Here is a 112,053-nt window from a genome sequence, read left to right as displayed (position 1 = left end):
TTTTTTGTTGGGGCAAATACAGAAGAAGGATCACCTATTCCAATTGCATTCCCCTGACTTTTATTGTAGACCGTATTACCGGAAAAGGAAGTATCGCCAAAATTAACGGAGGAGTTTCCTGCTTGCGAATCAATTTTAATCGGGCCAACCATAAAACGATCGTTCATTATTTATCCTCCCAGTTCCTTTTGCTGTAGTGGCTTTCTTCTGACCAGAATTGGCTTTATCCTCTGATTGTGATGATGAACCTTTTTCCTGTTTTGGTTCCTTTGTTTGCTTGTTTTCCATTATAGAAGCTGTTGATGATGAATCTCCTATTGCACAATTGGTTCCTTGGGATTGATCCTCGTATTTAGGATTTAACTGGGTCATTTCCCCAATTGTGATCGATGCATTTCCAGTCATATTGGTAATTTTAATACTTCCGATCCGAATTAATGGATTGTTCATCATATTCTATCCCTTTAAATAAGATATACTTTAGCGTATGAGAAAGATCAATAGAAAGTGAACCAATGCGGTTAAGTTGATCTTTTTGTCACCCAAGCAATAACCTATTCAACAATAATCACAAGGATTGGATTTCTAATTGTGACGGATTTGTTGTTATTTATAATCAGTGTCCATAACGAGCAAACCCTTTGATCTTAGGGGGTTTGCTCGCTTGTTATGGAATACCGGTTGTAACAGGCAAATTGTTGGAAGCGGTTGTAAGAAAAATTACAGCTGATTGTGATTCATTTCACTTCTTCACATTACCTTCTTAACTATGATGTAAGTGTAATAGATAGTTCGAAGCGAAGGAGGGGTGGAAATGGAAACAACCAAAACGAATCTTTCTAAAAAACAAGCTACTGAAGACGAAAAATCGTTAACTAGGCACATTAATCTCAATGGGGATTGTTGGAGCTGTAATTGTCATCATGTGGGTGGCGGTCTTTTAATATTATTTATGGTCGATGTTGGGCATCAAACATTTGCACTTGAAATGGGACCACCGAGTGACAAAGAAACAATTGATCCACAAAAGGTAGATCAAACTTCACCATTTGATGAACCAGGGATTAAACAGATTGGCGAAAACGAATATGAAGTTGTTATGACGTTACAAGCATTCGGTTTTACACCTGGGAATATTGAAGTCCCAGCTGGAGCAAAAGTTCATTTTACCATGACTTCTAAAGATGTAACCCATGGATTTCAAATTGCTGGAACAAATATAAATGCAATGGTTATGCCCGGACATATTCAGAAGATAGCACACACATTTGATGAACCTGGTAGCTATTTAGTTCTTAGTAATGAATATTGTGGAACAGGGCATCAGTTAATGTCCACAACAATTACGGTGAAGTAAAGGAGGGAAATACAAATGGAACGAGTAAAAACAACTATTCGCAATGAAGCAAGAAAAGCATTAGGTGTTAATCTTCAAGATGCCAAATTAGCAAAAGCATATTTAACTGTATCATTTATTACATTGCTTATTGGCGGTGTTTTAGGATTGTTGCAGGGGTTACAACGCGCAGGTTTATTGGAGTTGCCAGTATGGTTAAATTATTATCAAGTGTTAACAGCACATTGAATTTTATTAATCCTTATTTTTACGACTACATTTATCATTGGTTACCTGTATGCAGGACTTTCTCATACACTTGGCGGTCTCCTACCTAAGGTTCGGAAACTGGCCTGGATCGGATTTTGGCTGATGTTGTTTGGAGTTGCATTGGTTGTTATTACAATTTTAATGAATGAAGCATCCGTGCTATATACATTTTATCCACCACTAGCAGCTTCTCCTGTGTTTTATATCGGATTAGTATTTGTTGTACTCGGTATTTGGTCTTGTTGCTTTGGTGCTTTTATCAACTATTTTCACTGGAGAAAACATCATCGTGGGGAAGTAACACCATTATTAGCATTTTTCGCGATGGGAGTATTTGTACTTTGGTTTTTTGGTAGTATTGGTGTCACAATTGAAGTGCTGACGCTTATTCCTTGGTCACTTGGCTGGAAAGAAACCATTAACGTTATGGTAAGCCGTACGCTATTCTGGAGTTTCGGTCATACGTTAGTAAATATTTGGTATATAGTGGCAACCTCTGCCTGGTATGTTGTTGTACCGAAAGTCATTGGTGGCCGCGTATTTAATGACAAATTAGCACGGGTTGTTGTGATTCCAGATGGTAATGGGAATTTTACGCATAATACAGCATTCTACTTGATTGGCAAGCAGGGCTATTTGCTAGAAGTAATGGATTTCACCAAACCAGAAGAAGCTGCGAACACGGTGAACACAATGCTTAATGAGAAGCGGGGGAATAACGAATGAAACAGTCCATGTATGGTTTATTGTTGTATGTTTTCTTAATACTTCCCCCGGTTGCAAATCTATTAGAGTCAATTATGATCGTGCATATGCACATGCAAATGCCGCTACTTGTTACTTCCGGTTTTTTGATGGCACGCTTTTTCCAACTGAAATTTCCGCACTTCTTTGCGAAATGGAACAGCAATGGCGTACCAGGAATGCTCTTATTTATAATTATCTGGGGTTATTGGATGATACCGCGATCAATGGATGAAGCGATTGCCGTGCAGGCGGTGGAGTTATTCAAATTTATTAGTTTACCATTTATGGCAGGAGTCCCTCTCCGTGATAGTTGGGTTAAACTGGGATCAATTGGAAAAGGCATTTTCTATGTATTTATCATGTTGATTCTTACGATAATGGCATGGTTGTATATCAGTTCGGATGACCAGATTTGTAACAATTATCTAGAGGTTGACCAAAAAACGCTTGGTTGGGGCTCATTGGCAATGTCCGCCTGTATGATCATATACGGCATACAAATATTGGTTGTGGATCAATCGCAATATAAATAACGGATCAGTTCCCCTACCACGTTAGCAGGGGGCTGACACCGTTTAAGCGTTCGAAGTTATTAGTTGATCATATGCGTCTTGGTCAAATGGGTTTGTTGAACTGTAGCCAGTATTTGTGTTGATAAAGTCTCCAGTATTGAACGACCCCGAACCAGCACTGGTTTTAGAGGTGCTTTTTGGAGATAGGTAAAATGAGTCTCCAAAATTGACAACCCCACCATCAATGCTGTTTACCTTTAAAGGACCTACTATCGATGGCATCTTAACACCTTCTCGAAAAAATTTTCTATCATAAAATAAAGTATGAATGTGTCATGTGCTTTGTGCAACATTCGCATCTTCATCATGCAATATTCGAAAATGTTTGATGCGCGCTTCAGTGGAGATGCTGTTAATACTTCCTACTTGAAAGATAGAAGACGTTTCTACACCAATAAAAGATGTATAATGCACATTGATATTGTTTGTGTGATGGTTAATTTGTTGTTGAATATTTTTGTTGTGTACCGGCCATTTTATAGGTCTATTAAATAACCGATAGTTCTTAAAATCTACATCATCTTTTCTTGTAAAAACGTCCCCTTCTTTTTGTACCGCTATCACATTTGATTTTGGTCTGGCAATTGCTGTGTCACCAATCGAAAAAATCGAACTAAATGACACCGAGTTTCCTTTAATATGTTTAACACGTACATTCCTTTTTTTCATGCTGTCACCACTCTCCGAAAACTATTATTTTATGGTGCTAATGGAACAACATTCCCGACAGTGAATGCTTCTGGTGGTGTATCGAAAAACGATGCCAGCATCATTTCGTCATTATCACCGATCAGGAATACTGACGAAGCTGTAATTGCATCAACTTCCACATTCCCGACATTTAATCCCCAGTTGTGAACTTCCAAATTCATTGATCTGCTCCTTCTTGTTCGTTATTTTGCATATAGTTAACAAGTGATTGATAAATTTCGTTTTTTATTTGTTCCGTAATATAGGCTGTAAGTTGATCTCCCGAGTTTAGATTTTGATCTTTTGCTTCCTGTTCGTAAAAAGCGATACGCTGGGGGAGTTGTTTTTCAATATCTTGTAGCATGATCGACTGAAAGCCTTCGTCAACAGGCTGTCGATATTGATTAGCTAAATCTTGGATTAACGCTGGACCTTCTTGGTTTATGTGTTGGCTTAGGTCTGATAATAACGACTGCTTCATTGGGGGTTGGAAATTGGCTGGATTTGTTTGATTGATTCCTAGATCGTCAATGTTTGCTAAATCACTAGGTGACAACCCGATATGAAGTGTTCCTTCCAATCGTTCAATTTTTAATTGGTCAAAATTGTATTCGATTTTTTCGATTGTATTTTTATTTTTTTCTTTGGAAATCGTTTCTACTTGGTTCAATTTTGATTCCAATTCTTTTATTTTTTTACCTTGTTCCTGAATATGCTGGTGAAGGTCATAAAAGTAAGTAGTCCATTCGTTTCCATTCATAAAAAAATCCCCTCTCACGCTTGGTAAAAAAATCGGTTTGTATTTAGGTTAAGGCCTATGTTAGTTTATGTGGATGCTTAAAAATCGTGCTTTGTTTGGGAGAGTGGAATTAATGGGGTAGAGCGTTTTCCTAGTGGTATAGCTTCTTCAGCTGGTTCTGTGTATCCACCGGTATTATGAATATCCGCTTGGGCCTGGATACTTCCAGTGCTGCCGATTTGCAAAACGGAAGAATTGGTTATGGAACCGATTTTGATCATATAAATGTTGATCGATTGATGGATCGTCATGTTCATGCTGCTCACTCCACTAATTAATCGACTGGTTGGTCAACGTGATCTTTATCGTACACGTACGTATTTGAATTTGCTAATTTTATACGAATTCCGTCACCTGTATTAAAGGAACCTCCACCAGCATAAGTTTTTGCTGAACTCTCTGGGCACATCGAATATACGTCTCCAATATTAAAAATACTGGATGAAGATACCGTGATGACTTTAACCGCTCCCACTTGTGCTGGCATATTTATTCCTCCTTCTTCGTATAGTTTATGTGATTTTCCCAAATTGTTGAAAGCAAGAAGGAAGTTTGGATAACGAGGGCGAATAATAGAGTGAACACTACTGTAGTTATACATTGGAAGTTGGTTTGTTTAAGAGGGAAGGTGAGAATGGATGGGCAATCGAGCTGAACCAATTAAAGAAGCGAATCGCCTGCAATGGATGGATTCTGCGAGAGGATTTGCGATTTTTGGCATTTTTATGGTGAATATTGGAGCGTTTTCGGCACCATATTTTTTGTATGGAGGTGCTGAGGATGCCTGGGTAGAACCTGTTGATCATTATACACAAACAGTTATCGATATTTTTTTCCAAGCTAGTTTTTATACGCTATTTTCATTTTTATTTGGATTTGGTTTTCAAATGATGAAAGAACGGCTGACGGTAAAAGGGATTAACGTACAAGCCTTTTTGTTTCGCAGGCTATTAATTTTAATCGCTTTTGGGTTTATTCATGCCTTTTTTATTTGGTATGGTGATATTTTATTATCGTACGGGATCATTGGATTGTTTTTACTAGCGTTTATTAATCGTTCAAACAAAACATTGCTAATATGGGCCTGTCTGTTGTTAGGTGGAAGTGCATTTTTATATACGCGGTTTTTATATGATTTCAGAGCGCACTTGGATTATTACGATGTCGCGGCGATTTATTTGACCAAAGCACATTACAGCAGTAGTGAGTTATCCGTTATTTTGGCGCAAAATGTGAATGACTGGTTTTATGCAAATGGCTTATTTTCGTATTTTCTATCGTTTACATCATTACTGCCATTGTTTTTGATTGGTATGTATATTGCTAGAAAACGCTGGTTCCATCAGCCAAGTGCAAAAATTGGTCTGCTTAAAATTATCTGGGTTGTCAGTTTTGTTATATTTATCACAGTAAAAATGGGTCCTTACCTTTACGGGAATCCAACTTGGTTCTCTTATGTTCAAGATAATATCGGTGGTACAGCATCGGCATTGTTTTATGTTGTCTCTATCGTTTTACTGGCACAAACAAATATTGGATTAAAATGCATCAAACCATTTTCCTATGTTGGCAGAATGTCGTTGACAAATTATATCATGCAATCATTAATTAGTTTTGTCCTATTTTATGGAATTGGGTTTGGATTGTACGGTTCCATTAGGCCGATCGTTGGCGTTGGTATTGTTGTGACCATTTTTATTGGCCAAATTTTTGCAAGCAGATGGTGGTTTTCTTATTTCATGTTTGGACCGCTGGAGTGGGTGTGGCGGAGTTTGACATATGGGAAAAGGCAGCCATTAAGGAAAAGGGAGGGCCGAACGAGCTTAAGTAAATAGAAAGCTCAACTAACTGTCCTTAAGTAAGAAACCAATATAAAGACCCGTAATAACGCAGGTGAGTATAATAGAGGCTTTATCTTTTTCTGATCTTACAAAGTTAATGATAAACATTGCAAATAATGCTGTTAATAAAACAACGTGTAAAATTGGTGAAAAATCTCTAATAAAACTTAGAATTAATACGACAATAGCTGTTATAATACCCGCACCGACTGCCTTCATCAGTATCACCTTACCTGGAATGAATGATGTATTTGTGAAATAAACGAGGCTTTCTTAAAAATAAAGCCTCGTTTTTTAATGGTTACCCTTTCAACACCTCTTTAATAAGTCCAATCGCCCAATCTAAATCTTCTTTTTCAATAATGAGTGGTGGGGCAAAGCGGATAACATTTTCGTGTGTTTCTTTGCATAATAAACCTTTTTCTTTTAATGCCTCACAATATGGACGGGCTGCTTCATTTAGCTCAACACCAATGAATAACCCTTTTCCACGTACTTCTTTAATAGCAGGATTATCGATTTTTCGCAGTTCTTCCATCATGTAGTTTCCGAGCTCTAAAGAACGGTCTGCCAAATGTTCTTCTTCGATAACTTCAAGTGAAGCAACGGAAACAGCACATGCTAATGGGTTGCCACCAAACGTTGATCCGTGTGATCCGGGGTTAAATACACCGAGAATGTCGCTGTTTGCAACAATACATGAAATTGGCATAACGCCACCACCAAGTGCTTTACCTAAAATAAGAATATCCGGCGTAACATTTTCCCAGTCACAAGCGAACATTTTACCTGTACGGGCTAGGCCTGCTTGAATTTCATCGGCTATATACAATACATTGTTTTCTTTACAAAGATCGTACGCTTCTTTTAAAAATCCCTCAGGAGGAATGACAATACCGGCCTCTCCTTGGATTGGTTCAAATAAAAAGCCAGCTGTGTTTTCGTTAATTGCTGCTTTTAGTGCATCAATATCACCGTATGGGATGAGTTTAATGCCTGGTAACATCGGACCAAATCCACGTTGATATTCTGCTTCTGATGATAAAGAAACCGCTGTCATTGTCCGACCATGGAAATTTCCCTCGCAGGCAATGATTTCCGCTTTATCCGCTGCAACGCCTTTAACATCATAAGCCCATCTTCTAGCAGCCTTTATTGCTGTTTCAACTGCTTCTGCGCCTGTGTTCATTGGTAGTGCATTTTCTTTGTTTGTTAGTTTACAAATTTTTTCATACCATGGGCCTAACTGGTCATTGTGAAATGCCCGAGAAGTTAGAGTCACCCTGTCTGCCTGTTTTTTTAGTGCATCGACAATTTTCGGATGACGGTGCCCTTGGTTAACTGCTGAATAAGCACTTAACATATCCATATAGCGGTTGCCTTCTGGATCATCAACCCAGACACCATCTGCTTTTGTTATCACAACAGGGAGTGGGTGATAGTTCTTTGCACCATATTCCTGTGTTTGGTCGATAATTTGTTGACTAGATTGTGACATAGTATCCCTCCGAATTTTAGAAAAATATGCGTTCTTGCCTACCGTATTTTTCCTATTTTTTATTTGTACTTTTTCATAAAAACACAAATAAAGCACAATTCTTATTATAGCAGTTTTCAGTATATTTTTCCTCCCTGTAAAAAATGTTCATATAAATTTCAAATGAATTTATAGGTGGAACGTGATATGATAGTTTTATTGCAATGTATAGTTGGAAAAATGATTTAGGAAATAATAGGAGGTACTTAAATGAATACACATTTACATGTAACAGCGTGGGCGCTTGCATTTATCCTGTTTATTATTGTTGTCATTCTACATAAAACAGGAAAAGCAAAAGGTGCAAAAATTGTACAAATGATTCTTCGCTTGGATTATTTACTGATTCTATATTCGGGTGGATCATTACTTGCTAATTATTTTGGTGCACCGCAGATGGGAGAAGCAATTTTTAAAGGTCTTGCCGGTATCTGGGCAATCTTTGCAATGGAAATGATTAGTTTAAAAACGGGCAGAGAAGAGCCAACGAAGAGCTGGTGGATTCAGTTGATAATAGCTGTATTGCTAACAATGATACTCGGTTTTGGCCGTCTGCACCTTGGACTTGCATAAATAAAAAGGGTCTATTCCCCACTGCTTTATCGCCTTAGCGTGGTTGGGAACAGACCCTTTTTTTATTTCGTTAGTGCGTCTACTACGGCATCAATGGTTTTTTCCGATGCAATTAATCCTTTGTTCGTCCAATGACTTGGATCGTTCATAACATAGACATGATCATTTTTGGCAGCAGGAGTGCTCTGCCATACGCTACTATTTTTTAACGTGTCGATTCCTTGTTCTCCTTCTTCAGCAAGTAAAAACACATGGTCTGCTTGAAGTTCAGATAACTTCTCTACTGAAATAGGGTTCCATTGTGCTGTATCAGCATTACCTAAGTTTTCAACCAATGCTGGTTGGTTTATCTCAAGTTGGGAATATACCACTTCCGCTATATGGCGGTCATGTTCGAATAGATAAAATTGATCTCCCATGGACCAAATAAGTGCAACGGTTTCGTCGCCTATTGTTTCGTTTAACTTCTCTTTGGCATCGGAAACTTTTTGGTCGTATTGATTGAGAACCTCGTCAGCCTTGGATTCTTTCCCAAATAATTTCCCAAACGTTTCTATTTGCTTCCGCCAATCGTTACTGACTTCTTCCGTCATAACATAGGTAGGTGCGATTTTTTGATAATCTTCATAGCTTCCATCATAACTGTCAAGATTACTTTCGAGTATGATTAAATCTGGATTTTGTTCAAGCACTTGTTCTTGTGGAAGATTCCATTCAATTTTTGGCACGTCTTTTAGATCAGATTCTAAATAATTTTGGATGCTTTCTCCAATTGACCATTTGGTAACGGGTGTTATCCCTAATGCTAAAAGGGCATCTTCATGATAGGGAGCGATAACGTTTTCAATGTCTCCTGGAATCGTTACTTCACCCATTTTACTGTCAAGGGTTACCTCTGTGTTGCTGTCTGATTCTGAGTTGGATTCATCGGTTGATTTATCTGAGTCATCATTTCCACATGCCGACATTAATATTGTTAGGATGAAAATAATACTCATTGCCAGAATACTTGATTTTGTTTTAGCAAACATATGTAATTCTCCTTTTTTAAAAGTTATGATCTAACGGTAATGATAATCATTTTCAATTGTAATGTCAATTATTTGTCAAATAGATTAAACAAATATCATTGCAGTGCAAGACGATTACGATTATACTTTTAATTGATAATGATTCTTAATCGGTTTATTTCGTACAATTGGTGAAGTCAGGGGAATAGGATGGTAACACTTATTAAAAAATCAACTTTATTAAAAAGTAGTATTATTATTATTGCATTAATCGTTTTAATTATTTCGATTGGATTATCTGTTTCATATGGGGCTGTCGACATTAATCTTTCGACTGTTTGGCAAGCCGTTTTTCATTTCAATACGAATATTACAGAACATCAGGTTATCCAGGAATTGCGTTTGCCGCGCGCCATTAGTGCGGCATTAGTTGGTGCGTTTCTAGCAGTATCAGGTGCGATCATGCAAGGATTGACACGTAATCCCTTAGCATCTCCGTCAATTATGGGGGTAACGGATGGTGCGGCATTTACACTTGTTGTCATGCTCGCATTTTTCCCAGGAGCAAGTAACTTTGGATTTACAGTCGCATCCTTCGTGGGTGCAGGCATTGCAGTAGTACTCGTTTTTATGGTTGGATCCTTTTCGACAAGTGGATTAACACCTGTTAAATTAGCGTTGGCGGGTGTAGCGATAGGCACGCTACTTAGTTCTCTTTCTTCTGTCATTTCCCTCCATTTTCAACTTGAGAAACAAATGAGTTTTTGGTTTGCCGGAGGATTGGCTGGAACGGATTGGACATCAGTTTTTATTTTGCTTATTTCTGGTGGGGTGGGTCTGTTTTTGGCTTTAGCCATTTCCAGATCGATTACACTGCTTAGTTTAGGTGAAGATGTCTCAACTGGTTTGGGACAAAACAACCTTGTTACTAAGATTATTGGTATTGTAGCCGTATTGGTGTTGACCGGCGCAGCTGTATCTATTGCAGGAACAGTTGCATTTGTTGGCTTAATTATCCCCCATATAACTAGATTTATTATGGGCACAGATTACCGCTGGATCATACCATCATCAGCATTGTTTGGAGCACTTTTGCTAGTGTTATCTGACGTGACCGCACGGTTGGTTAATGCTCCGTTTGAAACACCTGTTGGGGCCATAACATCACTTATTGGTGTTCCATTCTTTTTATATTTGGCACGAGGCAATGGAGGGGCTAAATCATGACATCAGAGAAATCGATAAAACGAAAAAGCTTCCAAGCTGTAATGGTGTTATTAGTCTTGCTAATTATTGCAATGTTTTTTGTTAGTTTAAGTACAGGCGTTATTAAAATAGCACCACTTGAAGTAATAAAAACACTCGCTGGTAACGGAACTGAAAGGCAGGAATTGGTTCTGTTTGATTTTCGTTTACCTGGGATTGTTTTAGCTCTATTGATTGGTGCAGGTCTTGCCGTATCAGGTGTCATTTTACAAGGTGTAACCCAAAATGAACTTGCTGATCCTGGTATATTGGGAATTAACACGGGTGCGGGTCTTGCGGTTGTGTTATTTATCTACTTTTTCCAGGATGCTATAAATGTGGAAAGTTCCGTCTCGGCGTTTATCATGCCATTATTTGCTCTAGTTGGTGCGGTTTTTGCAGCATTTCTAATCTATACATTGGCATGGAAAGACGGCGTTAATCCTGTACGGTTAATTTTGGTGGGAATTGGAGTTAATGCCGCGTTTAGTGCAGCATTAATCATTTTTCAATTGAAAATGGATCCACAAGACTTTCGTCAGGCAACTGTTTGGCTTGCTGGTGATATATGGAATGCAAATTGGAGTTTTGTGTATGCTTTGTTACCGTGGATTTTAATTTTGATTCCTTTTACACTACATAAAGCCCATAGTTTGAATGTGCTGAATTTGGGTGATGACATTGCATCGGGTCTCGGGTCAAAAGTAGAGCACGAACGACGAATCTTATTATTGCTTGCAGTAGCGCTTGCTGGGGCATGCGTCGCTGCGGGAGGAGGGATTGCCTTTCTTGGTCTGGTTGTCCCACATATTGCGAGAAGAATTGTCGGACCAACACATCAACGGATCATTCCTGTTTCAACGTTGATTGGCGCATTATTACTGATGGTAGCGGATGTGATTGGTAAAAATGTCCTTGCCCCAACTGAAATTCCAGTCGGTGTTGTTGTCGCTATTCTTAGTACACCTTATTTCGTGTATTTATTGATGAAAACGAAATAAAAGTAGACAAAAGCAATAAACGATGTGAACAACCTTTAGAATAGCATCGTTTGGTCTGATCCGGGACAAGTTAGTGAGGAGGGTTTACGATAAATAAACAGTTAGAACTATATGATGTAACTATTATCGGTGGGGGACCAGTTGGTTTATTTACCACATTTTATAGTGGTATGCGAGAAATGAAAACAAAGATAATCGAATATCTTCCATTTCTTGGTGGAAAGGTACCTTATTTTTACCCGGAAAAAATCATTCGGGATATTGGTGGAATTGCCAAAATAACCGGAGAAGATTTGACAACACAATTAGTTGAACAAGCGAAAACGTTTGATCCAACAATTGTGCTTGGTCAACAAGTAACGACATTAAAAAGATTAGATGATGGAAATTTCATCGTACGCACGCATAATGGGGAAGAACACTATACTCGGACGATCATTTTAGCAACAGGATTTGGTATGTTAAAAACAATGAAGTTGGACTTACCTGAAGCACGAAATTACGAACAAGCGAATTTACACTATTTTGTGCGTGAACGCGAAAAGTTTCGTGGAAAGAAAGTTGTGTTAACTGGTGGTGGGAATACGGCAATTGATTGGGCAAATGAGTTGGAACCAATTGCGGATGAAGTATCGCTGATTTATCGAAAAGATGCATTTTCAGGGATGGAGAGCAATGTATCACAAATGAAAAATTCGACAGTTAAACTCTTCACCCCTTACAAAATAGTAAATTTAATTGGGGACGGCAAAACGATTTCGAAAATAACCATCGAACATATAGAATCGGGTGAACAGCGGATGATACCACTTGATGATCTTATCGTTAATCATGGATTCGAGATTGATTTAGGGCCTATTGCCGCGTGGGGTTGTGACATGGCTGACGGAACAATGAAGGTTGACAGCACGATGCAGACGTCTATTCCAGGAATTTTTGCTGTTGGTGATATTGCCAACTACCCAAACAAACTGCATTTAATTGCTGGGGGCTTTAATGAAGGACCGATTGCAATAAATAATGCGAAACAGCATATTGCACCGAATGAGGAACTAAAAGCACTGTTTTCAACGAATATGGATACGTTTGACAATTAGGCTGTTATCCCTAATGAGGGGGATACAGCCATTATTTTTAGCAAATTTTTCTTGTCCAAATGCGCAAAATCCCTGCACGTTCTCAATTTTCATTTTATGAAGGAATTTCAACAATATAATGGTGATCGTTGACTAATGCTTGAAATAGGTAATAATAGTACTAGGCAACTACTATTTTGGAGGAAAAAATGTATGAAAAAGTTATTATCAGTTATATTTATTATCACTCTTTTGTTCAGTGGGATTAATCCGATACATGCGGAAGAAGAGGAATCCATCAATGAAGAAATGATCTATTCTATTTTTGTTGACCGGTTTAACAATGGAGATCAACAACTTGGTGATCAGGTAAACGTTGATGATCCAGCAGCATATCATGGCGGGGACATTGAGGGGATTACAAATAAGCTAGACTATATTAAAGAGCTAGGTTTTACGACTATTTCCTTATCCTCAATTATGAAAAATGCACCTGATGGATATCATGGCTACTGGATTAAGGACTTTTTTAAAGTAGAAGAGCAGTTTGGAACATTGGATGATTTAAAGACATTGGTGAACGAGGCACACAAGCGTGATATGAAGGTTATGCTTGAATTTGTGCCGAATTATGTTGCACCGTCACATCCATTCGCAGATGATCCTGATAAAATAATTCCAACTACAGTGACAGACACATTGTGGTTAGATCAAGCAGTAACATTGAATGTCAAAAATTCGGAAGTGAAAAACATGCTATTTAAGGCTGCTGATTATTGGCTTGAAGAGGCAAATATTGACGGCTATAATGTGCATGCAATTGAGCAAACGCCAATTTCGTTTTTAAATGAATTCGTTGATCATGTAAAGAGCGTCAAACCGGATATCTATTTAACCGGCAGCGTCCTAAAGGAAGAAGATGTAACAGATGACTATTTACATACTGGCATTCCATTGATTGAAAATTCCACGATGAAAGCAACGTTGTCAAGTGTTCTAACGGATATTGGTACACCACCTGAGGAGATTTATCAAGTATGGGAAGAGTCCGGGAAAAGAACAGGCTTATTGTCGATTGACGATAAGTTTACCAAGCGTTTTACTAGGAAAATCGTTGAAAATGGACAAAACCCTCTAACAACTTGGAAGCTAGCGCTCGCTTATATGTATACAACACCCGGCGTGCCAGTAGTCTACCAGGGTTCTGCAATTCCAATGGATGGCGAAACACAGGAAGAGGTACAGCGATTAGTCCAATTTAATAATAAAGATCAGGACCTACAAAACTACTTTAATAAAATCGCGACCATTCGCTCGCAGTTCCCTGTATTAGCATACGGCGACTTTGAATTCATCGGATCAACTGGAGCGATGAGTGTGTTTAAACGTTTTGACGAAGATACAACAATATTTATCGCAATAAATAATGATACAGGAACAAAGGCTGTTACTACTAAAGCTGTACCTGATGGCATGCAGTTGACTGGTTTATTAGGTGATAATATTGTTCGCGCAGATGAAAATGGAAAGTATAAGATCGGAATTGACCGTGAATCAGTAGAGATATATGTGGCAGAACCAGATAAAGGTTTAAACTGGCCATTCATCGCAATGATAGTTGGTATATTTGTAGTATTTATTTTTGGAGTTGTCTATTTAAGTATAAAACAAAGAAAAAGAAGCCATTAAGTTTTTTGGCTTCTTTTTCTTTGCACTTTAAATAGGATTAGTATAGAAAAAACTAGGCATCCGCTATAAACGAATACCGAGTTTTCTAAGAACGAAACTTTTACAGAGCATATTCATGTGATGATTTTGCCCCTTTTTCATGTAAAATATTAAAGATTTCTTGATAAGAAGTGATGTCAATTTCTCCAGCGATATATTTTTTTTGATAAAAGTCCAATAGCTGATTGATCGACTCGTACGCTTGTTTGCGATCTTGTTCGTATCCCTTAATCAGTTCATTTAACTGCATAGTCACTCTCCTTCACCTATTTTTTGAAACAACTTGTCCTAATAAACATTGGTTTTAAAAATATATGATGGAGCTAATTATTTCATGCATTATGATGTACTTTTTGAAACATAGTGGAGGTCCAAATGACTAAAATGCTTAGAAACAACAAGACGCTTGCACCTAACAACCCCTGTGAAAGATACGGCATCGTGCCAAACCCACACCAGCGAGCCAATCCATCTCCAAATAAAAAGAACTCATTTAGTAGAAAGCCAATAAAAAAGAATAGTAGTCCTGCTTGTGTGACCTTATTTTGGATGTTGATAATATTGGTTAATTGAAATTGTGTCAGTATAAAGATACTAACGAATCCTAACAATGTAAAATGTAAGTAACCAATAATAATACTTCTCGTTTCATAGACAAGACTGGCCATTGTTGGCGAGATTAACCCTAACTCCATAGTGCTTTTTACTACCAATAAGAAAAAGGTGATCCAGAGGCATATAATCGTGGCCTCATGAAACTTTTTGTATAAATACACCCAAATCCCCTTGAAGGCAATGACTACACAAATGGCACCAATCCATTGACCAATACTACCAATTGTCGCAAGGATGTTACTATAACTCCCTAAATCAGCCCAAAGAATCGATAGAAAATAACCTGGGAATAAAGAGAGAAAATAAAACCAGAATCCAGCTTTTAACATGGACTGATTAAACGGAATTTGTTTTCGATGTAACAAGAAAATAAGTAATCCAATTAAAGACAAATAAAGCCAACCATTGTATTGAAAATGTAAGTAAAAGTATATAGCCATGTCAAAAAGATGGCTATTCCTCAACCCGTTTGCAGCAATGAATCCGAGTGAAAAAGGACCGATTGATGAGATGATTAATGCAAACAAGGAACCCTCGATAAACAATAATCCTGTCTTGGAAAAATTCTTGTATGATTTTATGTGTCGATAGATAAAAATAGCTGCCCAATACTCTGTAAGTATGTGCAGGCTGGATATAATAATCGAATACAATCCATAGCCTTGATAAAGGAATGCAACAAACATCGAAACAGATGTTATAAAAAGTATGATTGTTAGGTAAATTGCCTCTGTCTTCTGCCTAATAGATTTCCAAAAAAGTGTTAGAAATATAATAAGCACGCCTAAAAATGCCCAACCTAATATGGCTAAATGGGAGTGCCCGTGCATAACATTTGTATATGCTAGTTCCATCTTTGGATAAAGCGGAAAAGATCGCATCCATAACCCTGATAAAGCTGTTAGTAATAATAATAAAAACGTAAAGTGAACAAAGAGTCGTGGCATTCCGCTCTCGCCTCCTGTAAGTTAACTTCTTCTATCATCCTAGAACAGGAGGGAAGTTGCAATAGTTATCCGTTTAATGTCAAAAAAATATAACATATTTATGTCGAATTTAGAAATTATTAGGTGGAGCAACTGGTTTAAAGAAGAGGCTGCCCACGCGGACAGCCTCTTTTTTAAAATGGTTATTTATCGTTTTCATTCAAAAAAAACAATGCAATCGTACCTGGACCGGAATGAGCACCGATAACAGATCCAACCATTTCAATAACAATATCTTTCGGGTTGAATTTCTGTTTAATCATGTCGGCCAACTTTTCAGCTCTTTCTATATCATCTCCATGGCTAATACCAATGACTTGATTTTCTAAGTCCGTACCACGTTCTCCCATAATTTCGACGATCCGTCCAAGTAATTTTTTGGATCCTCGGATCTTTTCAAGAGGAATCAATTTGCCGTCATCTACATGTAGTATCGGTTTGATTTTTAATAAGGAACCAACGAATGCAGCTGTTTTACTGACCCGTCCCCCGCGATAAAGGTATTCCAAATTATCCACAGTAAAAATATGTTCCATGTGTGCTGCAACGTATGCTCCAGTTGCTAAAATTTCCTCTGTGCTTGCCCCATTTTTCGATAATTGTGCAGCCCGGAGTACAACCAGACCATAACCAACTGATGCGCATTTTGTGTCGACAACATGGATGGGGGCATCAGGATTTTCCTCCTTAATTTCTTGTTCGATCATCTTTGCTGCTTGATATGTACCAGATAATTCAGAGGAGAATGCAAAATAAATTAAGGGTTGATTTGCATCTGCATACGATGTAAAAATAGTTTTAAAGGATTGTGGGGAAACTTGTGATGTTTTTGGGCTTTTTCCCTGACGCATGGCATCATAAATAGTTTTTGGCGAAATTTCTTTTCCATCTTTGTAATCTTTTTCGTCTAAATGAACGGTTAATGATACCATTTCAATGTCAAATTCGTTATAATGTTGTTCTGATAGATCACATGCTGAATCGGCAAGAATCTTTACATTCATTTCTGTCACCTGCATTCTATAATAAACTTTTCTTTCTTTTAGTTTATAGCTATCAAGGTGGTTAGTCAAAGTATATTTCTTTATTATTTTTAAAAATGGAATAATAGCCAGCAGCTTAAGAGGGAGGTACTTATGTTTTTATTTGAGGCTAAACGTATTGTAATTGTTATTTTTGGTTCCTTGTTAGGGGCCATTTCTCTAAATTTCTTTCTTATTGGTGCAAATGTTTATGCCAGCGGGTTTACTGGGGCTGCACAGCTTATATCAAGTGTATTTAATGACTTTCTTGGTATAGGAATCAGCACTGGTGTTTTACTATTCTTACTAAATATTCCAGTTGCCATTTTAGGATGGATCAAAGTGGGAAAGGGTTTTACCGTTTATAGTGCTATTTCAGTTGTTTTTACAACGCTATTTCTTGAGGTATTGCCTGTTATTCATTTATCTGAAGATATTATTCTGAACGCGGTATTTGGCGGTGTCATTGCAGGGATAGGTGTTGGGATTACATTGAAATTAGGTGCATCAACAGGTGGTATGGATATTGTTGCAATGGTACTTTCTCGCATGAAGGATAGACCAATTGGAACTTATTTTCTCCTATTAAATGCTATCATTATTGCGTTGGCTGGTGTGCTCTATGAACCGGAAAACGCGCTTTACACAATGGTGACGCTCTATGTAACAACACGTGTAATCGATGCTATTCATACTCGCCATGAAAAGATTACAGCGATGGTCATTACTCGAAAAGCGGATGAACTGCACCGGGCAATCCATAATAAAATGGTGCGGGGAATTACCATTTTACCTGCAAAAGGTGCTTATACAAATGAAGATAAAAATATGCTTTATCTTGTCATAACGCGTTACGAATTATATGATTTGGAAAAAATCATTTCGGAAATCGATCCGAATGCATTTACAAATATTGTGCAGACAACGGGTATTTTCGGATTCTTTAGACGGGATAATTAAATAAATGGTTAGGGGAAATCTATGGTGAAAAAATACGTATTTCTTTTTATTGCAACGCTTCTATTGGCAGGATGTAGTGGCCAGGATGAGCAGGAAACAAAACCAGAACCAAAAGCTGACAATGATGTAACATCAACAGATGAGGAAGCAGTTTCTGTACAATTTAACAATATCGATATAACGACACCAGATGGAAAAATCCTCGTAAAAGGAAATGCAACAGCAAGCGATGATGTGTTTTACTTCACGTTAAAATATGGAGAAAAAGTTGTTGTCGATGAAACGAAAGTGAAATTGGATACAGATGAAGCTGGATGGGGGGCTTTCGAACTGGAAATAGATCAACCAAAAGATGCCGAAACAAAAGAACAAGTCCCACTATTTACGTTTTATGTAAAAAATGAAGCGGGCGAAATGGTTAATCCAAATTATATACCAGTTGATGTTGTTGTGGAATGATAAAAGACAGCCCTGTGCTGTCTTTTAACATGTGCTATTTAATTCGAATAACCGTGTTTTTCAAATACGTTTTCTACTTTTGGCTGGAGGTCGTCCCATTCAACGTCAAATTGTTTATTAACGGTAATGAAATTTTGGTATCCAAAGACATTATCAACGCCTTCTAGTTGCATTAAATCATTAAGTATTGCATGTTCACTTGTATCCCCAGGCATGACGGAAATGCTAGCGGTACCTTCAAAAATTAATTTATCGGTTGAGAATTTTAGTGCGTTTGGATTTGGTGTAGCTTCAGCTCGTAATCCCATTTTGTAATTCCTCCTAATTTTACCTACTTATATACATAATAGCAGAAATGGTTCCAATAAGAAAGAAATTATAATTAAAATCCCCCGCCATATTGACGGGGGAAACTACTCAGCATAGCGATACTGTTTCATCATTGTTAATGAATTAGTTATTGACTATGACAAGCTTTTTTATTGTTGGAGGTTAACTCAATTGGTTTTTTTGTTTGAGTGTTTGCTCAAGTTGTTTCAAATGCTGCTGCTCTTCTGCGGTAGAATTTGAATATGCTTGTTGGATAGCATTTTGTGCAGCTTGTTTCTCTTGAGCACTTGGATTACCTTGAGCATTGGTTAAGCGATTTACAGCGGATTTTGCTTGTTGAAAAAGATTATTTTCCAATTAAAACCCTCCTACTGTATGATTGTCGGCTTCCTCTTGTTTCCGTTCCACATCTGAAAAACGTGATCTGTATGGAAATCGTTCAGCGTGTTTTTTAACTGAATCAGAACCTTGTTGAGTAAATCGTTTTGACTTACTTCGCTTCCCCATGATGATTCCTCCCAACAAAATAAGTGAACGCAATTTAATTTACGTTCACTTATAGTATGGATGGAATCCTTTCAAATATTGAAGGTAAATGCCGGCAAAATTAGATAGCTTTTACTTCAAGTCTTAAATAATTTTCTAAAAATGTACCAATTCCATCTTGCTCATTTGTATCTGTCACGTAATTTGCAAGCGATTTTAATTCATCAATCGCATTTCCCATTGCAACCCCGACACCTGCATATTCAATCATTTCAAAATCATTGTCCTCATCACCAAATGCAATAATTTGATCTTGCGGGATATCATAATATTGCGCGACTTTTTGCAGGCCAATTGCTTTGTTCATGCCTTTTTTTACAATTTCAATAATATTCCATGGTGCGCCCCATTTACGGTGTTCAATTAATTCCGCGTGGTAGTCATCTAAATGGTTCCTTAATTCCTGAATGTGGTCCTTTTTTGGATGAATGAGTAATGAAGTTGGATCATCATTCAATTCATTTTTTAAACTTCCAATGGTAAACGGTGGATCGTTTTGGGTTGTATGAAATATTTCCAAAATTTCTTCATCATATTTATCAAGATAAATATTATCTTGTACTTCGGCCAAAATATTATTTACGCCAATTTGATAACTTGCATCAATAATTTTAAGGGCAGTTCTTTTTGACATTGGATTGTGCAACACGTCCCATTTGTCATCGTATGGATGGTGGATAAGTGCTCCATTAAAATTGACCATCGGTGTACGCAATCCAAGTTCATTGTAATAATTAATGCTTGCCCTATGTGGTCTGCCTGTTGAAATGACAACAATATGACCTTCTTCCATTGCTTTTAATACTGTTTGTTTTGTGCGTGGACTGATTTCTTTTTTGTCTGTCAATAGCGTACCATCTAAATCCAGAGCAATTAAATGCCGTTTATTTTCCATCAAATTCACCTCGTATTCCTTTAGTTTATAAGCGAATCAGAAGAAAGTAAAGGGGAAGATGGCATATGTATGAAATGTTTGTAAATGAAGGAATAATCGGTGTAAATTTAGGCTACGTTTTGTATAATTAGGGTAATCGCAAATATGGAGGTGTTTCTATTGAGATTAAATGTGGAACAAACGATTATTGATTTGCTGAGGGAGAAGGTATCTCCGTTTTTAATTATCCTTTTTGGTTCCACTGTTAATGGCACCGCTCATCGTGAAAGTGATATTGATATCGCTTTCTTGAATGATTCTACAGAACTAGATGCATATGATTTATTCATAGTTGCACAAGAGTTAGCGGCAACACTCCATCAAGATGTCGATCTGATTGATTTGAACAAAGCCAGTACTGTTTTTCAAGCGCAAATTATTGATACAGGAAAAGTTATATATTGTACAGATGAATTAAAAAAGGCGAAGTATACTATGAAGACCTTGAAAATGTATGCAAAGTTAAATGAAGAACGGGCAGAAATACTTCAAAAAGTTAATGAGAGTGGGTCCGTTTATGGAAAATGACGTTATACTAAATAAAGTGGCCATAATTGAACGATGTATAAAGCGAATTCATGACGAATATAAAGATAATCCCATCAATTTAACCAACTTTACCAAACAAGATTCGATCATTTTAAACTTGCAAAGAGCGTGTGAGGCGAGTATCGATTTAGCTATGTATATTGTCTCGGAAAAACAATTAGGACTCCCACAAAACAGCAGAGATGCGTTTTCATTTATACAGACAGAAGGCATTATTACTTCATCTCTTGCTCAAAAAATGAAAGCAATGGTTGGTTTTAGAAATATTGCAGTTCACGATTATCAAGAAATTAACTTAACTATTTTACAAAAAATATTGGATGAACATTTAGAAGACTTTTCGAAGTATACCCAAGTTATTATGAAGTATTAAATCATCGTGTTAGTTGCAAAAAGCTGGGAATTAATACTATGATGAATTATACATTATTTTTTACGAGAGGATCTTTTAACATGATTGGGATTTATCATAAAGAATTTAAGACAATTCCCGCGTTAGTTGTCGTTGATTCTGAAAAAGGGAAAAAAGCGTTGCCTGTTGTTACATATTTCCACGGTTTCACAAGTGCAAAGGAACATAATTTGCCATTGGCCTATTTGTTAGCTGAGAAAGGGTATCGGGTTGTATTGCCAGACAGCGAATACCATGGCGAGCGTGAAATCGAGATTTCGGCAATTAAAAAGCAGGTCTCCTTTTGGGACATCGTAATGCGAAATGTAAAGGAATTAAAAGAAATCAGGGATGTACTTGATCAGGAAGGGCTTTTGCAAGATGGCCGTATTGGAATTGCAGGAACGAGTATGGGCGGAATAACTACTTCAGCCGCTTTAACCCAATATCCATGGATAAAAGCGGCTGCGGTTCTAATGGGTTCACCGAAAATCACTACCTATGCCAAAACATTGGTAAATAGCTTTAAGCGCATGGGAAATTTACCTGTAACAGATGAAGAAATTGATCAATTATATGAAGAACTTAAAGCGTATGATTTATCTAAACAACCGGAGAAGCTTGCTGGCCGACCATTACTATTTTGGCACGGGGAAAATGATTCTGTTGTTCCGTTCGATCATTCCTACACATTCTATGACGACGTGAAACATCAGTATACCAATCAAGAAAATATCCGTTTTCTTAAGGAAGCGAACCGTGATCACAAGGTGAGCCGCTATGCGATCTTAGAAACAGTAAAATGGTTTGATAAGCATTTGTAGAAAGCGTGCAAAGTGTGAGGTAAATCATTTTAAAAAACCGGAAAATATGTTTAAATATAAGTATGAAATAGTTAGGGAGGTATTGGCATGGAGGAAGCGTTACAGGATAATATACTAGGTGCACTTGAAAACGTTATTGACCCTGAACTAGGCATTGATATTGTCAATCTTGGTCTTATCTATGGTGTGGACTTGGATGATGCTGGTCTTTGCACCGTTACGATGACACTTACAGCTATGGGCTGTCCACTTTCAGCACATATCGAAGCTGACATAAAACGTGCACTTTCAGATATTCCAGAAATAAAAGAAATAGATGTTAACATTGTATGGAACCCACCTTGGGGCAAAGATAAAATGTCACGTTATGCAAAAATTGCGTTAGGTATTCCAGATTGATCAAGTTTTTTTAATGAGGTTGATTCATTGTCATGGATCGGCCTTTTTTAGTTTTGGAAAAATGAGGGAAACAGATGCAAATATGTCAAATTGTCGGTTATAAAAATTCTGGTAAAACAACAGTAATGAACGAGCTTATCCATTATTTTTCAAGTGAAAATAAAAAAGTCGGATCGTTTAAACATCATGGACATGGTGGGGAGCCGGACATGGTAAAATCAACGGATAGCTACCAACACTTCACAGCAGGTTCCCACATTAGTGGTGTACAAGGTGAAACGACAACACAATTGACCTTTAACAAAATTAAAATAGAAGAAGTTTTCCGTTTATATGAACGAATGTCAATTGATATTTTATTTATCGAAGGGTTTAAAACAGCTGATTTTCCTAAACTTGTTTTAATAAATAGAGAAGAGGACAAAGCGCTTTTAAACGACCTTTCCAATATAATCGCAGTAGGTTCATGGGATGAGAACTTACTGGAAAATGTGGGATATCCAACATTCCCAATTACAAAAATGGATTCATATTTAACCCAACTAGCTGAATACATACTAGACTGAAGGTGTAAGGATGGAAAAGAACTTTTGGATTACCGATCAACCAATCCAGTTAAATGATTGTATCACCAAAGTTGTTCGTGCTGAGGCCGGGGCGATTAATACATTTATTGGAACCGTTCGTGAGTTTACGAAAGGCAAGCGAACGTTATATTTAGAGTACCAAGCGTATGTTGCAATGGCTGAGAAGAAGCTTGCTCAAATCGGTGCAGAAATTGATGAAAAATGGCCTGATGCTAAAACTGCCATCGTACATCGAATTGGCCGATTAGAAATAACGGATATCGCTGTCGCAATCGCTGTCTCAACCCCACATCGAAATGATTCCTTTGAAGCAAGCAGGTATGCAATTGAACGAATTAAAGAAATTGTGCCGATTTGGAAAAAAGAACATTGGGAAGATGGGACAAAGTGGATTGGTGATCAGAAAGAGAAGACATCCTACCAAGACAAATTGCCTAGTAAGGAGGAAATGCGCAATGATTGATGTATTATTTTTTGCTGAGCTGCAGGAAGTGGTTGGTAGCGAGAAAATTTCTGTTGAAGCCAATATCACTACAGTGAAAGAACTGAAAGAGAAGCTAGTAACAACTTATGAGCTGGATACAATCGACAATGCAATGGTAGCCATTAATGAGGAATATGCAACAGAGGATGCCAAGGTTTCCAGTGGTGATGTGGTGGCGTTTATTCCACCGGTAAGTGGCGGCTGATTCTAACGGGGGGGGACGGGGTCGGATGGATATGAGAACGTTGAATGGCGCTGATGCTCAAGCGTATAGAAGTTTATGTGTAGAGGCTTTACAAGATAGCCCGGAGGCATTTGTGACCACATATGAGTAAGAAAAACCCTATTCATGAAACAGCCAATAAACTAGAGAATAAAAATAGTATTCATTTCGGGGCATTTAAAAAGGGAAAACTTGTAGCTACTGTAACATTGCAGTTTGAAACGTTTATAAAAATGTAGCATAAAGCGCATATACTAGCTATGTACGTGTCTCCTGATGCTCGTGGATTGGGTATAGGAAAGGCTCTATTGACTGAAGCCATAAATAAGGCTAAAGAATTAGGAAAGGAACAATTGCAATTGACGGTTGTTTCGAATAATGAAGCTGCAAAAACCCTTTACACACAATGTGGTTTTACAGTCTATGGGGTTGAAAAAGAGGCTAAAATATATTTTCAATCCAAAATGATCCGATCAACACGATTAATCCAACAATATAGCTGAAAAATGCTGGTTTAGCCCATTTCATGGAAAATCCATGCGATAAACTGAACATGGGGACAAGTTTATAAGAAAATCCAAAAATCAACAGTGTAAACCACCCCGCTACACCTAGAACAATGTGCGAATGTAATATCGTGTTATGGTTGCCAACCCCTCCAAAGGCAATATTCCATGCCAGCAAAAATCCCGCTGCAATTGTTAAGAAAAAGCAGATGATTAATTGCACCGGAAACGAATAGAGTCATCATATTTTTCTTTTGTTGTTTGACAATTGTTTTTGTCATTTGGACTATAAACATGATAATTCCGATAATGGCAAGAATTCCACCGTAAATTGCAAAATCAGGCTTCAATCCAAGTAGTATTGCGAATACTGTGACCCCAACAGCATTAAAGATAAATTGCACATAGCCAAATGTCTGATTCCAAATCGGTGTTAAGAAGGCGACATGAACAAGTTGATACATGGCACCCATTGTAATCATGACGGCATATCCCAACAGTAGAAAATGTGCTCCCATCCAAATATCGGGAATGCGGAAATGGCCCGCTAATAACAGGTCATTATGGAACAATAGAATGACTTGTGCAGCAACTAAAGCTACCAAAGCATACAAAATGAATGCGAGTGGTAGTTTCATGTTTGTGTCTGATTTCATGTTCATACCGGGCATCATACGTTAATCACCCGTCTTTGTTATCGTAATTTTGAAGCTTCCATCATCAAGGGCTTCTGTTTCATGCAGATAGCCGCGATCGTTCAATTCTTCATATAAAAACATGGGACGACGGTCATTTATAATGGATAAGGATTGGCCGCTTTTCATTTTATCCAATGCTTTTAATGTACGCATCATCGGTTGTGGTGGTTCTAGCCCACGGTTATCAATAATCACTTTTCCATTGCCTCCTTTTTGGTATAGGTAACTTTAAAATGTTTTTTCTCTACTCTTTCCACTTCATGTTCAAAGCCTCTTCGTTTTAAAACTGCATGTAATGGAACCGGATTAAATGGAGCATGTAGGATAAAAGATTGTCCTTCCTCCAATTGCTTAACCGTTCCCATGATTTTATCAAAAGGCTCTTTCTTTAAACGAAGATCTTTCCGAACGTCTAATTCGATAACCTCGTTTGTTTCCACTAAAATCACCTCATTTTATATTTAAAGAAACTGCTTCTGTTTGCCTCTCTATTTATGATAATCATTTTCAATTAGAAAAGTAGTGATTTCTGTCACAGCGGATAGCGGTGGTTCAACCGGAATTAACAAAAAAAGCACCCCGAAAATAATTCGAGGCACCCTGTTAAATTTAGAACAATTCATCTTCTAATTTGTCAGTTTGCAGAATAAAATAACCACCTTTATCTGTTGTTATTAACTGTTGTTTTTTCAATTGTGTTAGTGTACGACTGACTGTTTCTCTACTGGACCCGATCATATTGGCAAGTTCCCGATTTGTAAAATGTGTGCTAATCCGTGTTTGATTTTCTTTTGTCTCTTTTCCATAATGCCTGGCAAGACGCAATAAAAGCATAATAATTTGTTCATATGTATTATGCAAAATTTTTTCTTCTAATCTAATTTGTAAATCAACAATTTTGTCACCAAGAACTCGAAATAATTTTACGCAAATTTCCGGATGCGTGATGAGAAAGTCTTCAAAGGAGTGAATGGGAATATAGATCAGAATAGCATCATCCAGTACTTGTGCGTGTGCCGGATAATTATCTTTGCGGAAAAAGCCCTGATGTGGAAACATGTCATCCGGTTGAAGCACATTGACGATTTGCTCCTTGCCATGGAAATCTGTCTTATATATTTTGACTTTTCCCTGGCGAATAAAATAAACATTTGTTAGCGGGTCGCCCTGCATGAAAATGTGTGTTCCGTGTCGATACATACGCGATTTTGCTAGATCCACAATTGGCTCCATCTCATACTCGGTTAGATCTTTGAACAATGGTACTTTTTGTAGAAGCTCCCAGACGGATTGGCTGTTCATGATTATTCTCCTTTCCTGGATAAATCATTATGGCATAAAAAGGCTTGCTAGCGTTATTAATCTTCATTCTATCACGTTCTAGCAAATTATATGTGAACAGATTATGATAGCGTGATAAAAATCATAGTGGATTGGTGTTTATTCTAACAACGTATGGAAGGAGGAGACTTTATGATAGAGATGATCCAGAAAATACGGTAAAAAAACAGGAGGTAACAAAATGGAATTCAGAACAAAAATATTTGCGCCGGATATTGATCCAAGACACCGTCACCCAAAGATTTTTGAAGTATTCGATAGTTTGAAACCCGGCGAGTATATGGGCTTTCCAATGATCATAATCCAAAGCCACTATACTATCAGTTAATAATTGAACGAGGAGAAGATTCCTTTACATGGGAATACACAGAAGAAGGACCATCACTTTGGCGGGTAGCGATTGGTAAAAAATAATGCCTCTTAAAAGACTTCTGAGCAATTCAGGAGTCTTTTAAGAGATATAGTAAAGTGTACACATGTGAATAACATCATATCTAATGTAGTGAAAACGAAGTATCCTAACAGTGTAAATCATATACAAGGAGATGGTACCATGTATTCACAGGATTATAATAAAAACCCCTTTATTGTTATATGGGAATTAACGCGTGCTTGTGCATTAAAGTGTTTACATTGTCGTGCCGAAGCCCAATATCATCGGCATCCAGGAGAACTAACATTGGAGGAAGGGAAAAATTAATCGATGATATCTATGAAATGAATAATCCAATGCTTGTCTTTACTGGTGGGGATCCATTAGAACGCTCGGATGTTTTTGAAATTGCGGAGCACGCCATAAAAAAAGGTGTTCGTGTATCAATGACACCATCCGCAACCCCGAATGTGACAAAAGAAGCGATGCGGAAGGCGAAAGATGTTGGTTTAGCACGTTGGGCCTTTAGTATCGATGGGCACTGTGCAGAAGTTCATGATCATTTTTGCGGCACATCCGGTTCGTTCGATTTAACGATGAATGCCATTCGTTATTTGCATGAACTTGAGATGCCATTGCAAATTAATACCGTTATTTCACGTTATAATGTTGATTTTCTAGACGAGCTTGCTGAAATGGTTGAACGGTTAGGTTGTGTGCTTTGGAGTGTATTTTTTCTAGTTCCAACAGGACGCGGCAAAGAATCGGATATGATCTCACCAGCAGAACATGAGCGGGTACTTTAACAAACGGTTAACACTTTCACGGGATGTCCCACAGAAATTAGCCAGTTCCTGATTTGTTAAGACCATATCAATATAAATACTGCCGTTAGCTTGTTTCTTACCATAACTATTAGACAGTCGAATTAATGTGGAAAACAGGGCACCTTTTTTCCTGTGTTGGACAAGATCACGAAACCTCGTTTGATCACGACGGAAAGCCTGATTCATTACTTTCATGAATTCAATTGCAAGGCTACCATTATTCATTAATTCATCCTCTAGCTGGGATTTTTTTATAACAGCGACCTCACCATCTTCCAGTACTTTCGCATTCAAAATATATTTTACATCATCATACAAAGAAAGCTCACCAACAATATCTCCTTTATCGCAGATCCGCAGTATAAGTTCTCGTCCATCGGGTGATAGCTTACCAATTTGGATTGTCCCCGATTGGATAATGTATAACTCCTCAGCGCTTTCCCCCTCGGAAAATAAAAAGCTACCTTTTCGAATTGGCTTGATGTGGTCAGCAGAATCTAAAAGTTTTTTTAGTTCATCAGATATGTTTGGCTTGATGTATGTGTTCTTCATGCTTGAAACCCACCTTTATAAGGGATAATGCCACATATAATACCATTTAATTATATCAGTATAGAATGGTCAAGAAAAAAGCAGTAGTTCTATACCACTGCTTTTTAAAGAAATACGATAACAAGTATACCAACAATAAAGCAATAAAAAGCGAAATATTTTAAATTGCCTTGTCTCATAATATTAATAAACCATTTTAAGGCAAAATAGGATGCGATAATTGATGCCATAAAGGCTAATAGATACGGTATCATTAATGCATCAAAGTTGTTGTCATTCACAATGTCTCCAACAGACATAACAGTTATGCCGAGACTTACCGGAATATATAATAGGAACGAAAATCGCAGTGCAGTTTCTTGTTTCATTCCAAGAAGCATTGCCGCGACAATGGTTGCTCCAGATCGGCTAATTCCAGGGACCAAGGCAACAGATTGTGCTAGTCCGACAATGACAGCATCTTTTACCGTTAAATCACCATCGTTTTTATTACCACGCAAATTGCGAATGATCCAAAGAGCAACACCTGTGATAAGCAATGTTATACCAACAACAGCAACGGTGCTTAGTTTACTGCTAATGTAATCCTCTAACAGCAGCCCGATAATGCCGGTTGGAATCGTTGCAACAACCAGATACATAACAAATTGGAAATCTTTTTTTGCTGCTGCATCTCTTGTGAAAATAAACCGAAAAAAATGATCAATTAAACGGATAATATCCTTCCGATAAACGACCAACACGGCAATAAGTGAACCAAAATTTACGAGTATTTCAAAGGAAAGTCCCTTGATCTCTAAGCCAAACAATTCCCGTAAAATTACTAAATGACCACTTGATGATATCGGGATTGGTTCGGTGATTCCTTGAAAAAGGCCTAATACTGTGTACTTAATTAGTAACCAAAATTCTGTAATACCATCCATGAAAAATGCCTCCTTTGTTCATAACATTTAGTATTGTGATTTTCTCCGCGTTGCTATTTGTTTTAAGTCACCATCTTATAGGCTAATGAATAGTCTAGTTGGTGAGGAGGTTGAAGAAGAATGAAAAACAATTATCATCATATATACGAATTATGTAAAGATCATATGCATTCTTATGTGCTTGCTGAAATGGTTGATGGAACCAAGGTTGACGGTATTGTAACTGGATTGGACGATGAGTACGTTTATTTAGCGCTTCCGTTAGAACAGCACGAGCAATATACACAGCCAAACATGCCAAACCATCATGACCGGCAATTCGGTTATGGGTACCAGGGATATGGGTATCCAGGTTATGGTCCTGGGTATGGCCCCGGGTATGGTCCTCCGAGGAGATTTAGACGCCTTGTATTACCTTTGGCAGCATTAACCGCGTTAAGTATATTGCCATGGTATTAGGCAAAACGGCTTAAAAAATTCTCTATCATACGAAAACCCTTGCCATCTCCTTGTTGGCAAGGGTTTATGTGTATTGCTAGTAGGTTAGCTGTATTCGTGTTCCTCTTGTTCACCTTTTAATATACCTTCTCCTAGGAGTAAAATAGCTACCGTAAAGATAATCGCAAGGATAAGTGCATGCATGAAATTGAAAGGAGCACTAGCCATACTAGTTAAAATATAAGAAATAACACAGCTAATTAATAATGCCCAAACAAACGTCCAAATAAACCGCATTTGTAACACCTCATTTTTTACATTCTTCATTTATATTACCAAATTGATTAAAAAAATAAAAGTATTTCTTTTACATACCGAATAATATAGTAAGTAAATCATAGGAAGGATGATGGTAATGTCATTATTTGTCACAAATTGTTTTCAATGGGTTGGTTTTCATATTGTAAATTATTTAATTGAACATGATTTCAAAGTTGATGGATTTGACGAAATCAAAACGGGTAAACAAGAGAATTTATCGATGCTCGTTGGGCGTAATGATTTATTTTCATTGGTAACAGAAAAAAATCAGAAGAAGGCATACGACATGTTGATCTTAAATGGTTCACATGAGTCACAGCTAGATGTACAGGCAAACAGAACCTTTCGTCTTTGCAGTGATTCCTCAGGTAATAAACGTGCACCACGAACAACGATTATAAAATTACCATTGCTTTTCGGTGAATGGATGCCAATGAATGAAAAGGGGATGTATGCTCAAAATACATTTATACCTTTCGATTCTGCTGATTTTTTACACAATGGTGTTTATATTGAGGATTTTATCAATTGCTTGGCCCAGTTAATTCAAATGAATCATTTACCTTCATTCATTGAGATAAAATCAGCGAAAAATAAAGCGAGGAAAGAAAAGGAACTGGAAAAAACTATTTATCCGCGTGACATAAGGCCCATAGAGGAAAATGTTAAAAAGGTGTTAGAGCATTACAATAGGTTTTATGACCTGTATGAATAGTAACAACTAAATAGGAACTTATTTTGAGAAAAAAGGTATGTCATGCCTATGCTCTGTAATATAAATGTAATGATGGATAATATTTACGATAGATAGGATTAACGATACAATTAACATAGTGGAAAAATAGTCCCACCAATGTTCATGGATAGGAGTGCACATGTTGAAAAAACAATTCATCTTAATCCTAATTACTATCATTTTTCTATTACCAGGCTGTAGTCATTATTTTGATGAAGGTAAGATTCAACGCGTAGGCATGTTGGTAGAAACCTCGATCCATGATCAATCATGGGGAAAAAAAGGGTACAAGGGCCTATTGGCAATTCGTGATGAATTTGATGTTGATGTGTATTTTAAAGAAGGTGTAAAAACAGAGCAAGATGTCATTAATGCTGTGGATGAACTGGTCCAAAAAGGAGTAAATCTAATCTTTGGTCACAGTAGCACATATGGTAAATATTTTGTGGATATATCTGAAACATATCCCGATGTCCAATTTGTCTATTTTAATGGTGGCTATTACGCGGAAAATGTTACAAGTTTAAATTTTAATGCGAATGCAATGGGGTATTTTAGCGGCATGGTTGCTGGTCGAATGACGAAAACAAATCATGTTGGTATTGTTGCAGCATATGAATGGCAGCCAGAGGTGGAAGGTTTTTACGAAGGGGTAAAATTTCAAAACCCCGATGCAGAAGTACATGTGGACTATGTAAATGATTGGAACGATGAGAAAAATGCATTGGACAGCTATGAGAAAATGCATAATGATGAAGTTGATGTCATCTATCCAGCTGGTGATGCATTTAGTGCCCAAATGATTAAGCAAGCAAGCAGTGACGGAATTTATGCGATTGGTTACGTCTCCGATCAATCACAAATCGATGAACATGCGGTCCTAACAAGCACGGTTCAGCATGTTGATATGTTATATGAGTTAATAGCTGAAAAATTTAATAATGGCGAACTTACTGGACAAATTTTAACGTTTGACCTTCAAGATGATGTCATTACATTGGGCAAATTTAGTCCTGAAGTGCCTAAGGAATTTCGGAAAAAGGTTGAAGAAGACATAGAGAATTATAAGGAAACTGGATTGTTACCGAATGAACAAGGATTTTAATGTTTGTTCCTTAAAAATGAAGTGTTCATTTTTGTTTTTCCCTTGCAACAGAGGGAAGTATGCATTAAAATTAGTACCAAGTCATAACAATTGATATTAATAATAGTTCATAAGGGGATGGAAACATGAGTGTTGGTATATTAGGTACAGGTCATTACGTTCCAACCAAGGTCGTGACAAATAAGGATATGGAAAAAATCGTTGATACCAATGATGAATGGATCAGAACAAGAACAGGGATTGAAGAACGACGGATAGCGGATGATGACACGGACACATCGGACATGGCTTATTTTGCTGCTGAAAATGCACTTGAAGAGGCCAATGTAAAGGCGGAAGAACTTGACTTGATATTGGTTGCAACGGTTACGCCAGATTCACCTTTTCCATCTGTTGCATGTCGCTTGCAAGATCGATTGGGTGCAACACAGGCTGCTGCAATGGATGTGAGTGCAGCATGTTCTGGTTTTATGTATGGACTGATTACAGCAAAACAATTTATCGATACAAAAACATATAAGCATATTTTAGTAATCGGTGTTGAGAAATTATCTAAGATCACGGATTGGGAGGACCGCAATACTTGTGTTCTTTTCGGTGATGGTGCCGGTGCTGCTGTAGTCGGCGAAGTTTCTGAAGGAAAGGGCATTCTATCATTTGAATTGGGTGCTAATGGTTCTGGCGGCAAGTATTTATATCAAGATGAACATGATCACCTTATCCAAAATGGTCGTGAAGTCTTCAAGTTTGCTGTTAGACAAATGCCTAAATCTGCTGTAAACGTGATTGAAAAAACCGGTTACAATAAAGAAGATGTCGATTATCTAATTCCACACCAGGCTAACATTCGTATTATGGAAGCGGCTCGTGAAAAGTTGGGAATTTCTGAAGATAAAATGGCTACATCTATTAAAAGATATGGAAATAATTCTGCTGCCTCAATCCCAATTGCACTATCAGAAGCCGTTAAAAATGGCGACGTAAAAGATAATGATTTACTCGTTTTAGTCGGATTTGGCGGAGGCCTAACATGGGGTGCAGTAGCTTTACGTTGGGGAAAATAAGAAAATCAATTATAATAGTTTTTAGATATGTAAAAGAGAATTAGGAGGAATTACCAAAATGGAGGAAAGAAGAGTTGTTATAACTGGATTAGGAGCTGTTTCTCCGTTAGGCAATGACGTTAAGACAACATGGGATAACATTGTAGCTGGAAAGTCGGGCATTGATTTTGTCACAAAAGTTAATATAGACGATTTTCCAGCAAAAGTAGCAGCTGAGGTGAAAGATTTCGAGCCGACATCCTATATGGATAAAAAAGATGCGAGAAAGATGGATCCATTCACACAATACGCTGTAGCAGCTGCGAAAATGGCGGTAGAAGATGCTGGGCTTGAGATCAATGAAGATATTGCGAACCGTGTCGGTGTTTGGATCGGATCTGGAATTGGCGGCATGCAAACATGGGAAGACCAACACAAGAAGTTTTTGGATAAGGGTCCTCGACGGGTCAGTCCGTTTTTTGTACCGATGATGATCCCTGATATGGCTGCAGGTCAAGTCTCAATCCAATTAGGTGCAAAAGGAATTAATTCTTGTTCAACAACCGCATGTGCTTCTGGTGCTAACTCTATTGGCGATGCGTTTAAAGTCATTCAACGTGGTGGAGCAGATTACATGATTGCAGGTGGTACAGAAGCACCAATTTCGAACATGGCCTTTGCTGGATTCTGTTCAGCGAAAGCATTGTCATTAAACGATGATCCACAATCAGCAAGCAGACCGTTTGATAAAAATAGAGACGGATTTGTTATGGGTGAAGGTTCCGGCATTTTAATGCTTGAAACATTGGAATCAGCACAAAAACGCGGTGCACGTATTTATGGTGAAATTGTTGGCTATGGTGCAACAGGTGACGCCTACCATATAACTGCACCAGCACTTGATGGCGAAGGTGCAGCAAGAGCTATGCAACAAGCTTTGGATGATGCTAATTTGTCTCCAGCAGATGTTGATTATATTAATGCACATGGTACTAGCACCGAGCTTAATGACAAGTATGAAACCGTAGCGATCAAAAGCGTTTTTGGGGAGCATGCTAGTGACGTAGCTGTTTCATCAACGAAATCTATGACAGGTCACTTATTAGGTGCAGCAGGTGGAATTGAGTCGGTTATTGCGGTGAAATCGATTGAAGATGGTGTTATCCCAGCAACAACCAATTATGAAACATCAGATCCAGAATGTGATTTGGATTATGTTCCAAACGAAGCACGTAAGCAGAACGTGGATGTCGTCATGAGTAATTCACTTGGTTTTGGTGGGCACAATGTCGCCTTGGTTTTTAAAAAATATGAATAAGTAACAATGAAAAAGGCTGACCAGTTATCTGGTTGGTCTTTTTTTATTGATTTTTTGGTTGTGAGCGCATCATTAATTGATCGATCGAACCCAATCCATTAACACGATTTACTCAAAAATGGACAACCTTAATCATGTATTTAATCGTCACCGCATAAAATGAACTAAAAGAAGGACAGGCATGGGTGGGGTTGGACATGTTTTCTATTTTTATTTTTTTATTAGGTTTTGGATTAGCGGTTTCTGGAGGGGTTAGCATTATTGCTTATTCCAATTTTTTGCCAGCCGGATTAAGCTGGTTAGATTACCTCATTTTCTTAACAGGGAGACCGGAATGCTACTTTTTACCAGTTGGCTTTCTCCTTATGGCTATTGCAATTTATCGTTATCCAAACACACATTGAAATAAAAATCCCAGAATAATTTTCTAAACTGATGGTCATAATGAATGGTAAAGGTTAGTTGAAAAGCGAGGGTTGTTTATGTTGTATTTGCACGATGTGTGGGTGAATTGGTTTGAAGGAGAAGAAAATGGTTATAATGTGTGTTATTTTCATGAATGGCGTAAAGAAGATGGGATTGAGTTGCTTGATCAGGTTCCATTACTGTACATAAATGAAACACTTTACGATTATATTGAAAATGACATGCATGATTTGCCAAAGCCAATGCTTGATTGTATTTATAAACGTGCATATATTCGCAAAGGACAAGAAAGAACTGTATTGGACTACGCTTGTATTGTTACCGATGGCTCGGATGTTATCGCCTTGGATACGATTGGTTATCAGATTCCCATCCGCAAAAGTAGATTAATCCCAAGACAGGAGCAGCTAGTTTTTGATATGATTGAAAACACGAAAAAGCAATCATTTAAATTTGATGAAAATTTGTATCAGAAAGAGTATCATATGCTATCAATGCCGCCAGAATTGGTTTATGGATTGACGAGACGTGAGCGACAACTAAAACAGTTACTCATGATGGCACTTGACCAATTACATACGGCAAATAATCTCGAAGAATTACGCTATTGGTTAACAGAATGGAATCCAAAAAAATACCCGTTCATTCGTTATATGGATGAAGAAAAGGTTTGGCAAGCGTTATATAATGGTGTGAAGTACGGGTGGAGCAATGCCCATGAAGAACTTTGTGGAAAATTGATCAAAGGACAGCCATTTTTAGAAAAGATGTGGGAACTGGAGCAGAATCAGGAACAACAAAATACTTCGAAATTAAGGTAGCATATATAGGCCCGGATTAGAGTTTAATCCGGACCTTGTTTTGTGCAAACATGCTGAGCGGGCGAGGCGGGTATCGGCGCGAGAACGAGAACATCGGCGCGAGAACGAGAACATCGGCGCGAGAACGAGAACATCGGCGCGAGAACGAGAACATCGGCGCGAGAACGAGAACATCGGCGCGAGAACGAGAACATCGGCGCGAGAGCGAAAACATCGGCGCAAGAACGAGAGCATCGGCGCGAGAACGAGAACATCGGCGCGAGAACGAGAACATCGGCGCGAGAACGAGAACATCGGCGCGAGAACGAGAACATCGGCGCGAGAGCGAAAACATCGGCGCAAGAACGAGAACATCGGCGCGAGAGCGAAAACATCGTCCCAACCACCAAAACATCATTTCGACGCAGAATCATCTGCCATCAAAAAGCTATTATTTTTTCTTCCGCTTCACACGACCTAACCCCATTGCTTTCTTCGCTTTTGCCAAGGTTTTATTTGCCGTTAATGCAGCTTGGTTTGCGCCATTATCAAGTATATCATCCAATTCGTCTGCTTCGATTAATGCATTGTAGCGCTCTTGGATAGGTGCTAATACATCAATGACTGCTTGAGCCACATCCTGTTTAAATTCTCCGTATCCTTTACCTTCGTAATATGCTTCAAGGGCTTCAATCGACTCATCCCGACAGCTGGCTAAAATTGTTAATAAGTTAGAGATGCCAGGTTTGTTTTCTTTATTGAATTTAACAACACCCTCTGAATCGGTCACAGCACTTTTTATTTTTTTCTCGATTTTTTTCGGTTCGTCTAACATCGAAATAAATGCTTTTTCATTTGCATCGGATTTACTCATTTTTTTCGTTGGTTCTTGTAAAGACATGATTCGTGCACCAACCTTTGGCACACTAATCTCCGGAATCGTAAAGATGTCATTATATTTGTTGTTAAAGCGTTGTGCTAAATTCCGTGTCAATTCAAGGTGTTGCTTTTGATCTTCACCAACCGGAACAAGATTGGTATTGTACAGCAAAATATCCGCAGCCATTAAAGGTGGGTATGTCAACAACGCGACAGACACCGCTTCTTTTCCATTTGCTTTGTCTTTAAATTGGGTCATTCTTTCTAACTCTCCGATATAACTGATTGACTGCATCATCCATGCCAATTCCGCATGAGCGGATACTTCAGACTGAATGAACAATGTAGATTTATTCGGATCGATTCCAGCTGCAAGATACAATGCTGCAAGGGAACGAATATTATTTCTTAACTTTAGTCTATCTTGTGGAACCGTTATTGCATGCTCATCAACAATACAAAAATAGCAGTTATGATCTTCTTGTAGCTTTACGAATTGCTGCATTGCTCCCAAATAATTTCCAATTGTTAATGTTCCACTTGGTTGAATCCCAGAAAATATGGTGTTCATCTGATTCACTCCATCTATATTTTTTAAAAAATCACATTAAAAAAGTCCATTTATCCCATCGAAAAGGGACGAATGAACCGTGGTGCCACCCTAATTATCCTGCTCGTGCAGGATCACTTTAAATGTTAAATTAGCTCCAAAGTCCAATTCCAATCCACCTTGATGCTTGTTTTCACCAGCCACAAGCTCTCTGATAATCAGCGGGTAATTGTACTATATCTTTATCATCACTAAGAATATGAATTTATTTTATTATATACGAAATTTTTATCATAAAGCAAGGGATTATAGTTTTAAGACTTACTATCTATGGATAAAAGGTTTATTCATATTAAATTAATTTTTGACAATATACCTACATGGGTACGTTATTGGAACTATATTGTTCATGATTAACAAGTATTAATTCAAATGTGGTATATATACTAGAGATTACAGGGCTTCTTGATCTAGTTAGTTCATTTATTGTTTTCTCAAAGTAAAGTATATGAATTTTTAAAATAGAATAGGGCGCTATAGTCGAAGATTAAGGATAAGGAGTGATATCAATGAATTACGATGCCCAAGTTAAAAATAGAATGAAGCGTATAGAAGGACAAGTTAGAGGATTATTAAAAATGATGGAAGAAGGAAAAGAGTGTAGAGATGTCGTGACGCAAATCTCAGCAGTTAGAAGTGCTATTGATCGTACCGCTGCGTTAATTGTTAGCAAAAATTTAGAACAATGCATTCGTGAGGAAAAGGAAACTGGTAAAAAATCTGAAGACCTAATTAAAGAAGCAGTTAACTTACTTGTTAGAAGCAGATAAGAAGGTTAGGTTGACAAAAGGGTTTTTAACATTTAGCATAATAAATGGGTTAAGTAGTTAGCCCGATTTTTTATAAGAAAAATATTACCCCGCTGGGTATATAAATTGCTGTAAAATAGAACGATTATATCAAATTTTTTTGCTAATTATGATACCCCGCTAGGTATGTAGTATATTTAGCATTAAAAAGGGGATTATAAAGATTTAACAACTTGGAGGGAATAGTAATGAAGGAAATCACGGTGAAAGAACTAGCAAAGAAATTAAAAGACGGAGAAAACGTTAGCATTATTGACGTTCGAGAAGACGAAGAGGTAGCACAAGGGAAAATTCCGGGTGCTCGTCATATCCCACTAGGTCAACTACCTGATCATCTTGATGAACTAGATAAAAATCAGCATTATTTTATGGTTTGTCGTTCTGGTGGTCGAAGTGGAAATGCATGTGCATTCTTGAGTAATCAAGGCTATGACGTAACCAATATGGTTGGCGGCATGTTGGATTGGGAAGGCGAAGTAGAGAAATAAAGGAGGAATTTAAATGAACATTACAGCAAATGAAACGCTAGATGCAAGGGGATTAGCGTGTCCAATGCCGATTGTTAAAACCAAAAAAGCAATAACGAACCTACAACCCGGTCAGGTAATCGAAGTTCAAGCGACCGATAAGGGTTCAACCGCAGATATCAAGGCATGGGCAGATAGTACTGGACACCAGTATCTTGGGACAGTGGAAGAAGATAATGTTCTGAAACATTATTTACGAAAAGCAACAGATGATGAAACAAAAGAAGAGACGAAACATGAGGATTTCATTAACCTAGAAGAAATTCGCAGCAAAATAAACGGAGAAGAATCTATCTTCATACTTGATGTTCGAGAACCTGCTGAATTTGCATTTGGTCATATACCCGGTGCGGTAAATATACCCCTAGGGGAATTAGAAGACAGGTTTTCAGAAGTTGATAAAGAAAAGGAAGTTCATATCATTTGCCGTACGGGCAATCGCAGTGGTTTAGCTGCGCAAAAGTTGACGGAAAAAGGCTATAAAAATGTGAAAAATGTTTTACCTGGTATGACCAAATGGGAAGGCCCAACTGAAAAAAACAACTAAAACTATCTAATATTAGGAGGAATTTTAAAATGGCAAACACAAAAGTAGCAATTATTGCAGCAAACGGAACTCTTTTCGACGCATATAAGGTATTTAACGTAGCAACTGCGGCAGCAGCATCTGACGCAGAGGTAGGAATTTTCTTCACATTTGAAGGATTGAATTTAATTCATAAGGAAGCACACAAAAATCTTCCACTACCAGAAGGAAAAGAACATTTCGCGGAAGGATTTAAACAAGCAAATGTTCCATCTATCGAAGAACTAGTGGGCATAGCACAAGAATTGGGGATTAAATTAATTGGCTGTCAAATGACAATGGATCTCATGAATTTAGAGAAAGATGCTTTTATTGACGGTATTGAAGTTGGTGGAGCAGCTACATTCATTGAATATGCAAAAGATGCCAATATCACATTATCATTTTAATTTAGGAGGGGAAATGATGTCTAAAACAATTACAACGAAAGAGTTGGCAAAAAAGGTAATTAATCACGAAGAAACACTAATTTTGGATGTGCGAAATACAGACGAATTCGATAATTGGAAAATTGAGGGTGGGAAAGTTGAAGTAATTAATGAGCCTTACTTTAACTTATTGGATGGTATCGATCCAATAGCCGACAAATTACAAAAGGATCAGGAAATTATTGTTGTTTGTGCAAAAGGCGGTTCATCGGAAATGATCGCTGATTTCCTTGAGGAAGCAGATTTTACCAATGTTTATAGTCTAGAAGGTGGCATGAAAGCATGGAGTGAACACTTAGAGCCTGTAAAAATTGGCGATTTGAGTGACGGAGGAAGTCTTTATCAGTTTGTTCGTCTTGGTAAAGGTTGCCTTTCCTACTTTATCGTATCAAACGGAGAAGCCACAATTGTGGATGCCAACCGTATGATCGACATTTATGAAGACTTTTCTAAGGAACAAGGTGCTCAAATCAAACATGTCATTGACACCCATTTACATGCCGACCACATTTCTGGTGGACGCAAATTAGCAGAAAAAGTTGGGGGAGAATATTACTTGCCACCAAAAGACGCTACAGAAGTGACGTTTGATTATACACCACTTGAAGATGGTAAGGACATTATCGTAGGAAATACTTCCGTACAAGTACAACCCGTGTATTCGCCGGGGCACACTATTGGAAGTACGTCATTTATTGTCGATGATACGTATTTACTGACCGGCGATATTCTTTTTGTTAAGTCAATCGGTCGCCCAGACTTAGCTGGATTAGCAGAGGATTGGGTAGGAGACCTTCGTAATACGCTCTACTCTCGATATAAAAAGTTATCTGAAAACTTAATAGTGCTGCCTGCACATTATTCGTTTGCAGAAGAACTAGGTAAGGATGGTAAAGTATCGGCTCGTTTAGGCGATCTTTACGGGCGAAATTCAGGTTTACAAGTAGACGATGAAAATGAATTTAGAAAAATGGTAACCGAAAATCTTCCACCACAACCAAATGCATATGAAGATATTCGTAAAACAAATATGGGAAAAATCACACCTGATACAGATAAACAAAAAGAAATGGAAACAGGTCCTAACCGTTGTGCGGTTGAAGGATAATTAGAGGAGGAAAATAAATGGAAGCAACAAAAGTATTAGATGCAAAAGGATTGGCATGTCCAATGCCAATCGTAAAAACAAAAAAAGTAATGGATGAATTAAATTCTGGTGACGTATTAGAGGTTCATGCGACAGACAAAGGTGCGAAAAGTGATCTTTCAGCATGGGTAAAGTCTGGCGGTCATGAAATCTTAAAAAACACTGAAGAAAACGATGTACTCAAGTTCTGGATAAAAAAGGCATAAAGGTGACCCATTTGCTTTGGGTCCCCTCTTGTTAAGGGGGGGCTGGGTGCTAGGGGTGCGTTTCTGTTAGTTCCTATTATGCTAGTTGTGTTGAAGATACCAACAAGAATAACAATTGTTTCGTCTTTGGCCATTACATTTATCTCGTCTATTGGTGCCACATCGAGTAAAATTATGACCGATCAAGTTTTATTTATCCCTGCTAATTATCATGATTGTTGCGAGTTTACTTGCATCTTCGTTGGGAGCAAATATGGGGAAAAGGGTAAATGCAAAAGTTCTCCAATGGATTTTGGCAGTCTTAATTTTAGGAACGACAATAAAAATATGGTTTGATATCTTCATGTAATATGATCTAGTGGGAGGAGAAATAACTTTGGGAATAATACAGTGAATAATTTTGATAGGAATAGTCACATACATAATACGAAAATTCATGCTGTTAAAGGTGTATCGCAGGATAACGGAAAAACCAAAATCTGCATGCCGAAGCCAACAGCATTGATGCAAATGATTGAAGACGAAGCTATTGAGAAAATTGCACAAAACATCGAAAAAAGATTGATTATGGACCAAGCTGTCTAAACATATCGGGGGTAGTCTCCCGCCAACACTAATGTATTAACGTGTTAATGTGGCGGGAGATTGCCCCCATAATTTTGTTATCATATTTTCATCAAATTTTCACATTGTGCTATTAGTATAGAATGGGAGAGTCATTGGAACGGGGGAACAGCTTTGGTGGTAGCGAGTAAGTTAATGTCAGTTGGTTTAATTGTTATAAGTTTGGTTGTGGGGTTTATTTCCTTTTATATGATGAGTGATTTATCAAAGGAAAAAAAGAAAAGACACGTAGAGGAGATGGTTTCACAGTTAATTAATTTCATCATCTTTATTTGGCTTGGAAAAGTGATCTTGAATTTTTCCATATTTATCAAGGATCCCTTAGCAATATTAGCCTACCCAAGCAATTCGGAAGCAATTTATCTGGCTGTCCTATTCAATGCCTTGCTACTAGTGTATAAGTCCAAACGGCAGCGGCTGGGACAAGCATTTATCGAATCTTTCCTGACTGTATTTTTAGTAGCGTCATTTGTCTATGAGTTTATTCAACTCGTTTGGAACAATAATACATATTCCTTTGGTTATCTGGTTTTACTGGCTGTTCTCCTGGTTTTATTTTTTCTCATCCGTGGACGTATAACTGTGATCACGTTAATCACCACGATACTAACCGTCTGGTCTGCCGGGATATTTTTGTTACTGTCTATGCAGCCGTTTGTAACAGTGTTTGGTTATATCATGGCACCATGGTTTGTGGGATTGTTTTTTATCATAAGTTTATTAATCATTATTATTAGATACAGAAAGAGGGATCGTAATGGGCGGAATTGAAACAGATACGATGTTGATTGTGGGAATGTTTTTGGCGATAGGGGCAGGGGCATTATCATTCTTGTCCCCTTGTGTACTTCCTATTTTCCCAGCTTATTTGTCATATATTACGGGGATAAGTGTGAAGGAACTGCAAGGAAATCAGAATACTAAAATTCGGCGACAGTTATTAAGCCATTCTTTATTTTTTTTATTGGCGGTTTCGCTGGTTTTTATTAGCTTGGGTGCCAGTGCCTCGTTTTTGGGTCAATGGGCGCAAAATTTGCTGCTAGGTGATTCTGGGTTGTTTATTCAACGGATTGCCGGGATTTTCATTATATTTATGGGATTATTTGTTGCGGGATGGATTACTATTCCAACCTTAATGAAAGAAAAACGCTTTCATTATTCCAAAAAACCGGCTGGATATTTGGGGACATTTTTTGTTGGCCTTGGATTTGCTGCCGGTTGGACCCCGTGTATCGGTCCGATTTTTGGGTCCATTCTATTTTTAGCTGCAAGTAACCCTAGTCAGGGGATTTTTTACACCGTTATGTACGTGATTGGCTTCGCGTTGCCATTTCTCGTTTTGACCTTTTTCCTTGGATCAACCAGATGGATTGTTCGACATAGTCAGGTCATTATGAAGGTAGGTGCCGTTATTATGATTATCATGGGTTTGGTTTTATTTTTCGGTCTCATGCCGCGAATTACAGAGTTTCTGCTTGATTTAGTACAAGATACATGGTTATCGAGATTAGGATAGGAACGGAGGTTATCGTCCATGAAAAAATCATCATCATCATTGTTATTGTAGTAGGAATGCTTGGCTTTGTTACTTAAGAAGATAGCGGCGGCGACGTCTCTGGAGGTATGATTACTTCCCCGCCCCCAGACAGTGAGGGGGGAGTGAAGGTGTCTGATGAAATCGGGCTTGAGAAGGGAGAAATTGCTCCTGACTTTGAATTAGAAACATTAGAAGGAGAGACAGTACGTTTATCTGATTATAAAGGGAAACGTGTCTTAGTTAATTTTTGGGCTACTTGGTGTCCGCCATGTAGAGCAGAAATTCCTGATTTAGAAAAACTGTATGATAAAAAAGATGTGACTATTCTAGCGGTCAATTTAACGGAATCAGAAAAAAGTGAAATCAAAATTACCGATTTTGTAGAAAAATTTAAGATGACTTTCCCGGTGTTGATGGATGTGAACTCAGATGTCTCTTCACTTATCGGGTTCAGGCATATCCGACTTCCTATATGATTGATTCCAGTGGTCGGATCCAATTTATTGCATTAGGTGCGATGAATTATGATCGTATGGTACAAGAACTGGAAAAGATGAAGTAAATGTTTTTTTAACACATGAGCAGAGGCTTTGCGCTCCAACATCGATATAGAAAGGAAATGCAAAAAGAATGAAACGTTTACTATTTATGATGCTGGTTTTTATTGTTTTTCTAGCTGCATGCGGTGAAGAAATTGAAACGAACATGTCGCAGGATGTGCAAGATTTTAAGTTTACAACGCAAGATAATGAGACACTATCACGGAAAGATTTGGAAGGCGAATGGTGGGTGGCTGATTTTGTATTTACAAATTGCACGACTGTCTGCTTGCCGATGACAACAAACATGTCCATGCTTCAGGATAAAATGAAGGAGGAAAATCTGGATGCACAACTCGTTTCCTTTAGTGTCGATCCTAAACATGACACACCTGAAGTATTGAAAGACTTTGCAAAGGATTATCAGGCTGATTTAAGCAACTGGTCATTTTTAACCGGCTATGATTTTCAAACAATTAAAGAGCTTTCCATAAAATCATTTAAATCACTTGCTGAAAAACCGACGGAAGGGTCTGACCAGGTAACACATGGTACCAGTTTCTTTTTGGTGAATCCTGAAGGGGAAGTAATCAAACGATACACAGGCACGGATGCAAAGGACATGGATGAAATTATTGCGGATTTGAAACTAGTTCTTGATTGATTGAGATTCTAGAGAGATTGGAAGGTGAAAATAGTGAAAAAGGCGATTTTTATTATTGTGCTTATTGGCATGTTTGTATGGGCAGTCTATGACCTTGTTGACCAACCAGAAGATACAGCAATTCCGGATGAAAATGAGGAAATAGATTCAGGATCGGGTGCGAATAGTGAAGAGGATAAGAAAGACGCAGTGGATGTTGAAAGCGATGCGTTAACAACAGATGAGGCTGCTCCTGGTCTTAATGAAGGAAATATGGCACCAGATTTTCAGCTTGAGACATTGGATGGAGAGACCGTAAAGCTATCAGATTACCGCGGACAACGTGTCATGGTTAACTTCTGGGCTACGTGGTGTCCGCCATGCCGAGCAGAAGTACCGGATTTGGAAAAATTCCATCAAAATAAAGATGTGGTTATTTTGGCAGTTAATTTGACACAAACGGAGAATAGCATGCAAGAAGTGGAGAGTTTCGTGGACGAATTTGACATGACATTTCCTGTTTTATTGGATGAAAATATTGAAGTAGCCAATCTATATGCAATCCGGCCCATCCCAACTTCTTATATGATTGATTCAGATGGGATTATTCAATTCAAGGCTTTTGGTGCAATGCATTATGAAATGATGGTCGAAGAATTCGAAAAGATGAAGTAGAGCCTCTTTTTACATATAATAAGAGGAGATTTGGGAGGGACAGGGCTTGGACTTGCCATTTCAAAAGAAATCATTGAACATCATAATGGAAAAATCGGGGTTAAGTCAGAAGGTAATTATCATACATTCTGGTTTACATTGTCGCTTTGTTAACAATTCAATTCGTCATGCTATTAATGTAAAACTAATAGCATGATGAGTTGAATTATTTATTTATCGAAATTAAGAACTGTGTGTTTTTCTTAAATCAAATTCCTCGGTGATTTTAATGCTATCCTTAACAGATTGGATCATGGCGCAATTTTTTCTTGTTAACTCTAAAGCCTTTTCAATTTTATTGGGTGCTATATTCTCTGCATATATAGTAAAAATTAAATGGATTTCCTCAATACGATTCGCCTTTTCTTGATTCCTTTTTACTTGCGCGGAAATTCCTATGTCATTGAATGGCAAGCGCATTTTTTGCAATATATTTCTTAAAACTCCACCACTACAGCCTGCTATTGAAGAAACTAATAATTGGTAAGGACGAAAACCACCATTTTCTTGGCTTGATATCCTTAATTCACCGTATTCTAAAATTGTTTGAAAACCATTTGCATTTATAGTGAATTTCAATTTTGCCCACCCCTTTATCTTTCTTTCCAAATGAATTTCAGTTATAGTTACAAAAGAAAATATGTTTAAAAAAAGTTTAATTAAATGATACAACCGTAATGTGAAAGTTTGATGAAAATTGTTGAATTGATTTTCCTCGGACCTTATATAAATTTTTGAAAAGAATAAGAGAATAACTACATTGCTCTTTTTTCTTAAGAAACCCGCCCAATATTTTTGTTGAACCGTTTTTTACTGGAAGAAAGCTATAACGAATACAGTAACCTGGTGATATATTTATAAGGTGTTTTAGCAACCAAATAATCCCGGTATAGGGCGATATCTAAAATTCAAAGCCACATTCCTAAAAATGTGGCTGTTTATGTCTTTCCTGGTAGATTAATATTCTTATTATATAATTTATATCAAATCTTAGCTGTATAGGAAACTTTATGATCATAGGTTTTGTAGGTATCTTTTTCATCCAATGCTTCAAAAACCTTAAAATGTTTAAGCTGTTTACCGTAAACATGAATAGTAATAGCCGATTGATTATCGTCAGCTTCGAGAATATGACAATCGGCGGGTGGTAATAGTTGTCCTGTACTTTGTCTGCCTATCGTCATGGTACCACTATAACTTAGGTTGACTATATCATCTGAGATTGTACCTGTTTGCAAATAGTTCATCACTTTCATACGGCCAGTTAAAACCCCTTCAACACCCCATGTACCATCATGATCATGTAATGGCGTGGATTGGCCTGGTGCCCAGACCAAAGCAAGAACCTCAAAACGATTTTGTGGATCTAGATATAAAGAGTATCGTCCATAACCATCTTGACTAGTCGTTATTTTATCAGATGGTCGCCATGACTTGTTTTGCACCAACTTACCCAGAAGTCTTTCAGCACTATCCACTAAAATACTTTCATCTTGCTCAGTATCTACTATATCGGTCATTTCCTTGATGAAGTCTGATAATTCGTATGAGTCATTTAATTCATTCATAAAGTGATTCCTCCCAAATATATTTTTGAATTAATTCCATAAAAGTTTCATGCTGATTTGGTGTTGTTTATTGTTCGCACATAATTTCTTGACCTTATTGAATCAAATTCCCCTGCCCATTTCGCCATTACTATGGTTGCTGTTGCATTGCCCATAACATTAACAACTGTTCGGCCCATATCAATGATACGATCAACGCCAACAATAAACGCAATTCCTTCTACTGGTAATCCAACAGAACCAAGTGTTGCAATTAATACGGAGATATTAGCTCCAGGTACCCCAGCTAATCCTTTTGTTGCAAGCATTAAAACTAGCAGAACCATAATTTGCTGGCCTATTGACATTTCAATATTGTACATTTGTGCAATAAACAAAACGGCAAGAGATTGGTATAAGGCCCCTCCATCCAAATTAAAGGAGTAACCTACCGGAATAACAAAAGAAGTAACATCTTTTTTACAACCGAACTTCTCCATTTTCTCCAATAATCGTGGTAAAACAGTTTCAGAACTTGATGTAGAAAAGGCTAAAATAAGTTCGTCTTTTAACATTTTCATTAATGTTTTAAGACTAGTTCCGGCTATTTTTAAGAGAATACCAAATACAATGACAACAAAAAGAATCATTGTAGCATAAGCAATAACGATCAGTTTCCCAAGTGGGACAAGGGAAGATAATCCAAATTTGGAAACGGTAACGCCGATAAGCGCAAATACCCCAAAAGGTGCAAATTTCATAACTTGATTTGTTACCCAGAACATGGTCTCGGAAACACCTTCAAAGAATCGAAGGACTGGTTTTCCTTTTTCTCCTATTGTAGCAATTCCAAGTCCAAAGAGAATAGAGAAGAAAATAATGGCCAGCATATCACCTTGAGCAAGTGCATGGATAATGTTTTCTGGCACAATATTGATAATCATGTTTACTAACCCGCTGGTACTGTCTAAATCCTCTGAATCACTTATCTGACTACTAACATCTGCTTCATTTAATTGACTAACATCTATACCTGAACCGGGTTGAAAAACATTAGCGGCAAAGAGACCGATCATTAGAGCAACTGTGGTAATAATTTCGAAGTAGAGTATGGTTTTTACACCCAATTTTCCAATCATTTTTTTATCACCGACTCCGGCTATTCCTATAATCAGTGTTGAAATAATAATTGGTACAATAATCATCTTAATTAAACGAATAAATATATCACCGATAGGCTGCAAATACTTTACAACTGCAGGGTTGTCGTAAAAGATTGCACCAACGGTTACGCCTAGTATCAGACCAATAAATATTTGCATAGCTAAACCAATTCGTTTCATTTGTTTCCCTCCTTCGGCTGCTTAAGCGCTTTCAATGGATTGTGCAAGAGTTATTGATTTTATGTTTATTAATATTGCAATCCTGCCTCCTTGTACTGTGACGTAATATTCTGTATGTTCCCATTTAATCACAATTATAATTTATTTACAACTATTTTTTAATGACTTAAAAATTTTAACAACAAAAATATTGTAAATAAAAAAAGAAGGTGCTATATTGATAGTAAGAGGAGGTTGTTTTGATGAATTATAATTTTGACCAAGTGATTAACCGTAAGCACACTGCAAGTAAGAAGTGGGATATGCTTCAGGAGCATTTTGGAACGGATAACATTATTCCAATGTGGGTTGCTGATATGGATTTTTTATCACCTGCTCCCGTAATTGAAGCGCTGAAGAATCGCGCGGATCAAGGTGTTTATGGTTATACAATCAGAACAGATTCGTATTTAACCTCGATTGTGGATTGGTTCAAAAGACGTCATGGATGGTCGATCAACAAAGAATGGATTTCTCACAGTCCGGGAATAATTTCAGCATTATCATTAATAACCCACACTTTTACACAACCTGGTGATAAAGTTATGGTTCAATCACCTGTCCATCATGCTTTTTATCGAGTGCTTAAGTTACAAGGTAGAGAGGTTGTTGAAAATCCATTAACATTTGAAAATGGGCAGTATAGAATGAATTTTGATGATTTCGAGGCAAAGCTTGATCCAAAAGTTAAAGTGATGTTCCTATGCAGTCCACACAATCCAGTAGGAAGAGTATGGAGCAAAGAGGAATTAACAAAGTTGGGCGAAATCTGTATGAAACATAATATTCTTGTTGTATCAGATGAAGTCCATTGTGATTTGACTTTTAAATCACAAACTCATATTCCTTTTGCATCCATTTCCGAGGAGTTTTCCAACAATTCAATAACTTGCATTTCACCTAGTAAAACTTTCAATCTGGTAGGATTGAAAACGTCTGGGATTATTATTCCGAATACAAATATCAGGGTCAAGTTTGAGAATGCAATTAATGCTTTTGCGATGGCTGCTCCAAGCTATTTTGGGGTTGTAGCATTAGAAAGTGCATATAGATATGGCGAAGAATGGCTCAACCAGCTGCTTGACTACTTACAAGGTAATGTACACTATCTAACTGACTTTATCAATGAAAATTTACCAAAAGTGAAGGTGATTCAGCCTGAAGGGACATATCTAGCCTGGTTGGATTTCAGAGAACTGGATTTGAATAGACAAGAGCTTAACAAAATGGTTCTTGAAGAAGCACATATCGGATTTGATGATGGGCCAATCTTCGGTACCGGTGGAGAAGGCTTTATGCGACTGAACTTTGCTGCACCTCGTTCCGTTTTGGAACAGGGTTTGCAGCAGCTGAAACAGGCATTAAACTCCCGTGAAGGAAGTTTAACGGGCAAATGATAAAAATAAGTTTTTTAAAAGGAGGGGTGAAAGGTGAAAGAGTGTCATCAGGTGATTTTTGATTTTGCAAAACGAACGGCTGACATGCTTGTGAAAATGTTTGGCAGTCATTGTGAAGTGGCTGTACATGACTTTAATAATTTGGAGAAGTCACTTATTCATATTGCTGGCAGCGTGACAAAACGGGAAATTGGTGCGCCAATTACCAATTTAGTGTTAGAGGAGCTAAGAAAGAATCCGTATGAGATTGATGATATCCCAAATTATAGAACACATTCCAAAACAGGGGATATTATGAAATCTTCAACTGTTTTTTTACGTGATGAACATGGAAGCGTTATCGGGGCTTTATGCATTAATTATGACATTAGTCTGCTGATGAATGTTAATGAAATGGTAGAGGATTTTGTTTCGTTTGAAGACCATCAACCGAAATCTGAAAGTTTTTTTACATCTATTCAGGATGTAATTAAAGAGATGGTTGATCAAGTATTAAATGAGTTTAAAAAAGCACCGTCATTGTTCAGTTTGGAAGAAAAAATTAATTTTGTCAGCCGATTAGAGGATAGGGGTACTTTCTTGATTAAAGGCTCAACCGATTATGTGGCTGCAGTTCTTGGTGTATCCAAATTCACAGTCTACAACTATTTAAAGAAAGTCCGCACGCATAATGAATATTCTATTGGGAAGGAAGTTGATGAATAATGGAGTTAATATATACAGAAACGGCACCAAAGGCAATTGGACCTTATTCACAAGCAATAAAAATTAATGATTTTTTATTTTTGTCGGGACAGATTCCTGTAAATCCTGATACGGGCCAGGTTATTGAACAGGATATTGTGAAACAAACAGACCAGGTCATGAACAATATTAAAGCAGTTTTGCAAAGTGAAGGGTTAACACTCAATAATATAGTAAAAACAACTATTTTTATTAAAGATATGAATGAATTTCCCATCATAAACGAAACGTACAGCAAACATCTTGCTGATCATAAGCCTGCTCGCTCAACAGTTGAGGTTAGCGCATTGCCAAAAAACGTATTGATTGAAATTGAGGCAATTGCTTCAATAAATGCTTAACCAGAAGAAATAAATAAAGTGCAGATTAAAAAGGTGAAAGGTGCGATGGACGGATCGCACCCTTTCTCTTTGGAAAGGGGAAACAAGATGAGTATTTCTTTTATCATTGCTTTATTTATTATTGGTTTTATTGGATCCTTCCTTTCCGGTATGCTTGGAGTTGGTGGTGCAATTATTAACTATCCACTCCTATTGTTTATTCCGCCTCTTTTAAGTCTTCCAGCTTTAACAGCTCATGAAGTTTCTGGTGTCGTTGCGGTTCAGGTCTTTTTTGCTACCCTAAGTGGCATTTTTGCTTATCGCAAGAGCGGGTATCTTAATAAAGGACTTATCTTGGTGATGGGCGTAAGTGTTTTAATTGGTAGTTTAGCCGGCAGTTATGGATCTAAATATCTATCTGAAGATATAATAAACCTTGTGTATGGTATTTTGGCGTTATTAGCTGTTATACTTATGTTCATTCCAAGGAAAGGTAAAGAAACCGAGGGTCAATACTTCCAATACAATCGCATTTTTGCCGTTGTCTTTTCTTTGATAGTGGGGATTGGTGCAGGTGTTGTTGGTGCTGGAGGCGCATTTCTTCTTGTGCCAATTATGCTTACAATTTTAAAAATCCCACTGCGAGTTACAATTGCTACTTCGCTAGCTGTAACATTTATATCATCTATAGGTTCAGTAACTGGAAAGCTACTGTCTCATCAAATATTACTTGTTCCATCCCTAGTCATAATCGTAGCAAGTATTATTTCATCACCCTTGGGTGCAAAATTGGGTCAAAAAATAAATGCAAATCTGTTGAAGTGGATTCTTGTTGTTATTATTTTAGCCACCGCGATAAAAATTTGGGATAACATTCTAGCTTGAAAATAAATGTAACCAGCGATCAAAGTGTTAGAACTAGGATAATGTAAAAGTTAAAGGATAAGGGGATGACGTGACGCAGGGACAGATTTCGCCGTCCTAGATGTAAAAGCAACCAACACCGGTTGGTTGCTATTGTCACCCATTGGAACATTTTTTGTCATTAAGTGGTTAAAACATGCTTTTTAGAAAATACAGTACTACCTAAAATCAAAACAAAAAAAGCCTTAATAATTTAACACAATTGGGGAAAGATCTTGAACCATTCCAAATGCAAAATTGTCCCAATACGATTGCACAAAAAATCCGCCACAATAATCTGCTTTTAACATATATTTCTTTCTGTCCTATGTACATATTAATCCAAATATAAAAGAAGCGGATACTACTTCCCGCTTCAAAACGTAAATTCTATAATAATGTACTCAAAAGTATCTTCTTTAATTAAAAAGTTATGTATTTCGTGACACATTCCCAGCGGTGCCACCCTAATTATCTTAAAATGTTAAGATCACATCATTGAATAAGCTCCAAAGTCCAAAGTCCAAAGTCCTATTCTAAATTACCTTGATACTTGTCTTCACCAACCACAAGTTCTCTGATAATCAGCGGGTAATTGTACTATATCTTTTATCATCACACTAGCGTTGCATAAGAAAATTATAGATAAGTCAATTAATAAGATTAGTTGCTCGTAATTAATGAATGAATATTCTGGTATATAATATTTCATTTTGAAGAAAAAAGGAAAGCGGACCCTTATGGTAGTCCTTTTTCCGCAAACAATAGATATGGATTACATGCGTAAAAATGTAATGGGTGACCTTGGACAGAATCTTAATGCCTGGGAATCATTTTTAACATTGGGCGTACGTGTGGACAAGCATTGTAATAATGCACATACAGTTGCATCCTTGATTCACATCCATTAGTTGACAAGGTATTTTATCCTGGTTTAGAAACTCATTCACAGCACATGTTGGCAAAAAAACAAATGAGAGGAATGGGTGGAATCGTATCCTTTGAAGTTAAAGAAGGTGTTCAAGCAGGAAAAGACTTTATTAATGCATTGGAAATTGCGATGATATCATTTAGTCTTGGTGATCCAGAGACATTAGTTCAGCATCCAGCATCAATGATCCATTCTTCCATTCCTGAAGATAAACTCGCCGATTTTGGAATTGCAAAAGGATTAATTAGATTATCCATAGGGTTGGAAGATGTAGAAGATATTATCTCTGATTTGAATCAGACTTTAGTATCAATTGCTGTAATGGTTTAGTGGGATGTGGGGAACAGGAACCTTATTCACCGAAAGTGTGTTTTAAAAAGAAGGAAAGATTTAATAGGCGGTGATCTGTCCCCATTGCCCTTCATTATACCCCATAAAATAAATCAATTATTCAAAATCTTTAATGTCTGCTAGTATTTAATTAATTGAAATTTATTTATATTCCATCTATTAAATGAGACAAAAAAGGGAGCGTGATTTTAACGAATGGAATTTTAATAGTGAAAGAAAATGAAATCGCTATCAGCCAAAAGATAAAAAGTGGCTAAATGTACCGTGCAAAGATCGTGATTAGTAATTCAACATTTTAATTACTAAAAAAATAATTTATTGGGGGTAAAGACATGTTTTTTCGTTCTTTTTTTGATGAAAGCTTAGCGCAAATGTCGTATATGGTTGGCTGTCAACGAACAGGGGAGGCCATTGTAATTGACCCAGCGCGCTGTATCGATCCATATTTGAAAACAGCTAAGAAAAAGGGATTTAAAATTGTGGCGGCAGCTGAAACACACATTCATGCCGACTTTCTCTCTGGATCCAGGGAATTGGCTAGTTATTGCAATGCAACTATCTATGTGTCAGATGAGGGGGATGAAGATTGGAAGTACCGGCAAGTGGATGGTATCGATTATGTGTTGCTTAAAGATGACAGCAAGTTCAAGTTGGGGCTTGTTGATTTCAAGGTTATGCATACTCCTGGACATACACCGGAAAGTATTTCATTTATTCTAACAGATCAAGGTGCTGGTTCTTCTCAACCGATGGGCGTGTTTACGGGTGATTTCGTATTCGTCGGTGACATTGGCAGACCTGATTTATTGGAGAAATCTGCTGGAATTGCAGGATCTGCAAATCTAGGTGCAAGACAGATGTTCCAATCCTTACAGAAATTTAAACAATTACCTGACTTTCTTCAGGTTTGGCCAGCACATGGAGCTGGGAGTGCCTGCGGTAAAGCACTAGGAGCAGTTCCAATGTCTACAGTTGGATATGAAAAGATAAACAATTGGGCATTAAGAGAAGAAGATAGGGAGAAATTTATCGGGACGTTGTTATCGGGTCAATCAACACCACCTAAATATTTTGCGATGATGAAAAAACTGAATAAAATAGGACCTTCTTTAGTTAATCAAAACGAAATTGTTAAGTTGAAAAATGCAATTGAACTTGAAGAATATGGCAGTGATACGATTTTATTGGATACAAGAAGAGCTGCAGAATTTGCAAAGTCACATTTAAGAGGTGCCATCAACATTCCATTTAATCAATCATTTACAAATTGGGCAGGAGAACTAATTAGCTATGACCAAGATATTGTCCTTATTGCAGCAGAAGAAAAGCTTGAAAAAATAAAAGAAAATTTGTCATCAATTGGCTTAGATCGAGTTGTTTCTTCAATTAAACCAGCGCTTACATTACTGGACCAGGAGCGTGTAGAAAGTTATGAGGAGGTGAATGTCCAAAAACTGCGTGATTTACTGGATGATGAACATTATCATTTGATTGATGTTCGCAACCAAACAGAGTGGGATCAAGGAAGGATTGAAGGAGCTGATCATAAGACGCTTAGTTCGCTTCCAGATCTTATGGATGACTTACCTAAGGGAAAAACGTACCTTGTACATTGCCGTTCTGGTGCCCGCTCAGCAATTGCCGCAAGCCTGATGCAGGCAAATGGATATAAAGATGTGAAAAATGTAAAAGGCGGCTACCTAGCCTGGATGAAGGAAAAGTTTCCAGTAACGCCTTAGTCAAAGCCATACGTATTCGATAATATACAAATGCTAAAGCGGAAAATAAAAAATATACACAGGAGGTTTTTTTATGAGATATGATTTTGACCAAGTAATAAGTCGGTATAATACGAATTCAGTCAAATGGGATAAAACGGAGAAATTATTCGGTCATAAGGATATTCTTCCAATGTGGATTGCAGATATGGATTTTGCGTGTCCCAAACCTGTTGTAGATGCAATAAAAGAAAGAGCGGAACATGGAATATTTGGTTATACTTCAAGATCAAGAGATTATTTTGGGGCATTTATAGACTGGGTGGAAAGACGTCACAATTGGTCCATTCAGAAACAATGGATTCGCTGTACACCAGGAATAATGTCTGCTCTTAGTATCGCCATACAATCCTTCACAAATGAAAGGGATAAAATCATTATACAAAACCCTGTCTACACGCCATTTACGGAAGTTGTGGAAAAAAACAACCGAGAAATAGTATTAAATCCACTTAAACTTGAAAATGAAAGATATGTAATGGATTATGAAAATCTAGAAAAAATGGTAGTGAATACAGATGTTAAAATGGTTATTCTGTGTAACCCACATAATCCAGTTGGCAGGGTGTGGACGAAAGAAGAGTTGATAAAACTGGGGCAAATATGTCTGGAAAATAACGTGTTGATAATATCTGATGAAGCTCATTTAGATCTCGTTTATAAAGGGTATACCCATACTCCTTTTGCTAGTATTTCAGAAGAGTTTGCAGCTAACTCTATTACCTGTACCGCTCCAAGTAAAACATTTAATTTAGCCGGTGTTCAAATGGCTAATATTATTATTCCAGGTAAAGAATTACGGAATACATTCACGAACACGATTGATAGACTTTATTTGGGACTATCAAATACGTTTGGTGTTACTGCAGTTGAAAGCGCTTATAAGTATGGCGAAGATTGGCTTGATCAATTTTTAGATTATTTAGAAGGCAATCTGACCTTTTTAACAAAGTTCATTGAAACGAATATGAAGGAAATAAAAGTGATTCCTCCTGAAGGAACATATCTTGTTTGGTTAGACTTTCGTAATCTTGGAATGGATGCAAAAGAACTTGAGGATTTTTTACAAAATAAAGCCAAGGTGGCCTTTGATGAAGGGTATACATTTGGCCCAGGTGGTGAAGGGTTTACAAGAATTAATATTGCTTGCCCACGCTCTATTTTAGAAGAAGGTTTGAAGAGAATAGAAAAAGAAGTAAAAGAATCGTTGGTTAGAGTCGGGAGGGAAAGTCAATAATGGTAACATTTCATGTTATTTTAATCATCACCTTGTTCCTGTTAATTTGTTCTGGATTATTTTATATGCAAAAAAAGTACGTTTCTTTTAATAAACGCGTTTTTCTTGCATTAATAGTTGGTATCATATTTGGGCTTGTAATCCAATTTACGTATGGTTCGACCTCAACAATTATTAGTGAGTCTGCGGAATGGATTAACATTGTCGGAAGTGGTTTTATATCTTTGTTAAAAATGCTCATCATGCCTTTAGTTTTCTTTGCTATTTTATCAGCTTTCACCAAATCGGAACTCTCTAAGGATTTTGGGAAAATTGGTGGGCTAGTAATTGGAATGTTGGCTGTAACAGTTGCAATTGCAGGTGCAGTAGGTATTTTCTCTGCTAGTGTTTTTCAACTAGACGGGATGGAAATGTCCCAAGGTGAAGCAGAGTCAATGGCTATAGCAGATAACGAGGATAGATTAGGTGTTCTAGATGAAATGACAGTACAAGAAAAAATTGTGGCTGTGCTTCCAAGTAATGTATTCTCAGATTTAACGGGAGCTCGCCCTACTTCAGTTATTTCTATTGTCATTTTTTCATCCATATTAGGGATGGCCTACATGGGTGTTAGGAGGAAGCAGCCAGAACAAGCTAAACTATTTGCGACTATGGTTAATTCTATTTTCACTGTAGTGATGAGAGTTGTAACACTTATTCTGCGCCTGACACCTTATGGAATACTGGCACTAATGGCAAATAAAGCCGCAACCAGTGATTTAGCAGCATTTTGGAACCTTGGTAAATTTATTGTTGCTTCTTACCTGGCTATAATTATTATGTTTTTGATTCACATGCTCATAATCAGAATGGTAGGTCTAAGTCCATTGACATATTTCAAAAAAATAATACCAGTCCTTACATTTGCGTTCTCGTCCCGCTCCAGTGCAGGAGCATTACCTCTTAATGTCAGCACTCAAAAACGAAGTTTAGGGGTTTCAGATGGAGTTGCAGATTTGTCGGGAGCTTTTGGCTTAACAATTGGACAAAATGGGTGTGCTGGTATTTATCCAGCAATGCTTGCGATTATGGTCGCACCTACAGTAGGAATTGATCCATTTACTCCATCGTTTATCTTAATGTTACTTGCCGTCGTTGTTATTGGCTCGTTTGGCGTTGCTGGCGTTGGTGGCGGAGGAATTTTTGCTGGACTTATCGTATTATCAACTATGAACCTTCCCGTTGCTATTGTCGGATTACTTATTTCGATAGAGCCACTTATAGACATGGCGCGTACTGCACTAAATGTTAGTGGAAGCATGGTAGCGGGTGTAGTAACTGGTAAAATTACCAAACAGCTTGATATAGACAAATATAACAGTAAAGAGGATCAAGATTTAATGGAAGTTATCTAAATAAAGTATGTAATAGATATTTAATCTAGTTATTTACATCTAAAGTACCTAATGCATCACTAAAAAATGTAACGGTCACTTTTTAGACTTATTGATTTTCAAAAAGAGATTGCTATATTTAGAAAACAAGTTAATGTGCTTCGCTAGAAATAGAATTTCATAGGATAGGGAGAAAATAGCAATGAATAAAGGTAATTTAGAAATGTTTTGCCGGGTGGTAGAGGAAGGCAGTATCAGTCAAGCAGCGCGAATTAGCTACGTCTCGCAACCAGCGGTGACCAACCAAATACGACAATTGGAAAAATACTATGATGTAGCGTTGTTTGATAGAACTGGAGGAAAACTAAGACTTACTGAACCTGGTTCCATTCTATATCCGTATGCAAAAGAGATTATCGATTATTTTAAACGGTCTGAAGCAGCCGTAAAAGGTATTGCAAATCTCGAAGCCACCACGTTAAATATAGGCGCAAGTTTAACAATAGGTGAATATCTTCTTCCTAGTATATTGGGTGAATTTCAAAAAGAAAATAAAAACTTGAAATTGAATTTAACCATAGGAAATACGCCAAATATTGTTTCCAAGCTGGAAAACCGGGACATTGATATTGCCTTGGTGGAAGGTATCGTTACCCATGATGACTTTCATATAAAAAAATTTGCTGAAGATGAGTTGATTGTGGTTATTCCAAGCAACCATCGATGGAATAATCGAAGTGAAATAAACATAGAAGAATTACCTGACGAAAAAATGATTTGGAGAGAGAGAAATGCGGGGATCAGGGGAATTGTAGAAAATATATTACGAGAAAACAATGTATTGGAAAAAATAAATAGTCATATGGAACTGGGGAGCACACAATCAATTAAAAGCGCGGTTGAAGCAGGTTTGGGTATTAGTATACTTCCGAAGCTGTCTGTATCAAAGGAACTTGAATTATGTGCTTTAAAACATATTACGATTTCTAATATTAGTATTACAAGAGATTTATGGGTAGTGGAAATCCCTTATAGATTTCCCAAAAAGAGTTTGAATGCGTTTATATCACATTTGAAAAAGTTGACTATCTGATTAACGATAAAGTGGTCAGAACTCAAAAAAATTTTTGGAAAGGGAGTTGAATTGATGATTAAATCATTATACACAGATAAGGTACCCAATCCAATAGGTCCCTATTCCTAGCATAAAAGTATGGGAGTTTCTATTTATTTCTGGTCAAATTCTTGTTAATCCTGAGACAAATGAAGTAGTTGAGCCAGAAATGACAAACTGACAGAACAAGTGATGAAAAATATAAGAGGAATTTTGGAAAGTGAAGGTTTGACTTTTAATCATGTTGTAAAGACAATGATTTTTATTACAGATATGAATCAGTTTTCCACTGTGAATAAAGAATACACCTGAATTATTCATATTTCAAAGTTAAACCTGAATTATTCATACCCCCAAGTGGAAGCACGAATTGAAGTTAAAGCAATACTATTTTCGTTTGCTTTGCCAAAAATGGATGGTGGTTTCCATGATTTGATATGAGAAAACAGTTAGTGAAAGGGATTTTCCAGTTTTTGGGCAGACTACTCCCTTGGTCTTGAATGGTTTTTAAAAAATGAGGGATTATTGGTTCATTCTAGCTTAAGTGCTTGAATTCGCTGCAAAACTTTCCAGAAAAACGACTGGTACACGAAGCTGGAAGATAGCTTGAAGTAAAGGGAGCGCCCTGATTTCACTAATTTACTGGCCACTTTGATGAGCTTCATTCGTATCGTTTGGATTTGCATGGTCTTTTGTTCTTCTGGAAAACAAAGCGTGCGCATCCAGTTCGTTAAGTTATACGCTAACAAACTCAGCATCATCCTTACTTCGTTTACCTGAAAGGGATGGCTACTCATTTTATCTAGGTAAAAACCATTTTTTGCTTCCTTGATATAGTTTTCCATCGTTCCCCGTTTCTGATAAGTACGAACGATATCTTTTGGTGAAAATGCGTCTATCAAGTTCGTTACAAAGAAGGCGTGCGTGAAAAACAACTCACCAGCGGGACGAACGGATTGGATGATCACTTTTCTCGACTTGGACCACGATTTGGCTTGATATTCCGTTTCCTCAAAATAGCATTCTGTTCTTGAAATATCAGCTGGCGCGGAGGAAGGATGTAGTTCATCAGCCAATCGCTTCGGGTTGGGATTGGATTTCAGGCGAATCACATAATAGACAGATTCGGCTTCGCACAATTCATACAGCTCAGGGACCGCGAAACCGCTGTCACCGCGCAGGAATGGTGTTGTCTCCGGGAACTTGTCATTGTAATGCTTGATAGGTGGTTCCACGAAATCAACAACCCCATTGGACGTATAGACATTGCCCGGACGCAGCCTGGCCTTGAGAAAGTCACGGGTGGCACCATCAAAAGCAACCAATGGGTGAAAACCGACAGTGCCGTAATGGGTATTGAAAGTTGCCGATTCTTGTTCGCCATATGTATCCGCGTGGGTAGAATCCAAATCAACGATAAGTGCATCCGGATTCCGATGTTGGTGCACTTTGTCCTACAATTCCTGGTTAGCCAGATTTAATTGTTCAATCGATCCAGAGTCAAACCGCTCGAAAAAGCGTGATAAACTGGGTTGAGAGGCTAGGCTAAAGCATCTGTACCAATGACTTGTGTAAAAACAGGGGCGTTTGTCAATTGATCGGCCGCATCATCCTCAGCGTAACCGCCAATCATTTGATAAATCTTTTGGCGAAGCAAATCTTCGTTGGCATGTACATGATACCGTCGTTCGTCTTTTAACTGCAGATGATCCGCCAATGTACGAGAAAAACCGATTTTTTCGTCGAACTCCCTAAATAACAACTCGCCCGTATCTGAGGACAGTGCACCTCCGTCATTGGATAATTTGATTTGACGATTGAAATTAAATGTTATTTGCGGTAAAGTAACCATTAGAAGAACCCTTTTCTGTTGGTTTTTGTTGATACTTTAACTGTAACAGAAACGGGTTCTTTTTTCATTTATTTGATGCATAACGGACATAACTAAACCCTTTGGCCTGCAAGGGTTTGTAAACTATCTGGGGAGGAGTTCTGTGAATAATCCAGGAAATAAGCCTTCTCGTTCGACAGTAGAAGTAAGTCGCTTACCAAAAGATGTATTAGTAGATATCGAAGCAAACGCTTATACCGGTTAAATAAGAATGAAGAATTTATAGAGAACATATCTAAAAGAAAATAATGTTGGGACCATTTTATCTTTATAACAGAGAGGGGGAAGCTGATGGATTTGGCTTTTATATTAACTTTTTGATTTTTTTATAAGTAGCATAAATATAATAATCAAGGTGAATGCAACTAATGCCAAAAATGGTATGGTAATAAATCCAAACCAAATTATATATTCAGCACTACATGGAACACCATCAGCGCAAGGTTTAATTTTTGCAAAACCCGGAACATTTTGCTCCAAATAGTGGAACAGTGATATAAACCAGCCAATAATCGCCATAGGCAATACATATTTTTTAACAGAAAGATCATACCAAGTATCAATGGTAATGGATACATCAAAATTCGTTGATACTAACAAAGTTCATAAGGGACAAAACCACGTAATTCACTAAAGTACAGACTATCAAGTGTTGCAACCACTGAAACTAACACGCCAGATAAAGAAAAACTGTCTGGCCATCTTTTTTATTCATTTCCTAATTACCTTCCAATGCAATATCTATAGCATTTTTGATTGCTTCATAATCAAATGGATCCTCAATCATTGTCCCATTTACCGTGATAGTTGGTGTGAGCTGTACATTGAACTCATTAACTAATTCTGCAGCCTTGTTTACTTCGTTCTTCATTTAGCACCTCTACAAATTTTAATTTAAAAGCCATTTGTTATTTTCTCCTTAATAACCACCACACCAAACCGATAACAAATATGACTAATACTCCAGCTGTTAAGAATGTTGGTATACTTTGTTCTTTTTCTACAGTATCCAATACTTGTTCTTCTTGTTGCGCTGTTTCTTCAATAGGAGCATCCACCTCAAAAGTAAATTCATCTGTTATCGGATGTCCATCTGCACCTACTATCTCCCAAACAACTTTATAAGTGTCAGTCTTTAATGGTTGCAGGAATGTAGCCTAGATTTTCACTATCTTCTATGATAAAGTTCCCTAAATCAACTTGTTCTTCATTTGAGTTAAAGGCTTCAATCATACTTATATTTTCTATTTTGGTTTCAAAATTTAATGTTATTTGCTGAATTGACTCAGTTAACAATTCACCATTTTTTGGGTTAGATTCTTTTAAATAGGCATGAGCAAATGCATCCCTTGAAAATAACATTAGTAGAATAGGTACTAATGCGAATACTCTTTTTATAATCTAAACCACTCCCTTATATAGTTATTAGCAAAATCATTTTAAAAAAAGGATTAATCAAGTATTGTTCATACACTTTTCAAAAGTAATTAATTTTAAAGTTTGACACACATATTCGGGATTGCTAATATGATGATAACAAAACATATTAGTGATTTCTAATATAACCGGAGGCTATAGAATGTTACAAGTTGATATTGACACGAAGATGAAATTCTTGCACGGCTTTTCACATAAAACGAGGATTCAAATACTTGAATGTATAAAAGAAGAGGAGAAAACAGTTTCACAAATCGTTGATGATCTAAATGGAAATCAATCAAACATATCACAGCACTTGGCGTGTTTAAAAGGTTGTGGTCTTATTGTAGGAAGACAAGACGGAAAATATGTTTATTACCGTGTACGTAATCAACTGGTACGTGATTTATTAACTATGTTTGATGTAGTGCTTGAAGATGTTGAAAATGATGTAGCTTGCTGTGAACGTCATATAGATTAGGGAGTTGAAGTCAATGACAGACCAATGTTGCGGTAGTCAATCTGAAAAAATGAAGACTACTATTAATGATGAAAAATCACAAAGTTGTTGCAGTGATTCCTCTGAAAAAGTGGAATTTATAAATGATAAAGAAGTTGATAACTGTTGCAGTAATCAAACCTCATTTAATGGAATAGAGGTAAAGGCTACTGACACTTCTTGTTGTAGTGATCCATCCGAAAAAGTGATGGAAGAAACTGGTGGTTGTTGTAGTCAAACTACATGTGAAGGTGAAAATGAACAGCCATCATCTTGTTGCAGTAATAATGATGATATAAATCAACATACAACAAATGAGAAATCAAGTTGTTGTGGTAGTACAGTTGAACAACCATCAAAAAATAACAATCATTCTACGATTAGTGAGAAAATCGAATACCGAGTACACGGTATGGATTGTCCTTCTTGTGCCTTAACCATAGAAAAGGGACTAAGTAGGCTAGATAACATACATGAAGCAAGGGTGAATTATAATACTGCAAAGTTACAAGTAGTTGGCAACAATGCCATGTCGCTTGAAAGTATAGAAAGTGAAGTCCAAAAGCTAGGATTTAAGACGGAACCAATAAATCAAACTAAAAATGTTAGAACATATGATGTTGTGGGAATGGATTGTGGTAGTTGTGCGAAAAGTATAGAAAATCATTTGAATGCTATTCCAAATATTAATAGTGTAAGTGTTAGTTTTTCAACCGGAAAAATGAAAGTGGAACACGAAAATACTGTAGATGATATTGTTTCAGAAGTATCTAAACTAGGGTATAAAGCTTCACTAATTACGAAAAGCAATAAACCTGCAGAAACTACGAAAAATAAAGAAGGATATGGCTTAATTACCTTCTCTGGTATTTTAATTGCTCTTGGACTTATTGGTTCATACAATGGAATCTCACCAATTATGGCAACGATTTTATATGCTGTCGCTATTGTAATAAGTAGCTATAAACCTGTAAAAAGTGCTTACTACGCTATAAAAAGTCGTTCATTAGATATGAATGTTCTAATGTCAGCCGCAGCAATAGGAGCCGCTATAATTGGAGAATGGTTTGAAGGTGCAACAGTAGTATGGTTATTTGCATTAGGTACCGCACTTCAAAATAGGTCGATTGAACAAACAAGAAAATCTATTCGTAATCTAATGGATTTAGCGCCATCAGAAGCTTGGATTAAGGTTGGAGCAGAATTAGTCAAAAAGCCAGTTGATGATGTATCAGTTGGAGAGGTAGTTGTTATAAAACCGGGTGATAGAATCCCATTAGACGGTGAAATTATCCAAGGTGAAACAAGTGTTAATCAGGCTCCTATCACGGGAGAATCCATCCCAGTTGATAAAATGATTGGGGATACTGTCTATGCTGGAACGATTAATGAAAGTGGTTCTCTTGAAGTCAGAGTCACTAAGTTAGTTGAGGATACAACAATATCTAAAATCATTCATTTGGTCGAAGAAGCACAGGAACAAAAGGCTCCTACCCAAGCATTTATAGATAGGTTTGCTAGTATTTATACGCCAGTTGTGTTTGTTTTAGCACTAGCTGTAATTGTTCTACCACCACTTTTCGGATTTGGCACTTGGGGAGAATGGGTTTATAAAGGACTTGCGTTGTTAGTTGTTGCTTGTCCTTGTGCATTAGTAATCTCTACTCCTGTTGCGATAGTATCTGCTATCGGAAATGCTGCAAAAAATGGTGTATTAATAAAAGGTGGAACGTTTCTAGAGAATGCAGGAGCTATTAATGCAATAGCTTTTGACAAAACAGGGACATTAACAGAAGGGAAGCCACAAGTCTCTGAAATTATGGCCTTAACCGCTTCTGAAGACGAGTTAATAGCAATCGCTTTAACATTAGAAGATTATTCAACACACCCAATAGCAAAAACGATTGTTGAATATGCGAAAGACAAGGGAGTTCAAGCTAAAAGTGGAGAGTTATTTAAAAGTGTAGTTGGTAAGGGTGTTCAAGCAACAATCGATGGTGAAGTTTATTATGCTGGTAATCTAAAACTATTTGAAGAAATGAATATATCCATGGGTAATGTAATGTCCAAAGTAGAAGAAATACAAAGTTACGGGAAAACTGTAGTGATTATCGGTACACAAACAGAAGTAATGGGGATTATCTCTGTTTCTGATACCATTCGTACAACTACTGTAAAAGCATTAGATGGATTGAAACAAGTTGGTGTAAATCAACTTGTTATGTTAACTGGAGATAATGAAGGTACTGCTAAAATGATTTCAGGTGAAGCGAATGTAAACCGCTATTTTGCGGACCTATTGCCAGAAGATAAAGTGGATGCGATTAAACAATTACAAAAGGAAGGACATAAAGTCGCCATGGTTGGTGATGGCATCAATGATGCACCAGCACTAGCCAATGCAGACTTGGGGATCGCAATGGGTGGAGCAGGAACCGATACGGCAATGGAGACTGCTGATATAGTTTTAATGGCAGATAATCTGGAAAAATTGCCACATACCGTTAAGTTAAGTAGGAAAGCATTAACGATTATAAAACAAAATATTTGGTTTTCCATAATTGTAAAATTAATAGCATTGATTCTTATATTTCCGGGCTGGCTTACACTTTGGTTAGCCGTACTAAGCGATACCGGGGCTGCTATAATTGTGATATTAAATGCCCTACGACTTTTAAAAGTTAGGGGATGATGATTAGGGAAGCTGTTCAGTTGGAAATCGAACAGCTTTCTTTTATCAATTTAAATCATAACTTAGCCATTCAAGAATTATCTAAGAGGTGACATAGTTGACTATTATTGCTATCAGCAGTAGTCTACGCACTTTATTTAAACATCTCCAAAACCAATATATTATTGAAGTGGGTGATTATGCTCCAAACTTTTCTGTAGAAACACTTCAGGGTGAACGAGTTGAACTAAAAGATTATAGGGGAAAAGGTGTATTTTTAAATTTTTGGGGAAGATTGTCCAAATATACAAATTGAGATTTCAGAAAAGCCATCACAAGCTTTTATAGAGAATATAAAACAAGATAAGCTTGATATTGGGCTAATTGGTTTAAGCAGAGAAGGGAAAGAAATGAGGGATGAAGACATTGCTTTTGAAATTGTCTTACGTGGAAAAATGATAGCAGCTGCGAGCAAACAATCCCCGTTAGCCTTTACAAAATCAGTGACACCACAAGAAATCCGAAAATACTTGCTTGTTATATACAATGATGATCGCATGTGGGAGTTATCAACGATCTCACAACCCAATTCGGCCCTGCAGATATTTTGTTTTCAACAAACAATTTGGATGCTATTCGTAATGCAGTCTTGGAAAATTTGGCAATCACAATAGCTCCCGATTATACGGTTAAAAACGATCCTTATGCTCGAACGGGAGAAATTGTACCGATCGAGATTGCCAACCTTGAACAAGATTATCCGGGAATGGCTTTGGTTTGATCAAAAACAAAGAGTAGCACAGCCATTATTAGGAACTTTGTATCAAAGCTAACATCAGATATAATGAAGCTAAGGAATCGTTCATGAGTAGCTTCACCTTGAAATTTAAGAGAGCATTCCTAGGATTTGCAAGCTAAAATGAAAACGTGTGCCGGATGATTTTCGGCAACATCATATGCAGCCACTTGAAGTGCTCAAGTAGATGTAGGGTTTATCAATTACTTGCTGTTCTTTACTAATTGTCTTTTTTTCCGTTGATAGCTGGAAAGGATGACTCCCCCCACGATAAAGACGGAGCCTATCAACTCTATTCCTGTAACCGGCTTGGAAAGTAAAAGCAATCCCACAATCATGGCGACAAAAGGCTCTAAATTGGATAAAATTGATGCTTTTGAGGCGTCAACATATCGAATATTGTTATTCCAAATAAGGGTGGCTATGCCATGTACAATAATGGCTGTTCCAATTAGAAGAGCCCAATCAGGAATAGCGATGATCACATTCGCCATAATGATTATTATAACCAGAGTCCTCTCTCAAAGGGTTGATCCCCTTACTATTACGTTATATTCGAATGTGGTACAAGTAAATCGTTCATGTTTAGTCGTTTTATATGCTTTTTAGAAAACGCTAATCCATTTAAAACTAATATAATAAAGAAAAGTCTTAATGATGTTAAGAGAGTAGGGGAAGAAATCTTGAACTAATATCTTTCCAAATACAAAATTACTTCCCCAAACTACTACACAAAAAAATCAGCCACAAATAAGCTTTTAAAATATTTTTTACGCTCCTACATACATACAAAATGATTAATGGTAATCCAAATATAAAAGAAGCGGTTGCTCCTCACCCGCCTCTTAACATAACTTCTATAACAATGTGCTTAGATTATCTTCTTTAATTTAACAATTTTGTGGGTTCGTGACAGATGCTCCACGGTGCTACGCTAATTATCTTATCTGAATTGATAAGATCTCTTTAAATTTTCCTAGCGCTCCAAAGTCCAATTTCACTTCACCTTGATACCCCGCCCCCAGACAGTGAGGGGGGCGGGGTATCAAGGTGTCTGATGAAGTCGGGCTTGAGAAGGGAGAAATTGCTCCTGACTTTGAATTAGAAACATTAGAAGGAGAGACAGTACGTTTATCTGATTATAAAGGGAAACGTGTCTTAGTTAATTTTTGGGCTACTTGGTGTCCGCCATGTAGAGCAGAAATTCCTGATTTAGAAAAACTGTATGATAAAAAAGATGTAACAATTCTAGCGGTCAATTTAACGGAATCAGAAAAAAGTGAAGACAACTTTACCGATTTTGTAGAAAAATTCGAGATGACTTTCCCGGTATTGATGGATGTGAACTCAGATGTCTCTTATATCATGTTTGAAAAAGAAAGCAAGTCTAACATTATGTGCCTATGAAACTTTTGACGAAAAAGTAAAAAGGTAAATAGGGAAGGAAATTATTTGAAGCCAAACGGCTGATGGTTTAGGTTCAGTAGGAGTCCTTTGCAGATGTGTATATTACTTGGGCAAGGGCACTTTTAAAAGCCGCAGATATTTCTAAACAAATATTTCATCTGAATTTCTTATTGATCATATATTCTTCTGGAAAATCTAGTAACGACTTGAAAATCTAATTGTAAACCGTTTATTTTTACTGTTTACAATGTTAGGAATTGACGTTATGATAATCTTGTACAATTTATCAAAGGAAAGAGGGATGAGATGACTACTAAGGAAATGGTTTATGCGGCATTGTTTGCTGCTTTGGTAGGTGTATTAGGAATGATTCCACCAATTCCACTAGGATTCATTCCAGTACCGGTCACGGCACAAACATTGGGTGTCATATTAGCCGGGTGTTTTTTAGGAAGGAAAACGGGGGCAATCAGCATGATACTATTTGTCATATTGGTGGCGTTCGGTGCTCCTCTGTTGACCGGGGGCAGAGGAGGTTTTTCAGCGCTTGTCGGTCCGTCGGCAGGATATATTCTTAGCTGGCCAGTTGCTGCATTCTTCATTGGCTATTTTACTGAAAAGGTGTGGAACAATCTCAAAATCTGGAAAGTGGTTACTGTAAACATTATTTTCGGTGTTGTACTTGTTAGCCTCATTGGTGCTCCGGTAATGGCATTTATTACACAAACATCTATTTGGGCTGGATTTTTCGGTGCTACAGTTTTTTTACCGGGGGATAGTATAAAGGCTGTTATTGCTGCAGTGATTGTAGTACAGCTTCACAGTGTCAGTCCCATCGAGCAAAAAAAACATAAAACGCAAGAAGAGATGAGCGAATGGGGAACATAATCCATCCAATTACACAACACTGTAAAAAAACACCGAATAAAATTGCCATACAGGAAAAAGACCGATCCCGAACGTACGCTCAATTGATGGAAAATGTACGAAAAATTGCGATGGGCTTGAAAAATATGGAGTCACCAAATAAAAGAGTAGCTGTGCTATCACAAAATCGCATCGAATATGCAGAGGTGTTCCTTGGCGCTATATATGCGGGTCATGTTCCACTATTATTGGATGTGAAGTGGCGTAAACAAGAAATAAGGGATGTGTTGCTGTTAAGTGGGGCGGGGATTGTATTTGGTGATACATCAATTTTGGAAAACATATCTACTGCGGTGGTACCAAAGCAAATTAGCTTTCAGCGGCATTCGAACAGTATTTTTTATGAAGATTGGCTGCAACAGCAGCAAATGGCAAACGAGCAAACAGATCACGAATTGTTGTTTATTGGCTATACATCCGGAACAACTGGGGTACCAAAAGGATATAAACGAACACACGACTCATGGATCAGCAGTTTTAAGGCAAGTGTTGAAGCGTTTGGAATTAACCAAGAGGATCATTTCGTTGCACCGGGGGGATTTGCGCATTCTTTATCTTTATTTGCGCTAACTCAAAGCCTATATCTTGGAGCGACTTTCCATATCGATTCCAAATTCCAGCCGAAAAAAATACAATCGTTGTGCAATCGGCTTTCAAGCGTTGTATTGTTTGTTGTACCGACCATGATTCAATCGTTACTGGCGGACGTGAGGGATCCGTTGCATATAAAAACTTTAATTAGTTCCGGTTCCCAATGGACGGCAGAAATGAAGGCGGAGGCGGTTGAACAATTTGACTGTGCGCAGATGTATGAATTTTATGGTTCATCGGAAGCAAGCTATATCAGTTATACACTTGTGCAAGAAAACGCAAAAAAGCAATCAGCACAAAAGGTATTTCCTGGAGTATCGGTGAAGATTGTAGATATGCAAGGTAAAAAAGTGAAAAACGGTCAAATAGGTCAAATTTGTGTTAAAAGTGAGATGCTTTTTCAAGGGTATGATCAGCGACCAAGGGAAACTAAGCATGTTTTCCAAAATGGCTGGCTGCTGTCCGGGGATTATGGTTACCTGGATGAGTTGGCTGAACTGCATTTGGCTGGAAGGCAAAAGAATATGCTTATTACCGGTGGACTGAATGTGTATCCGGAAGAAATTGAAACGGTAATAAAACGATTGCCGATGGTGGGGGATGTGATGGTTTTTGGTGGACAGGATAAACATTTGGGAGAGAAAATTGTTGCAGTCATTGCCTGGAAAAATAATTATACACTTCCTGCAAGCAAGGTAAAGAAGTTTTGTGCACAGTATTTGGCTACATATAAAATCCCAAGAAAAATCATCACCGTGAAGGAATTTCTTTACACGGGAAGTGGGAAAATTGCTAGGAAAGAGATGATCGATATGGTGGAGAATGAAAACAAATGAAAGAATGTGTGATTGTTACAGCGAAACGAACTGCTATCGGCAAAAGAGGCGGAATATTTGAAATGGTTGAACCAGAGCAGCTTGTGGCGCCGTTGATCCAACAAATTGTAAAGGATTGTCAGTTGCCTGCGGATGAAATCGATGACGTTATCCTCGGAAATGTTGTTGGTCCAGGGGGGAATATTGCTCGCGTGGCTTTGTTGGAGGCAGGGCTCCCTGTCACTGTGCCCGGGCTCACAGTGGACCGGCAATGCGGATCTGGATTGGAAGCAGTTCATCTTGCAGCCCGCTTGGTTCAAAGTGGAGCGGGTGATGTATTCCTCGCGGGTGGAGTGGAGAGTACCAGTCGCGCCCCATGGAAACTTTCCAGGCCAAAACGGCTATCGGATAATCCCGAATTATATGAGCGTGCTCCTTTCACATCGGCAGCATTTGGCGATCCAAGCATGGGGGAAGCTGCTGAAAATGTAGCAGAGCACTATCACATTACGAGGGAAATGCAGGACAGCTATGCCGCAAATAGTCACTTTAAAGTAATTCGTTCCCAGCAGTCGGGGCGTTTTACCGAAGAAATCGTACCAGTATATACACAAGGTCAATGTCAGGATACAGATGAATGTCCACGTGACAACGATAGACTTGATATATTGTTCAGCAGGATGCCACCTGTTTTTAGGGAAAATGGAACAGTGACAGCTGGTAATGCGTGTCCAATTAATGATGGTGCTGCACTAGCGTTAGTTATGTCACGCGATAAGTGTGATGCCTTAGGCTTGCAGCCATTGCTTCGCTTTGTAGATGCACAAGCTGCGGGCGTTGAGCCGCATTTTTTGGGTATTGGTCCGGTGTCAGCAGTTAAAAAATTATTATTACGGCAGCAAATGGAACTGTCCGCTATTGATCTTGTTGAATTTAATGAGGCCTTTGCATCACAGACACTAGCTTGTTTGCACCTACTGGATATCCCAAAAGAAAAGGTAAACATTGGTGGTGGTGCATTGGCACTTGGACATCCATATGGGGCCTCGGGTGCTGTACTGGTTACAAGATTGGTGACAGAAATGAAAAATAATAACTTCCAGCGTGGACTCGCTACTTTGGGTATTGGCGGTGGCATGGGGTTGGCGGTGATGGTGGAAAGAGTTTGAGTGCATGCTCCAACAACAGATTCATCTTACTGAAGAATGGATAAAAGTATATGCAAAAGTAATTGATGCACCAACAGTGACAATTGCTGGCAGATTGATGGCACCGTCAACAATGATTGTCATATTCTGGCAGTTGTTTTCCGCGTCACCAATGTATCTATTTTTGTCCGGGAAACGATGTGGAATTATGTGTGAAAGCCAAGATGAGATTATAAAAACTTGCAGGCTAGCAGGGATCTTCAGAAAAAACAGGGGGTGAGAAGATGCTGGTATTTGATCAAGTTAGTTTTTATTATCAAAAAAATGCGCCCATTCTGCAAGAATTGCAATTTACAATCCGTAAAGGGGAATATGTTGCTGTCGTCGGGCTAAATGGAAGCGGGAAATCGACCATGGCCAAACTGATGAATGGACTGTTTTTGCCAAAAAAGGGAAAGGTAACCTGCTACGGCCAAGCAACATCCGACATCGCAAATATTCAAACAATACGGCAACACGTTGGGTATATCTTCCAAAACCCGGAGGATCAATTTATTACTACCTCCGTATTTGATGAGATTATTTTTGGGCTGGAAAACATTCACATACCTAGAGAAGTAATGGAAGATCGGGTAAATGAGGCGCTTGAGGCTGTTGGGATGTCCGCTTTTCAATCTGTAGTACCGCATCTGCTGTCAGGTGGTCAGAAACAGAAAATCGCCGTTGCGGCCGTACTTGCTATGCAGCCGGATTTTATCATTTTTGATGAGGCGACATCCATGCTTGACCCCAAGGGAAGGGAAGATATGGTACTTATAATGGAAAGAATGCATGAAATGGGAATCGCGATTATTCATATTACCCACCATATGGAGGAAGTGCTTCATGCACCGCGCGTACTATTCTTGCACAACGGACGGCTGCAGTTTGATGGAACTCCGCAACACTTTTTTTCTATAGTGGACGTAGAGTTCTACGGAATAGAACTGCCATTTGTTTTTCGGCTTGCTGAAGCTTTACAAGTAAAGGAAATACCTGACTCTCACTGGAGAAAGCTGGTTGATTTGCATGTGCCTTGAACTAAAAGATGTAACAGTTGAAATCGAAGGGGAAAGAATTTTGGATCAAGTAAGCTGTCAAATGGATGCTGGACGGTGGGTATCAATTATTGGGAAGTCAGGTGCTGGCAAGTCCACTTTGCTGCGGGTTATGAAAGGTCTGATCCCATGGCAAAGTGGCGTGTATACATATAGGGGAAATCTGGTTGAACAGGATTTCAAGGGGATGACAAAGCGCATGCAGAAAATGGGACTAGTATTTCAATATCCTGAAAAACAGTTGTTTCATACAACGGCATACAAGGAACTAGCCTTTGGTTTGAAACAGAAGGGTCTATCTAAAAAGGATATGGATAATCAGATTCAAGCCAGTATCCGGCAATTTGGATTGCATCCGCCTGTTTTACAAAAATCCCCCTTTCAATTAAGTGGTGGACAGCGCAGGCGATTGGCTCTGGCTTCTGTCTTGATTACCGATCCAGACATATTGCTGATTGATGAACCCACAGCTGGGCTGGACCCGGGTGCAAGGAAATCAATTCTGCGGCATATTAAGCATTGGCAAACGCAAGGGGAACGAACGGTGGTTTTCACATCACATCAGATGGAAGATGTGATGCGTTATTCTGATGAAGTTATCGTCATGGGAAAAGGAGAAATAAAGGCGCAACTGGACACGGATGCGCTGTTTTTACATCATGCGGAGATTGTGGAAAATAACGGATTGTTGTTGCCCCTATCCATACAATTGCTCCGTTATGTGGAACAAAAAACAGGCATGAATATCCATGTTGAAAAAGCCAGTGATGAAGTTGTTTTTACAGCAATAAGGAAAACAGCGGGATTGGAGTGAAAGAATATGTCTAATGCTGTTGTTATCGGTCAATACATTGAAAACAAATCCATTTTACATCGCTTGGATCCAAGAACCAAACTTCTTTCCATGGTTGGTATCATGCTATGGATTGCGATGATTCAATCGGCTTTGGAGTACGCTGTTGCGACAATCCTTGTTCTGTTCCTACTGGTGGTTTCCAGGATTTCAATGGTCTTGTATTGGAAAAGTGTGCGTCCTGCAATATTTATCCTGGCTTTTACAGCCATTTATCATGCATTGCTTTCACCAGGAGAGCGGGTGTTATGGGAATGGTCCATTTTCCAGGTAACGGCTGAGGGACTGCTTGCGGGTTTCCAATTTGTATGGCGTATTATTCTTTTGCTATTGCTCGCCTCTACTCTGACGTTTTCCACCAAGCCACTCACACTTGCAGCTGGACTGGAATTACTGCTCAAACCACTATCCAGAGTCGGCGTGCCTATTGAGCAATTTGCACTGATGATATCCATTACCTTGCGATTTATCCCGACCATCCTGGAAGAGTTGGAACGGATTCTACTTGCTCAAAAAGCAAGAGGCATGGATTTTTCAGAGTATAGTCGGATCAAGCGGTTGTATGCGTATGTTTCCTTGCTGATTCCGCTGTTGTTTTCTATTATCCAGCGTGCGGAAACGTTATCTGATGCAATTGATTCCCGCGCCTATGGAAAAGGGAAAAATCGAACACGTTACCGGATATTGCATTTAACGCGCACAGATTATGGGATTTTGGCTACGGTTTTGTTGTTGATGTGTTATGGGATATTCATTCATATCCAAGGAGGTAGATGACGATGCCAATCATTCATGGTTCTACGGTTGATCACCAAACAAGGTGCAAACATTATCATACCCCAGTCGATATTGTAGCAATTAAAATGAAGTGCTGTGGAAAATATTATCCTTGCTACAAATGCCATAACGAGTTTGAGGATCATGCAATTATCCAGTGGCAAAAAAAAGAATTTGACGAATACGCCATTGTTTGCGGTGTTTGCAATATAGAACTGACGATTAGACAATACATGCGGACGAACTGTTGCTCGTATTGCCATTCGCATTTTAATGACAGATGTAGTAAGCATTATGATTTGTATTTTGAGGTGGGTGGATAATTATAGGTGAATCTAACACTAATTATTGTTCACTTAATAAATCTTTTGACACTTCTTCATTTGAGAAAAAGAGATTTTTGTTGGGAATATTAAAGGAAAAGTGAAGACATTAATCACGTCACTGCTTAAAAGGAAAACGAATTTTCGGAAAAATCGCATGAAATGTCTGAAATTATGTTGACCTTAACTATTGTGCATGATAAGCTTTTAATGAAAATAAAATAAATTATTAAATCCACTAGGGGTGCCTTTTAAAAGGGCTGAGATCAAAATAACTAATTTTGAAACTCGATGAACTTGAGACGGTTAATACCGGCGTAAGGAAGTGGCAGTGTTGATATACACTAATTTGTATTGATTACTATATTATCAAACCACTTTCCTTATGCTTGAAGGAAAGTGGTTTTTTATATTTATGCAAGTTCACAAAGCATTGGGTCACTCAGGAGAGGGGGAGTGTAGGAAATGGTAGAAATGCATGTGATTTCGACGGGACAACAGACATCAGGAACCGTGGCCTCAATTGCTGAGAAAATACATACATATGTTGATGCTTTCCATCTTCGGGAACAGTCGTGGTCAGATCGTGAAATGGTTGAAGCAATTAAATTACTTATTTCACAGGGTATCCCACGTGAAAAAATTGTAGTCAACAGTCGTATTGATGTTGCACAAATCATGGAAACGCGTGGAGTTCAGTTAACACATAATAGTGTCGATGTATCACGAGTACGAAGTGTTTATGATCATCTTTGCATTGGGTGTTCTGTCCATTCTACGGAAGATGCAATTTATGCTACACGTCATGGTGCTGATTATCTGTTGTATGGTCATGTTTTTGAATCGAAATCGAAACTTGGGTTGAAACCTAAAGGGCTTGAAAATTTGGAACGAGTTGCTCAAAGTGTATCGATTCCTGTAATTGCAATTGGTGGCATAACACCTGAAAATACAGTAGCTACTATCAAGAGTGGAGCTACAGGTATAGCTGTGTTGTCAGGTGTAATGTTATCCGATAATCCATTGAAAGCGGTTAAGGAATATAGAAGGGCATTACGGAAAGCGGGGGAAGAGAATGAAGCAACCGTATGACGTAATTATTGTTGGTGGGGGTGTGATTGGCAGTTCAATTGCATTTCAATTAAGTAAACGAAGGTACCGTGTATTGGTTATTGAAAAGGATAGGACGGCTAAAAAGGCTTCCGGTGCTGCTGCAGGTATGTTGGGAGCGCAGTCGGAGCTAGAAGAAAATAGTCCTATTTTTCCAATTGCGCGAAAAAGTAGGTCTATGTTTCCTGAATTAGCAGATGAACTTAAATCATTATCCGGTATTGATATTGAACTTATCCAAAGTGGCATTTTAAAAGTGGCTCAAACAGACGAAGAAATTACACATTTAAAGTCGGTTGCTGCATTTCAGCAATCCATGGGTGAAGTTGCCGAATGGTTAACATCTGTACAGGTGAAAGAACAAGAACCAGCACTTTCTGATTTCGCATTAGGCGGGTTATTCATACCAAATGATGGGCAAGTTAATCCACCACTCTTCTCAAAAGCATTAGCACAATCTGCGGCTATTTTGGGAGCAGATTTTTTGGAATATACAGAAGTGCAGGATTTTGTAAAAGAAAACAATCGCTTTGTTGGGGTGAAAACAGAAAATGACACGTTTTTTGCGGATGAAATAGTTGTGGCCGGTGGTGCTTGGAGCCAACAAATCACTGAGAAAGCGGGATTGGTATTGGACACCTATCCTGTTAAAGGGGAATGTTTTTCTGTACGACATTACGGTCGTATCGTAACGTCGAGTATTTTTTTGAAGAATGGTTACATTGTCCCGAAATCGGGAGGAAGGTTAATTATTGGTGCTACACAAAAGCCGTATTCATTTGATGAATCTGTTTGTCTGAATGGCCTGTCACAGTTAATAACAAACGCTATGAAAGTCGTCCCTGCATTAAAGGATGCCAAATGGGAAAAAGCATGGGCCGGTATCCGTCCACAAACAGGCGTTGGACTACCATACATGGGGAAACATCCGTTTATAAAAGGCTTGTCTATTGCAACTGGTCATTTTCGAAATGGCATTTTATTGGCACCAGTCACGGGACTCTTTATGGCTGACTTAATTGAAGGTAAACCAGTCGATGATACGTTCCGAATTGACCGTATATCTCTTAAGGAGGTGAAAACGTGAAACTGTTTGTTAATGGCAATACGATACAGGTCCCTAAAAGTGTAAGAACGATTACAGATGTTAAAACACATTTTAACATTAATAACCCAGTCGTCATTGTCGAACACAATGGTGAGATTCTAGATAGTAATACCCATCCAAAAAGGGAAGTAGCGGATGGCGATAAAATTGAATTAGTACAATTTGTAGGAGGCGGTTGACATGTTAACAATTGGAGGAAAACAATTTAACTCACGTTTACTATTAGGTACTGGGAAATACCCAGATTTTGATGTGCAAAAAGAAGCAATTGATGTATCAGAGACAGAAGTTTTAACATTTTCAGTACGTCGGATGAATATTTTTGATCCATCACAGCCGAATTTCTTGGAAAAGTTGGACTTAGAAAAATATCGATTGCTGCCAAATACGGCAGGCGCAAAAACGGCAAAGGAAACGGTTCGGACAGCAAAGCTTGCAAAAGCATCTGGACTTTGTGACATGATTAAAGTTGAAGTAATTGGATGTGACAAAACATTATTGCCTGATCCAGTTGAAACATTACATGCAACAGAGGAATTGATAAAAGAAGGGTTTATCGTATTACCATATACATCGGATGACGTAGTTTTGGCACGAAGACTTGAGGAGCTAGGTGCACATGCTATTATGCCTGGTGCTTCACCAATTGGTTCCGGTCAAGGGGTCATTAACCCTACCAATTTAAGTTTTATCATTGAACAATCGAATGTACCCGTTATTGTTGATGCAGGGATTGGTTCTCCAAAAGATGCTGCCATGGCGATGGAAATGGGTGCTGAAGGCGTATTGTTGAATACAGCTGTTTCCGCTTCTAATAATCCAGTTAAAATGGCAAAAGCGATGAAGCTTGCTATTGAGGCAGGCCGGCTCGGATATGAAGCGGGACGTATTCCTATAAAGCGGTATGCAACAGCTAGTAGCCCGGTGGAAGGAATAAGTGTTTAATGGATGAACGTTATTCTAGACAAACTTTATTTCCTTACATTGGTGAAGAAGGACAGGAACGATTAAAAAATAAACATGTACTCATCATTGGCATGGGTGCACTTGGTACAAGCAATGCTGAAATACTAACGCGTTCTGGTGTTGGAAATTTAACAATTGTTGATCGGGATTATGTCGAATGGAGCAATTTGCAACGTCAACAGCTATACACAGAGGATGATGCACGAAACCGAATTCCAAAAGTCATCGCCGCTAAAAGGCACTTAGCGGCAATCAACAGTGACGTGGTAATCCATGCAGAGATTGTTGATGTTACACTACTTGAACTTGAACATCTTTACAAGGGTATAGATTTAATTATTGATGCAACGGATAATTTTGACATTCGGATGATAATCAATGATTTTTCGCAAAAACATGATATTCCATGGATTTATGGGTCGTGTGTTGGCAGCTACGGAATTAGTTATACCATCACCCCCAAAGTATCCCCATGTTTACATTGCTTGATGGGTCAACTGCCAATTGGAGGTTTAACGTGTGATACAGGTGGAATTATTGGTCCAGTCGTTCAATTGGTGGTTGCCCATCAAACCGTTGAGGCTTTAAAAATCTTAACAGAAAATCATGCGGCATTACGGAATAAATTAATTTCATTTGATCTATGGACTAATCAACACACCTCCATTGATGTTGAAAAGCTTAAAAATAAAAATTGTTCGTCATGTGGTCAAACACCGACATATCCATTTTTGGCTTATGAAAATCAGATGAGAACAGCAGTACTCTGTGGACGGGACACAGTGCAAATTCGCCCAAATAAGGGAAATAGGCGGGATTTAAAAACAATTGCTATGAATCTATCAAAAATGGGAAAGGTGGAACAAAATCAATTTCTTCTATCATTTACAGTTGATGAGAACCGATTGGTAATGTTTCAGGATGGTCGTGTACTTGTTCATGGTACGAATAATGCTATGCATGCTAAATCACTGTATCACCGGTATTTTGGTTGAGCCAGTGGGGAAGAAGAAATTGATCATACACCAATCCGATATCCATGTGATGAACCTTGATGTAGGTACAAGAGAAGAAGCATTAATTGCCATGGCAAAATCCCTGGTTAAACAAAAACTTGTAAGCAATCACTATGTCGAAAAAATACTAGAACGTGAGCGAAATCATCCAACAGGATTACCGATAAAGCCATATGGTGTTGCAATGCCACATACAGAAACTGAGCATGTCTTACAAAGTCAGATTATGTTTGCTTCGTTAAAAAGACCAGTTGTTTTTCAACAAATGGATGGTCGTGGGCATGTTAACGTATTATTTATTTTTATGTTAGCAATGCGAGATGCGAATAACCATTTAACATTACTTAGAAATTTGGTTACAAAATTACAAAACTATCACTATGTTCAGGCGCTAAGGCAGGTGAAAGACGTAAATCAACTAATCAAATGGATAGACGAAAAAGGGTAACTATACTTTTTTTATTGGGGGGAGCATTACGGTGGATATTTTACAGGGTTTTGTCGATATGGGACCCAGTGTCATACTCCCAATTATTATTTTTATTTTTGCGTTAATTCTGGGTACTGAGGTGAAAAAGTCACTCTATGCAGGGTTGATTGTTGGTGTTGGTTTTGTCGGAATTAATTTGGTTCTTAACTTGTTGACAACAAGCTTAGGACCAGCAGCTAAATCAATGGTTGATCACTTTGGGTTTGATTTACATACCATTGATGTTGGTTGGCCTGCTGCTGCGGCTATCTCATATGGTACCACGTTGGGGAGTCTTGCAATTCCAGTTGGCATCGGGGTGAATCTCCTATTGTTATCATTTGGGCTTACTAAAACATTAAATGTGGATATTTGGAACTATTGGCATTGTGCTTTTACAGGTTCACTTATATATGCACTAACAGATGATTTTGCTTTAGGGTTATTTACAATTCTTGTCCATGTTTTAGTTATCTTCTTATTAGGGGATCTTTTGGCATCAGACGTTGAATCCTACTTTGGTTTTAAAAAAACAACGTTTCCACATGCGGCATCGGTACCATCATATTTCTTGGCTAAACCATTAAATGCTGTGTTTGATAGAATACCAGGATTTAATAAAATTGAAGCAAACCCCGAAGCAATTCAAAAACGTTTTGGTTTATTGGGTGATTCAACGGTTATCGGTGTACTACTTGGCTTCATTATCGGCCTTTTAGCTGGGTATGACATCAAAGAAACGATGCAACTGGCAATTCGGACAGGTGCGGTGCTGCTTTTACTACCGAAAATGGTTGCTCTGTTAATGGAAGGTTTAACCCCGATTGCAGAATCAGCAAGTGCGATGATCAAAAAAAGGTTTCCAAAGAGGGATTTATATATAGGGATGGATAGTGCGCTATCAGTTGGTCATCCTGCTACTTTATCTGCTTCATTGCTGTTGATTCCTATTACATTATTTCTGGCTGTTATGTTGCCTGGAAATCATGTTTTACCATTTGGTGATTTGGCAACGATCCCATTTCTTGTCTGTTTAATGATCCCCGTGTTTCGTGGAAATATATTTCGAATTATTATAGCGGGAACGATTTATATTGGGGTTGGATTGCATATAGCAACATGGGTCTCACCATTATTTACCGATGTAGCAAATGCAGCTAATTTTGATATGGGGAGTAATACAAGTATATCCGCACTTGTTGATGGTGCTGTATGGACGACAGGTTTATTTGTAGGATTGGGGAAAATGTTGAGTTGGTATGGGATTGGATTAATTGGCATGATAGCAGTTGGCGGATTACTATATGTCAATAAATGGGGAAATAGAGGTGGATAGATATGAAAATAGCTTTAGTTGTTTGTGGTACAGGTGTCGCAACATCAACAGTTGTCATGGGAAAAGTAAACGAGTGGTTGATGAAAGAAAATCTACATGAACAAGTGATGCTTCATCAAGGTAACATCAATGATGCGATTAGCAAGTGGGATGATTATGATTTCGTTATATCGACAACCATTGTTCCTGAAAAGATGGAAGATAAGGTAATTAATGGTGTACCGTTGTTAACGGGGATAGGGGTTGAAGAAGTTTATAGGATGATAAAGAACAGGATTTAACATCTATAAATTAGTAATAAGTCATTTAAATATAGTCAATCACTGGGGGAGCACATTTGTGCTGAGAGAAAAAATTCGACCCTTTGAACCTGATCTGGTTAAAACTAGCGTAGGGAAGTGCAGTAATTCAATCTATTGAATTCTGTAAAACCATTCCTATGTAGTAGTGAATGATTTTTTTAATAAGAAGGAAGGGGATTTTATTATGAGCAATTTATTTACAGATCGCTTATGGAAAAAAGTCGGGCCAATCTGGAACGCTTATCTAGAACATCCTTTTGTCAAAGGACTTGGGGAAGGGTGGCTAGATCAAGAGAAATTTAAACATTGGATGAAACAAGATTATGTATATTTAATCGAGTATTCACGTCTCTTTGCTTTAGGAAGTGCAAAATCACAGAACTTAAAGACGATGACATTGTTTGCGGAACTATTGCATGGTACATTGGACATGGAAATGGACCTTCATCGAGAATATGCTAAGAAATTTAACATATCAAACGAGGAACTAGAAGCAACAGAAGCGGGAGCAACTACGACAGCGTACACGAGTTACATGCTAAATGTATCGCAACAAGGGGGCGTTGAAAATGTTGTTGCTTCCGTCCTTGCATGTGCCTGGAGCTATAACTTTATTGGGAAAAACCTAGCAGAATGGGAAGGGGCATTAGAACATCCATTTTATGGTCATTGGGTGGAGATGTACGCCTCTAATGAATTTACGGAGTTAGCTAATACATGTAAAGGTTTAATGAATGAAATAGCAAACGGTAAACCTGAACATGAACTAGCTGCACTAGAGGATATTGTTGTCAAAACAAGCTACTTTGAATACATGTTCTGGGATATGGCTGAGAGGAAGGAAAAATGGCCAGTTAAGTTTTTAAATTCCTCAACTGTATAGTCAAAACTAGCAGGAAGTATGGAGCCAAATTATTGGTAGCTTAGGAGTGATTTGATGATGACCATCTATACAGTTTCTTTATGGATGGAAAAAAGTGGTCCGATGAAAGCATTGTCGCACCAGGAGATTTTGACGGCCATCCCACTGCAGATGAAGTCAACATTGGAACAGTTGGATTGCAGTTAGGTCAACGGTTTCTGTACTTATATGATTATGGTGATGAATGGAAATTCACCATTACTGTTGAGGATATTTCAGAGGAAGAACCTGAGCCAATAACACCCTATATTGTTGCATCAAAAGGGGACGGGCCAGAACAATACTATTGGTAAAAGGAGGTGACATTCCCATCCTTTAGCACTTGGGTACGGTTCACATGAATCTTGTCCCAACAATGTATGGGATGAGTTAGTAAATCTGTCTTCCTGACTCCAAGATATAAAAGACCAATCAAAAAAGCGGGAACTTTTACCCGCTATACTTAAGCTTCGGCACACGCTGTACTGGGATGAGGCGTATGCCGAGCCTTTCTATGCAAGTAATTTTGATAATACATATTTTTGCAGCAAAAGGGTAACTAAACTATCAAACTTTACTGGTGACCATCTGTCTATATACGAAATAGAGTTTTGACCGACTTATACTCCCCACGATCTAAATTTGCTACAATTGCCTCCTGATATTGTTCAAGGGAATACTCATGCGTTACTAATTGATCAAGTGGATAACTCCTATGCTGTTCAATTAATTCAAAGAGCAGCTCCTGCGTGGATGCTTCTTTCCCTTTCCAGGTTTCTTTTTTTGAATACGCATGTGTTCCCAACACCGATAGCTCATTTGCCCAAACAAATGTCCAATCCAAATTTTTAATTTCACCTGCACAACCTACTAGTGTCACTTTTCCGCGTTCACGAGCCATTCTTAGCGCATCATCTAGGCTCTCTTTACTGCCAATACAATCATAGATGGCGTCATAGCCCCCAACAAAAATATCTCTCCCAATGGCGGGCTTATGTCTTGACGTTTCGGGCATTTTTAACATAGTATCCTCTAGTTCCTTCCGACTAGTTAATCCATCATTTACACCCAGTTTTAATCCCATCTCATTCTGATACGAAAGCAGACTTAGTTGTGTAATGTGACAGTCAATTTCAAGCAGGCGGATTGCTGCAATTACTGCGTAAGCAATCATACCACCACCGATGACAAGAACGTGCTCACCATTTTTGGGTGGTTGACGAAGTACTGCATGCAATCCAACGCTTAACGGTTCGGACATTGCTGCAACTTTATTGGATACTGTATCGGGAACTGGGATGGCCATAGATTCATGAACAACTAGTGATTCACTCCATCCACCGGGCAAATCTTTACAGAATCCAAGAATCATTCCTGGACCAAATGTATCTGATCCACTTTTATATCGGCATAAACTATGCAGTCCTTTTTTGCATGCTGGACAAAGGTTTTTCAATCCACGAACTTCACAGGTGATGTAGGGATCTACTGTGATACGTTGACCCACCTCTACCTCTTTGACATCGTTCCCAATGTCGGTCACAATGCCAACAACTTCATGTCCCAAAATAGATGGGAATGAATTGAAGGGGGTAAGCGATGGTGATGTTTTGTAAAAAATTGCTCCCATATCTGACCCGCAAACCCCTGCATAAATCGGTTTTACTTTCAGCCAGCGTTCGTTTGGAAGTGTAGGCTCTTCCACATGATTTAGTGATAGTGCAGAAGGTTTCCCATAATACAGCGAGGGAAAATGTTTGCCAAACGCTTTTGCTGCGATATATTTTGGTATCGTAAAGTCGTAAACTACTCCTTTCATGTCTGACCGCCATCTTTTTTCGGCCTTTTTATGGTACCGAATGCTACTTTTTTATGCCTAAATGAAGGCTTTGGACCTATCAAAGGAAATTTCGGTGACCATTCAGAACTTGGGAAGACCTGTGGGAATTTTGGATTTTCCATACTTGGATCAGCCACTAATTTTTCCTGGACCATGGAATTGTATTGCCTAGCCGTTTCTTCAAGGGTGTTCCCATTGATGACAACATCAAATCCTGTTTTTTTCGCATATGATCTTAGAGCACGGACGCCGCTTTCTTCTGGTGCATAACATTCCGCCGCGATCCCGTTTTCACTTGAGACCCAGATTCCTGTATCCGTATTGACTACCAAAGAATGATTGCCATGTGTGTGGCCCGGAGTGAACATCAGCATGACACCCGGTCCTAAAAGCACATCACCTTCTGTAAATATGATTCGATCTTCGGGTATATCCTCGAATTGCTCGGGTTGATACCAAATCTTTTGCAACGGGTGAAGGCATGGTAATATATCCCATTCCTTTTTTTGCACGATTAGTTTTGCATTAGGAAAAAAGGGTTTGATTGGTTCATTGGGACTGAGATCTGATTGTGGCTTTGTTGTACCTACCCAACGACGTATATCCTGGGTGTGAAGATGATCATAGGTGATAAAATCAATATCCTCAGGTTTTAGTCCTATCTGTTTCAAATAACCTTCTACCGTTCCATGAAACTTGGAAACTATTTTTGTACTTAGAAACTCGCCAAATTTTTCCACGGTTGATTTAAAATACGGTGTTCCAATACTCAGTTCGGCCTCGGTTGGCTCATTTAACAGTGTCCAAGTACGCCCCTCTGCTTGCCATTGAATAATAAACATACGATTTCTAAACCATAGGTACGGTGATAGACTCCGTTTCGCTCTCCACAAACCATATTCAACTTTCCATGGAACTGTAACTAAGTCGAAAGAATAAAACGCCGTTGCTTTACCAGTCTCTTTAAACCATTTCTTAAAACTTGGAACTGCCTCCTTGATTTTTTGTAACTGTCTACCCGGATTAGGATCATTATAAGCTTCCTCAAAATGCGGTATCCGTTGAAAAATGTCCGGCACTTCTAGATCCTCTATAGCCTTCATTAATACCCCTCCTAATTTTATTGCACAGTTTGTAGGTGATGATTCATTCAGAAATTTCTAATTACATTATACAAACGCTTTCATATAATGTATATTTAATTATAGTGATAATTTATTAAGTTTTATTAATAGTAAAGGGTGTCTATATGAATATCGAACAACTAAAATACATCGCGGAAGTCGCAAAATTGGGGTCGCTTTCAGTTGCCTCCCAGCAACTCCATATTACACAGTCAGCTATAAGTCAGTCGATCACAAATCTAGAAGCTGAATTAGGTGTGAAAATTTTTAATCGCTCGCGACTTGGGGCTACACCTACAAATATAGGGAATGAAATCATTAAGAAATCCCTAGAAACATTAGACAAACTGGAAGAGATAAAACTAGAAGCCGAAATGAATCTTAATTTGGTAGGTGGGAAATTAAAATTAGGGACAATCCCGAGTCCTTTGATGTACTTATCCAAGACCCTATCATCGTTTAAAAATGACTATCCAAATATACAAATTGAGATTTCAGAAAAGCCATCACAAGCTATTATAGAGGATATAAAACAAGAAAAGCTCGATATTGGACTAATTGGTTTGAGTAGAGAAGGAAAAGAAATGAGGGACGAAGACATTGCATTTGACATTGTCTTACGTGGAAAAATGATAGTAGCTGCAAGCAAACAATCTCCGTTAGCCTTTACAAAATCAGTAACACCACAAGAAATCCGAAACCACTTGCTTGTTATCTACAATGATGATCGAATGTGGGAGTTTATTGATGACCTAACAATCCAATATGATCCTATAGATATTTTGTTTTCAACAAACAATTTGGATGCTATTCGTAATGCAGTCTTGGAAAATTTGGCAATAACAATAGCTCCCGATTATACGGTAAAAAACGATCCCTATGCTCGAACAGGAGAAATTGTACCGGTTGAGATTGCCAACCTTGAACAAGATTATCCAGGAATGGCTTTGGTTTGGTCAAAAACAAAAAGTGGCACTGCCATAATTAAAAACTTTGTATCAAGGCTGACATCAGATATGATGGAGCTTAGGAATCGTACATAAGTAAGTTTATCTTGAGGCTTAAGAGAGATTCCTAGGATTTGCAAGCTAAAATGAAAACGTGTGCCGGATGATTTTCGGCAACATCATATGCAGCCACTTGAAGTGCTCAAGTAGATGTAGGGTTTATCAATTACTTGCTGTTCTTTGCCAATTGTCTATTTTTCCGTTGATAGCTGGAAAGGATGACTCCCCCCACGATAAAGACGGAGCCTATCAACTCTATTCCTGTAACCGGCTTGGAAAGTAAAAGCAATCCCACAATCATGGCGACAAAAGGCTCTAAATTGGATAAAATTGATGCTTTTGAAGCGTCAACATGTCGAATGTTTTTATTCCAAATAAGGGTGGCTATGCCATGTACAACAACGGCTGTTCCAATTAGAAGAGCCCAATCAGGAATAGCGACACTTATTCGTATAGGATGGTCAATTAAAAAAATAAATGGGACTGATATAATAAAGCCTACCATATTCGAATATAACGTAATGGTAAGGGGATCTAATCGTTGCGAAAGCACCCTTGTCATAATGATCATAATGGCAAAAGTTATCATCGTTACAACAATCCATATAAGTCCTTTATCAATGTCTAAAGAGGTTAAGTCCCCTTTTGTAACAACAAAATAAATTCCTATTATCGCAACAATAGAACCCGTTAACGTACGAATCGTTATTTTTTCCTTCAAAAAAATTGCAGCTAAAAATCCAGTTAAAATGGGAGTTGTTGCTAGAATTAATGCAGATGTTGTTGGGTCAGCTGTTTGTAATCCAACAAAAAAAGACCATTGATTGATGAATACACCAATAATTCCTAGAAACAAAATTGCAAGTAAATCGTTCTTGTTTAGTCGTTTTATATGCTTTTTAGAAAACGCTAATCCATTTAAAACTAATACAATAAAGAAAAGTCTTAATGATGTTAAGAGAGTAGGGGAGAAATCTTGAACTAATATCTTTCCAAATACAAAATTACTTCCCCAAACTACTACACAAAAAATCAGCCACAAATAAGCTTTTAACATATTTTTACGCTCCTACTCCTACATACAAAATGATTAATGGTAATCCAAATATAAAAGAAGCGGTTACTCCTCATCCGCTTCTTAACGTAACTTCTATAATAATGTGCTCAAAATTATCTTTTATTTAAATTATCATTGCTAATAGTATAAGTTTTTATATTATATATTTCATTCTTTTGAACTGTCAATGAGTTTGTGGCTTGTACCCATCACCTTAAAAGTACTCAATCCAATCTTTGATCACAACTATTTACCAATGGACAAGTTTCACATATCGGTTTCACCCTGCAAAATTGCTTCGCATGCTTCACTAAAAGTGCATGAAATTCATTATAATTGCAAGTCTCCGGAAAATCTTTCACAATCTGCTGACGAAATCCATCGTAGGATGTAGGCATATTCCAAATTAAAAAGCAAGATATCGATAGTATTTTAACTGAAAACTGATGGTCTCAAGTTAAATTTACAATATTTTAACGATTAGTTTACAGTGAGTTAATGTTAATCAGTTATGATGTACTTGAGGTTGGTTAAGCCGATCTTGACACGATAAATTTACAAGGGGGAAATAGAATTGAAAAAATTAGCAGGATTGTCCGTACTTCTTATTTTAACTGTAGGATTACTTGCAGCATGTGGTGCTGGAGAAGAAGAGCAAGGAAATAGCTCAAGCTCAGACCGAAATAGTGGTTCTATCGTAGTTTCCGGTTCTAGTGCAATGCAGCCATTAGTTGCAGCGGCTGCGGAAGAATTTATGGCACAAAATCCCGATGCGGATATAACCGTGAATGCTGGCGGGTCTGGTACTGGATTGAGTGAAGTTTCTGAGGGGACGGTAGATATTGGTAACTCCGATGTTTTCGCTGAAGAAAAAGATGGGATCCCTGCTGATGAGTTAGTAGATCATAAAGTTGCTGTGGTAGGCATGACTGCTGCAGTAAATCCTGAAGTAGGAATTACTAATCTTTCTAAGGAAAACTTGATTAAGGTATTCACTGGCAAAGTTACCAACTGGTCTGAAGTGGGTGGAGAAGATCAAGCTATTACATTAGTGAACCGCCCTGATTCATCAGGTACTCGTGCAACCTTTGTTAACTATGCTTTAGATGGTGCAACACCTGCAGAAGGTATAACCGAAGATTCTTCCAATACAGTTAAGAAAATTATTAATGAGACCCCTGGTGCAATTGGGTATTTGGCATTTTCATATTTTACGGATGACTCAGTCGTTCCTCTATCTGTGGATGGCGTAGAAGCAACGGATGAAAATGTTCAATCAGGTGAATTCCCTATTTGGGCTTACGAACATTCATATACGAAAGGCGAGCCGACTGGCTTAACAAAAACATTTTTAGAGTATCTAATGAGTGATGACATACAAGATGGCTTACTTCCTGAACAAGGTTATATTGCTGCTACAAAAATGCAAGTGAAGCGTGATGCGGAAGGGAACCAAACAGATAAATAATACGCTAGGTAAAAAATAACTTAAACGCAAATTACGTAGGGTAAAATAACGAATTTACCCTACTACGTTTTTTAGGGGTGAATTTCATGAAAATCACTACTACAACTTCAGCAAAAGAAAGGTTGTTAAAATCCAATAAAAAAGGATCACAAGGTGAGATCAGAGGGAGAATGCTAGTTACGTTGTGTGCGGTTATTATGATTATTGCAACGATTGCTATTACTGCTTTCCTTACAATAAAAGGACTTCAATCTTTTATCATAAATGGTGTAAATCCAATTGAATTTTTAACCAGTATGGATTGGAATCCCACCAGTAATGAAAATCCTCAATATGGTGCTCTGCCATTTATTTTTGGTTCTCTCGCTGTAACATTTCTATCAGCGTTAGTTGCGGCGCCTTTGGGTATTGGTGGAGCCATTTTTATGACGGAAATCGCACCGTCTTGGGGGAAAAGAGTATTACAACCTGTTATTGAATTACTAGTAGGGATTCCATCTGTTGTCTATGGATTTATCGGCCTTACCGTGTTAGTGCCGTTTGTTCGGAATATGTTTGAAGGCTCGCAGGCTGGTTTTAGCTTGTTAGCCGGAACAATTGTATTGTCGGTTATGATATTGCCGACAATCACAACTATTGCTACAGATGCAATGAGTTCATTACCAAGCAACTTGCGTGAAGGGTCCTATGCATTGGGGGCTACACGGTGGCAAACTATACGAAAAGTTTTGATTCCAGCGGCTTTGCCTTCTTTATTAACTGCAGTTGTTTTAGGAATGGCTAGAGCATTTGGGGAAGCACTTGCAGTTCAAATGGTTATCGGAAATGTTCGTGACATTCCATCTTCATTACTGGACCCATCTGCAACATTAACAACCATTATTACGTTAAATATGGGTCATACCACATACGACAGTGTAGAAAATAATACGTTGTGGTCGATGGGATTAATTTTATTAATTATTTCATTCCTATTTATTTTAATCATCCGTTATTTGTCATCTAGGAGGAAAATTTAATGAATAGCAAGGTAACAGACCGTATAGCTACAGGAGTTTTTATTTTATTAGCATCCATTATTGTAATCATACTAGCTGGATTATTTTCCTTTATTTTATTTAGAGGGGTACCGATAATTTCATGGGACTTTTTAACTTCTGCATCTAGTACCGTAAGTGCTGGAGGGGGAATACGTGATCAACTATTTAATTCCTTTTATGTTTTATTTGTCACCATGCTGATAACTGTCCCATTAGGTGTATTTGGCGGAATTTATATGGCTGAATATGCGAAACAAGGTAAGGTAACAAACTTTATTCGTTCGTGCATTGAAATGCTCGCATCTCTTCCTTCCATCGTGGTTGGCATGTTTGGTTTACTTATATTCGTAAACACGATGGGGTGGGGGTATTCGATTGTTGGGGGAGCCTTGGCTTTAACCATTTTTAATATTCCTGTTATGGTCCGTGTCAGTGAAGATGCTATTAGGTCAGTTCCGTCTGAGCAAAAGGAAGCAAGTTTAGCACTAGGGATTACCCATTGGCATACGATCAAAACATTGCTAATTCCTAGTGCTTTTCCAGGTATCTTAACGGGAGCAATACTTGCATCTGGTCGTGTTTTTGGGGAAGCTGCCGCATTGCTTTTTACTGCAGGTTTGTCGACCCCTAATTTAGATTACGGTAATTGGAATCCTTTTTCAGAAACTTCACCTTTAAATTTTTTTCGGCCAGCAGAGACATTGTCGGTCCATATATGGGCGGTAAACACAAATGGAATTATGCCAGATGTCGAAAGAATTGCTGACGGTTCATCGGCTGTTTTGGTTATTTCCGTTTTAGTTTTTAATTTATTGGCTCGCTTGATAGGAAAACTCGTTCACAGGAAAGTTACGGCTAGCAAGTAAAAAGGGTGGGTGTAAATAGGATGAAAAAAAGTCATTCAAACAGAGAAATTATTTTGAGCTTTAACGATTTAAGCATATTTTATGGAGAAAATGAGGCGGTAAAAAAAGCAACATTTGATATAGAAAAAAATTCGGTGACAGCACTTATTGGTCCCTCAGGTTGTGGAAAGTCAACATTTCTTAGAAGTATTAATAGAATGAATGATTTGATACCAATTGCGCACAACCAAGGAGAAATAATTTATGAAGACATTAATATTCTTGATGAAAATATTAATGTTATCGCACTAAGAAAAGAGATCGGAATGGTCTTTCAAAAACCGAATCCATTTCCTAAGTCTATTTATAACAATATTACGCACGCATTACGATTTTATGGGATTAGAGGAAAAAAGAAATTAGACAAAATCGTGGAAGAAAGTTTAAGAAAAGCAGCTCTTTGGGATGAAGTGAAAGACAGGCTTCACGAAAGTGCCTTATCGCTTTCTGGTGGTCAGCAGCAAAGACTTTGTATTGCTAGAACACTTGCGATGGAACCAAATGTATTATTATTAGATGAACCCGCTTCAGCACTTGATCCAATTTCAAATGCAAAAGTTGAAGAATTAATCGTAGAGCTTAAAAACGATTATTCTATCGTAATCGTGACACATAATATGCAGCAAGCATCAAGGATATCGAATAAAACTGCCTTTTTCTTAAATGGGCAAGTCATCGAATATGATGATACAGAAACGATTTTCACCACCCCTGCACAACAAAAAACCGAGGACTATATTTCAGGAAGATTCGGCTAAGGAGGATGAAAATGGGTACTACATTAACAAAAACTAATACAATTTTTGAAGTGAAGGATATGAATCTATGGTATGGAAGTTTTCATGCTCTTAAAAGCTTAGACCTTTCCATGTCAAAGGAAGAAGTAACAGCAATTATTGGACCTTCCGGATGTGGTAAATCTACGTTTTTAAAGACGCTTAATTTAATGGTCAACATGATTCCAACTGTAAAAGTGTCTGGCGAAATAAACTATCACGATTCGAATATTTTAAATGGCAAAACTGATTTAGTCGATTTAAGAAAACAAGTCGGAATGATTTTTCAAAAAGGTAATCCATTTCCACAGTCAATTTATGACAATGTTGCTTACGGACCGCGAATTCATGGAGTTAAAAATAAGAAAAAACTTAATCAAATTGTTGAGACATCCTTAAAGGACGTAACCTTGTGGGATGAAGTGAAGGATCGCCTTAGCAGTAATGCAAGGAAATTATCAGGAGGCCAGCAGCAGAGAGTATGTATAGCTCGAGCATTGGCTACCAAACCAGAAGTGATTTTAATGGATGAACCAACGTCGGCATTAGATCCTATCTCCACTTTGAAAATAGAGGAATTAATCATGGGATTGAAGGATAAATATACTATTGTAATCGTAACGCATAACATGCAGCAAGCAGCACGAATATCGGACAAAACTGCATTCTTTTTGCACGGTGAGATTGTAGAAGTTTCGGATACAAACACATTATTCTCCAAACCAAATGATAGAAGAACAGAAGATTATATCACTGGTCGGTTTGGTTAAATAAAAGAAAAGAGGGATAAACTATATGGCTCCAAGAGAACAATTTGAAATGGAATTAAATAAAATGAAAGACAGAATTATTGAACTTGCAAAGGGTGCGGAAAACTTATTAATGGAAGCTGTGGATGCTTTATATAATCAAGACGTAAAAAAGGCCAATCAAGTGATGGAAGACGATAAACGGCTAGATAAATTAGATAAAAAAATCAATGATGAGGCAATACTTCTGATCGCCAAGCAACAACCAGTAGCAACAGATTTGAGAAGATTGATTGTAGCTATCCGTATTTCATCTGATTTAGAACGGATGGCTGACAATGCAAAAAATATTGCCAAAGCAACGATACACCTTGGTGAAGATCACGGTATCGAAATTTACCCTGCGTTAAATGAGATGAAAAAGAAAGCTATTGATATGATTGACTTAACAATCAAGGCTTATGAAATTGAGGATATTACTTTGGCACGGAAGTTAGCAGATATGGATGATTTAGTTGATAATATGTACGGCGAAGTGATTAGAGAGATGTTAGAAGAAACAGCCGCGAATCCACGCAAGGTTCAGCATATTATGCAGATGGCTTTTAGTGCAAGATACATTGAACGAATTGCTGACCATGCAACTAATGTTGGTGAAAGTATTATATATCTTGTTAAAGGCGAGTTATTTGAGTTGAATTAATATCTAAAGGATTGCCGTCGCTTAAATATGATTTATGATAATGGATTATGACCTATAACTTTTGGTTGGGTTATAATTCATTTTTTTAGATGTCAGGTCCGTGATACATGAACCGTAGTGCCACCGTTGTTATCCTGCTTTATGTTTATTCTTTTCATTTCTCATCACCACTTGTTAAAGGTTACTTATAGCATACCATGTTTAATGTGAAAATAAGCCGGTTAAATCATAAAATATTTAGTGGTCATTCTAAATATAAACGCGAAGAATAGCCATTTACTTTATAGTAAACTCTATAATAATGTACTTAAGAGTCTTTCTGATATAAAATGTTTTTACTAAATTGATTTTAAATCATTAACTTTTACGAACAGATTAAGTTGACAAAAATACCTATGAGGGTATATTATATTGACATGAGGTTAAACAAATTAACCAATGGCCTTAAGTTCCATAAAGTTATCATTACTTTCATACTAAATAAAGGAAAGGGGTGTCTTCGGATGGAATACGATGCTCAAATGAAAAATAGAATGAAGCGTATAGAAGGACAAGTTAGAGGATTGTTGAAAATGATGGAAGAAGAAAAGGAATGTCGAGATATTGTGACCCAAATGTCTGCTGTGAGAAGTGCAATTGATCGCACCGCTGCATTAATTGTCAGTAAGAACCTAGAACAATGCATTCGCGAAGAAAAACAAGTTGGCGAAAGTTCTGAGGACCTCATAAAAGAAGCAGTTAACTTACTTGTTAGAAGCAGATAAGGTTGTTATAAAAAATAGGTTAAGCACAAAAGTTGTTAACCTTATTTTTTTAAATGTAATATATACCTATACAGGTATTAGTATAAAATAATTGGAGGGAACGATTATGAGAGAAATTACAGCAAAGGAATTGGCAAACAAATTAAAAACAGGGGAGAGCATAAACGTTATTGATGTTCGAGAAGATGAGGAAGTGGCCCAAGGTAAAATCCCGGGTGCTCACCATATCCCATTAGGTCAACTCCCTGATCGTCTAGATGAAATTGATAAAAATCAACATTATTACATGGTATGTCGTTCAGGAGGAAGAAGTGGAAGGGCATCTGCATTTTTACATGATCAAGGTTATGACGTAACCAATATAGCGGGCGGCATGCTTGATTGGGAAGATGACGTAGAAAAATAGGGGGAGTTTAGATGGGTATTACAGCAAATGAAATAGTTGATGCAAAAGGATTATCCTGCCCAATGCCAATTGTTCGAACAAAAAAAGCTATAACGGACTTAGAACCTGGTCAAGTTATGGAAGTCCAAGCAACCGATAAAGGATCGACCGCAGATATGAAGGCATGGGCAGAGAATACAGGACATCAATACCTTGGAACTGTTGAAGATGGTGATGTTTTAAAGCATTATTTGCGAAAAGCAAGTGATGAAGAAACAAAAGAAGAAACGAGTCATGAAAGTGTTACTGATTTGGAAGAACTTCACAACAAAATAGAAGAAGGAACATCTATTTTCATTCTCGATGTTCGAGAACCAGCTGAATTTGTTTTTGGTCATATACCTGGCGCGGTAAATATACCCCTCGGGGAACTAGAAGCCCGATTGAATGAAATTACGAAAGATAAGGAAATACATGTCATTTGCCGTACGGGGAATCGCAGTGATTTAGCTGCACAAAAGCTGACTAAAAAGGGCTTTAACAATGTAAAGAATGTTGTACCTGGAATGGCTAAATGGGATGGACCAACAGAAAGAAATTACTAAAAACTTAGGAGGAATTTTAAAATGGCAAATACAAAAGTAGCAATTATTGCAGCAAACGGAACATTATTCGACGCATATAAGGTATTTAACGTGGCGACTGCAGCAGCGGCGTCTGATGCTGAGGTGGGGATTTTCTTTACGTTTGAAGGATTGAACTTGATTCATAAGGAAGGCCACAAAAATCTTCCACTTCCAGAAGGAAAAGAACACTTTGCGAAAGGATTTGAACAAGCAAACGTTCCATCTATTGAGGAGCTGGTAAGTATTGCGCAAGAATTGGGGATCAAATTAATTGGGTGTCAGATGACAATGGATGTGATGAATTTAGAAAAAGATGCATTCATTGATGGCATTGAAGTTGGCGGAGCTGCAACATTTATTGAATTCGCAAAAGATGCCAACATTACACTATCATTTTAAGCAAGGAGGAGTCAGATTTGTCTAAAACAATCACGACTAAAAAACTAGCAGAGCAACTTATTTGTGATGAAAAAACATTCATTTTAGATGTTCGGAATACCGATGAATTTAATAACTGGAAAATAGAAGGTAAAAACGTTGAGACCATCAATGAGCCGTATTTTAACTTATTGGATGGAATTGATCCAATTGCTGATAAGTTAAAAAAAGATCAGGAGATCATCGTTGTATGTGCAAAAGGCGGATCATCTGAAATGGTCGCTAATTTACTTGAAGAAGCAGGCTTTACTCATGCATTTAGCTTGGAAGGTGGTATGAAAGCGTGGAGTGAGTATTTGCGACCTGTGAAAATTGCTGATTTGCATGATGGCGGGAGTCTTTTTCAATTTGTCCGATTGGGTAAGGGATGTCTTTCATACTTTGTTGAATCAAACGGTGAAGCGGCGGTAATTGATGCAAGTCGTATGATTGATGTTTATGAAAAATTTGCTGAGGAACGTGGTGTGCAAATAAAACACGTCATGGACACACACTTACATGCTGATCATATATCTGGTGGACGGCAGCTAGCTGATAGTGTAGGTGGTTCCTATCATCTACCACCTAAGGATGCAACAGAGGTAATGTTCGATTATACACCATTGGAAGAAGGAAATGATATTGTTGTCGGAAATACTTCTGTTCAAGTACAGCCAATCTATTCCCCTGGACACACAATTGGCAGTATGTCATTTATCATTGATGATACGTATTTATTATCCGGGGATATTCTGTTTGTGAGATCAATTGGTCGTCCTGACTTAGCAGGTCTGGCAGAAGATTGGGTAGAGGATCTCCGTGATACGCTTTATAGCCGATATAAAAAACTTTCCGATGATTTAATTGTATTACCTGCCCATTATTCGTTTGCTGACGAACTTAGTGAAGGTGGTATGGTCTGGGCTCGTTTAGGGGATCTTTACCAACAAAACAAAGGACTTCAAGTAGACGATCCGACTGCGTTTAGGAAAATGGTAACTGAAAATCTTCCACCACAACCAAATGCATATGAAACAATTCGCAAAACAAATATGGGTAAGATGAACCCAGATTTGGAAGAGCAAAAAGAAATGGAATCTGGTCCTAACCGTTGTGCGGTTGAGGGATAATTTTTTCGATTATATATACCCTGCGCTGTATTGTTGAACGAGTCGGTAAACCAATAATATTTTTTAAATAACAGGGAGGCATAAAGATGAATGCAGATAAAATATTAGATGCAAAAGGGATTGCATGTCCAATGCCAATTGTAAAAACAAAAAAGGCGATGGAAGAAATAAATGCTGGTGAAATATTGGAAGTTCACGCGACTGATAAAGGTGCGAAAAGTGATCTTACCGCATGGGCTAAATCGTTAGGACATGAGCTTTTAAAAAATACAGAAGAAGATGGTGTGCTTAAATTTTGGATAAAAAAAGTATAATGGAGGACCCACCTATATGGGTCCCCTTTCATTAGGGGGATATATCATTGGATTATAGTATGATTTATATCATTACCATTTTTCTTATTGGTTTTGTCGGTTCCTTTATTTCTGGGATGGTAGGAATTGGCGGAGCCATTGTTAATTTTCCAATGCTGTTGTATATCCCAGCCGCTTTAGGAATAGCTAGTTTTAGCGCATATGAAGTTTCAGGCATTACCGCTATTCAAGTATTGTTTGCAACAATTGGTGGAGTTTTCGCATATAGAAAAGGCGGATTTTTAAACAAAACAATCATTGGTTATATGGGAATAAGTATTTTAGTTGGTAGTCTTGCAGGTGGATTTATCTCGTCATCTATGTCTGAAGCAGGCATCAATATTATATACGGAATATTGGCCTTGATTGCTGTTGTTATGATGTTTTTACCCAGGAAAGAAAGTGAAAATACAACGTTTGATAAGGCCGATTTTAATCAGTGGTTTGCAGCAACAATTGCTCTGATTGTCGGAATAGCGGCTGGTATTGTTGGTGCTGGGGGAGCATTTTTATTAGTACCAATTATGTTGACGGTTCTAAAAATACCAACAAGGATTACGATAGCATCATCATTGGCGATTACGTTTATTTCATCAATTGGTTCAGCGTCAAGTAAAATACTGACAGGTCAAGTATTGGTGATACCTGCAATTATTGTGATAGTTGCCAGTTTAATTGCATCTCCATTAGGTGCAGCAGTAGGAAAAAAACTGAACACAAAATATCTACAATGGATTTTAGCAATTTTGATTCTGGGAACGGCAATAAAAATCTGGGTTGATATTTTTATTTAAACGAGAAACAAAAGAATAATAGGAGGTGGCAAGTTGGGAATAGTACAGTGGATAATCATTATCATTGTAGTGGCTTTCCTTATTAAGCAATTTTTGCCTGCCAAAGGTGTGTCACAAGTTACCGTACCAGAAGTAAAAGATAAGTTTCAAGACAAACATGTTCAATTTATTGATGTGCGGACACCGGGAGAATACCAGGCAAATCATCGTAAACCATTTAGGAATATCCCTCTGTCTGAATTGGCTAATAGATCAAAGGAATTGGATAAGAATAAAGAGGTAGTTGTCATTTGCCAAAGTGGAATGAGAAGTATGAAAGCAGCAAAGGCATTGAAAAAACAGGGATTTGAAAAGGTGACCAATGTGAAAGGTGGTATGGGTGCCTGGGTATAAGACAGGGGGAATGAGGCATGGTCAAAAGAGTCACTCCAGATGAGATTGCTAAACGACTAAAAGACGGCGAAAATGTTACGATAATAGATGTCCGGGAAAATGATGAATTAGCCACTGGGAAAATACCTGGTGCAACACATATTCCACTTGGACATCTTGCAATACGTAAAGATGAGTTGGACAAAAACAAAACGTATGTTGTGGTTTGTCAATCCGGAAACCGTAGTAAGGCTGCCTGTGGTATCTTACATGCGTACGGTTACGATGTTGAAGATATGGTTGGTGGTATGAATGATTGGAAAGATAAACTAGAGAAAAAAGGAAGGGGCTATAAAATGACAGATAAACGTTTTAACCCTGAAAAGGCACAATCACTCATGAGAGAGGAACGCAGGGCTTTATTACCACCAGAAGAAATTATCGAATATTTACATGTAAATGCAAATGATATAGTTGCTGATCTCGGGGCTGGAAATGGTTATTTTGCCATACCTTTAGCAAAGCATGCGAAATCGGTTTATGCTGTTGACATTGAGCCGAAAATGTTGGCGATGTTGAAGGAAAATGCGGATAAAGAAGAAATTGATAACATTCACTATGTGGCAAGTGACTTGGATCATATTAAGCTTGATGATGACTCCATGAACAAGGTTATGATCGCTTTTGTCATGCATGAAGTTCCAGATGTCGATAGGACCCTTGGCGAAATAAAACGTATTTTGAAACCAGGAGGACAGGTGCTTTTACTTGATTGGGAGGCTGTTGAAACTGAATCAGGCCCTCCATTACACCATCGAATTTCTTCCAGTGAAATGGCTAAAATATTTGAAAGGAATAACTTTCAAGCAGAAGTCATCTCATTGAATCCGGGAAATTATGCTGTAAAAGCAATGCCAAAATAAGTTCCTGTTGTTGGGAAATTTAATGAAAAAGGAGATACTTTATCATGTTTCATTACACAGTTGAGACAACAAAAACAATTGATGAAGCAATTGAGTCATTGGAGGAAAGTTTAAAAGAAGATAAGTTTGGTGTTCTCTGGCATCTTGATATGAAGGATACATTACAGAAAAAAGGATTTGATTTTGAGCAACCTTATCATGTGTTAGAAGTGTGCAACCCACAGGCAGCAAATCACATTTTGTCACAAAATCAACTTGTTGGTTATTTCTTACCTTGCAAAATTATTGTATATCAAGATAATGAAAAAACAAAAGTTGGTATGCCACGCCCGGCAGCATTAATCCAAATGGTTGAGGATGAATCCATTTTGGAATTTGCGCAAGTTATTGAAAAAAGATTAAAAGCGTGCATTGATAAGGCGATTTAAATAAAGTGCAAAATCGGTTCGGGGATAGCACCCGCTACATGAAGCGAGTAAAGCTTTTTGTAACAGGGGCTGTCCCCAATCTTGTGTTCAGATGTCTTAAAGTTGTCACACTTTCATATGGTTTATTAGGATTTTCATCAAATTTTCATATTGTCGTTGTATTGTAATGGTGGATGGAAACGGAGGAACGGTTATGGCGGTAGCTAGTAAATTGATGTCAATTGCGATTATTGTTCTAAGTTTAATCGTGGGGCTTGTTTTCTATTATGTATTAAATGATGTAACAAAAGAACAAAAAATGAAACAGATAGAGGAACTCGCCTCGCAACTTGTTAATTTCGTGATCTTTATCTGGCTCGGAAAAATCATTTTACATCTCCCTATTTTTATCAAGGATCCATTGGCAATATTGGCTTATCCGAGTAGTTCACATGGTTTTTACTTGGCGGTGTTATTAAGTGGGTGCGTACTTTTTTATAAATCCAAACGGGGAAAAATTAATCTGCTTGCATTTATAGCATCCTTTCTCCCTGTGTTTTTGGCAGGGTCATTTACATACGAGTTTATTCAACTAATTTGGAACAATAATACATATTCGTTTGGATATATCGTTTTACTTACTGTTCTTATGGTTTCTTATCTTCTCATCCGTGCACATATAACAACTGGAACACTTATCTGTTTGATATTAATTGGTTGGACCACTGGAATACTGGTACTATCATTTATCCAACCGTTTGTAACAGTATTCGGCTATATAATGGCGCCGTGGTTTGTGGGAGTATTTTTTGTCGTAAGTTTGTTTTCACTAATTATTTTGAATCGAAGAAAGAGGGAACGTAATGGGTGGAATTGAAGCAGATACAATGTTGTTCGTCGGAATGTTTTTGGCAATTGGAGCTGGTGCACTATCTTTTTTGTCACCTTGTGTACTTCCTATTTTCCCGGCTTATTTATCATATATTACCGGGATAAGTGTAAAAGAATTGCAAGGAAATCAGAATGCTAAAATCCGAGGCAAACTATTAAGTCATTCTATTTTCTTCCTTCTTGGAGTTTCATTGGTATTTATTAGCTTGGGTGCCGGTGCCTCATTTTTAGGGCGATGGATTCAAGATTTACTACTTGGTGATTCTGGGTTATTTATCCAACGTATCGCGGGAATTTTCATCGTCGTGATGGGATTATTTATTGGTGGTTGGCTGAATATTACCACACTAATGAAAGAAAAGCGTTTTCACTATTCCAAAAAACCGGCCGGATATTTGGGAACTTTTTTCATTGGACTTGGTTTCGCTGCAGGCTGGACTCCATGTATCGGTCCGATATTTGGATCTATCTTACTTTTGGCTGCAAGTAACCCTACTCAAGGTATATTCTACACAGTTATGTATGTAATTGGTTTCGCATTACCGTTTATTGTATTAACTTTCTTCCTTGGATCGACTAGATGGATTGTACGTCACAGTCAGGTAATTATGAGAATTGGCGCAGTCATTATGATCATAATGGGGCTAGTTTTGTTCTTCGGTCAAATGCCAAGAATTACAGAATTTCTACTTAATTTGGTGAAAGATACATGGTTATCAAAATTAGGATAGTAACGGAGGTCATAATAAATGAAGAAGGCAGTACTTATTGTGGTTATAGTAGGAATGCTAGGATTCGCAACCTATGATCTTGTCATCTCAAGTGATAAATCAGGACAAGATAACAGTGAAAATATCTCCGGGGGTATCATTACCTCTCCACCTAAAGAAAATGGGGATGAGGTCAGAGAGTCTGACAGTGTTGGAATAGCGAAAGGTGAATTTGCCCCCGATTTTGAACTGAAAACACTGGATGGAGAAACAGTACGTTTATCTGATTACAAAGGTGAACGGGTCTTGGTCAATTTTTGGGCTACTTGGTGTCCGCCATGTAGAGCGGAAATCCCCGACTTGCAAAAACTTTATGATAAAAAGGATGTAACTATTTTAGCAGTAAATTTGACAGAATCAGAAAAAAGTGAAGGAGATGTAAAGAATTTTGTAGAAGAATTTGAAATGACTTTTCCCGTGTTAAAGGATACAAATTCTAAGGTTTCGACTACTTATCAAGTTCGAGCATATCCAACCTCTTATATGATTGATTCTAATGGTCGTATCCAATTCATAGCAATGGGCGCGATGAATTACGATCTCATGGCACAAGAATTGGCAAAAATAGAATAATGAAAATTTGTATTCAATCCAGTTTATTAGAGGGAATGGTATAGGGAGGAATTTGACGCAAACAGAGCAGAGCATGCAGAAAATTAGAGACTTCGTGAAGGAGTTTGGTCTAACCTTTCCAATCTTACTAGATGAAAATATTGAGGTAGCGAATAGGTATGCAATTCGACCAATTCCAACATCTTTCATGATTGATTCAGAGGGTATTATTAGAAATAAGGCATTTGGCGCAATCCATTATGAGATGATGGTTCAGAAGTTAGAAAAGATGAATTAAGACTTCATTTTACTTACAATGAAGTAGAGGTGTTTGAAATGAAACAAACCATTTTAGTGGTGGAAGATGATAAAATGATCCGTGATCTCGTCCATATTTATTTGAAGAAAGAAGGATTCCATGTAGTAGAGGCTACTGATGGGGAAATGGCAAAGGATACCTTTTTAACGTATCACCCATGTTTAATTGTGCTTGATTTAATGCTTCCTAAGTTAAGTGGAGAGGATTTTTGTACATGGGTTAGGGAACAGGAGCGTAATGAAGTATCCATCATTATGTTATCTGCTAAAACTAGTACAACAGATAAAATTAACGGGCTAAAAATTGGAGCGGATGATTACGTGACTAAGCCATTTGACCCGGATGAATTAGTAGCGCATGTTGAGGCTGTTTTGCGAAGAACAGGACAATATTGCCAAAAGATAACCTATCGTGGATTATGTATAAAACCACGAAAAGGTGAGGTTATGCTGTTTGATAAGCAATTGAATTTGACAAAACATGAATTCAATCTACTTTACCACTTTATGGAGAATCCGAATGTTGTTATTTCAAGGGAGGAACTTATTCAGCAACTTTATCCGTACGCTGATAAAACGGTATTGGATCGTACAATTGATGCACATATCAAAAAGCTGCGGAGAAAGATTGAGGAAAATCCCGCCTCCCCTAAACGTATTCATACAGTTCGTGGAATGGGGTATAAATTTGTCGATGAATAAGCATAGAAAGATATTGTTTCCAAAGCAAATTTTGTGGCAATTAACATTTACCAATATTATCATTATTGGTTCCTTTATTGCACTTAGTAGCTGGGCGATCTATAACACAGCTTGCTTTTTGGCAGATGGATTGGGAACAGTGGGTGGTCGAAAGCAGGGTCAGTTTGATTCAACGCTTTTTCAATATTTGTGGATATTTAGCATATCCGCAATCGTAATCGGTAGTCTAATCCATTTTTATTTAACAAAAAAACTGATACGCCCAATAAGGGAGTTGATTGAGTCTACTAAGCGAATGAAACAAGGACAATACCCTAATCCATTAGCGGTCAAATCGGATGATGAGACAGGGCAATTGATTAATCATTTCAATGATTTAGTTGAGCAATTAAAAAACAATCAACAATACCGGCAAAAGCTTGTGTCAGACTTGTCACATGAACTCCGCACTCCTTTGTCAAATTTAAACGGTTACCTTAATGCGTTAAAAAGTGGGGTGATTTCAGGTGATAGACAACTATACCAGTCACTTCATGAAGAATTAAAAAGGCTTATTAGTTTGGTCGAGCAACTTGAACAACTGAAAGAATGGGATTATTTATCCAAACAAACATTTTCCCAAAAAGAGCCTCTGGAAATGGCCATGTTAGTGGAGCAAACAATTGAGATGTTTCACTGGTCATGGAAGAATGCTGGAATCAAAGTGAATGTTCATACTGATCCAGGTATCGTAAATGTATATGATGGAGGAATTCCACAAGTTATCAGTAATTTAATTGATAATGCTATTCGTTATTATCAGGGAACTGGACCAATTACAGTTACCGGTGAAAATTCAAACACAGAATATAGGGTTTCCATCTCCGGACCAGGTCAAATCATTCCATTATCAGAACAAAATAGAATCTTTGAACGGTTTTATCGAGTTGACCCTTCTCGGGCACGTGATACAGGAGGAACAGGATTGGGACTTGCTATTTCAAAGGAAATTGTCGACCACCATAACGGTAAAATTGGAATCAGATCCAATGGTCATTATCATACTTTTTGGTTTACCTTGCCATTGGTGTAACTTAAAGTAGCATTTGCTCCCAGGACAATTTAGGATAATTTACTTATTTCCATAAATGAAAAAGGATTCTCCGGCATATTGTATAATAGAGCCGGTTTTTTTCATAATAAAGAAGGCTAGATCACTTTGCACAAACGTTCTCAATAAAGAAAGGGAATCACAAAAAAATTCGACAAAATCGCTGAAAATCCGTTCAAATATGCAACGTTTTCCTTTATACTAGATTCATAGACTGCAGGAAATAGGGGATTGATTATTATGTGGAGAGGACAATTAAAGAATGTAACAGCTATCGGGATTCTCATACTTGGGCTAAGTATCCCAACCGTTAGCAGCGGAAAGGAAGTACAAATTGCTCACTCACACGCTACGAATACGACAAATGTAGAACAAATTGACACAACGAAACATTTCAAACGGTTTACATATGATTCAGGTTTGGATTTTACTTATCCTGATGCCGTCCGGGGCGTCTATGTTACAGGACCATCTGCTGGGGGAAGCCGATTTGACTCACTGGTGAAATTAATTGATTCCACTGATTTGAACACAATGGTAATTGATATCAAGGAAGATCATGGGAACATTACATATAAACCAGAAAAAGGCTCTCCATATGAAGATATTGCCCAAAATTATATTGACGAACCACGTAAAATGCTAGAAACACTTGAGGAAAAAGGAATTTATCCAATTGCGAGGATTGTTGTTTTTAAAGATTCGGTTTTAGCGGAAAAACGCCCCGACTTATCCTTTAAAAAGAATGGTAAGGTTTGGACGAATGGAAAAGGAGAAGCTTTCGTTAACCCATTTAAAAAAGAAGTATGGGAATACAACGTAAAGCTTGCAAAAAAGGCTGCAGAATTAGGTTTTCAGGAAATTCAATTCGATTATGTCCGGTTTCCAGAAGGATTTGAACATTACGATGAGGAGCTGGACTATAGCCAAGGGGACTACAAAAACTCGGACATAAAAAATGTTCAACGCCGTGTTCAAGCCGTCACGGATTTTGTATCATATGCAAAAGAAGAACTGGAGTATTACGATGTAAAAGTCGGCGTTGATATTTTTGGCTATTCTGCAACCATTCCTGAAGCACCGGGAATCGGGCAAAATTTTTCAAAAATCGCTTACAATGTCGATGTTATTTCATCGATGATTTATCCAAGTCACTGGACATCCTATTTTGGGATCGATTTCCCAGATAAACATCCATATAAATTGGTGACAGAATATGCAAAAGTGGAAAATGAAGTGCTTGGGAAGCTGGATAATCCACCAATCTCAAGACCATGGATTCAAGACTTTGAAGCGCCATGGTTGTATGATGGTGCTCCTACCCAATATGGGAAAGCAGAAGTAGAGGCACAAATTAAAGCATTACAAGAAAATGACATTAACGAATTTTTGATCTGGAATGCTGGGAATTCGTACACAGGAAATGTAGATTATACACCTTGAAAACGAGGTCTGTCCCCCAATGCTGGTGACAGACCTCGTTTTAAAATAATGTACTGTGGGTATACTAGGCATGGTGCTTTTATTCACGTGAATTTAACAAAATGGGAAATTTTCGTTATAATAGAAAAGACGTAAAAAAAAGGAGTAGATCAATGAATTGGTATGAAAAATTAAACGAGTACTTTCCAGTAGAAGAAATGAAATCCAAGGAGCATATGGAAATGCTGCTAAAGGAAAAAGGAGACGTATATTATAAGGATGAAGGTCCCTATCACGTTCTAATGTTCGCAGAGTTCGATAAATTTTTGTTTATTGATTATCTTTGGGTTTCAGCAAAATCAAGAGGTCAAGGAATTGGACATAAAATGATTGAGAAACTTAAAGAGAAAAATAAACCAATTATCTTAGAAGTTGAACCTGTTGATTACGACGATTCTGATACTGAGAAAAGACTTCATTTTTATCAAAGAGAAGGATTTACCCACGCCCAGTCCATCGGTTATAATCGCCGATCACTTGCTACAAATGAAGAAACTCCAATGGAAATTCTGTTTTGGTCTCCAGATAACGAATCAGAAGAAATGATTTATGAGAAAATGAAAAAAATGTATGAAGACATTCATACGTATAAAGATGAAGAGATATATGGCAAAGCTTATCAACCTGTTGAGGAAGTGCTAAGCTATGATGAGGATCGAGAATCAGATAATATTTTTAATGGAATAAAAGAAAAAGCTTAGGGAGGTCCCCCTTGAGTTTTGCCTCAAGGGGTGACCCTCTAAATTCTAAATTTTTTCAAATAAGATGTTTAATTGAAAATAAACTAGGGTATCTTATACATAAATATAAACATTTCGTGAACATTTGAATTTTAGTTGATTTTTCTAGGAAATACTCTACCTTTTGCTTGACAATTGTAGTATACTTATACATATAGGTTATTTAAACTTATTTTAATCTGATAAGTTGTTCAAAAGTTTATGAAATGACCATACAATGAACAAAAGCGGAAGTAGCCGTTTAGCGGCGTATGGACTGCGCCCGTGCAACACGGGTGGTTCGGTGTGCTGCACAAAGCAGCGATCTTTACCGAACATTCTTGCCGTAGGAGATAAAGGAAACACAGTGAGCTAGGAGCGAACTGATGTTGACTTATCGTACGGAGGCGGGTGTTGACTACTAGTCGCTGGGTACTGGAGCTGGACGTGGCATTTTTAGGGTTCAGATATACGCTGGTTCGACTATAATAATTTCTTTAAATTTTAGAAATGAGGAGTGAAGTTTCATGGTAACACTTTATACCTCACCAAGTTGTACATCTTGCAGAAAAGCAAAAGCATGGCTAGAAAAACAGGAAATACCTTTTACAGAACGAAATATATTTTCTGAGCCATTATCATTGGATGAGATCAAAGAAATATTGCGAATGACAGAAGATGGGACTGATGAGATAATTTCAACCCGCTCTAAAGTTTTTCAAAAATTAGATGTAAATATTGATCAAATGCCAATGAAAGATTTATTCAAATTAATTCAACTAAATCCTGGATTGTTACGCAGACCAATTATTTTGGATGAAAAACGTTTGCAAGTTGGATATAATGAAGATGAAATTCGTCGGTTCTTACCACGAACAGTTCGCACGTTGCAACTGCATGAAGCTCAACGAATGGTAAACTAATCGGTCTATTCATGTAGAACGTTGATACAAAAATAAAAGCGCAGATCCTTTGTTGTTGATCTGCGCTTTTATTCTTCTTATTTTTAAAACAGATACGATTGGGTCTCGATGTACAAATGTATATGTTGTGAATGTGCTTCACAATTTTTCAAATGAAAAAAGGGTAGTGACAATTTAAATGAAATCAGTTATCATATTTAATTAAATATTATAGGCATTTAAATTTTCAAAATGTGTTGTTCTGTCATACAATAATGATATAGATATAAACTAGGAATGAATGGTTAGGGTTATTTTGCAAAGGGTAATAAATAGTAATGAATATCAGGTGAAGTTATCTCTTCCACCTAACTATTTAAAAATAGTTAAAGCTTTGCAGTTTAAAGTAACGAAAAACGACCATTGGACGTTTTTCTTTAGAAGGGAGAGAAATGAAATGGAAATAGAACGTATAAATGAGAATACGGTAAAATTTTATATTTCTTATATTGATATTGAAGATCGCGGATTTGAGCGGGAAGAAATTTGGTATAACCGCGAACGTAGCGAACAATTATTTTGGCAAATGATGGATGAAGTAAATTATAAAGAAGATTTTAATGTTGACGGTCCATTATGGATTCAAGTGCAAGCATTGGAAAAAGGATTAGAGATCATTGTTACAAAAGCACAGATTTCCAAAAATGGCGATAATATTGAGCTCCCTGCAGAAGATGGGAAAACAATTGACTTATCTGTTGATGAAAAAATTGAAAATATCTTAGACGATAAATTTGGAAAAAGTAGTACAAATAATATTGCCAGAAAATCTGAAGAGGAATCTGATGATGGTAATTTATCATTGGTTGTAAGCTTTCAGGACTTCGAGGATGTTATTCAGTTGAGTCATTATTTCCAAGACAGTTCTACAGGTATTGAAGAAAATAGTTTATTCCACTATAAGGATACCTATTATTTGTACATGGAATTTTCTCAAGATGAATTAGATGATGATAATCAAGAGGACATGATTAGCCAAGTGCTTGAGTTCGGTAATGATTCAGATGTCACCATTCATTTTCTAGAAGAATATGGGGAAAAGGTGTTTGCAAATGACACATTTTCTCAAGTGAAAGCTTATTTTCCAGCTCAACGATAGGGATGTATTCATAGGGGAGCATTAGACATGTCACCATAAGCAAATATCAGAGGGCCTGCAAGCATAGTATTGCAGGTTTTTTATTTTATTTTTTTGCAGGAATCTACCTCTTTTTGTCGAATAGGACAAAGAAGGAGGTGATTTTGATTATATGTTGCAAGCTAAAACTAAAGATGGCAAATTCATTACACTTGCTTCATTATCAAAAGAAGAAATTGCATTTCATAAAGCTCATAAGCAATTTTTCTGCCCAGTATGTGACGATAGCGTAATTATTAAGGCAGGTATGAAGATGATTCCCCATTTTGCTCATCGGCAGAAGGTGAATTGTACCTCACTGGAAAGCGGGGAAAGTGGTTATCATGAAAAAGGAAAATTTCTTCTGTACCAATGGTTTAAACATCAACAACTTGATGTAAAGTTGGAGGAGTTTTTGCCAGATATTAGACAACGTCCCGATCTGCTTGTAACGATTAACCGTAAAACAATAGCAATTGAGTTTCAATGTGCCAGAATAGATGCTGATATTATTCAAAAACGAACGACAGGTTATAGACGGGCTGGAATTACGCCCATTTGGATCGTTGGTGCCAATCATTTTAAACGACAAAATGCGTATAGCATTAAAGTAGATCAGTTTTTGAGCCATCTTATGCATCAGTTTACACCAGATACATCCCTATCTTTATTTTTCTTCTGTCCAAACACAATGCAATTCACATTTTTCCAAGACATTCATGTAACAACAACTCAGCAGGCAGTAGGAAAGCTATCGTTCCATTCACTCCAGAATATAGTATTTACCGATCTTTTTCACCAATATCTATTACCCAAGCAACAACTATATACAATATGGAAAAAAGAAAAACGGCGATTCCGCTTACGACCGAGAAATCGTCTGTATGGGCGGGAGCTAGCCTGGCAACAATGGCTTTATTTAAAGCAGACCCACGTGGAGCACCTTCCATCAGTTATCTATTTACCGGTTGTGGCACAATTCCAAATGCGGGTACCATTATGGGATTGGCAAAGCCGTCTTTGTCTTGATCTACTGAAACCACTTCCAATAGGTGGACACATTTCACTTCAGTCCTGTTATCATTTCCTAAGAAGCCAGACGATCCCCCTATCCAATTTTCCGTTAATAAAAACTGATAACAATCCAATTCGGCACTATCTTTTTTTGTTAGCGCAACTGAATATCCTCAAACAAAAGTCTTCACAACATTTTATTAAGCAAACTAATTTTCAGTTTCATCAAACGTTAGAAACTGCACTAGAAGAGGATAATCATATAGTTAACGAATTAAAAACAAACAATTCAATCAAAATACAAGCATGATTTAGGTTGAATTCGTTATACTAAATAAATAGAGGAAAATGTAGGTTTTCTATCGAAAGTGTAATGTGAGGATTATAAAGGAGGAACTGTAATTGGCTAAAGGTACAAAAGAACTACCAAAAAGAAGTGAAATACCTGAAGAACGCAAATGGAAATTGGAAGATATTTTTGCAACGGATGATGTTTGGGAAGAGGAATTACAACGCTTAAAAAATGATATTCCAAAAGTAGAAGAATACAAAGGGAAACTTTCCGAATCGGCACAAAACCTGTATGATTTACTGAAATTACAAGATGATTTGTCAATGCGTCTTGGTAAATTATTTACGTATGCACATATGCGTTATGATGAGGACACAACGAATTCCTTCTACCAAGAAATCAATGCAAAAGCAGAAAATGTATTAACGATAGCTTCTAGTTCGATGAGTTTTATTGTTCCTGAAATTCTTGCGATGGATGAAGCAACATTGAAAGGATTTCTAGAAGAAAAGAAAGAACTACAAGAATACCAACATACGTTAGATGAGATTACACGGCAACGTCCACATATATTAAGTCAACAAGAAGAGGCATTGCTTGCAGAAGCATCTGAGCCAATGGACAGTGCTTCCCAAACATTTGGCATGTTGAACAATGCTGATTTAACTTTTCCAAGCATTACGAATGAAAAAGGTGAAGAAGTTGATCTTACACATGGTCGTTTCATCGGATTTTTGGAATCGAAAGACCGCCGTGTGCGTGAAGAAGCATTTAAAAAAATGTATGAAACATACGGAAAATATAAGCATACATTTGCTTCAACATTGACTGGTACAGTAAAAAAGGATAACTTTTATGCGAAAGTCCGTCATTATGATTCGGCAAGACAAGCTGCACTAGATAGTAATAAAATCGATGAACAGGTATATGATAATTTGGTTGAAGCAGTAAATGAAAAATTACCATTATTGCACCGTTATGCCGCACTACGTAAAAAGGTGCTCGATCTTGATGAACTGCATATGTATGACATGTACACCCCGCTTGTCAAAGATGTGGATATGGAAATCCCATATGAACAAGCGCAGGAATATGTGTTAAAAGGATTAGCGCCACTAGGTGAGGAATATGTTTCTATTTTAAAAGAAGGTTATGAAAATCGTTGGATCGATGTGGAAGAAAATAAAGGAAAGCGCAGTGGAGCATATTCATCTGGTGCTTATGGAACACATCCATATATTTTATTAAATTGGCAGGACAATGTAAACGATCTGTTCACATTGGCACATGAATTAGGCCATTCTGTTCATAGCTATTACACAAGAAAAGCGCAACCATTTCGTTATGGAAACTATTCAATTTTCGTCGCGGAAGTAGCATCAACATGTAATGAAGCATTATTAAATGACTATATGTTAAAGCATTCTGATGATGAACAGCAAAAATTGTATTTGTTAAATCATTTTCTTGAAGGCTTCCGTGGTACGTTATTCCGTCAGACGATGTTTGCTGAGTTTGAACATGATATCCATGTACGCATGCAAAATGGAGAAGCATTAACTGCTGATAAATTAACCGAGATTTATTATGCGTTAAATAAAAAGTACTTCGGTGATGATGTTGTTTCTGATGAAGAAATTGGATTAGAATGGGCAAGGATTCCACATTTTTATATGGATTATTATGTCTATCAATATGCAACAGGCTATTCTGCTGCAACTGCATTAGCTAATCAAATCCTCTCTGGTGATGAAGGAGCGGTCGATCGTTACATTAATAAATTTCTAAAAGCGGGCAGCAGTGATTATCCAATTGAAGTATTGAAACAAGCTGGTGTTGACATGACATCCAAACAACCAATTCTAGACGCCTTAAATGTTTTTGAAGAAAAATTGAACGAAATGGAAAAATTGCTGTTAGGATAAAACGAAAAGCCGCCCCACATACCAGTGGAGCGGCTTTTATTTAAGCCGGCGTAGTGAATCACTTAGAAACTTAATTCGGTAGCTCAAATCCGGTTTGACCGATCCATCATAGTTACCTCATTCCCCGGAATACACGTTTATGGGTAAACGTAAAAATGGTCAAATAAATTGATATAAATAATAATGGCAAGGAAATAAAAAGAGGGATTAATTTCATCAGACCAAGGATCGTAAGAAAAAAAGAAACGATCGTCATAATCAAAAATAAAAATGGGAGAATATCGTGCACCGTTAGCCCTCCAATCAACAGCTATGTTAATAAATCATATGTGGAGGATAGTTGACTTAGAAGGATAAATATACAGAAAGTGTGACAGTTCTGTGAAATAATGAACAAACTTATTGAATATCAATGTTATTATTGCTATAGTATAAATGTGAAATAAATAACAAACAAAACCCCTTTGTTTGACCATGAACTTTCTCCCATCCCCCTTTGTTATATACAAAGTGATGAGAAGAAAAGGATATACGCTGCCCCGTATGTCCTTTTCTTTTTTGTGTTTTAGAGATTGTTCAAAATCTCTAAAGTGATAAACTTGATTCTATTTAAAAAATAGATAACGAAAAGAAATAAAAAATCCATCTTTATTTCTTTTCGTTATCGTTTGATTATGGTAAGGTATTATATGTTACTTTTTCAGAAGGAAGAATATAGGGAATATTTCCAACGGTAGGCTCGCTATAAATTAATAAAAAATGCTTACTGGGAAACGATAAGGTTATAAATTTTTTAAATAGAAAGAAGGAAGATTATGGCTAATAGTCAAACTCCATCACAATCTGGAGAAATCAACAAAATCCCAATAATGATTGTATTAATTTCGGGGGCTTTTGTTGCTATTTTGAATCAGACACTTTTAGCGACAGCTCTGCCACATATTATGAGTGATTTAGATTTGGATGCAAACGTTGCTCAATGGCTGCAGTCCATATTTATGCTTGTTAATGGTATCATGATTCCGATTACAGCGTTTTTGATTGGACGTTTTACCACTAGAGGGCTGTTTCTTACCGCAATGGGTGTATTTGCTTTAGGTACCGCAATTTGTTCCATTGCACCAACTTTTTCTCTATTGATGGTGGGACGAGTTCTTCAAGCTGCGGGTGCAGGTATTATTATGCCATTGATGCAAACCATTTTATTCCTGATCTTTCCAATTGAAAAACGTGGAACAGCGATGGGAATGTTTGGGTTAGTAATTGCTTTTGCGCCAGCAATAGGTCCAACACTATCAGGCTGGATGGTTGAACAATTTCCATGGAGAAGCTTATTTTATATCATTTTGCCAATTATTATCATCGATATTATTGTTGCTTATTTTATGCTCAAAAACATTACCGATCAGACATTTCCGAAGCTTGATATTTTATCCATTATCTTATCCACTTTAGGATTTGGCGGTTTGCTTTATGGATTTAGTACAGCAGGAAATAGTGGATGGGGCAGTTCACAGGTCGTTATTTCTATGATTATTGGCGCATTAGCGTTGACGTGGTTTATCCTGAGACAGATGAAACTGGAACAACCAATCTTGGAATTCAGGGTATTTAAAAATAAAATATTCACATTAACAACGATTCTTGGAATGGTCGTATTTATTGCCATGATCGGTGCAGCGGTCGTTTTACCATTACTTATGCAAAATATGCTCGGGTTTACTGCGTTCGAATCTGGCTTAGCTCTGTTACCAGGTGCGGCTTTAATGGGGGTAATGAACCCAATTACCGGAAGATTATTTGATAAGTTTGGTGCAAAATGGCTTGCAATTATCGGATTAATTATTGTTGTTGTTACAACATTCATGTTCGCTGACATGACGGTGGAAACAACATTTACGTATATAGCGACGGTTAATGCGATCCGAATGTTTGGTATTTCCATGGTCATGATGCCTGTTACAACAGCTGGATTGAATCAATTGCCAACAGATTTAATCCCACATGGTACAGCAATGAACAACACTATGAGACAGGTAGCAGGTGCGGTTGGAACAGCTTTACTTGTAACTGTTATGACAAATAGTGCAATACCTGAAGAAGGTGTTCAAGGATTTATACACGGCGTAAACGTATCATTTATCGTTGCAGGTGTATTCGCGGTTATTGCACTCGTATTAGCATTCTTTATTAAAAACTCTCGTCCAAGTGCTGGGGATCCTAATAAAATCCAATCGAGTGCAAAGAATCAACCGGTTCCGGAAAGATAGCTTCACGAATCGTGCTATGGGGTATTCTCAGAAGGGTACTTTATAGCACGATTTTTTTATAGTATTAAGTGGTCTGTTTCGCTTCATTATGGAATAAATCTATAAATCGATGGGCGCTCTTTGAAAGATAACGATCTTTTAACCATATAACGGATGATTTAGAAACAATCGTCGCATCTTCAATTTTTAATACTTTTATACCACGGTTATGAAGCTTAGAAACAGCAGATTCTGGTATTATCGTTGCCCCAATTTCCTCCATAACAAGCTCTAAAATCATATCAGCATCAGGACATTCACAAATGACATTTGGTTTTAAATTATGCTTTTTAAACTGATCGATGATAACCTCATACTGTCCCACCCCACTAATTCGGTGTAATAACAATAGCGGTGTTTTCGCTAATTCTTTCATGGAGATAGTTGATTTAGAATTTTCGCCAACCCAATTTTCTGGAAATATGACAACGTAATTCTCGTTAGGTAAAGAAATATGGGAAAACGCTTTCATTTCCAGCGGCAAACGGACAACTGCGAGATCAATATTCCGACTATATAATTGTTCGGCTAGACGGTAAGAATCACCTTCTCTTAATTCAAAGGTAACATTCGGATACTGTTCGCGAAATTTACTTATTCGTTCTGGGATGAAAGAAAAACATGATTTCACACAGCCGATCGACAGTCTTCCTTTAATTCCTTTTCCTGTTTCTTTTACTTCCACGACAGCTTCATTCAGAGAATGGAAGAGGTTTTCCGCTTTTTTGTATAAAACGATCCCCGCTTCTGTTAATTCCATTTTTCTTCCATTACGTTCGAGTAACGTTACACCTAATTCATCCTCAAGCATTTTTAACGTTTGACTTAATGGTGGTTGAGCCATATGAAGTTTTTTTGCAGCGCGAGTTATTTGTCCTTCAGAAGCAATTGTGTAAAAATAACGCAATTGTCTCATATCCATTCCATTTTCCCCCTGCTTTTATATTTTTAACATATACTTTGCCAAGTAAATAGATATTTCACATATTGTAAACGATTATGATAACCTTTTCAATAGTGAATATAATGAAAACTCTGAATCTAGATTGGTTATTACCTTTGGGAGGTGAGGTCTTTTAAGATGGCGCTTAATAATTTTGTGAAAGGCTGTATTTTATTGAGACTCGGGCCATAAATGCCTGCACTCGGGCGGAAGAAGGGGAAACCCGGGCCATAAA

The 112,053-nt window shown here is 37.6% G+C and carries 137 protein-coding genes, 10 pseudogenes, 2 riboswitches and 1 other annotated feature (1 of these 150 only partly in view); of the genes and pseudogenes, 108 read left to right on the top strand and 39 right to left on the bottom strand.

All coding sequences use genetic code 11. From position 1 onward, the window contains the following. A protein-coding gene (locus ACW2QC_RS08555; RefSeq protein ID WP_457543546.1) for a spore germination protein crosses the window boundary here: on the bottom strand, positions 1-167 show its 5' portion. Its footprint begins 76 nt before the window's first position; the window shows 167 of its 243 coding nt (coding positions 1-167); it begins with the start codon at positions 165-167; the stop codon falls past the left edge of the window. Beyond that, positions 136-453, bottom strand: a complete 318-nt coding sequence (locus tag ACW2QC_RS08550; RefSeq protein WP_457543545.1) for a spore germination protein — start codon at positions 451-453, stop codon at positions 136-138. The genes ACW2QC_RS08555 and ACW2QC_RS08550 overlap by 32 nt, the downstream gene beginning before the upstream one ends. A gap of 499 nt (positions 454-952) precedes the next feature. Between ACW2QC_RS08550 and ACW2QC_RS08545 the strand changes: the two genes are divergently transcribed. The 3 genes and pseudogenes from ACW2QC_RS08545 (at position 953) to ACW2QC_RS08535 (ending at position 2,886) form a co-directional block, all read left to right on the top strand. After that, positions 953-1,357, top strand: coding sequence for a cytochrome c oxidase subunit II (locus ACW2QC_RS08545; protein ID WP_457543593.1), 405 nt, complete (start codon positions 953-955; stop codon positions 1,355-1,357). Between the two features lie 15 nt (positions 1,358-1,372). Beyond that, positions 1,373-2,179 (top strand): annotated as a pseudogene (locus tag ACW2QC_RS08540) (cbb3-type cytochrome c oxidase subunit I); the annotation flags it as partial. Positions 2,180-2,328: 149 nt separating this feature from the next. Next, the gene (locus tag ACW2QC_RS08535; protein ID WP_457543544.1) at positions 2,329-2,886 is read left to right on the top strand and encodes a hypothetical protein; all 558 of its coding nucleotides are present in this window, start codon (positions 2,329-2,331) and stop codon (positions 2,884-2,886) included. A 42-nt stretch (positions 2,887-2,928) separates the two neighbouring features. On the opposite strand, the gene ACW2QC_RS08530 is transcribed toward ACW2QC_RS08535, so the two are convergent. The 6 genes from ACW2QC_RS08530 to ACW2QC_RS08505 all read right to left on the bottom strand — a co-directional run bounded on the left by ACW2QC_RS08530 (position 2,929) and on the right by ACW2QC_RS08505 (position 4,901). Next, positions 2,929-3,147, bottom strand: coding sequence for a spore germination protein (locus ACW2QC_RS08530; RefSeq protein ID WP_106498061.1), 219 nt, complete (start codon positions 3,145-3,147; stop codon positions 2,929-2,931). A gap of 51 nt (positions 3,148-3,198) precedes the next feature. Then, positions 3,199-3,594 (bottom strand): spore germination protein GerPE, encoded by a 396-nt coding sequence (locus ACW2QC_RS08525; RefSeq protein ID WP_457543543.1) that lies wholly within the window; start codon positions 3,592-3,594, stop codon positions 3,199-3,201. A gap of 29 nt (positions 3,595-3,623) precedes the next feature. After that, on the bottom strand, positions 3,624-3,797 hold the full coding sequence (locus ACW2QC_RS08520) for a spore gernimation protein GerPD (RefSeq protein ID WP_106498059.1): 174 nt from the start codon (positions 3,795-3,797) through the stop codon (positions 3,624-3,626). Next, the gene (gene gerPC / locus ACW2QC_RS08515) at positions 3,794-4,375 is read right to left on the bottom strand and encodes a spore germination protein GerPC (RefSeq protein ID WP_457543542.1); all 582 of its coding nucleotides are present in this window, start codon (positions 4,373-4,375) and stop codon (positions 3,794-3,796) included. The genes ACW2QC_RS08520 and gerPC overlap by 4 nt, the downstream gene beginning before the upstream one ends. 77 nt (positions 4,376-4,452) lie before the next feature. Continuing rightward, positions 4,453-4,671: a spore germination protein GerPB gene (locus ACW2QC_RS08510; protein WP_106498057.1), complete on the bottom strand. Its 219-nt coding sequence runs from the start codon at positions 4,669-4,671 to the stop codon at positions 4,453-4,455. A 17-nt stretch (positions 4,672-4,688) separates the two neighbouring features. Further along, on the bottom strand, positions 4,689-4,901 hold the full coding sequence (locus ACW2QC_RS08505; protein ID WP_457543541.1) for a spore germination protein: 213 nt from the start codon (positions 4,899-4,901) through the stop codon (positions 4,689-4,691). A gap of 151 nt (positions 4,902-5,052) precedes the next feature. On the opposite strand from ACW2QC_RS08505, the gene ACW2QC_RS08500 reads away from it, so the two are divergent. Further along, positions 5,053-6,249 carry a DUF418 domain-containing protein gene (locus ACW2QC_RS08500; RefSeq protein ID WP_457543540.1) on the top strand — a complete coding sequence of 399 codons (1,197 nt, stop codon included), beginning with the start codon at positions 5,053-5,055 and terminating at the stop codon, positions 6,247-6,249. Between the two features lie 9 nt (positions 6,250-6,258). On the opposite strand, the gene ACW2QC_RS08495 is transcribed toward ACW2QC_RS08500, so the two are convergent. Continuing rightward, positions 6,259-6,474, bottom strand: a complete 216-nt coding sequence (locus tag ACW2QC_RS08495) for a hypothetical protein (protein WP_457543539.1) — start codon at positions 6,472-6,474, stop codon at positions 6,259-6,261. 82 nt (positions 6,475-6,556) lie between these two features. Next, positions 6,557-7,753, bottom strand: coding sequence for an ornithine--oxo-acid transaminase (locus ACW2QC_RS08490; protein WP_457543538.1), 1,197 nt, complete (start codon positions 7,751-7,753; stop codon positions 6,557-6,559). A gap of 249 nt (positions 7,754-8,002) precedes the next feature. Between ACW2QC_RS08490 and ACW2QC_RS08485 the strand changes: the two genes are divergently transcribed. Then, a complete protein-coding gene (locus tag ACW2QC_RS08485) occupies positions 8,003-8,365 on the top strand; it encodes a YisL family protein (protein ID WP_457543537.1) in 363 nt (120 codons plus the stop codon). A gap of 62 nt (positions 8,366-8,427) precedes the next feature. On the opposite strand, the gene ACW2QC_RS08480 is transcribed toward ACW2QC_RS08485, so the two are convergent. Continuing rightward, positions 8,428-9,396, bottom strand: coding sequence for an ABC transporter substrate-binding protein (locus ACW2QC_RS08480; protein ID WP_457543536.1), 969 nt, complete (start codon positions 9,394-9,396; stop codon positions 8,428-8,430). 189 nt (positions 9,397-9,585) lie between these two features. Here ACW2QC_RS08480 and ACW2QC_RS08475 point away from each other — a divergent pair, with 189 nt between their 5' ends. The 4 genes from ACW2QC_RS08475 to ACW2QC_RS08460 all read left to right on the top strand — a co-directional run bounded on the left by ACW2QC_RS08475 (position 9,586) and on the right by ACW2QC_RS08460 (position 14,386). Further along, on the top strand, positions 9,586-10,602 hold the full coding sequence (locus ACW2QC_RS08475) for a FecCD family ABC transporter permease (RefSeq protein ID WP_457543535.1): 1,017 nt from the start codon (positions 9,586-9,588) through the stop codon (positions 10,600-10,602). Beyond that, entirely contained in the window at positions 10,599-11,621 is a 1,023-nt protein-coding gene (locus tag ACW2QC_RS08470; protein WP_457543534.1) for a FecCD family ABC transporter permease, read from the top strand. Before ACW2QC_RS08475 ends, ACW2QC_RS08470 begins: the two co-directional genes overlap by 4 nt. Before the next feature lie 89 nt (positions 11,622-11,710). Continuing rightward, a complete protein-coding gene (locus ACW2QC_RS08465; RefSeq protein ID WP_457543592.1) occupies positions 11,711-12,718 on the top strand; it encodes an NAD(P)/FAD-dependent oxidoreductase in 1,008 nt (335 codons plus the stop codon). A 192-nt stretch (positions 12,719-12,910) separates the two neighbouring features. Then, the gene (locus tag ACW2QC_RS08460; RefSeq protein ID WP_457543533.1) at positions 12,911-14,386 is read left to right on the top strand and encodes an alpha-amylase family glycosyl hydrolase; all 1,476 of its coding nucleotides are present in this window, start codon (positions 12,911-12,913) and stop codon (positions 14,384-14,386) included. A 100-nt stretch (positions 14,387-14,486) separates the two neighbouring features. On the opposite strand, the gene yppF is transcribed toward ACW2QC_RS08460, so the two are convergent. From yppF to ACW2QC_RS08445, 3 genes are all read right to left on the bottom strand, one after another. Beyond that, on the bottom strand, positions 14,487-14,675 hold the full coding sequence (gene yppF, locus ACW2QC_RS08455) for a YppF family protein (RefSeq protein ID WP_457543532.1): 189 nt from the start codon (positions 14,673-14,675) through the stop codon (positions 14,487-14,489). A gap of 82 nt (positions 14,676-14,757) precedes the next feature. Next, a complete protein-coding gene (locus tag ACW2QC_RS08450) occupies positions 14,758-15,987 on the bottom strand; it encodes a hypothetical protein (RefSeq protein WP_457543531.1) in 1,230 nt (409 codons plus the stop codon). A gap of 182 nt (positions 15,988-16,169) precedes the next feature. Further along, positions 16,170-17,030 carry a DegV family protein gene (locus ACW2QC_RS08445; RefSeq protein ID WP_457543530.1) on the bottom strand — a complete coding sequence of 287 codons (861 nt, stop codon included), beginning with the start codon at positions 17,028-17,030 and terminating at the stop codon, positions 16,170-16,172. Positions 17,031-17,162: 132 nt separating this feature from the next. Between ACW2QC_RS08445 and ACW2QC_RS08440 the strand changes: the two genes are divergently transcribed. Continuing rightward, on the top strand, positions 17,163-18,008 hold the full coding sequence (locus ACW2QC_RS08440; protein ID WP_457543529.1) for a YitT family protein: 846 nt from the start codon (positions 17,163-17,165) through the stop codon (positions 18,006-18,008). Between the two features lie 21 nt (positions 18,009-18,029). Next, complete coding sequence (locus tag ACW2QC_RS08435; RefSeq protein ID WP_457543528.1) at positions 18,030-18,467, top strand: hypothetical protein; 438 nt, start codon at positions 18,030-18,032, stop codon at positions 18,465-18,467. A gap of 38 nt (positions 18,468-18,505) precedes the next feature. On the opposite strand, the gene ACW2QC_RS08430 is transcribed toward ACW2QC_RS08435, so the two are convergent. The 4 genes from ACW2QC_RS08430 to ACW2QC_RS08415 form a co-directional block, all read right to left on the bottom strand. Then, the gene (locus tag ACW2QC_RS08430) at positions 18,506-18,775 is read right to left on the bottom strand and encodes a NifU N-terminal domain-containing protein (protein ID WP_457543527.1); all 270 of its coding nucleotides are present in this window, start codon (positions 18,773-18,775) and stop codon (positions 18,506-18,508) included. Positions 18,776-18,959: 184 nt separating this feature from the next. Beyond that, positions 18,960-19,154, bottom strand: a complete 195-nt coding sequence (locus ACW2QC_RS08425; protein WP_457543526.1) for a DUF3813 family protein — start codon at positions 19,152-19,154, stop codon at positions 18,960-18,962. Then, on the bottom strand, positions 19,155-19,304 hold the full coding sequence (locus ACW2QC_RS08420; RefSeq protein WP_199794697.1) for a hypothetical protein: 150 nt from the start codon (positions 19,302-19,304) through the stop codon (positions 19,155-19,157). A 100-nt stretch (positions 19,305-19,404) separates the two neighbouring features. Continuing rightward, on the bottom strand, positions 19,405-20,238 hold the full coding sequence (locus ACW2QC_RS08415; protein WP_457543525.1) for a Cof-type HAD-IIB family hydrolase: 834 nt from the start codon (positions 20,236-20,238) through the stop codon (positions 19,405-19,407). 159 nt (positions 20,239-20,397) lie between these two features. Here ACW2QC_RS08415 and mntA point away from each other — a divergent pair, with 159 nt between their 5' ends. The 9 genes from mntA (at position 20,398) to ACW2QC_RS08370 (ending at position 24,237) form a co-directional block, all read left to right on the top strand. Next, positions 20,398-20,805: a type VII toxin-antitoxin system MntA family adenylyltransferase antitoxin gene (gene mntA / locus ACW2QC_RS08410; RefSeq protein ID WP_457543524.1), complete on the top strand. Its 408-nt coding sequence runs from the start codon at positions 20,398-20,400 to the stop codon at positions 20,803-20,805. Next, entirely contained in the window at positions 20,795-21,199 is a 405-nt protein-coding gene (hepT, locus tag ACW2QC_RS08405) for a type VII toxin-antitoxin system HepT family RNase toxin (protein ID WP_457543523.1), read from the top strand. Before mntA ends, hepT begins: the two co-directional genes overlap by 11 nt. A gap of 80 nt (positions 21,200-21,279) precedes the next feature. Beyond that, on the top strand, positions 21,280-22,041 hold the full coding sequence (yjfP, locus tag ACW2QC_RS08400) for an esterase (protein WP_457543591.1): 762 nt from the start codon (positions 21,280-21,282) through the stop codon (positions 22,039-22,041). Between the two features lie 87 nt (positions 22,042-22,128). Next, on the top strand, positions 22,129-22,440 hold the full coding sequence (locus tag ACW2QC_RS08395) for a metal-sulfur cluster assembly factor (protein WP_106498037.1): 312 nt from the start codon (positions 22,129-22,131) through the stop codon (positions 22,438-22,440). 74 nt (positions 22,441-22,514) lie between these two features. Beyond that, the gene (gene mobB / locus ACW2QC_RS08390) at positions 22,515-23,006 is read left to right on the top strand and encodes a molybdopterin-guanine dinucleotide biosynthesis protein B (RefSeq protein WP_457543522.1); all 492 of its coding nucleotides are present in this window, start codon (positions 22,515-22,517) and stop codon (positions 23,004-23,006) included. A 10-nt stretch (positions 23,007-23,016) separates the two neighbouring features. After that, positions 23,017-23,490 carry a molybdenum cofactor biosynthesis protein MoaE gene (locus ACW2QC_RS08385; protein WP_457543521.1) on the top strand — a complete coding sequence of 158 codons (474 nt, stop codon included), beginning with the start codon at positions 23,017-23,019 and terminating at the stop codon, positions 23,488-23,490. Then, on the top strand, positions 23,483-23,716 hold the full coding sequence (gene moaD / locus ACW2QC_RS08380) for a molybdopterin converting factor subunit 1 (protein ID WP_457543520.1): 234 nt from the start codon (positions 23,483-23,485) through the stop codon (positions 23,714-23,716). Before ACW2QC_RS08385 ends, moaD begins: the two co-directional genes overlap by 8 nt. 122 nt (positions 23,717-23,838) lie before the next feature. Beyond that, positions 23,839-23,973 (top strand): hypothetical protein, encoded by a 135-nt coding sequence (locus tag ACW2QC_RS08375; RefSeq protein ID WP_457543519.1) that lies wholly within the window; start codon positions 23,839-23,841, stop codon positions 23,971-23,973. Between the two features lie 12 nt (positions 23,974-23,985). Next, positions 23,986-24,237 (top strand): N-acetyltransferase family protein, encoded by a 252-nt coding sequence (locus tag ACW2QC_RS08370; RefSeq protein ID WP_457543590.1) that lies wholly within the window; start codon positions 23,986-23,988, stop codon positions 24,235-24,237. Positions 24,238-24,374: 137 nt separating this feature from the next. On the opposite strand, the gene ACW2QC_RS08365 is transcribed toward ACW2QC_RS08370, so the two are convergent. From ACW2QC_RS08365 to ACW2QC_RS08350, 4 genes are all read right to left on the bottom strand, one after another. After that, positions 24,375-24,914 carry a hypothetical protein gene (locus ACW2QC_RS08365; protein ID WP_457543518.1) on the bottom strand — a complete coding sequence of 180 codons (540 nt, stop codon included), beginning with the start codon at positions 24,912-24,914 and terminating at the stop codon, positions 24,375-24,377. A gap of 3 nt (positions 24,915-24,917) precedes the next feature. After that, positions 24,918-25,133, bottom strand: a complete 216-nt coding sequence (locus tag ACW2QC_RS08360; RefSeq protein WP_106498030.1) for a DUF2249 domain-containing protein — start codon at positions 25,131-25,133, stop codon at positions 24,918-24,920. Further along, positions 25,130-25,378: a DUF2249 domain-containing protein gene (locus ACW2QC_RS08355; protein ID WP_457543517.1), complete on the bottom strand. Its 249-nt coding sequence runs from the start codon at positions 25,376-25,378 to the stop codon at positions 25,130-25,132. The genes ACW2QC_RS08360 and ACW2QC_RS08355 overlap by 4 nt, the downstream gene beginning before the upstream one ends. A 169-nt stretch (positions 25,379-25,547) precedes the next feature. Further along, entirely contained in the window at positions 25,548-26,240 is a 693-nt protein-coding gene (locus ACW2QC_RS08350; RefSeq protein ID WP_457543516.1) for a Crp/Fnr family transcriptional regulator, read from the bottom strand. Between the two features lie 220 nt (positions 26,241-26,460). Between ACW2QC_RS08350 and ACW2QC_RS08345 the strand changes: the two are divergent. Both ACW2QC_RS08345 and ACW2QC_RS08340 read left to right on the top strand, forming a co-directional pair. Beyond that, positions 26,461-26,693 (top strand): annotated as a pseudogene (locus tag ACW2QC_RS08345) (DUF2249 domain-containing protein). Between the two features lie 139 nt (positions 26,694-26,832). Continuing rightward, a pseudogene (locus ACW2QC_RS08340) lies at positions 26,833-27,452 on the top strand (radical SAM protein); the annotation flags it as partial. On the opposite strand, the gene ACW2QC_RS08335 reads toward ACW2QC_RS08340, so the two are convergent. Next, positions 27,429-28,031 (bottom strand): Crp/Fnr family transcriptional regulator, encoded by a 603-nt coding sequence (locus tag ACW2QC_RS08335; protein ID WP_457543515.1) that lies wholly within the window; start codon positions 28,029-28,031, stop codon positions 27,429-27,431. The pseudogene ACW2QC_RS08340 and the gene ACW2QC_RS08335 overlap by 24 nt on opposite strands. 104 nt (positions 28,032-28,135) lie before the next feature. After that, positions 28,136-28,948 carry an undecaprenyl-diphosphate phosphatase gene (locus ACW2QC_RS08330; protein WP_457543589.1) on the bottom strand — a complete coding sequence of 271 codons (813 nt, stop codon included), beginning with the start codon at positions 28,946-28,948 and terminating at the stop codon, positions 28,136-28,138. Positions 28,949-29,077: 129 nt separating this feature from the next. On the opposite strand from ACW2QC_RS08330, the gene ACW2QC_RS08325 reads away from it, so the two are divergent. Beyond that, complete coding sequence (locus ACW2QC_RS08325) at positions 29,078-29,416, top strand: hypothetical protein (protein ID WP_457543514.1); 339 nt, start codon at positions 29,078-29,080, stop codon at positions 29,414-29,416. 84 nt (positions 29,417-29,500) lie between these two features. On the opposite strand, the gene ACW2QC_RS08320 is transcribed toward ACW2QC_RS08325, so the two are convergent. Next, on the bottom strand, positions 29,501-29,692 hold the full coding sequence (locus ACW2QC_RS08320) for a YjzD family protein (protein WP_457543513.1): 192 nt from the start codon (positions 29,690-29,692) through the stop codon (positions 29,501-29,503). 118 nt (positions 29,693-29,810) lie between these two features. Here ACW2QC_RS08320 and ACW2QC_RS08315 point away from each other — a divergent pair, with 118 nt between their 5' ends. The 7 genes from ACW2QC_RS08315 (at position 29,811) to ACW2QC_RS08285 (ending at position 35,625) form a co-directional block, all read left to right on the top strand. After that, on the top strand, positions 29,811-30,431 hold the full coding sequence (locus tag ACW2QC_RS08315; protein ID WP_457543512.1) for a hypothetical protein: 621 nt from the start codon (positions 29,811-29,813) through the stop codon (positions 30,429-30,431). 160 nt (positions 30,432-30,591) lie between these two features. After that, on the top strand, positions 30,592-31,557 hold the full coding sequence (locus ACW2QC_RS08310; RefSeq protein WP_457543511.1) for a BMP family ABC transporter substrate-binding protein: 966 nt from the start codon (positions 30,592-30,594) through the stop codon (positions 31,555-31,557). A gap of 125 nt (positions 31,558-31,682) precedes the next feature. Continuing rightward, positions 31,683-32,621: a beta-ketoacyl-ACP synthase III gene (locus tag ACW2QC_RS08305; RefSeq protein ID WP_457543510.1), complete on the top strand. Its 939-nt coding sequence runs from the start codon at positions 31,683-31,685 to the stop codon at positions 32,619-32,621. Between the two features lie 58 nt (positions 32,622-32,679). Beyond that, complete coding sequence (gene fabF, locus ACW2QC_RS08300) at positions 32,680-33,918, top strand: beta-ketoacyl-ACP synthase II (RefSeq protein WP_457543509.1); 1,239 nt, start codon at positions 32,680-32,682, stop codon at positions 33,916-33,918. Between the two features lie 197 nt (positions 33,919-34,115). Continuing rightward, positions 34,116-34,322: a hypothetical protein gene (locus ACW2QC_RS08295; RefSeq protein ID WP_457543508.1), complete on the top strand. Its 207-nt coding sequence runs from the start codon at positions 34,116-34,118 to the stop codon at positions 34,320-34,322. A 78-nt stretch (positions 34,323-34,400) separates the two neighbouring features. Further along, on the top strand, positions 34,401-35,165 hold the full coding sequence (locus tag ACW2QC_RS08290) for a DUF3603 family protein (RefSeq protein ID WP_457543507.1): 765 nt from the start codon (positions 34,401-34,403) through the stop codon (positions 35,163-35,165). Positions 35,166-35,205: 40 nt separating this feature from the next. Continuing rightward, complete coding sequence (locus ACW2QC_RS08285; RefSeq protein ID WP_457543506.1) at positions 35,206-35,625, top strand: hypothetical protein; 420 nt, start codon at positions 35,206-35,208, stop codon at positions 35,623-35,625. On the opposite strand, the gene trpS is transcribed toward ACW2QC_RS08285, so the two are convergent. Beyond that, positions 35,596-36,594: a tryptophan--tRNA ligase gene (gene trpS, locus ACW2QC_RS08280; protein WP_457543505.1), complete on the bottom strand. Its 999-nt coding sequence runs from the start codon at positions 36,592-36,594 to the stop codon at positions 35,596-35,598. The two genes, ACW2QC_RS08285 and trpS, sit on opposite strands and share 30 nt — an antisense overlap. Positions 36,595-36,655: 61 nt before the next feature. Then, positions 36,656-36,831 (bottom strand) — a binding site (T-box leader). 311 nt (positions 36,832-37,142) lie between these two features. Between trpS and ACW2QC_RS08275 the strand changes: the two genes are divergently transcribed. The 14 genes and pseudogenes from ACW2QC_RS08275 to ACW2QC_RS08210 all read left to right on the top strand — a co-directional run bounded on the left by ACW2QC_RS08275 (position 37,143) and on the right by ACW2QC_RS08210 (position 44,507). After that, entirely contained in the window at positions 37,143-37,403 is a 261-nt protein-coding gene (locus tag ACW2QC_RS08275; RefSeq protein WP_457543504.1) for a metal-sensitive transcriptional regulator, read from the top strand. Positions 37,404-37,630: 227 nt separating this feature from the next. After that, positions 37,631-37,930, top strand: coding sequence for a rhodanese-like domain-containing protein (locus ACW2QC_RS08270; protein ID WP_457543503.1), 300 nt, complete (start codon positions 37,631-37,633; stop codon positions 37,928-37,930). Between the two features lie 13 nt (positions 37,931-37,943). Further along, positions 37,944-38,516 carry a sulfurtransferase TusA family protein gene (locus tag ACW2QC_RS08265; protein WP_457543502.1) on the top strand — a complete coding sequence of 191 codons (573 nt, stop codon included), beginning with the start codon at positions 37,944-37,946 and terminating at the stop codon, positions 38,514-38,516. A 29-nt stretch (positions 38,517-38,545) separates the two neighbouring features. Beyond that, on the top strand, positions 38,546-38,944 hold the full coding sequence (locus tag ACW2QC_RS08260) for a DsrE/DsrF/DrsH-like family protein (protein WP_457543501.1): 399 nt from the start codon (positions 38,546-38,548) through the stop codon (positions 38,942-38,944). 16 nt (positions 38,945-38,960) lie between these two features. Further along, positions 38,961-40,091: an MBL fold metallo-hydrolase gene (locus tag ACW2QC_RS08255; RefSeq protein WP_457543588.1), complete on the top strand. Its 1,131-nt coding sequence runs from the start codon at positions 38,961-38,963 to the stop codon at positions 40,089-40,091. 17 nt (positions 40,092-40,108) lie between these two features. Continuing rightward, complete coding sequence (locus tag ACW2QC_RS08250) at positions 40,109-40,336, top strand: sulfurtransferase TusA family protein (RefSeq protein WP_457543500.1); 228 nt, start codon at positions 40,109-40,111, stop codon at positions 40,334-40,336. Between the two features lie 36 nt (positions 40,337-40,372). Beyond that, positions 40,373-40,685: pseudogene (locus ACW2QC_RS08245) on the top strand (TSUP family transporter); the annotation flags it as partial. Between the two features lie 41 nt (positions 40,686-40,726). Beyond that, the gene (locus ACW2QC_RS08240) at positions 40,727-40,921 is read left to right on the top strand and encodes a hypothetical protein (RefSeq protein WP_457543499.1); all 195 of its coding nucleotides are present in this window, start codon (positions 40,727-40,729) and stop codon (positions 40,919-40,921) included. A 156-nt stretch (positions 40,922-41,077) separates the two neighbouring features. Next, positions 41,078-41,731: a hypothetical protein gene (locus tag ACW2QC_RS08235; RefSeq protein ID WP_457543498.1), complete on the top strand. Its 654-nt coding sequence runs from the start codon at positions 41,078-41,080 to the stop codon at positions 41,729-41,731. Then, the gene (locus ACW2QC_RS08230; protein WP_457543497.1) at positions 41,718-42,476 is read left to right on the top strand and encodes a cytochrome c biogenesis CcdA family protein; all 759 of its coding nucleotides are present in this window, start codon (positions 41,718-41,720) and stop codon (positions 42,474-42,476) included. Before ACW2QC_RS08235 ends, ACW2QC_RS08230 begins: the two co-directional genes overlap by 14 nt. A gap of 152 nt (positions 42,477-42,628) precedes the next feature. After that, a pseudogene (locus ACW2QC_RS08225) lies at positions 42,629-43,059 on the top strand (peroxiredoxin family protein); the annotation flags it as partial. Between the two features lie 68 nt (positions 43,060-43,127). Further along, positions 43,128-43,700, top strand: a complete 573-nt coding sequence (locus ACW2QC_RS08220) for an SCO family protein (protein WP_457543496.1) — start codon at positions 43,128-43,130, stop codon at positions 43,698-43,700. A 33-nt stretch (positions 43,701-43,733) separates the two neighbouring features. Then, a complete protein-coding gene (locus ACW2QC_RS08215) occupies positions 43,734-44,354 on the top strand; it encodes a redoxin domain-containing protein (protein ID WP_457543495.1) in 621 nt (206 codons plus the stop codon). Positions 44,355-44,384: 30 nt separating this feature from the next. Then, positions 44,385-44,507, top strand: a complete 123-nt coding sequence (locus ACW2QC_RS08210; RefSeq protein ID WP_457543494.1) for an ATP-binding protein — start codon at positions 44,385-44,387, stop codon at positions 44,505-44,507. 69 nt (positions 44,508-44,576) lie between these two features. Here the strand turns inward: ACW2QC_RS08210 and ACW2QC_RS08205 are convergent, their stop codons facing one another. The 3 genes from ACW2QC_RS08205 to ACW2QC_RS08195 form a co-directional block, all read right to left on the bottom strand. Then, positions 44,577-44,972, bottom strand: a complete 396-nt coding sequence (locus ACW2QC_RS08205) for an OsmC family protein (protein WP_457543493.1) — start codon at positions 44,970-44,972, stop codon at positions 44,577-44,579. Positions 44,973-45,376: 404 nt separating this feature from the next. Continuing rightward, positions 45,377-45,961, bottom strand: a complete 585-nt coding sequence (locus ACW2QC_RS08200; RefSeq protein WP_457543492.1) for a cysteine dioxygenase — start codon at positions 45,959-45,961, stop codon at positions 45,377-45,379. A 47-nt stretch (positions 45,962-46,008) separates the two neighbouring features. After that, positions 46,009-47,283, bottom strand: a complete 1,275-nt coding sequence (locus tag ACW2QC_RS08195; RefSeq protein WP_457543491.1) for a cation:dicarboxylate symporter family transporter — start codon at positions 47,281-47,283, stop codon at positions 46,009-46,011. A 242-nt stretch (positions 47,284-47,525) separates the two neighbouring features. Between ACW2QC_RS08195 and ACW2QC_RS08190 the strand changes: the two genes are divergently transcribed. The 10 genes and pseudogenes from ACW2QC_RS08190 (at position 47,526) to ACW2QC_RS08145 (ending at position 57,782) form a co-directional block, all read left to right on the top strand. Continuing rightward, a complete protein-coding gene (locus ACW2QC_RS08190) occupies positions 47,526-48,719 on the top strand; it encodes a MalY/PatB family protein (protein WP_457543490.1) in 1,194 nt (397 codons plus the stop codon). Positions 48,720-48,752: 33 nt separating this feature from the next. Further along, positions 48,753-49,424 carry a helix-turn-helix transcriptional regulator gene (locus ACW2QC_RS08185; RefSeq protein WP_457543489.1) on the top strand — a complete coding sequence of 224 codons (672 nt, stop codon included), beginning with the start codon at positions 48,753-48,755 and terminating at the stop codon, positions 49,422-49,424. Further along, entirely contained in the window at positions 49,421-49,804 is a 384-nt protein-coding gene (locus ACW2QC_RS08180; protein WP_457543587.1) for a RidA family protein, read from the top strand. Before ACW2QC_RS08185 ends, ACW2QC_RS08180 begins: the two co-directional genes overlap by 4 nt. An 87-nt stretch (positions 49,805-49,891) precedes the next feature. Further along, positions 49,892-50,668, top strand: a complete 777-nt coding sequence (locus tag ACW2QC_RS08175) for a sulfite exporter TauE/SafE family protein (RefSeq protein WP_457543488.1) — start codon at positions 49,892-49,894, stop codon at positions 50,666-50,668. Positions 50,669-51,456: 788 nt separating this feature from the next. Then, positions 51,457-51,947 (top strand): annotated as a pseudogene (locus ACW2QC_RS08170) (PLP-dependent transferase); the annotation flags it as partial. 353 nt (positions 51,948-52,300) lie between these two features. Further along, a complete protein-coding gene (locus ACW2QC_RS08165) occupies positions 52,301-53,707 on the top strand; it encodes an MBL fold metallo-hydrolase (RefSeq protein ID WP_457543487.1) in 1,407 nt (468 codons plus the stop codon). A gap of 73 nt (positions 53,708-53,780) precedes the next feature. Continuing rightward, the gene (locus tag ACW2QC_RS08160) at positions 53,781-54,983 is read left to right on the top strand and encodes a MalY/PatB family protein (RefSeq protein WP_457543486.1); all 1,203 of its coding nucleotides are present in this window, start codon (positions 53,781-53,783) and stop codon (positions 54,981-54,983) included. Next, positions 54,983-56,377 carry an L-cystine transporter gene (locus tag ACW2QC_RS08155; protein WP_457543485.1) on the top strand — a complete coding sequence of 465 codons (1,395 nt, stop codon included), beginning with the start codon at positions 54,983-54,985 and terminating at the stop codon, positions 56,375-56,377. Before ACW2QC_RS08160 ends, ACW2QC_RS08155 begins: the two co-directional genes overlap by 1 nt. A 181-nt stretch (positions 56,378-56,558) precedes the next feature. Continuing rightward, positions 56,559-57,449, top strand: a complete 891-nt coding sequence (locus ACW2QC_RS08150; RefSeq protein ID WP_457543484.1) for a LysR family transcriptional regulator — start codon at positions 56,559-56,561, stop codon at positions 57,447-57,449. Between the two features lie 213 nt (positions 57,450-57,662). Next, positions 57,663-57,782: a RidA family protein gene (locus tag ACW2QC_RS08145; protein WP_457543483.1), complete on the top strand. Its 120-nt coding sequence runs from the start codon at positions 57,663-57,665 to the stop codon at positions 57,780-57,782. A 218-nt stretch (positions 57,783-58,000) separates the two neighbouring features. Here the strand turns inward: ACW2QC_RS08145 and ACW2QC_RS08140 are convergent. From ACW2QC_RS08140 to ACW2QC_RS08120, 5 genes and pseudogenes are all read right to left on the bottom strand, one after another. Next, a pseudogene (locus ACW2QC_RS08140) lies at positions 58,001-59,322 on the bottom strand (IS1380 family transposase). Between the two features lie 348 nt (positions 59,323-59,670). Next, positions 59,671-60,035, bottom strand: a pseudogene (locus ACW2QC_RS08135) (disulfide oxidoreductase). 44 nt (positions 60,036-60,079) lie between these two features. Further along, positions 60,080-60,232 carry a DsbA family protein gene (locus ACW2QC_RS08130; protein ID WP_457543482.1) on the bottom strand — a complete coding sequence of 51 codons (153 nt, stop codon included), beginning with the start codon at positions 60,230-60,232 and terminating at the stop codon, positions 60,080-60,082. 37 nt (positions 60,233-60,269) lie between these two features. Then, entirely contained in the window at positions 60,270-60,467 is a 198-nt protein-coding gene (locus ACW2QC_RS08125) for a hypothetical protein (protein WP_457543586.1), read from the bottom strand. Between the two features lie 22 nt (positions 60,468-60,489). After that, the gene (locus tag ACW2QC_RS08120; protein WP_457543481.1) at positions 60,490-60,723 is read right to left on the bottom strand and encodes a copper resistance CopC family protein; all 234 of its coding nucleotides are present in this window, start codon (positions 60,721-60,723) and stop codon (positions 60,490-60,492) included. Between the two features lie 217 nt (positions 60,724-60,940). Between ACW2QC_RS08120 and ACW2QC_RS08115 the strand changes: the two genes are divergently transcribed. From ACW2QC_RS08115 to ACW2QC_RS08095, 5 genes and pseudogenes are all read left to right on the top strand, one after another. After that, the gene (locus ACW2QC_RS08115) at positions 60,941-61,261 is read left to right on the top strand and encodes an ArsR/SmtB family transcription factor (protein WP_457543480.1); all 321 of its coding nucleotides are present in this window, start codon (positions 60,941-60,943) and stop codon (positions 61,259-61,261) included. A gap of 226 nt (positions 61,262-61,487) precedes the next feature. After that, a complete protein-coding gene (locus tag ACW2QC_RS08110) occupies positions 61,488-63,971 on the top strand; it encodes a heavy metal translocating P-type ATPase (RefSeq protein WP_457543585.1) in 2,484 nt (827 codons plus the stop codon). Between the two features lie 97 nt (positions 63,972-64,068). Next, complete coding sequence (locus ACW2QC_RS08105) at positions 64,069-64,266, top strand: redoxin domain-containing protein (protein WP_457543479.1); 198 nt, start codon at positions 64,069-64,071, stop codon at positions 64,264-64,266. Further along, positions 64,232-64,447: pseudogene (locus ACW2QC_RS08100) on the top strand (LysR substrate-binding domain-containing protein); the annotation flags it as partial. The gene ACW2QC_RS08105 and the pseudogene ACW2QC_RS08100, both read left to right, overlap by 35 nt. A 62-nt stretch (positions 64,448-64,509) precedes the next feature. Beyond that, positions 64,510-64,731, top strand: coding sequence for a hypothetical protein (locus ACW2QC_RS08095; RefSeq protein WP_457543478.1), 222 nt, complete (start codon positions 64,510-64,512; stop codon positions 64,729-64,731). 218 nt (positions 64,732-64,949) lie between these two features. Here ACW2QC_RS08095 and ACW2QC_RS08090 read toward each other — a convergent pair whose 3' ends face one another. Then, a complete protein-coding gene (locus tag ACW2QC_RS08090) occupies positions 64,950-65,240 on the bottom strand; it encodes an EamA family transporter (RefSeq protein ID WP_457543477.1) in 291 nt (96 codons plus the stop codon). A gap of 556 nt (positions 65,241-65,796) precedes the next feature. Here ACW2QC_RS08090 and ACW2QC_RS08085 point away from each other — a divergent pair. The 19 genes and pseudogenes from ACW2QC_RS08085 to ACW2QC_RS07995 form a co-directional block, all read left to right on the top strand. Next, entirely contained in the window at positions 65,797-66,153 is a 357-nt protein-coding gene (locus ACW2QC_RS08085) for a TlpA disulfide reductase family protein (protein ID WP_457543476.1), read from the top strand. A gap of 306 nt (positions 66,154-66,459) precedes the next feature. Then, entirely contained in the window at positions 66,460-67,041 is a 582-nt protein-coding gene (locus ACW2QC_RS08080) for a biotin transporter BioY (RefSeq protein WP_457543475.1), read from the top strand. After that, on the top strand, positions 67,029-68,507 hold the full coding sequence (locus tag ACW2QC_RS08075; RefSeq protein WP_457543474.1) for an AMP-binding protein: 1,479 nt from the start codon (positions 67,029-67,031) through the stop codon (positions 68,505-68,507). The genes ACW2QC_RS08080 and ACW2QC_RS08075 overlap by 13 nt, the downstream gene beginning before the upstream one ends. Beyond that, a complete protein-coding gene (locus ACW2QC_RS08070) occupies positions 68,504-69,655 on the top strand; it encodes a thiolase family protein (protein ID WP_457543473.1) in 1,152 nt (383 codons plus the stop codon). Before ACW2QC_RS08075 ends, ACW2QC_RS08070 begins: the two co-directional genes overlap by 4 nt. A gap of 4 nt (positions 69,656-69,659) precedes the next feature. Then, positions 69,660-69,914: a hypothetical protein gene (locus tag ACW2QC_RS08065; RefSeq protein WP_457543472.1), complete on the top strand. Its 255-nt coding sequence runs from the start codon at positions 69,660-69,662 to the stop codon at positions 69,912-69,914. 4 nt (positions 69,915-69,918) lie between these two features. After that, the gene (locus ACW2QC_RS08060) at positions 69,919-70,713 is read left to right on the top strand and encodes an ATP-binding cassette domain-containing protein (RefSeq protein WP_457543471.1); all 795 of its coding nucleotides are present in this window, start codon (positions 69,919-69,921) and stop codon (positions 70,711-70,713) included. Beyond that, positions 70,703-71,545 (top strand): energy-coupling factor ABC transporter ATP-binding protein, encoded by an 843-nt coding sequence (locus tag ACW2QC_RS08055; RefSeq protein WP_457543584.1) that lies wholly within the window; start codon positions 70,703-70,705, stop codon positions 71,543-71,545. The genes ACW2QC_RS08060 and ACW2QC_RS08055 overlap by 11 nt, the downstream gene beginning before the upstream one ends. Before the next feature lie 6 nt (positions 71,546-71,551). Next, the gene (locus ACW2QC_RS08050) at positions 71,552-72,361 is read left to right on the top strand and encodes an energy-coupling factor transporter transmembrane component T family protein (protein WP_457543470.1); all 810 of its coding nucleotides are present in this window, start codon (positions 71,552-71,554) and stop codon (positions 72,359-72,361) included. Between the two features lie 2 nt (positions 72,362-72,363). Beyond that, the gene (locus ACW2QC_RS08045; RefSeq protein WP_457543469.1) at positions 72,364-72,684 is read left to right on the top strand and encodes a CHY zinc finger protein; all 321 of its coding nucleotides are present in this window, start codon (positions 72,364-72,366) and stop codon (positions 72,682-72,684) included. Between the two features lie 230 nt (positions 72,685-72,914). After that, a riboswitch (TPP riboswitch) is annotated at positions 72,915-73,025 on the top strand. A gap of 124 nt (positions 73,026-73,149) precedes the next feature. Continuing rightward, positions 73,150-73,776: a thiamine phosphate synthase gene (locus tag ACW2QC_RS08040; RefSeq protein WP_457543468.1), complete on the top strand. Its 627-nt coding sequence runs from the start codon at positions 73,150-73,152 to the stop codon at positions 73,774-73,776. Continuing rightward, positions 73,760-74,881: a glycine oxidase ThiO gene (gene thiO, locus ACW2QC_RS08035; protein WP_457543467.1), complete on the top strand. Its 1,122-nt coding sequence runs from the start codon at positions 73,760-73,762 to the stop codon at positions 74,879-74,881. The genes ACW2QC_RS08040 and thiO overlap by 17 nt, the downstream gene beginning before the upstream one ends. Further along, a complete protein-coding gene (gene thiS / locus ACW2QC_RS08030) occupies positions 74,878-75,081 on the top strand; it encodes a sulfur carrier protein ThiS (protein ID WP_457543466.1) in 204 nt (67 codons plus the stop codon). The genes thiO and thiS overlap by 4 nt, the downstream gene beginning before the upstream one ends. Before the next feature lies 1 nt (position 75,082). Further along, a complete protein-coding gene (locus ACW2QC_RS08025; protein WP_457543465.1) occupies positions 75,083-75,847 on the top strand; it encodes a thiazole synthase in 765 nt (254 codons plus the stop codon). Beyond that, complete coding sequence (locus ACW2QC_RS08020; RefSeq protein ID WP_457543464.1) at positions 75,847-76,863, top strand: MoeB/ThiF family adenylyltransferase; 1,017 nt, start codon at positions 75,847-75,849, stop codon at positions 76,861-76,863. Before ACW2QC_RS08025 ends, ACW2QC_RS08020 begins: the two co-directional genes overlap by 1 nt. A 19-nt stretch (positions 76,864-76,882) precedes the next feature. After that, positions 76,883-77,332: a PTS sugar transporter subunit IIA gene (locus ACW2QC_RS08015; protein WP_457543463.1), complete on the top strand. Its 450-nt coding sequence runs from the start codon at positions 76,883-76,885 to the stop codon at positions 77,330-77,332. A gap of 31 nt (positions 77,333-77,363) precedes the next feature. Beyond that, entirely contained in the window at positions 77,364-78,689 is a 1,326-nt protein-coding gene (locus ACW2QC_RS08010) for a PTS galactitol transporter subunit IIC (RefSeq protein WP_457543462.1), read from the top strand. A gap of 2 nt (positions 78,690-78,691) precedes the next feature. Then, the gene (locus tag ACW2QC_RS08005; RefSeq protein ID WP_457543461.1) at positions 78,692-78,970 is read left to right on the top strand and encodes a PTS sugar transporter subunit IIB; all 279 of its coding nucleotides are present in this window, start codon (positions 78,692-78,694) and stop codon (positions 78,968-78,970) included. Between the two features lie 34 nt (positions 78,971-79,004). Beyond that, positions 79,005-79,103: riboswitch (TPP riboswitch) on the top strand. 72 nt (positions 79,104-79,175) lie between these two features. After that, positions 79,176-79,874, top strand: coding sequence for a thiaminase II (tenA, locus tag ACW2QC_RS08000; RefSeq protein WP_457543460.1), 699 nt, complete (start codon positions 79,176-79,178; stop codon positions 79,872-79,874). A gap of 65 nt (positions 79,875-79,939) precedes the next feature. Further along, a pseudogene (locus ACW2QC_RS07995) lies at positions 79,940-80,206 on the top strand (IS1096 element passenger TnpR family protein); the annotation flags it as partial. A 278-nt stretch (positions 80,207-80,484) separates the two neighbouring features. On the opposite strand, the gene ACW2QC_RS07990 reads toward ACW2QC_RS07995, so the two are convergent. Next, a complete protein-coding gene (locus ACW2QC_RS07990; protein WP_457543459.1) occupies positions 80,485-81,711 on the bottom strand; it encodes a zinc-dependent alcohol dehydrogenase in 1,227 nt (408 codons plus the stop codon). Next, positions 81,708-82,835 carry a hypothetical protein gene (locus ACW2QC_RS07985; protein WP_457543458.1) on the bottom strand — a complete coding sequence of 376 codons (1,128 nt, stop codon included), beginning with the start codon at positions 82,833-82,835 and terminating at the stop codon, positions 81,708-81,710. The genes ACW2QC_RS07990 and ACW2QC_RS07985 overlap by 4 nt, the downstream gene beginning before the upstream one ends. Positions 82,836-82,981: 146 nt before the next feature. Here ACW2QC_RS07985 and ACW2QC_RS07980 point away from each other — a divergent pair, with 146 nt between their 5' ends. Then, positions 82,982-83,899, top strand: a complete 918-nt coding sequence (locus ACW2QC_RS07980) for a LysR family transcriptional regulator (RefSeq protein WP_457543457.1) — start codon at positions 82,982-82,984, stop codon at positions 83,897-83,899. A 130-nt stretch (positions 83,900-84,029) separates the two neighbouring features. Here the strand turns inward: ACW2QC_RS07980 and ACW2QC_RS07975 are convergent, their stop codons facing one another. Further along, on the bottom strand, positions 84,030-84,920 hold the full coding sequence (locus tag ACW2QC_RS07975) for a DMT family transporter (protein ID WP_457543456.1): 891 nt from the start codon (positions 84,918-84,920) through the stop codon (positions 84,030-84,032). A 568-nt stretch (positions 84,921-85,488) separates the two neighbouring features. On the opposite strand from ACW2QC_RS07975, the gene ACW2QC_RS07970 reads away from it, so the two are divergent. From ACW2QC_RS07970 to ACW2QC_RS07830, 29 genes are all read left to right on the top strand, one after another. Further along, the gene (locus ACW2QC_RS07970) at positions 85,489-86,388 is read left to right on the top strand and encodes a phosphate ABC transporter substrate-binding protein (RefSeq protein WP_457543583.1); all 900 of its coding nucleotides are present in this window, start codon (positions 85,489-85,491) and stop codon (positions 86,386-86,388) included. 86 nt (positions 86,389-86,474) lie between these two features. Continuing rightward, complete coding sequence (gene pstC, locus ACW2QC_RS07965) at positions 86,475-87,407, top strand: phosphate ABC transporter permease subunit PstC (protein WP_457543455.1); 933 nt, start codon at positions 86,475-86,477, stop codon at positions 87,405-87,407. Continuing rightward, entirely contained in the window at positions 87,407-88,294 is an 888-nt protein-coding gene (pstA, locus tag ACW2QC_RS07960) for a phosphate ABC transporter permease PstA (protein ID WP_457543454.1), read from the top strand. The genes pstC and pstA overlap by 1 nt, the downstream gene beginning before the upstream one ends. Before the next feature lie 20 nt (positions 88,295-88,314). Further along, complete coding sequence (gene pstB / locus ACW2QC_RS07955) at positions 88,315-89,091, top strand: phosphate ABC transporter ATP-binding protein PstB (protein WP_457543453.1); 777 nt, start codon at positions 88,315-88,317, stop codon at positions 89,089-89,091. 11 nt (positions 89,092-89,102) lie between these two features. After that, positions 89,103-89,879 carry a phosphate ABC transporter ATP-binding protein PstB gene (pstB, locus tag ACW2QC_RS07950; RefSeq protein ID WP_457543452.1) on the top strand — a complete coding sequence of 259 codons (777 nt, stop codon included), beginning with the start codon at positions 89,103-89,105 and terminating at the stop codon, positions 89,877-89,879. A gap of 25 nt (positions 89,880-89,904) precedes the next feature. After that, entirely contained in the window at positions 89,905-90,561 is a 657-nt protein-coding gene (gene phoU, locus ACW2QC_RS07945) for a phosphate signaling complex protein PhoU (protein WP_457543451.1), read from the top strand. A 503-nt stretch (positions 90,562-91,064) separates the two neighbouring features. After that, complete coding sequence (locus ACW2QC_RS07940; RefSeq protein ID WP_457543450.1) at positions 91,065-91,325, top strand: metal-sensitive transcriptional regulator; 261 nt, start codon at positions 91,065-91,067, stop codon at positions 91,323-91,325. Positions 91,326-91,431: 106 nt separating this feature from the next. Beyond that, entirely contained in the window at positions 91,432-91,731 is a 300-nt protein-coding gene (locus ACW2QC_RS07935; protein ID WP_457543449.1) for a rhodanese-like domain-containing protein, read from the top strand. Positions 91,732-91,742: 11 nt separating this feature from the next. Beyond that, positions 91,743-92,315 carry a rhodanese-like domain-containing protein gene (locus ACW2QC_RS07930; RefSeq protein ID WP_457543448.1) on the top strand — a complete coding sequence of 191 codons (573 nt, stop codon included), beginning with the start codon at positions 91,743-91,745 and terminating at the stop codon, positions 92,313-92,315. Positions 92,316-92,336: 21 nt separating this feature from the next. After that, complete coding sequence (locus ACW2QC_RS07925) at positions 92,337-92,735, top strand: DsrE/DsrF/DrsH-like family protein (protein WP_457543447.1); 399 nt, start codon at positions 92,337-92,339, stop codon at positions 92,733-92,735. A gap of 17 nt (positions 92,736-92,752) precedes the next feature. Then, positions 92,753-93,883, top strand: coding sequence for an MBL fold metallo-hydrolase (locus tag ACW2QC_RS07920; protein WP_457543446.1), 1,131 nt, complete (start codon positions 92,753-92,755; stop codon positions 93,881-93,883). 86 nt (positions 93,884-93,969) lie between these two features. Continuing rightward, positions 93,970-94,197 carry a sulfurtransferase TusA family protein gene (locus tag ACW2QC_RS07915; RefSeq protein WP_457543445.1) on the top strand — a complete coding sequence of 76 codons (228 nt, stop codon included), beginning with the start codon at positions 93,970-93,972 and terminating at the stop codon, positions 94,195-94,197. Positions 94,198-94,256: 59 nt separating this feature from the next. Next, on the top strand, positions 94,257-95,030 hold the full coding sequence (locus ACW2QC_RS07910; protein ID WP_457543582.1) for a sulfite exporter TauE/SafE family protein: 774 nt from the start codon (positions 94,257-94,259) through the stop codon (positions 95,028-95,030). A gap of 33 nt (positions 95,031-95,063) precedes the next feature. Beyond that, entirely contained in the window at positions 95,064-95,423 is a 360-nt protein-coding gene (locus ACW2QC_RS07905) for a rhodanese-like domain-containing protein (RefSeq protein ID WP_457543444.1), read from the top strand. Between the two features lie 17 nt (positions 95,424-95,440). Further along, the gene (locus tag ACW2QC_RS07900) at positions 95,441-96,325 is read left to right on the top strand and encodes a methyltransferase domain-containing protein (RefSeq protein WP_457543443.1); all 885 of its coding nucleotides are present in this window, start codon (positions 95,441-95,443) and stop codon (positions 96,323-96,325) included. 44 nt (positions 96,326-96,369) lie between these two features. Continuing rightward, complete coding sequence (locus ACW2QC_RS07895) at positions 96,370-96,753, top strand: DUF302 domain-containing protein (protein WP_457543442.1); 384 nt, start codon at positions 96,370-96,372, stop codon at positions 96,751-96,753. Between the two features lie 193 nt (positions 96,754-96,946). Continuing rightward, positions 96,947-97,609, top strand: coding sequence for a hypothetical protein (locus ACW2QC_RS07890; protein WP_457543441.1), 663 nt, complete (start codon positions 96,947-96,949; stop codon positions 97,607-97,609). Continuing rightward, the gene (locus ACW2QC_RS07885; protein ID WP_457543440.1) at positions 97,596-98,354 is read left to right on the top strand and encodes a cytochrome c biogenesis CcdA family protein; all 759 of its coding nucleotides are present in this window, start codon (positions 97,596-97,598) and stop codon (positions 98,352-98,354) included. Before ACW2QC_RS07890 ends, ACW2QC_RS07885 begins: the two co-directional genes overlap by 14 nt. Before the next feature lie 18 nt (positions 98,355-98,372). After that, positions 98,373-98,966: a peroxiredoxin family protein gene (locus tag ACW2QC_RS07880; protein WP_457543439.1), complete on the top strand. Its 594-nt coding sequence runs from the start codon at positions 98,373-98,375 to the stop codon at positions 98,964-98,966. A 52-nt stretch (positions 98,967-99,018) separates the two neighbouring features. Further along, positions 99,019-99,243: a TlpA family protein disulfide reductase gene (locus tag ACW2QC_RS07875; RefSeq protein WP_457543438.1), complete on the top strand. Its 225-nt coding sequence runs from the start codon at positions 99,019-99,021 to the stop codon at positions 99,241-99,243. Between the two features lie 38 nt (positions 99,244-99,281). Next, positions 99,282-99,965: a response regulator transcription factor gene (locus tag ACW2QC_RS07870; RefSeq protein ID WP_457543437.1), complete on the top strand. Its 684-nt coding sequence runs from the start codon at positions 99,282-99,284 to the stop codon at positions 99,963-99,965. Then, positions 99,958-101,037, top strand: coding sequence for a sensor histidine kinase (locus ACW2QC_RS07865; protein ID WP_457543436.1), 1,080 nt, complete (start codon positions 99,958-99,960; stop codon positions 101,035-101,037). The genes ACW2QC_RS07870 and ACW2QC_RS07865 overlap by 8 nt, the downstream gene beginning before the upstream one ends. Positions 101,038-101,295: 258 nt before the next feature. Next, positions 101,296-102,498 carry a putative glycoside hydrolase gene (locus ACW2QC_RS07860; RefSeq protein WP_457543435.1) on the top strand — a complete coding sequence of 401 codons (1,203 nt, stop codon included), beginning with the start codon at positions 101,296-101,298 and terminating at the stop codon, positions 102,496-102,498. A gap of 152 nt (positions 102,499-102,650) precedes the next feature. Further along, a complete protein-coding gene (locus ACW2QC_RS07855) occupies positions 102,651-103,238 on the top strand; it encodes a GNAT family N-acetyltransferase (protein ID WP_457543434.1) in 588 nt (195 codons plus the stop codon). Between the two features lie 545 nt (positions 103,239-103,783). Continuing rightward, positions 103,784-104,179, top strand: a complete 396-nt coding sequence (spxA, locus tag ACW2QC_RS07850; protein ID WP_457543433.1) for a transcriptional regulator SpxA — start codon at positions 103,784-103,786, stop codon at positions 104,177-104,179. Positions 104,180-104,615: 436 nt separating this feature from the next. Then, a complete protein-coding gene (gene mecA, locus ACW2QC_RS07845; protein WP_457543432.1) occupies positions 104,616-105,317 on the top strand; it encodes an adaptor protein MecA in 702 nt (233 codons plus the stop codon). 151 nt (positions 105,318-105,468) lie between these two features. Beyond that, the gene (locus tag ACW2QC_RS07840) at positions 105,469-106,659 is read left to right on the top strand and encodes a competence protein CoiA (protein ID WP_457543431.1); all 1,191 of its coding nucleotides are present in this window, start codon (positions 105,469-105,471) and stop codon (positions 106,657-106,659) included. 92 nt (positions 106,660-106,751) lie between these two features. Then, positions 106,752-108,566: an oligoendopeptidase F gene (pepF, locus tag ACW2QC_RS07835; RefSeq protein ID WP_457543430.1), complete on the top strand. Its 1,815-nt coding sequence runs from the start codon at positions 106,752-106,754 to the stop codon at positions 108,564-108,566. A gap of 815 nt (positions 108,567-109,381) precedes the next feature. Further along, positions 109,382-110,836 carry a DHA2 family efflux MFS transporter permease subunit gene (locus ACW2QC_RS07830; RefSeq protein WP_457543429.1) on the top strand — a complete coding sequence of 485 codons (1,455 nt, stop codon included), beginning with the start codon at positions 109,382-109,384 and terminating at the stop codon, positions 110,834-110,836. Positions 110,837-110,900: 64 nt separating this feature from the next. Here the strand turns inward: ACW2QC_RS07830 and ACW2QC_RS07825 are convergent, their stop codons facing one another. Continuing rightward, positions 110,901-111,797 carry a LysR family transcriptional regulator gene (locus ACW2QC_RS07825; RefSeq protein ID WP_457543428.1) on the bottom strand — a complete coding sequence of 299 codons (897 nt, stop codon included), beginning with the start codon at positions 111,795-111,797 and terminating at the stop codon, positions 110,901-110,903. Between the last annotated feature and the right edge of the window lie 256 nt (positions 111,798-112,053).

It is taken from the genome of Virgibacillus sp. FSP13 (assembly GCF_054048505.1).
Note: the sequence above shows the minus strand (reverse complement) of the source record. Positions and strands in the feature narration are given on the sequence as shown.

What these genes read in the sequence shown, in the direction of transcription:
- tenA (WP_457543460.1), top strand. Translation starts at nt 79,176, where the DNA reads ATGAGCAATTTATTTACAGATCGCTTATGGAAAAAAGTCGGGCCAATC.
- ACW2QC_RS08435 (WP_457543528.1), top strand. Translation starts at nt 18,030, where the DNA reads ATGGTGAAAAAATACGTATTTCTTTTTATTGCAACGCTTCTATTGGCA.
- fabF (WP_457543509.1), top strand. Translation starts at nt 32,680, where the DNA reads ATGGAGGAAAGAAGAGTTGTTATAACTGGATTAGGAGCTGTTTCTCCG.
- phoU (WP_457543451.1), top strand. Translation starts at nt 89,905, where the DNA reads ATGGCTCCAAGAGAACAATTTGAAATGGAATTAAATAAAATGAAAGAC.
- ACW2QC_RS07825 (WP_457543428.1), bottom strand. Translation starts at nt 111,797, where the DNA reads ATGGATATGAGACAATTGCGTTATTTTTACACAATTGCTTCTGAAGGA.
- gerPC (WP_457543542.1), bottom strand. Translation starts at nt 4,375, where the DNA reads ATGAATGGAAACGAATGGACTACTTACTTTTATGACCTTCACCAGCAT.
- ACW2QC_RS07940 (WP_457543450.1), top strand. Translation starts at nt 91,065, where the DNA reads ATGGAATACGATGCTCAAATGAAAAATAGAATGAAGCGTATAGAAGGA.
- ACW2QC_RS08445 (WP_457543530.1), bottom strand. Translation starts at nt 17,030, where the DNA reads ATGAATGTAAAGATTCTTGCCGATTCAGCATGTGATCTATCAGAACAA.
- ACW2QC_RS08145 (WP_457543483.1), top strand. Translation starts at nt 57,663, where the DNA reads ATGAAAAATATAAGAGGAATTTTGGAAAGTGAAGGTTTGACTTTTAAT.
- ACW2QC_RS08470 (WP_457543534.1), top strand. Translation starts at nt 10,599, where the DNA reads ATGACATCAGAGAAATCGATAAAACGAAAAAGCTTCCAAGCTGTAATG.
- ACW2QC_RS08290 (WP_457543507.1), top strand. Translation starts at nt 34,401, where the DNA reads ATGTTGTATTTGCACGATGTGTGGGTGAATTGGTTTGAAGGAGAAGAA.
- ACW2QC_RS08430 (WP_457543527.1), bottom strand. Translation starts at nt 18,775, where the DNA reads ATGGGATTACGAGCTGAAGCTACACCAAATCCAAACGCACTAAAATTC.
- ACW2QC_RS08460 (WP_457543533.1), top strand. Translation starts at nt 12,911, where the DNA reads ATGAAAAAGTTATTATCAGTTATATTTATTATCACTCTTTTGTTCAGT.
- ACW2QC_RS07975 (WP_457543456.1), bottom strand. Translation starts at nt 84,920, where the DNA reads ATGTTAAAAGCTTATTTGTGGCTGATTTTTTGTGTAGTAGTTTGGGGA.
- ACW2QC_RS08480 (WP_457543536.1), bottom strand. Translation starts at nt 9,396, where the DNA reads ATGTTTGCTAAAACAAAATCAAGTATTCTGGCAATGAGTATTATTTTC.
- ACW2QC_RS08420 (WP_199794697.1), bottom strand. Translation starts at nt 19,304, where the DNA reads ATGGGGAAGCGAAGTAAGTCAAAACGATTTACTCAACAAGGTTCTGAT.
- ACW2QC_RS08150 (WP_457543484.1), top strand. Translation starts at nt 56,559, where the DNA reads ATGAATAAAGGTAATTTAGAAATGTTTTGCCGGGTGGTAGAGGAAGGC.
- pstA (WP_457543454.1), top strand. Translation starts at nt 87,407, where the DNA reads ATGAATAGCAAGGTAACAGACCGTATAGCTACAGGAGTTTTTATTTTA.
- pstB (WP_457543453.1), top strand. Translation starts at nt 88,315, where the DNA reads ATGAAAAAAAGTCATTCAAACAGAGAAATTATTTTGAGCTTTAACGAT.
- ACW2QC_RS08375 (WP_457543519.1), top strand. Translation starts at nt 23,839, where the DNA reads ATGAGTAAGAAAAACCCTATTCATGAAACAGCCAATAAACTAGAGAAT.
- ACW2QC_RS08535 (WP_457543544.1), top strand. Translation starts at nt 2,329, where the DNA reads ATGAAACAGTCCATGTATGGTTTATTGTTGTATGTTTTCTTAATACTT.
- ACW2QC_RS08020 (WP_457543464.1), top strand. Translation starts at nt 75,847, where the DNA reads ATGGATGAACGTTATTCTAGACAAACTTTATTTCCTTACATTGGTGAA.
- ACW2QC_RS08550 (WP_457543545.1), bottom strand. Translation starts at nt 453, where the DNA reads ATGATGAACAATCCATTAATTCGGATCGGAAGTATTAAAATTACCAAT.
- ACW2QC_RS08500 (WP_457543540.1), top strand. Translation starts at nt 5,053, where the DNA reads ATGGGCAATCGAGCTGAACCAATTAAAGAAGCGAATCGCCTGCAATGG.
- ACW2QC_RS07855 (WP_457543434.1), top strand. Translation starts at nt 102,651, where the DNA reads ATGAATTGGTATGAAAAATTAAACGAGTACTTTCCAGTAGAAGAAATG.
- ACW2QC_RS08250 (WP_457543500.1), top strand. Translation starts at nt 40,109, where the DNA reads ATGGAAGCAACAAAAGTATTAGATGCAAAAGGATTGGCATGTCCAATG.
- ACW2QC_RS08545 (WP_457543593.1), top strand. Translation starts at nt 953, where the DNA reads ATGGTCGATGTTGGGCATCAAACATTTGCACTTGAAATGGGACCACCG.
- ACW2QC_RS08495 (WP_457543539.1), bottom strand. Translation starts at nt 6,474, where the DNA reads ATGAAGGCAGTCGGTGCGGGTATTATAACAGCTATTGTCGTATTAATT.
- ACW2QC_RS08335 (WP_457543515.1), bottom strand. Translation starts at nt 28,031, where the DNA reads ATGAAGAACACATACATCAAGCCAAACATATCTGATGAACTAAAAAAA.
- ACW2QC_RS07935 (WP_457543449.1), top strand. Translation starts at nt 91,432, where the DNA reads ATGAGAGAAATTACAGCAAAGGAATTGGCAAACAAATTAAAAACAGGG.
- ACW2QC_RS08165 (WP_457543487.1), top strand. Translation starts at nt 52,301, where the DNA reads ATGTTTTTTCGTTCTTTTTTTGATGAAAGCTTAGCGCAAATGTCGTAT.
- ACW2QC_RS07910 (WP_457543582.1), top strand. Translation starts at nt 94,257, where the DNA reads ATGATTTATATCATTACCATTTTTCTTATTGGTTTTGTCGGTTCCTTT.
- ACW2QC_RS07925 (WP_457543447.1), top strand. Translation starts at nt 92,337, where the DNA reads ATGGCAAATACAAAAGTAGCAATTATTGCAGCAAACGGAACATTATTC.
- ACW2QC_RS08155 (WP_457543485.1), top strand. Translation starts at nt 54,983, where the DNA reads ATGGTAACATTTCATGTTATTTTAATCATCACCTTGTTCCTGTTAATT.
- ACW2QC_RS08190 (WP_457543490.1), top strand. Translation starts at nt 47,526, where the DNA reads ATGAATTATAATTTTGACCAAGTGATTAACCGTAAGCACACTGCAAGT.
- ACW2QC_RS08160 (WP_457543486.1), top strand. Translation starts at nt 53,781, where the DNA reads ATGAGATATGATTTTGACCAAGTAATAAGTCGGTATAATACGAATTCA.
- ACW2QC_RS08175 (WP_457543488.1), top strand. Translation starts at nt 49,892, where the DNA reads ATGAGTATTTCTTTTATCATTGCTTTATTTATTATTGGTTTTATTGGA.
- ACW2QC_RS08440 (WP_457543529.1), top strand. Translation starts at nt 17,163, where the DNA reads ATGTTTTTATTTGAGGCTAAACGTATTGTAATTGTTATTTTTGGTTCC.
- ACW2QC_RS08415 (WP_457543525.1), bottom strand. Translation starts at nt 20,238, where the DNA reads ATGGAAAATAAACGGCATTTAATTGCTCTGGATTTAGATGGTACGCTA.
- ACW2QC_RS07930 (WP_457543448.1), top strand. Translation starts at nt 91,743, where the DNA reads ATGGGTATTACAGCAAATGAAATAGTTGATGCAAAAGGATTATCCTGC.
- ACW2QC_RS08490 (WP_457543538.1), bottom strand. Translation starts at nt 7,753, where the DNA reads ATGTCACAATCTAGTCAACAAATTATCGACCAAACACAGGAATATGGT.
- mecA (WP_457543432.1), top strand. Translation starts at nt 104,616, where the DNA reads ATGGAAATAGAACGTATAAATGAGAATACGGTAAAATTTTATATTTCT.
- ACW2QC_RS08365 (WP_457543518.1), bottom strand. Translation starts at nt 24,914, where the DNA reads ATGATGCCCGGTATGAACATGAAATCAGACACAAACATGAAACTACCA.
- ACW2QC_RS07915 (WP_457543445.1), top strand. Translation starts at nt 93,970, where the DNA reads ATGAATGCAGATAAAATATTAGATGCAAAAGGGATTGCATGTCCAATG.
- yjfP (WP_457543591.1), top strand. Translation starts at nt 21,280, where the DNA reads ATGATTGGGATTTATCATAAAGAATTTAAGACAATTCCCGCGTTAGTT.
- moaD (WP_457543520.1), top strand. Translation starts at nt 23,483, where the DNA reads ATGATTGATGTATTATTTTTTGCTGAGCTGCAGGAAGTGGTTGGTAGC.
- ACW2QC_RS08275 (WP_457543504.1), top strand. Translation starts at nt 37,143, where the DNA reads ATGAATTACGATGCCCAAGTTAAAAATAGAATGAAGCGTATAGAAGGA.
- ACW2QC_RS08200 (WP_457543492.1), bottom strand. Translation starts at nt 45,961, where the DNA reads ATGAATGAATTAAATGACTCATACGAATTATCAGACTTCATCAAGGAA.
- ACW2QC_RS07985 (WP_457543458.1), bottom strand. Translation starts at nt 82,835, where the DNA reads ATGAAGGCTATAGAGGATCTAGAAGTGCCGGACATTTTTCAACGGATA.
- ACW2QC_RS08450 (WP_457543531.1), bottom strand. Translation starts at nt 15,987, where the DNA reads ATGCCACGACTCTTTGTTCACTTTACGTTTTTATTATTATTACTAACA.
- ACW2QC_RS08310 (WP_457543511.1), top strand. Translation starts at nt 30,592, where the DNA reads ATGTTGAAAAAACAATTCATCTTAATCCTAATTACTATCATTTTTCTA.
- ACW2QC_RS08090 (WP_457543477.1), bottom strand. Translation starts at nt 65,240, where the DNA reads ATGGCGAATGTGATCATCGCTATTCCTGATTGGGCTCTTCTAATTGGA.
- ACW2QC_RS08260 (WP_457543501.1), top strand. Translation starts at nt 38,546, where the DNA reads ATGGCAAACACAAAAGTAGCAATTATTGCAGCAAACGGAACTCTTTTC.
- ACW2QC_RS08530 (WP_106498061.1), bottom strand. Translation starts at nt 3,147, where the DNA reads ATGCCATCGATAGTAGGTCCTTTAAAGGTAAACAGCATTGATGGTGGG.
- ACW2QC_RS08130 (WP_457543482.1), bottom strand. Translation starts at nt 60,232, where the DNA reads ATGAAGAACGAAGTAAACAAGGCTGCAGAATTAGTTAATGAGTTCAAT.
- pstB (WP_457543452.1), top strand. Translation starts at nt 89,103, where the DNA reads ATGGGTACTACATTAACAAAAACTAATACAATTTTTGAAGTGAAGGAT.
- ACW2QC_RS08025 (WP_457543465.1), top strand. Translation starts at nt 75,083, where the DNA reads ATGTTAACAATTGGAGGAAAACAATTTAACTCACGTTTACTATTAGGT.
- ACW2QC_RS08040 (WP_457543468.1), top strand. Translation starts at nt 73,150, where the DNA reads ATGGTAGAAATGCATGTGATTTCGACGGGACAACAGACATCAGGAACC.
- ACW2QC_RS07865 (WP_457543436.1), top strand. Translation starts at nt 99,958, where the DNA reads ATGAATAAGCATAGAAAGATATTGTTTCCAAAGCAAATTTTGTGGCAA.
- ACW2QC_RS08115 (WP_457543480.1), top strand. Translation starts at nt 60,941, where the DNA reads ATGTTACAAGTTGATATTGACACGAAGATGAAATTCTTGCACGGCTTT.
- ACW2QC_RS07885 (WP_457543440.1), top strand. Translation starts at nt 97,596, where the DNA reads ATGGGTGGAATTGAAGCAGATACAATGTTGTTCGTCGGAATGTTTTTG.
- ACW2QC_RS08525 (WP_457543543.1), bottom strand. Translation starts at nt 3,594, where the DNA reads ATGAAAAAAAGGAATGTACGTGTTAAACATATTAAAGGAAACTCGGTG.
- ACW2QC_RS08255 (WP_457543588.1), top strand. Translation starts at nt 38,961, where the DNA reads ATGTCTAAAACAATTACAACGAAAGAGTTGGCAAAAAAGGTAATTAAT.
- ACW2QC_RS07990 (WP_457543459.1), bottom strand. Translation starts at nt 81,711, where the DNA reads ATGAAAGGAGTAGTTTACGACTTTACGATACCAAAATATATCGCAGCA.
- ACW2QC_RS07900 (WP_457543443.1), top strand. Translation starts at nt 95,441, where the DNA reads ATGGTCAAAAGAGTCACTCCAGATGAGATTGCTAAACGACTAAAAGAC.
- ACW2QC_RS08065 (WP_457543472.1), top strand. Translation starts at nt 69,660, where the DNA reads ATGCTCCAACAACAGATTCATCTTACTGAAGAATGGATAAAAGTATAT.
- ACW2QC_RS08475 (WP_457543535.1), top strand. Translation starts at nt 9,586, where the DNA reads ATGGTAACACTTATTAAAAAATCAACTTTATTAAAAAGTAGTATTATT.
- ACW2QC_RS07840 (WP_457543431.1), top strand. Translation starts at nt 105,469, where the DNA reads ATGTTGCAAGCTAAAACTAAAGATGGCAAATTCATTACACTTGCTTCA.
- ACW2QC_RS08050 (WP_457543470.1), top strand. Translation starts at nt 71,552, where the DNA reads ATGTCTAATGCTGTTGTTATCGGTCAATACATTGAAAACAAATCCATT.
- ACW2QC_RS08220 (WP_457543496.1), top strand. Translation starts at nt 43,128, where the DNA reads ATGAAACGTTTACTATTTATGATGCTGGTTTTTATTGTTTTTCTAGCT.
- yppF (WP_457543532.1), bottom strand. Translation starts at nt 14,675, where the DNA reads ATGCAGTTAAATGAACTGATTAAGGGATACGAACAAGATCGCAAACAA.
- ACW2QC_RS08505 (WP_457543541.1), bottom strand. Translation starts at nt 4,901, where the DNA reads ATGCCAGCACAAGTGGGAGCGGTTAAAGTCATCACGGTATCTTCATCC.
- ACW2QC_RS08265 (WP_457543502.1), top strand. Translation starts at nt 37,944, where the DNA reads ATGAACATTACAGCAAATGAAACGCTAGATGCAAGGGGATTAGCGTGT.
- ACW2QC_RS08120 (WP_457543481.1), bottom strand. Translation starts at nt 60,723, where the DNA reads ATGTTATTTTCAAGGGATGCATTTGCTCATGCCTATTTAAAAGAATCT.
- ACW2QC_RS08195 (WP_457543491.1), bottom strand. Translation starts at nt 47,283, where the DNA reads ATGAAACGAATTGGTTTAGCTATGCAAATATTTATTGGTCTGATACTA.
- ACW2QC_RS08305 (WP_457543510.1), top strand. Translation starts at nt 31,683, where the DNA reads ATGAGTGTTGGTATATTAGGTACAGGTCATTACGTTCCAACCAAGGTC.
- ACW2QC_RS08060 (WP_457543471.1), top strand. Translation starts at nt 69,919, where the DNA reads ATGCTGGTATTTGATCAAGTTAGTTTTTATTATCAAAAAAATGCGCCC.
- ACW2QC_RS08055 (WP_457543584.1), top strand. Translation starts at nt 70,703, where the DNA reads ATGTGCCTTGAACTAAAAGATGTAACAGTTGAAATCGAAGGGGAAAGA.
- ACW2QC_RS08315 (WP_457543512.1), top strand. Translation starts at nt 29,811, where the DNA reads ATGTCATTATTTGTCACAAATTGTTTTCAATGGGTTGGTTTTCATATT.
- ACW2QC_RS08385 (WP_457543521.1), top strand. Translation starts at nt 23,017, where the DNA reads ATGGAAAAGAACTTTTGGATTACCGATCAACCAATCCAGTTAAATGAT.
- ACW2QC_RS08520 (WP_106498059.1), bottom strand. Translation starts at nt 3,797, where the DNA reads ATGAATTTGGAAGTTCACAACTGGGGATTAAATGTCGGGAATGTGGAA.
- spxA (WP_457543433.1), top strand. Translation starts at nt 103,784, where the DNA reads ATGGTAACACTTTATACCTCACCAAGTTGTACATCTTGCAGAAAAGCA.
- ACW2QC_RS08485 (WP_457543537.1), top strand. Translation starts at nt 8,003, where the DNA reads ATGAATACACATTTACATGTAACAGCGTGGGCGCTTGCATTTATCCTG.
- ACW2QC_RS07860 (WP_457543435.1), top strand. Translation starts at nt 101,296, where the DNA reads ATGTGGAGAGGACAATTAAAGAATGTAACAGCTATCGGGATTCTCATA.
- ACW2QC_RS08080 (WP_457543475.1), top strand. Translation starts at nt 66,460, where the DNA reads ATGACTACTAAGGAAATGGTTTATGCGGCATTGTTTGCTGCTTTGGTA.
- ACW2QC_RS07890 (WP_457543441.1), top strand. Translation starts at nt 96,947, where the DNA reads ATGGCGGTAGCTAGTAAATTGATGTCAATTGCGATTATTGTTCTAAGT.
- mobB (WP_457543522.1), top strand. Translation starts at nt 22,515, where the DNA reads ATGCAAATATGTCAAATTGTCGGTTATAAAAATTCTGGTAAAACAACA.
- ACW2QC_RS08295 (WP_457543508.1), top strand. Translation starts at nt 34,116, where the DNA reads ATGTTTTCTATTTTTATTTTTTTATTAGGTTTTGGATTAGCGGTTTCT.
- ACW2QC_RS08320 (WP_457543513.1), bottom strand. Translation starts at nt 29,692, where the DNA reads ATGCGGTTTATTTGGACGTTTGTTTGGGCATTATTAATTAGCTGTGTT.
- ACW2QC_RS08230 (WP_457543497.1), top strand. Translation starts at nt 41,718, where the DNA reads ATGGGCGGAATTGAAACAGATACGATGTTGATTGTGGGAATGTTTTTG.
- pstC (WP_457543455.1), top strand. Translation starts at nt 86,475, where the DNA reads ATGAAAATCACTACTACAACTTCAGCAAAAGAAAGGTTGTTAAAATCC.
- ACW2QC_RS08075 (WP_457543474.1), top strand. Translation starts at nt 67,029, where the DNA reads ATGGGGAACATAATCCATCCAATTACACAACACTGTAAAAAAACACCG.
- ACW2QC_RS08510 (WP_106498057.1), bottom strand. Translation starts at nt 4,671, where the DNA reads ATGAACATGACGATCCATCAATCGATCAACATTTATATGATCAAAATC.
- ACW2QC_RS07870 (WP_457543437.1), top strand. Translation starts at nt 99,282, where the DNA reads ATGAAACAAACCATTTTAGTGGTGGAAGATGATAAAATGATCCGTGAT.
- ACW2QC_RS08070 (WP_457543473.1), top strand. Translation starts at nt 68,504, where the DNA reads ATGAAAGAATGTGTGATTGTTACAGCGAAACGAACTGCTATCGGCAAA.
- ACW2QC_RS07880 (WP_457543439.1), top strand. Translation starts at nt 98,373, where the DNA reads ATGAAGAAGGCAGTACTTATTGTGGTTATAGTAGGAATGCTAGGATTC.
- ACW2QC_RS08110 (WP_457543585.1), top strand. Translation starts at nt 61,488, where the DNA reads ATGGAAGAAACTGGTGGTTGTTGTAGTCAAACTACATGTGAAGGTGAA.
- ACW2QC_RS07830 (WP_457543429.1), top strand. Translation starts at nt 109,382, where the DNA reads ATGGCTAATAGTCAAACTCCATCACAATCTGGAGAAATCAACAAAATC.
- hepT (WP_457543523.1), top strand. Translation starts at nt 20,795, where the DNA reads ATGGAAAATGACGTTATACTAAATAAAGTGGCCATAATTGAACGATGT.
- ACW2QC_RS07895 (WP_457543442.1), top strand. Translation starts at nt 96,370, where the DNA reads ATGTTTCATTACACAGTTGAGACAACAAAAACAATTGATGAAGCAATT.
- thiO (WP_457543467.1), top strand. Translation starts at nt 73,760, where the DNA reads ATGAAGCAACCGTATGACGTAATTATTGTTGGTGGGGGTGTGATTGGC.
- trpS (WP_457543505.1), bottom strand. Translation starts at nt 36,594, where the DNA reads ATGAACACCATATTTTCTGGGATTCAACCAAGTGGAACATTAACAATT.
- ACW2QC_RS08395 (WP_106498037.1), top strand. Translation starts at nt 22,129, where the DNA reads ATGGAGGAAGCGTTACAGGATAATATACTAGGTGCACTTGAAAACGTT.
- ACW2QC_RS08045 (WP_457543469.1), top strand. Translation starts at nt 72,364, where the DNA reads ATGCCAATCATTCATGGTTCTACGGTTGATCACCAAACAAGGTGCAAA.
- ACW2QC_RS08270 (WP_457543503.1), top strand. Translation starts at nt 37,631, where the DNA reads ATGAAGGAAATCACGGTGAAAGAACTAGCAAAGAAATTAAAAGACGGA.
- ACW2QC_RS08350 (WP_457543516.1), bottom strand. Translation starts at nt 26,240, where the DNA reads ATGAACAGCCAATCCGTCTGGGAGCTTCTACAAAAAGTACCATTGTTC.
- ACW2QC_RS08325 (WP_457543514.1), top strand. Translation starts at nt 29,078, where the DNA reads ATGAAAAACAATTATCATCATATATACGAATTATGTAAAGATCATATG.
- ACW2QC_RS07980 (WP_457543457.1), top strand. Translation starts at nt 82,982, where the DNA reads ATGAATATCGAACAACTAAAATACATCGCGGAAGTCGCAAAATTGGGG.
- ACW2QC_RS08005 (WP_457543461.1), top strand. Translation starts at nt 78,692, where the DNA reads ATGAAAATAGCTTTAGTTGTTTGTGGTACAGGTGTCGCAACATCAACA.